97 protein-coding genes, 3 tRNA genes and 1 riboswitch are annotated in these 115343 nt (G+C 62.2%); of the genes, 61 read left to right on the top strand and 39 right to left on the bottom strand.

The genetic code is table 11. The features are described from left to right. Positions 1–85 precede the first annotated feature (85 nt). The 13 genes from BW995_RS17425 to BW995_RS17365 all read left to right on the top strand — a co-directional run bounded on the left by BW995_RS17425 (position 86) and on the right by BW995_RS17365 (position 10671). The gene (locus BW995_RS17425; RefSeq protein WP_076401703.1) at positions 86–925 is read left to right on the top strand and encodes a CheR family methyltransferase; all 840 of its coding nucleotides are present in this window, start codon (positions 86–88) and stop codon (positions 923–925) included. Then, entirely contained in the window at positions 925–1473 is a 549-nt protein-coding gene (locus BW995_RS17420; protein ID WP_076401702.1) for a chemotaxis protein CheD, read from the top strand. Before BW995_RS17425 ends, BW995_RS17420 begins: the two co-directional genes overlap by 1 nt. Further along, complete coding sequence (locus BW995_RS17415) at positions 1470–2495, top strand: chemotaxis protein CheB (protein ID WP_076401701.1); 1026 nt, start codon at positions 1470–1472, stop codon at positions 2493–2495. Before BW995_RS17420 ends, BW995_RS17415 begins: the two co-directional genes overlap by 4 nt. A 16-nt stretch (positions 2496–2511) precedes the next feature. After that, on the top strand, positions 2512–2901 hold the full coding sequence (locus tag BW995_RS17410) for a response regulator (protein ID WP_076401700.1): 390 nt from the start codon (positions 2512–2514) through the stop codon (positions 2899–2901). After that, positions 2898–3182, top strand: a complete 285-nt coding sequence (locus BW995_RS17405) for an STAS domain-containing protein (RefSeq protein ID WP_076401699.1) — start codon at positions 2898–2900, stop codon at positions 3180–3182. Before BW995_RS17410 ends, BW995_RS17405 begins: the two co-directional genes overlap by 4 nt. Before the next feature lie 4 nt (positions 3183–3186). Beyond that, a complete protein-coding gene (locus tag BW995_RS17400) occupies positions 3187–5316 on the top strand; it encodes a chemotaxis protein CheA (protein WP_076401698.1) in 2130 nt (709 codons plus the stop codon). Then, entirely contained in the window at positions 5309–5854 is a 546-nt protein-coding gene (locus BW995_RS17395; protein ID WP_245821520.1) for a chemotaxis protein CheW, read from the top strand. Before BW995_RS17400 ends, BW995_RS17395 begins: the two co-directional genes overlap by 8 nt. 141 nt (positions 5855–5995) lie before the next feature. Further along, the gene (gene cimA / locus BW995_RS17390; RefSeq protein ID WP_076401697.1) at positions 5996–7588 is read left to right on the top strand and encodes a citramalate synthase; all 1593 of its coding nucleotides are present in this window, start codon (positions 5996–5998) and stop codon (positions 7586–7588) included. Next, complete coding sequence (locus BW995_RS17385; protein WP_076401696.1) at positions 7588–8352, top strand: DUF2927 domain-containing protein; 765 nt, start codon at positions 7588–7590, stop codon at positions 8350–8352. Before cimA ends, BW995_RS17385 begins: the two co-directional genes overlap by 1 nt. Before the next feature lies 1 nt (position 8353). After that, positions 8354–9265: an RNA methyltransferase gene (locus BW995_RS17380; protein ID WP_456152105.1), complete on the top strand. Its 912-nt coding sequence runs from the start codon at positions 8354–8356 to the stop codon at positions 9263–9265. Next, positions 9262–9903 (top strand): 5,6-dimethylbenzimidazole synthase, encoded by a 642-nt coding sequence (gene bluB, locus BW995_RS17375; protein WP_076401695.1) that lies wholly within the window; start codon positions 9262–9264, stop codon positions 9901–9903. Before BW995_RS17380 ends, bluB begins: the two co-directional genes overlap by 4 nt. A 178-nt stretch (positions 9904–10081) precedes the next feature. After that, positions 10082–10339, top strand: a complete 258-nt coding sequence (locus tag BW995_RS17370; RefSeq protein ID WP_076401694.1) for an AbrB/MazE/SpoVT family DNA-binding domain-containing protein — start codon at positions 10082–10084, stop codon at positions 10337–10339. Then, on the top strand, positions 10339–10671 hold the full coding sequence (locus tag BW995_RS17365) for a type II toxin-antitoxin system PemK/MazF family toxin (RefSeq protein WP_076401693.1): 333 nt from the start codon (positions 10339–10341) through the stop codon (positions 10669–10671). Before BW995_RS17370 ends, BW995_RS17365 begins: the two co-directional genes overlap by 1 nt. 144 nt (positions 10672–10815) lie before the next feature. On the opposite strand, the gene BW995_RS17360 is transcribed toward BW995_RS17365, so the two are convergent. After that, a tRNA-Val gene (locus tag BW995_RS17360) sits at positions 10816–10890 on the bottom strand. 250 nt (positions 10891–11140) lie between these two features. Between BW995_RS17360 and BW995_RS17355 the strand changes: the two genes are divergently transcribed. The 3 genes from BW995_RS17355 to BW995_RS17345 all read left to right on the top strand — a co-directional run bounded on the left by BW995_RS17355 (position 11141) and on the right by BW995_RS17345 (position 15850). Continuing rightward, positions 11141–12130, top strand: coding sequence for an N-formylglutamate amidohydrolase (locus BW995_RS17355; protein ID WP_245821519.1), 990 nt, complete (start codon positions 11141–11143; stop codon positions 12128–12130). 76 nt (positions 12131–12206) lie between these two features. Then, positions 12207–12374: riboswitch (FMN riboswitch) on the top strand. A gap of 106 nt (positions 12375–12480) precedes the next feature. Continuing rightward, positions 12481–13173, top strand: a complete 693-nt coding sequence (gene ribB / locus BW995_RS17350) for a 3,4-dihydroxy-2-butanone-4-phosphate synthase (protein WP_084194948.1) — start codon at positions 12481–12483, stop codon at positions 13171–13173. A gap of 394 nt (positions 13174–13567) precedes the next feature. Beyond that, on the top strand, positions 13568–15850 hold the full coding sequence (locus BW995_RS17345) for an NADP-dependent malic enzyme (RefSeq protein ID WP_139332992.1): 2283 nt from the start codon (positions 13568–13570) through the stop codon (positions 15848–15850). 165 nt (positions 15851–16015) lie between these two features. Here BW995_RS17345 and mnmA read toward each other — a convergent pair whose 3' ends face one another. The 5 genes from mnmA to cysE form a co-directional block, all read right to left on the bottom strand. Continuing rightward, positions 16016–17125, bottom strand: a complete 1110-nt coding sequence (gene mnmA, locus BW995_RS17340) for a tRNA 2-thiouridine(34) synthase MnmA (RefSeq protein WP_076401690.1) — start codon at positions 17123–17125, stop codon at positions 16016–16018. A gap of 330 nt (positions 17126–17455) precedes the next feature. Further along, positions 17456–17788, bottom strand: coding sequence for a ferredoxin family 2Fe-2S iron-sulfur cluster binding protein (locus BW995_RS17335; RefSeq protein ID WP_076401689.1), 333 nt, complete (start codon positions 17786–17788; stop codon positions 17456–17458). A 235-nt stretch (positions 17789–18023) separates the two neighbouring features. Continuing rightward, positions 18024–19208, bottom strand: a complete 1185-nt coding sequence (locus tag BW995_RS17330) for a cysteine desulfurase family protein (protein WP_076401688.1) — start codon at positions 19206–19208, stop codon at positions 18024–18026. Between the two features lie 410 nt (positions 19209–19618). Continuing rightward, positions 19619–20083 (bottom strand): Rrf2 family transcriptional regulator, encoded by a 465-nt coding sequence (locus BW995_RS17325; RefSeq protein WP_076401687.1) that lies wholly within the window; start codon positions 20081–20083, stop codon positions 19619–19621. A gap of 336 nt (positions 20084–20419) precedes the next feature. Then, a complete protein-coding gene (cysE, locus tag BW995_RS17320; RefSeq protein WP_084194954.1) occupies positions 20420–21184 on the bottom strand; it encodes a serine O-acetyltransferase in 765 nt (254 codons plus the stop codon). A gap of 629 nt (positions 21185–21813) precedes the next feature. Here cysE and BW995_RS17315 point away from each other — a divergent pair. Continuing rightward, complete coding sequence (locus BW995_RS17315) at positions 21814–22458, top strand: alpha/beta hydrolase (protein ID WP_076401686.1); 645 nt, start codon at positions 21814–21816, stop codon at positions 22456–22458. Positions 22459–22605: 147 nt separating this feature from the next. Further along, entirely contained in the window at positions 22606–23451 is an 846-nt protein-coding gene (locus tag BW995_RS17310; protein WP_217696125.1) for a DUF3800 domain-containing protein, read from the top strand. A 179-nt stretch (positions 23452–23630) separates the two neighbouring features. Here BW995_RS17310 and BW995_RS17305 read toward each other — a convergent pair whose 3' ends face one another. After that, positions 23631–24743 (bottom strand): anhydro-N-acetylmuramic acid kinase, encoded by a 1113-nt coding sequence (locus BW995_RS17305; protein WP_076401684.1) that lies wholly within the window; start codon positions 24741–24743, stop codon positions 23631–23633. Between the two features lie 101 nt (positions 24744–24844). On the opposite strand from BW995_RS17305, the gene tyrS reads away from it, so the two are divergent. From tyrS to ligA, 4 genes are all read left to right on the top strand, one after another. After that, the gene (gene tyrS / locus BW995_RS17300; protein ID WP_076401683.1) at positions 24845–26107 is read left to right on the top strand and encodes a tyrosine--tRNA ligase; all 1263 of its coding nucleotides are present in this window, start codon (positions 24845–24847) and stop codon (positions 26105–26107) included. Between the two features lie 269 nt (positions 26108–26376). Beyond that, a complete protein-coding gene (locus tag BW995_RS17295; protein ID WP_076401682.1) occupies positions 26377–27216 on the top strand; it encodes an outer membrane protein assembly factor BamD in 840 nt (279 codons plus the stop codon). 51 nt (positions 27217–27267) lie between these two features. Next, complete coding sequence (gene recN, locus BW995_RS17290) at positions 27268–28935, top strand: DNA repair protein RecN (RefSeq protein WP_076401681.1); 1668 nt, start codon at positions 27268–27270, stop codon at positions 28933–28935. 17 nt (positions 28936–28952) lie between these two features. Next, a complete protein-coding gene (gene ligA / locus BW995_RS17285) occupies positions 28953–31088 on the top strand; it encodes an NAD-dependent DNA ligase LigA (protein WP_076401680.1) in 2136 nt (711 codons plus the stop codon). Here the strand turns inward: ligA and BW995_RS17280 are convergent. Then, positions 31083–31745: a class I SAM-dependent methyltransferase gene (locus BW995_RS17280; protein ID WP_076401679.1), complete on the bottom strand. Its 663-nt coding sequence runs from the start codon at positions 31743–31745 to the stop codon at positions 31083–31085. The genes ligA and BW995_RS17280 overlap by 6 nt on opposite strands. A gap of 100 nt (positions 31746–31845) precedes the next feature. On the opposite strand from BW995_RS17280, the gene BW995_RS17275 reads away from it, so the two are divergent. Next, positions 31846–32193, top strand: a complete 348-nt coding sequence (locus BW995_RS17275; RefSeq protein ID WP_076401678.1) for a winged helix-turn-helix transcriptional regulator — start codon at positions 31846–31848, stop codon at positions 32191–32193. Here the strand turns inward: BW995_RS17275 and BW995_RS17270 are convergent. The 5 genes from BW995_RS17270 to carA form a co-directional block, all read right to left on the bottom strand. Then, positions 32184–32810, bottom strand: coding sequence for a hypothetical protein (locus BW995_RS17270; protein WP_076401677.1), 627 nt, complete (start codon positions 32808–32810; stop codon positions 32184–32186). The genes BW995_RS17275 and BW995_RS17270 overlap by 10 nt on opposite strands. A 458-nt stretch (positions 32811–33268) precedes the next feature. Then, complete coding sequence (locus BW995_RS17265; protein WP_076401676.1) at positions 33269–33703, bottom strand: hypothetical protein; 435 nt, start codon at positions 33701–33703, stop codon at positions 33269–33271. 186 nt (positions 33704–33889) lie between these two features. Then, a complete protein-coding gene (gene greA, locus BW995_RS17260; protein ID WP_076401675.1) occupies positions 33890–34363 on the bottom strand; it encodes a transcription elongation factor GreA in 474 nt (157 codons plus the stop codon). Between the two features lie 81 nt (positions 34364–34444). Next, complete coding sequence (gene carB, locus BW995_RS17255; protein ID WP_076401674.1) at positions 34445–37723, bottom strand: carbamoyl-phosphate synthase large subunit; 3279 nt, start codon at positions 37721–37723, stop codon at positions 34445–34447. A 137-nt stretch (positions 37724–37860) separates the two neighbouring features. Beyond that, positions 37861–39042 carry a glutamine-hydrolyzing carbamoyl-phosphate synthase small subunit gene (gene carA, locus BW995_RS17250; protein ID WP_076401673.1) on the bottom strand — a complete coding sequence of 394 codons (1182 nt, stop codon included), beginning with the start codon at positions 39040–39042 and terminating at the stop codon, positions 37861–37863. A 395-nt stretch (positions 39043–39437) separates the two neighbouring features. On the opposite strand from carA, the gene BW995_RS17245 reads away from it, so the two are divergent. From BW995_RS17245 to BW995_RS17215, 7 genes are all read left to right on the top strand, one after another. Then, on the top strand, positions 39438–39893 hold the full coding sequence (locus BW995_RS17245; RefSeq protein WP_076401672.1) for a GatB/YqeY domain-containing protein: 456 nt from the start codon (positions 39438–39440) through the stop codon (positions 39891–39893). 50 nt (positions 39894–39943) lie between these two features. Beyond that, complete coding sequence (gene dnaG / locus BW995_RS17240) at positions 39944–41812, top strand: DNA primase (protein ID WP_076401671.1); 1869 nt, start codon at positions 39944–39946, stop codon at positions 41810–41812. Between the two features lie 381 nt (positions 41813–42193). Beyond that, positions 42194–44233 carry an RNA polymerase sigma factor RpoD gene (rpoD, locus tag BW995_RS17235; protein ID WP_076401670.1) on the top strand — a complete coding sequence of 680 codons (2040 nt, stop codon included), beginning with the start codon at positions 42194–42196 and terminating at the stop codon, positions 44231–44233. A gap of 387 nt (positions 44234–44620) precedes the next feature. Further along, positions 44621–45679, top strand: a complete 1059-nt coding sequence (locus BW995_RS17230; protein ID WP_076401669.1) for a hypothetical protein — start codon at positions 44621–44623, stop codon at positions 45677–45679. A 572-nt stretch (positions 45680–46251) separates the two neighbouring features. After that, complete coding sequence (locus BW995_RS17225) at positions 46252–46806, top strand: PAS domain-containing protein (RefSeq protein ID WP_175617115.1); 555 nt, start codon at positions 46252–46254, stop codon at positions 46804–46806. Between the two features lie 19 nt (positions 46807–46825). Continuing rightward, positions 46826–48646 (top strand): methyl-accepting chemotaxis protein, encoded by a 1821-nt coding sequence (locus BW995_RS17220; RefSeq protein WP_076401668.1) that lies wholly within the window; start codon positions 46826–46828, stop codon positions 48644–48646. A 145-nt stretch (positions 48647–48791) separates the two neighbouring features. Further along, the gene (locus BW995_RS17215) at positions 48792–49040 is read left to right on the top strand and encodes a helix-turn-helix domain-containing protein (protein ID WP_076401667.1); all 249 of its coding nucleotides are present in this window, start codon (positions 48792–48794) and stop codon (positions 49038–49040) included. A 73-nt stretch (positions 49041–49113) separates the two neighbouring features. Here BW995_RS17215 and BW995_RS17210 read toward each other — a convergent pair whose 3' ends face one another. The 4 genes from BW995_RS17210 to BW995_RS17195 all read right to left on the bottom strand — a co-directional run bounded on the left by BW995_RS17210 (position 49114) and on the right by BW995_RS17195 (position 52033). Continuing rightward, positions 49114–49746, bottom strand: a complete 633-nt coding sequence (locus BW995_RS17210; RefSeq protein ID WP_139332987.1) for a hypothetical protein — start codon at positions 49744–49746, stop codon at positions 49114–49116. Then, positions 49733–50167, bottom strand: coding sequence for a hypothetical protein (locus tag BW995_RS17205; protein ID WP_076401665.1), 435 nt, complete (start codon positions 50165–50167; stop codon positions 49733–49735). The genes BW995_RS17210 and BW995_RS17205 overlap by 14 nt, the downstream gene beginning before the upstream one ends. Beyond that, positions 50157–51242 carry a hypothetical protein gene (locus BW995_RS17200; protein WP_139332986.1) on the bottom strand — a complete coding sequence of 362 codons (1086 nt, stop codon included), beginning with the start codon at positions 51240–51242 and terminating at the stop codon, positions 50157–50159. Before BW995_RS17200 ends, BW995_RS17205 begins: the two co-directional genes overlap by 11 nt. Positions 51243–51957: 715 nt before the next feature. Continuing rightward, positions 51958–52033: transfer RNA gene (locus BW995_RS17195), tRNA-Ile, on the bottom strand. 163 nt (positions 52034–52196) lie between these two features. Between BW995_RS17195 and BW995_RS17190 the strand changes: the two genes are divergently transcribed. From BW995_RS17190 to BW995_RS17150, 9 genes are all read left to right on the top strand, one after another. Then, on the top strand, positions 52197–53384 hold the full coding sequence (locus BW995_RS17190) for an MFS transporter (RefSeq protein ID WP_076401663.1): 1188 nt from the start codon (positions 52197–52199) through the stop codon (positions 53382–53384). A 34-nt stretch (positions 53385–53418) separates the two neighbouring features. Continuing rightward, positions 53419–54210, top strand: coding sequence for a hypothetical protein (locus tag BW995_RS17185; RefSeq protein WP_076401662.1), 792 nt, complete (start codon positions 53419–53421; stop codon positions 54208–54210). A gap of 663 nt (positions 54211–54873) precedes the next feature. Continuing rightward, on the top strand, positions 54874–55914 hold the full coding sequence (locus tag BW995_RS17180) for a rod shape-determining protein (protein ID WP_076401661.1): 1041 nt from the start codon (positions 54874–54876) through the stop codon (positions 55912–55914). 118 nt (positions 55915–56032) lie between these two features. After that, complete coding sequence (mreC, locus tag BW995_RS17175; RefSeq protein WP_076401660.1) at positions 56033–56914, top strand: rod shape-determining protein MreC; 882 nt, start codon at positions 56033–56035, stop codon at positions 56912–56914. A 102-nt stretch (positions 56915–57016) separates the two neighbouring features. Continuing rightward, positions 57017–57532, top strand: a complete 516-nt coding sequence (gene mreD, locus BW995_RS17170) for a rod shape-determining protein MreD (RefSeq protein ID WP_076401659.1) — start codon at positions 57017–57019, stop codon at positions 57530–57532. Positions 57533–57592: 60 nt separating this feature from the next. Next, the gene (gene mrdA, locus BW995_RS17165; RefSeq protein ID WP_076401658.1) at positions 57593–59617 is read left to right on the top strand and encodes a penicillin-binding protein 2; all 2025 of its coding nucleotides are present in this window, start codon (positions 57593–57595) and stop codon (positions 59615–59617) included. Between the two features lie 47 nt (positions 59618–59664). Beyond that, positions 59665–60825 (top strand): rod shape-determining protein RodA, encoded by a 1161-nt coding sequence (rodA, locus tag BW995_RS17160; protein WP_076401657.1) that lies wholly within the window; start codon positions 59665–59667, stop codon positions 60823–60825. 205 nt (positions 60826–61030) lie between these two features. Continuing rightward, positions 61031–61106: transfer RNA gene (locus tag BW995_RS17155), tRNA-Lys, on the top strand. A gap of 287 nt (positions 61107–61393) precedes the next feature. After that, the gene (locus tag BW995_RS17150) at positions 61394–62230 is read left to right on the top strand and encodes an FRG domain-containing protein (protein WP_076401656.1); all 837 of its coding nucleotides are present in this window, start codon (positions 61394–61396) and stop codon (positions 62228–62230) included. 450 nt (positions 62231–62680) lie between these two features. Here BW995_RS17150 and lpdA read toward each other — a convergent pair whose 3' ends face one another. From lpdA to mdh, 6 genes are all read right to left on the bottom strand, one after another. Continuing rightward, complete coding sequence (gene lpdA, locus BW995_RS17145) at positions 62681–64075, bottom strand: dihydrolipoyl dehydrogenase (RefSeq protein ID WP_076401655.1); 1395 nt, start codon at positions 64073–64075, stop codon at positions 62681–62683. A 115-nt stretch (positions 64076–64190) separates the two neighbouring features. Beyond that, positions 64191–65465 carry a 2-oxoglutarate dehydrogenase complex dihydrolipoyllysine-residue succinyltransferase gene (gene odhB / locus BW995_RS17140; protein ID WP_076401654.1) on the bottom strand — a complete coding sequence of 425 codons (1275 nt, stop codon included), beginning with the start codon at positions 65463–65465 and terminating at the stop codon, positions 64191–64193. Between the two features lie 55 nt (positions 65466–65520). Beyond that, positions 65521–68436, bottom strand: coding sequence for a 2-oxoglutarate dehydrogenase E1 component (locus BW995_RS17135; RefSeq protein WP_076401653.1), 2916 nt, complete (start codon positions 68434–68436; stop codon positions 65521–65523). A gap of 380 nt (positions 68437–68816) precedes the next feature. Continuing rightward, positions 68817–69692 (bottom strand): succinate--CoA ligase subunit alpha, encoded by an 876-nt coding sequence (gene sucD, locus BW995_RS17130; protein WP_076401652.1) that lies wholly within the window; start codon positions 69690–69692, stop codon positions 68817–68819. Next, on the bottom strand, positions 69692–70894 hold the full coding sequence (sucC, locus tag BW995_RS17125; RefSeq protein ID WP_076401651.1) for an ADP-forming succinate--CoA ligase subunit beta: 1203 nt from the start codon (positions 70892–70894) through the stop codon (positions 69692–69694). The genes sucD and sucC overlap by 1 nt, the downstream gene beginning before the upstream one ends. A gap of 46 nt (positions 70895–70940) precedes the next feature. After that, positions 70941–71900: a malate dehydrogenase gene (gene mdh / locus BW995_RS17120; RefSeq protein ID WP_076401650.1), complete on the bottom strand. Its 960-nt coding sequence runs from the start codon at positions 71898–71900 to the stop codon at positions 70941–70943. 628 nt (positions 71901–72528) lie between these two features. Between mdh and BW995_RS17115 the strand changes: the two genes are divergently transcribed. Further along, a complete protein-coding gene (locus BW995_RS17115; RefSeq protein ID WP_076401649.1) occupies positions 72529–73734 on the top strand; it encodes a lytic transglycosylase domain-containing protein in 1206 nt (401 codons plus the stop codon). On the opposite strand, the gene zapE is transcribed toward BW995_RS17115, so the two are convergent. The 5 genes from zapE to BW995_RS17090 all read right to left on the bottom strand — a co-directional run bounded on the left by zapE (position 73676) and on the right by BW995_RS17090 (position 79967). After that, positions 73676–74803 carry a cell division protein ZapE gene (zapE, locus tag BW995_RS17110; RefSeq protein WP_076401648.1) on the bottom strand — a complete coding sequence of 376 codons (1128 nt, stop codon included), beginning with the start codon at positions 74801–74803 and terminating at the stop codon, positions 73676–73678. The two genes, BW995_RS17115 and zapE, sit on opposite strands and share 59 nt — an antisense overlap. 131 nt (positions 74804–74934) lie before the next feature. Then, positions 74935–75495, bottom strand: coding sequence for a DUF3035 domain-containing protein (locus tag BW995_RS17105; protein WP_076401647.1), 561 nt, complete (start codon positions 75493–75495; stop codon positions 74935–74937). An 88-nt stretch (positions 75496–75583) separates the two neighbouring features. Then, entirely contained in the window at positions 75584–76126 is a 543-nt protein-coding gene (lspA, locus tag BW995_RS17100; protein WP_245821518.1) for a signal peptidase II, read from the bottom strand. Next, positions 76123–78963, bottom strand: coding sequence for an isoleucine--tRNA ligase (ileS, locus tag BW995_RS17095; RefSeq protein ID WP_076401645.1), 2841 nt, complete (start codon positions 78961–78963; stop codon positions 76123–76125). The genes lspA and ileS overlap by 4 nt, the downstream gene beginning before the upstream one ends. A 50-nt stretch (positions 78964–79013) precedes the next feature. Continuing rightward, positions 79014–79967: a bifunctional riboflavin kinase/FAD synthetase gene (locus tag BW995_RS17090; RefSeq protein WP_076401644.1), complete on the bottom strand. Its 954-nt coding sequence runs from the start codon at positions 79965–79967 to the stop codon at positions 79014–79016. 333 nt (positions 79968–80300) lie between these two features. On the opposite strand from BW995_RS17090, the gene BW995_RS17085 reads away from it, so the two are divergent. Further along, complete coding sequence (locus BW995_RS17085) at positions 80301–80636, top strand: hypothetical protein (protein WP_076401643.1); 336 nt, start codon at positions 80301–80303, stop codon at positions 80634–80636. Between the two features lie 112 nt (positions 80637–80748). Here BW995_RS17085 and BW995_RS17080 read toward each other — a convergent pair whose 3' ends face one another. After that, complete coding sequence (locus BW995_RS17080) at positions 80749–81432, bottom strand: trimeric intracellular cation channel family protein (RefSeq protein ID WP_084194945.1); 684 nt, start codon at positions 81430–81432, stop codon at positions 80749–80751. Next, positions 81429–82208, bottom strand: coding sequence for a hydroxyacylglutathione hydrolase (gloB, locus tag BW995_RS17075; RefSeq protein WP_076401642.1), 780 nt, complete (start codon positions 82206–82208; stop codon positions 81429–81431). The genes BW995_RS17080 and gloB overlap by 4 nt, the downstream gene beginning before the upstream one ends. A 155-nt stretch (positions 82209–82363) precedes the next feature. Between gloB and BW995_RS17070 the strand changes: the two genes are divergently transcribed. From BW995_RS17070 to BW995_RS17040, 7 genes are all read left to right on the top strand, one after another. Then, positions 82364–83164 carry a class I SAM-dependent methyltransferase gene (locus BW995_RS17070; RefSeq protein WP_076401641.1) on the top strand — a complete coding sequence of 267 codons (801 nt, stop codon included), beginning with the start codon at positions 82364–82366 and terminating at the stop codon, positions 83162–83164. A gap of 82 nt (positions 83165–83246) precedes the next feature. Further along, positions 83247–84704 carry a M16 family metallopeptidase gene (locus tag BW995_RS17065; protein ID WP_076401640.1) on the top strand — a complete coding sequence of 486 codons (1458 nt, stop codon included), beginning with the start codon at positions 83247–83249 and terminating at the stop codon, positions 84702–84704. After that, positions 84701–86071 carry a M16 family metallopeptidase gene (locus BW995_RS17060; RefSeq protein ID WP_245821517.1) on the top strand — a complete coding sequence of 457 codons (1371 nt, stop codon included), beginning with the start codon at positions 84701–84703 and terminating at the stop codon, positions 86069–86071. Before BW995_RS17065 ends, BW995_RS17060 begins: the two co-directional genes overlap by 4 nt. Positions 86072–86269: 198 nt before the next feature. After that, entirely contained in the window at positions 86270–87910 is a 1641-nt protein-coding gene (gene pgi / locus BW995_RS17055) for a glucose-6-phosphate isomerase (protein WP_076401639.1), read from the top strand. A gap of 27 nt (positions 87911–87937) precedes the next feature. Further along, entirely contained in the window at positions 87938–89815 is a 1878-nt protein-coding gene (gene mutL / locus BW995_RS17050) for a DNA mismatch repair endonuclease MutL (protein ID WP_076401738.1), read from the top strand. Between the two features lie 62 nt (positions 89816–89877). Beyond that, positions 89878–90372, top strand: coding sequence for a hypothetical protein (locus BW995_RS17045; protein ID WP_139332985.1), 495 nt, complete (start codon positions 89878–89880; stop codon positions 90370–90372). 3 nt (positions 90373–90375) lie between these two features. Further along, on the top strand, positions 90376–91215 hold the full coding sequence (locus BW995_RS17040; RefSeq protein ID WP_076401637.1) for a hypothetical protein: 840 nt from the start codon (positions 90376–90378) through the stop codon (positions 91213–91215). A gap of 61 nt (positions 91216–91276) precedes the next feature. Here BW995_RS17040 and BW995_RS17035 read toward each other — a convergent pair whose 3' ends face one another. Together BW995_RS17035 and ubiA are read right to left on the bottom strand one after the other, a co-directional pair. Next, positions 91277–91924 carry a class I SAM-dependent methyltransferase gene (locus BW995_RS17035; RefSeq protein ID WP_076401636.1) on the bottom strand — a complete coding sequence of 216 codons (648 nt, stop codon included), beginning with the start codon at positions 91922–91924 and terminating at the stop codon, positions 91277–91279. Then, entirely contained in the window at positions 91924–92874 is a 951-nt protein-coding gene (gene ubiA / locus BW995_RS17030; protein ID WP_407656329.1) for a 4-hydroxybenzoate octaprenyltransferase, read from the bottom strand. Before ubiA ends, BW995_RS17035 begins: the two co-directional genes overlap by 1 nt. A 103-nt stretch (positions 92875–92977) precedes the next feature. On the opposite strand from ubiA, the gene BW995_RS17025 reads away from it, so the two are divergent. The 8 genes from BW995_RS17025 (at position 92978) to BW995_RS20850 (ending at position 103155) form a co-directional block, all read left to right on the top strand. Further along, positions 92978–93778, top strand: coding sequence for a 16S rRNA (uracil(1498)-N(3))-methyltransferase (locus tag BW995_RS17025; RefSeq protein ID WP_076401634.1), 801 nt, complete (start codon positions 92978–92980; stop codon positions 93776–93778). A 78-nt stretch (positions 93779–93856) separates the two neighbouring features. Beyond that, positions 93857–95224, top strand: a complete 1368-nt coding sequence (locus BW995_RS17020; RefSeq protein ID WP_076401633.1) for a glutamate--cysteine ligase — start codon at positions 93857–93859, stop codon at positions 95222–95224. A 191-nt stretch (positions 95225–95415) separates the two neighbouring features. Next, positions 95416–95733: a chorismate mutase gene (locus BW995_RS17015; RefSeq protein WP_076401632.1), complete on the top strand. Its 318-nt coding sequence runs from the start codon at positions 95416–95418 to the stop codon at positions 95731–95733. Between the two features lie 222 nt (positions 95734–95955). After that, positions 95956–97881 carry a methyl-accepting chemotaxis protein gene (locus BW995_RS21260; protein ID WP_175617114.1) on the top strand — a complete coding sequence of 642 codons (1926 nt, stop codon included), beginning with the start codon at positions 95956–95958 and terminating at the stop codon, positions 97879–97881. Positions 97882–98287: 406 nt separating this feature from the next. Beyond that, a complete protein-coding gene (locus BW995_RS17005; RefSeq protein ID WP_139332984.1) occupies positions 98288–99355 on the top strand; it encodes a cytochrome-c peroxidase in 1068 nt (355 codons plus the stop codon). Positions 99356–99538: 183 nt separating this feature from the next. Next, positions 99539–100906 (top strand): pyridoxal phosphate-dependent decarboxylase family protein, encoded by a 1368-nt coding sequence (locus tag BW995_RS17000; protein ID WP_076401630.1) that lies wholly within the window; start codon positions 99539–99541, stop codon positions 100904–100906. Between the two features lie 86 nt (positions 100907–100992). Continuing rightward, positions 100993–101763 (top strand): carbonic anhydrase, encoded by a 771-nt coding sequence (locus tag BW995_RS16995; protein ID WP_076401629.1) that lies wholly within the window; start codon positions 100993–100995, stop codon positions 101761–101763. 465 nt (positions 101764–102228) lie between these two features. Then, the gene (locus tag BW995_RS20850) at positions 102229–103155 is read left to right on the top strand and encodes a hypothetical protein (RefSeq protein ID WP_076401628.1); all 927 of its coding nucleotides are present in this window, start codon (positions 102229–102231) and stop codon (positions 103153–103155) included. Positions 103156–103358: 203 nt separating this feature from the next. On the opposite strand, the gene BW995_RS16985 is transcribed toward BW995_RS20850, so the two are convergent. From BW995_RS16985 to BW995_RS16970, 4 genes are all read right to left on the bottom strand, one after another. After that, positions 103359–103847, bottom strand: a complete 489-nt coding sequence (locus BW995_RS16985) for a YchJ family protein (protein ID WP_076401627.1) — start codon at positions 103845–103847, stop codon at positions 103359–103361. Between the two features lie 108 nt (positions 103848–103955). Further along, positions 103956–105503: a bifunctional aminoglycoside phosphotransferase/ATP-binding protein gene (locus BW995_RS16980; RefSeq protein ID WP_076401626.1), complete on the bottom strand. Its 1548-nt coding sequence runs from the start codon at positions 105501–105503 to the stop codon at positions 103956–103958. A gap of 81 nt (positions 105504–105584) precedes the next feature. After that, on the bottom strand, positions 105585–108785 hold the full coding sequence (locus BW995_RS16975; RefSeq protein WP_076401625.1) for an efflux RND transporter permease subunit: 3201 nt from the start codon (positions 108783–108785) through the stop codon (positions 105585–105587). Next, entirely contained in the window at positions 108782–109828 is a 1047-nt protein-coding gene (locus BW995_RS16970) for an efflux RND transporter periplasmic adaptor subunit (protein ID WP_245821516.1), read from the bottom strand. The genes BW995_RS16975 and BW995_RS16970 overlap by 4 nt, the downstream gene beginning before the upstream one ends. A gap of 74 nt (positions 109829–109902) precedes the next feature. Here BW995_RS16970 and BW995_RS16965 point away from each other — a divergent pair, with 74 nt between their 5' ends. Together BW995_RS16965 and BW995_RS16960 are read left to right on the top strand one after the other, a co-directional pair. Further along, complete coding sequence (locus tag BW995_RS16965) at positions 109903–110235, top strand: ArsR/SmtB family transcription factor (protein ID WP_076401624.1); 333 nt, start codon at positions 109903–109905, stop codon at positions 110233–110235. Continuing rightward, complete coding sequence (locus BW995_RS16960; protein WP_076401623.1) at positions 110225–110431, top strand: YgaP family membrane protein; 207 nt, start codon at positions 110225–110227, stop codon at positions 110429–110431. The genes BW995_RS16965 and BW995_RS16960 overlap by 11 nt, the downstream gene beginning before the upstream one ends. Before the next feature lie 78 nt (positions 110432–110509). Here BW995_RS16960 and BW995_RS16955 read toward each other — a convergent pair whose 3' ends face one another. From BW995_RS16955 to BW995_RS16945, 3 genes are all read right to left on the bottom strand, one after another. Continuing rightward, a complete protein-coding gene (locus BW995_RS16955) occupies positions 110510–110989 on the bottom strand; it encodes a DMT family transporter (RefSeq protein WP_076401622.1) in 480 nt (159 codons plus the stop codon). Between the two features lie 195 nt (positions 110990–111184). After that, entirely contained in the window at positions 111185–112063 is an 879-nt protein-coding gene (locus tag BW995_RS16950; protein WP_175617113.1) for a pyridoxamine 5'-phosphate oxidase family protein, read from the bottom strand. A 76-nt stretch (positions 112064–112139) separates the two neighbouring features. After that, entirely contained in the window at positions 112140–112772 is a 633-nt protein-coding gene (locus BW995_RS16945) for a glutathione S-transferase family protein (protein ID WP_139332982.1), read from the bottom strand. A 116-nt stretch (positions 112773–112888) separates the two neighbouring features. Here BW995_RS16945 and BW995_RS16940 point away from each other — a divergent pair, with 116 nt between their 5' ends. The 3 genes from BW995_RS16940 to BW995_RS16930 all read left to right on the top strand — a co-directional run bounded on the left by BW995_RS16940 (position 112889) and on the right by BW995_RS16930 (position 115173). Continuing rightward, positions 112889–113812 (top strand): LysR family transcriptional regulator, encoded by a 924-nt coding sequence (locus BW995_RS16940; RefSeq protein ID WP_076401620.1) that lies wholly within the window; start codon positions 112889–112891, stop codon positions 113810–113812. After that, positions 113809–114063 (top strand): hypothetical protein, encoded by a 255-nt coding sequence (locus BW995_RS20845; protein ID WP_175617112.1) that lies wholly within the window; start codon positions 113809–113811, stop codon positions 114061–114063. The genes BW995_RS16940 and BW995_RS20845 overlap by 4 nt, the downstream gene beginning before the upstream one ends. Positions 114064–114243: 180 nt before the next feature. Beyond that, entirely contained in the window at positions 114244–115173 is a 930-nt protein-coding gene (locus tag BW995_RS16930) for a tyrosine-type recombinase/integrase (protein WP_076401618.1), read from the top strand. The last annotated feature ends 170 nt before the right edge of the window (positions 115174–115343 follow it).

Below are 115343 nucleotides of genomic sequence, written 5' to 3'. Positions count from 1 at the left end.
TCGCTCCAACGCGGCGGCCACACAGCTCTGGAACACGCTTTCCCTGACAGCTTTGCTGCTGCCCCTGTAGTCTTTCAGGAAGCCCATGCCCGTTCTCGACGACTGGAACCTGCCGTTTACCGACAGCGACTTCTCGTTCATCGCCCGGCTCGCCCGCCAGAGCAGCGGGATCGACCTGAGCGACAAGAAGCGCGACATGGTCTATGCCCGTCTGTCAAAGCGCGTGCGGGCGCTGGGGCTGGTGTCCTTTCAGGACTATTGCGCCGTGCTGGCCGCAGACCCCCATGGCCCGGAAACCACCGCCGCCCTGAATGCCATCACCACCAATCTGACCCGCTTTTTCCGCGAACCCCACCATTTCGACCATTTCGCCCGTCAGGCCCTGCCCGATATCCTGCACGGCCTCCGGACCAACCCGCGACGTTTGCGGCTGTGGTCGGCGGGTTGTTCCAGTGGCGAAGAACCCTATACGCTGGCGATGGTTCTCAGTGCCGCCCTGCCCTCGCTCGCCGGGTGGGATGCCCGCATTCTGGCCACCGACATCGACACCGATGTCCTTGGCCGGGCCGCCGCCGGGGTCTATGGCACCCATGAGCTGGAGCGGGTTCCACCCGACTTCCGCCAGCGTTTTTTCCACCCGCACAGCGACGGGCATTTTATCGTTGATGAAAAACTGCGCCAGCTGATCGCCTTCAAACCACTGAACCTGATGCACAGCTGGCCGATGCACGGTCCGTTTGACGCCATTTTCTGCCGCAACGTTGCCATTTATTTCAGCCGGGCCGACCAGACCCGGCTGTTTGAACGGATGGCCGACCTGTTGCGCCCGAATGGCTATCTTTATATTGGCCATTCCGAGAACCTGTTCGGCCTGTCCAACCGGTTCCAGCTGGTTGCCCGTACCATTTACCGGAGGCTGCCGTGATGCCGTCATCCGCTGGCCTGTCGCTGTTGTACTATGACCGCGCCTTTGGCGGGACCGTCCGGCGGGTGCCGCAAGGGGCCTGTGTGCTGGCCGAACAGGACGAGGTGCTCGCCACCCTGCTCGGCTCCTGCGTTGCCGTCTGCCTGCGCGACCGGACGCGCGGCATTGGCGGGATGAATCATTTCCTGATGCCCTCCCCCGGCGGCGACCAACCCCTGTTCCCGGCCCATGCCGATCATCCCTATGGTGAAGACGCCATGGAGCATCTGTTGTCTACCCTGCTGGCACAGGGCGCCCAGCGCGACACACTGGAAGCCAAGGTGTTTGGCGGTGCTGAAATGGTTCCGGTGCTGGAGGGCGTCGGCAAACGCAATGCCGATTGCGCCTTGCGCTTTCTGAACGGGCAAGGCCTGACCCCGGTCGCGCAGGATCTGGGCGGAACCGCCTCGCGGCGGGTTTATTTCCAGCCCTGCACCGGCAAGGTGTGGGTGCGGCGGCGGCAGGCCCAACAGACAAGACCCGCCACCAGCGGGGGAACCCCGTCATGAAGCCGCTGCGGACCCTGATCATTGACGACTCGGCGCTGGCCCGTGACATGATCACCGCCGCCCTGTCCCGTGCCCCGGACATCTCGATTGTCGGAGCCGCTGCTGACCCGCTGCTGGCCCGCCGCCAGATTGCCCAGCTGGCCCCCGATGTGCTGACGCTGGATGTGGAAATGCCCCGCATGGACGGGCTGGCCTTTCTGCGCCAGTTGATGCGACTGCATCCCTTGCCGGTGGTGATGGTCTCGTCACTCACCCGCGAGGGCGCCGCCGCCACCGCCGAAGCCTTTGCCCTGGGGGCGGTGAACGTGGTCGGCAAACCGACCGCACTCGGAGCCGCCTTTGACGCGCTGGCCGAAGAGCTGATTGCCAAGGTCCGGCTGGCCGGACAAGCCCACGCCCAGCCTCATCCGGTGATTCAGGCACCACCGCCCTCACTGGGCAGTCCGCCGTTCCTGTCCCGTCTGTGCGTTCTGGTTGGCGGCCTTGGCTGCCTGCCCACCATGCTGGAGGTGGCCAGCCACTGGCCCGCCGGAGCCCCGCCCCTGCTGCTGGCCCCCCGCCTGCCGCTGGTCGCCCCGGATCACCTTGCCGCCCTGCTGCGGGCCCGCACCACGCTGCCGGTCCACATCGCCGCCGACGGTCTGCCGCTGAGCTGTGGGAGCATCATTCTGATCCCGGGTGAACAGGAAACCACCATCGCCACAGCCCCCCCCGGCCAGCCGGAGCCATGGCAGTTGCGCTGCCTGCCCCGCCCGTTGTCACACCCGCATGACCACCTGCTGCGCTCCCTCGCCATCGCCGCCCACGGACAGGCGATTGCCGTCCTGCTGAGTGGCGAGTCCACCGATGGTGCGGAAGGATTGCAGCACGTCCACCACGCCGGAGGACAGGCTCTGGTGCAAGGCTCCTCGGGCTGCCTGTTCGCCTTTGCCCGTCAGGATGCCTTGCGCCGCATCCCCGATCTGCCTATCACCCCGATACCGCATCTTGTTTCCCGCCTGCTGACCTTGTGCCGGACGTAAAGAGAGAACTGCCATCATGCCGACCGCCCATACCCTTGCCGTTCTCGTCGTTGATGACCATGCCAGCATTCGCGGGCTGACCCGCCACGGGTTGAGCCAAATCGGTGTCAGCGATGTTGTCGAGGCCGCCAACGGCACCGAAGCCCTTGCCGCGCTGGGGCAAAAACGCTTCGATCTGGTGATTGCCGACTGGACCATGGACGGCATGGACGGTCTGGATCTGCTGGCCCGCCTGCGTGCCAACCCGATCATTGGCCGCACGCCCTTCATCCTGCTGACCGCCCGCAACGATGCCGACTCTGTGCGCACCGCCATTGCCGCCGGGGTCAACAACTACATCGTCAAGCCGTTTGACGTGCCGACCCTGCGCAGCAAGATCGAAGCCGTTCTCGGGCCACTGGCATGAGCACCCGCGTCGAACTGCCCGCCCTGCTGACTCCGGGGGATGCGGTGATGCTGCGCAACAGCCTGCTGGCGGCGCTGGCAACCAGCGGGCGGATCGAGGTTGACGCCAGCGCCGTCCAGCACCTGTCGGTGCAGGGCGTGCAGGTGCTGCTGTCCTTTGTCGCCAGTGCCAACGCCACTGCCCACCCGTGGGTGCTGAAAGCCCCGTCCGAGGATCTGGTGGCCCAGCTGGAAAGCTATGGCCTGTTTCCCCAGTTGATGACCTGGCCGGTCGAGGTCTGAGCCGATGAGTGAACTTGACCGCCTGCGCCGCACCTTTTTCGATGAATGCGAAGAGCTGCTTGCCAGCCTGCAAGACAGCGTGACCGCACTGGCGGCCCCGGATGCCGGTGGCCAGCACGCCGCCGCCGTCGCCGCCGCCTTTCGCGCCGCCCATTCGATCAAGGGCGGTGCCGGTGCCTTTGGCAGCGGCATACTGGTCGAGGTCGCCCACCTGACCGAAACGGTGCTCGACGCCATCCGCTCGGGCCGGATGGCCCCGTCGGATGCGCTGGTCGGAACCCTGCTGCGGGCGGGCGATGCACTGGCCGATTGCGTCAGCGCCGACCGCGACGGTGTTCCGCCGCCGGAAAACCCGCCGGTGCTGGCCGAGCTGCGTCGCCTGCTGGGAACGCCCGCCGACAGCACCCCGCCAGCGGCACCAGCCAATACCCTGCCGGATTTCCCGGTCATCCGCGCCGACACGGCCCCGGTACCTCCGGCGCCCCCAGCGGCTCCGCCCCCCCGCGTCTGGACCATCGACTTTGCCCCCAACGCCAAGGCGCTGGCGGCGGGCCATCAGCCGTTGCTGGTCCTGCGCGCCCTGAAAGCGCTGGGACCATTGCAGACTGTCTGCGACAGCAGCCACATCCCGCCACTGGACGCGCTGGAGCTGACCGAAAGCTATCTGCGCTGGACCCTCTCGCTGACCACCGACATTGCCCCCGAAGTGGTGGCCGAGCCGTTCGCCTTTGTCGCCCCGCTGTGTCCGCCACAGATCACCGCCAACGATGGCAGCCGGATCGGCTTTGACCCGTTGGGGGTTGGCAGCCTGCTGACCACGGATAGCCCCGCCCCTGTGCAAGAGGTAGACCCCACTCCCCTGCCCGAGCCGGTTTCCCCCGAAACAGACCCCCCGCTGGACCCGGTGCGGCCATGGGCAGGGCCACAGCAGGCGGCGTCGTCCATCCGCGTCGATGTCGAACGCATCGACCGGCTGGTCAACATGGTCGGCGAGCTGGTGATCACGCAGGCGATGCTGGCGCAACAGGCACAAGGTCTGGCGGAAGACCGCTTCCCGATGCTGTTCCAGGGGCTGGAAGACCTGGCCAGCCATACCCGCGAGTTGCAGGAAAGCGTGATGGCCATCCGCGCCCAGCCGGTCAAAAGCGCCTTTGCCCGCCTGCCCCGGCTGGTGCGCGAAACCGCGCAGGCGCTGGGCAAACGGGCTCGCCTGATCCTGATCGGCGAAGAAACCGAAGTCGATAAAAGCGTGGTCGAGGGCCTGAGCGACCCGTTGATGCACCTGATCCGCAACGCCATCGATCACGGCATCGAACCCCCGGAAGAACGCCGGGCGGCAGGCAAGCCCGAGGATGGCACCATCACCGTACTGGCCGAACACCGCTCTGGCCGGATCGTGATTCAGGTCTCTGACGATGGTGCCGGGATCAATCTGGCGGCCATCAAGCGAAAGGCCATCGAACAGGGCCTGCTGCCCAGGGGCGCAGACCCCAGCGACGACGAGCTGTACGAGCTGATGTTCCATCCCGGCTTTTCAACCGTCGAGCTGATCAGCAACATCTCGGGGCGGGGCGTTGGCATGGACGTGGTGCGCGCCAACGTCAACGCGCTGGGCGGGCGCATTCTGGTCCGCTCGTACAAGGGACGCGGCACCGCCTTTGCCCTGACCCTGCCGCTGACGCTGGCGGTGATGGACGGCATGCTGTTGCAGGCGGGCGATGAGACCTATGTCCTGCCGATCGCCAACATTCTGGAAAGCCTGCAACCGGCTGCCGACGCCATCCATCATCTGGTTGGCCGTGGCCCGGTGTTGTCGGTGCGCGGGCAGTATACCCCGATGGTCGATCTGGCCCGCATGTTCGGCCATCGTTCGGACCCGTGCGACCCGACCCGCGCACTGGTGGTGCTGTGCGAAGCCGAGGATGGCGGCAAGGTGGCACTGGTGGTTGACAGCCTGATCGGCCAGCAGCAGGTGGTGATCAAAAGCCTGGAACGCAATTACGGGCACTGCGAAGGCATTTCGGCGGCGACCATTCTGGGCGATGGCCGGGTTGCCCTGATTCTCGATGTCGCCGGGCTGCGCCTGCTGGCCGCCCGCCGTCATCGCCGCGAGGGAGACGATCCGCATGGCTGATACCCTGTTCACGCCGTTTTTCAACGACGGCATCCCCACGACCGACGATGACACCCCCAGCGGGCCGATGCAGCAGTACGTCAGCTTTACCGTCGGCGGCAGTGAATTTGCCGTCGATATTCTGGCCATCCGTGAATTCAAACGCTGGACCGAAACCACTCCGCTGCCCAACACCCCGCCCTATGTGCGGGGAGTGATCAACCTGCGCGGGGTGGTGGTGCCGATTTATGACCTGCGCGCCCGTTTCGGACAGGGGCCGACCCAGCCCACCGCCACCCATGTGATCATGATGGTGGCGGTCAGTGAGCGCACCGTCGGCCTGCTGGTCGATGCCGTTGATGACGTGTTGACCGTGCCCCAGTCGGCGCTGTCGGCGGTGCCGGAAACCGACTCCACCGCCAGCCATCCGTTCCTGCAGGCGGTGCTGACCATCGACGAGCGGATGATTGCCGTCCTCGGGCTGGAGCGGTTGTTTTCCGGCGAGGTGGTGCCGCCCCTGCCGCTGGGGCCGTCGCCGGTCAGCAGGCAATCCCCGTGAACGGGCGTACATTTCCCTTGTCGCCACCGGTTGCCCTCGTTAGTTTCAATGCCCCGGGCTGGCCGTCGCCAGCAATCCATCCCGGCCGGACCTCCGGAAGCTCGACCCGGACCGCCCGGCGTGCAGGAGTCTTTTCCCCCGATGAGTGACAAGCGCGTTTATCTCTATGACAGCACCCTGCGCGATGGCGCGCAGACCCAGGGCGTGGACTTTTCGGCGACCGACAAGGCCGCCATTGCCCAGTCGCTGGACCTGCTGGGGATAGACTATATTGAGGGGGGATGGCCCGGCGCAAACCCGACCGACGACGCCTTTTTCGGTAATCCGCCGACCCTGCACCGCGCCAAGCTGGCCGCCTTTGGCATGACCCGCCGCGCCGGTCGTTCGGCCGACAATGATCCCGGACTGGCTCCGGTGGTGTCGTCGGGGGCCGACGTGATCACGCTGGTCGGCAAGAGCTGGGATTTCCAGTGCACCGTCGCGCTGGGCGTCGATCTGGATGAAAACCTGCGCATGATCGGCGACAGCATCCGCCACGCCACCACCAAGGCCAAAGAAGTCATCTACGACGCCGAACATTTCTTTGACGGCTACAAGGGCAATCCCGACTATGCCCTGAAGTGCCTGAAGGCCGCCCATGACAACGGGGCCCGCTGGGTGGTGCTGTGCGACACCAACGGCGGCACCCTGCCCGACGAAGTCGAACGCATCGTTGCCGCCGTCACCAAGGTCGTCCCCGGCAGCCATGTCGGCATCCATTGCCACAACGACACCGAAAACGCCGTCGCCAACAGTCTGGCCGCCGTCCGCGCCGGGGCCCGCCAGATTCAAGGTACCCTCAACGGGCTGGGCGAACGCTGCGGCAACGCCAACCTGATTTCGCTGATCCCGTCGCTGGTACTGAAGATGGGCTATGAAACCGGTCTGTCGGCCAGTGACATGACCCGGCTGACCCAGGTCTCACGCGAGCTGGACGAGCGCCTGAACCGCGCCCCGCTGCGCAATGCCGCCTATGTCGGCGAAGCCGCCTTTGCCCACAAGGGCGGGCTGCACGTTTCGGCGGTCGAAAAAGACCCCAAGTGTTACGAGCACATCGCCCCCGAACTGGTCGGCAATCACCGCAAGATTCTGGTGTCCGATCAGGCGGGCCGGTCGAACTTTGTCGCCCGCTTCCGTGAAATCGGCCTCGACATCGACCCGAAGGACCCGCGCATCGCCGGGATGATGGACGAGGTCAAGCAGCGCGAGTTTTCCGGCTATTCCTATGACGGTGCCGAAGCCAGCTTTGAGCTGCTGGCGCGCAGCTATCTGGGCGAAGTGCCGGAATACTACCGCCTCAGCTCGTTCCGCGTGATCGACGAACGGCGGTGGAATGCCCGTGGCGACCTGATCACCCTGTCCGAAGCCACCGTCAAGGTCAGCCTGCGCGATGCCACCCAGATGGCGGTCGCCGAAGGCAACGGCCCGGTCAACGCGCTGGACGCCGCCCTGCGCAAGGTGCTGTTGCCGGTCTACCCCGAGCTACAGGACCTGAAGCTGGTCGATTACAAGGTGCGCATCCTGACCCCCGAAGCCGCCACCGCCGCCGTCACCCGCGTGCTGATCGAAAGCGCCGACCGGCGCGGCAACACCTGGACCACCGTCGGGGTGTCGGGCAACGTTATTGATGCCTCCTATAACGCCCTGCGCGATGCCATCGTCTATAAACTGTTCCGCGATGGAGCCTCGGTCTGATGCTGCGCAACCTGCTGCTGCTGACCTTCGGGACGCTGTTCCTGATGCTGGGGATCGGCTATTTCACTGCCGACCCCACCCAGATGGAAAAGCCCTCGCAGGCACGAACCCTGCAACTGTTCGACCAGATCGCCTTTTCCGGCTATGGCGAGGCAGGCCCGACCGGCACCGGTCCCTATCTGCGCCGCTGGCAAGGCCCGGTGCGGGTGGCCCTGATCGGTGCTCCGGCCAAAACCGACAGCACGGAACGCCCGTGGAGCAGCGCCGTTTCTGACCTGCTGGCCGTCTATGATGCCCTGCCCGGTCTGGACATCAGCATCGCCAACGAACAGCCTTTCACCCGCGACATCCCGCCGGAAACCTCGCTGGCGATCATCACCGTGCCCGCCAGCGCGATGGACGACCTGTTGCCGACCCTGCCCCCCGCTGCCGCCAATGCGCTGACCAACAAGCGTGAAGGCTGCGCCGTGCTGGGAGCCGAGGCCGCCGTCCTCAACAATGTCTCGATCCTGATTGCCGACGGCCTGTCGGCCAGCAGCCGCTCGGCCTGTCTGGGCGAAAAACTCGCCACCGCGCTGGGCTTTACCATCGATGCCAAAATGGCCGGCGACGTGTTCCGCGTCCGGCAGGATGGCATGATGTTCCACGGGCTGGGCCGGATGGCTGCGGCTCTGGTGTATGATCCGGCCCTGCAACCCGGCATGGGCCGCGACCAAGCCCGCAGCGTCGCTGCGGACCTGTTGAAGAGCAAGGGACTCGAATAAGTTGGTTGAACAAATCCCCGACTGGCGCCAGCGGGGCCGGGCGATCCTGCAAAAGGACGTTCTGGCCATGCGCGGAACCGCGCCAGCCATCATCCTTGTCGAGCCGCAACTGGCCGAAAACATGGGCACCACCGCCCGTGCGATGGGCAACAGCGCGCTGGTGGACCTGCGTCTGGTGCGGCCACGGGTCAGTCATCTGGACGAACGGGCGATCAATGCCGCCTCGGGCGCCGATGCGATCCTCGAAAACGCCCGCGTCTATGACAGCACCGAAGAGGCGGTGGCCGATCTGGTCCATGTTTATGCCACCACCGCCCGCCGCCGCGACATGATGAAGCGCATCGTCACCCCGCGCAAAGCCGCCGGTGAAATGCGTCAGGCCCTCAGCCTCGACCCCATCGAGCCGGTCGGCATCCTGTTTGGCCGCGAGCGCACCGGGCTGGAAAACGACGACGTGGCGCTGGCCAACGCGGTGATCGAAGTCCCACTCAACCCCAGCTTCTGCTCGCTGAATCTGGCGCAGGCGGTCTTGCTGGTCGGCTATGAGTGGTATTCCTCGGTCGATCAGACCCCGACCGAACAGCCCGCCGAACGCGCCTCGCCCCCCGCTGCCCATCAGGACTTGCTCGGCCTGTACGAGCATCTGGAGCGCGAGCTGGACGATTGCGGTTTCCTGCGCCTGCCCGACAAGCGCCCCGGCATGGTCCGCAACCTGCGCTCGATCTTTGCCCGCGCCGGTCTGACCCGGCAGGAAGTCAAAACCCTGCACGGCGTGGTCACCGAACTGCGCTGGGGTCGCCGCCCCGACCGCCCGCTGCGCAGCGAACGCCATTCGTCCCTGGCCGAACAGCGGACCTCTGACGAACCTTCCACGGATGGGCCGACCACCGACGGGGATTCATCCGCATCATGAGCGATACGCCGCATTTCTCCGCCGCCTTTCGCCAACAGCTCGTTGATCTGATTGAATGGCGGCGGGACGTGCGGCGGTTTCGCACCGACCCGATCCCCCCCGATGTGCTGACCGAAATCCTCCGCCTCGCCACCCACTCGCCGTCGGTCGGCCACAGCCAGCCGTGGCGCTTTGTGCTGGTCGAAGACCCCGGCCTGCGCGTGCGCATCCGCCGCAACTTCTCCGCCGCCAACTCCGAGGCCCTGCACGCCTACAAGGGCGAAAAGGCCCGGCTGTATGCCTCGCTGAAGCTGTCCGGCCTGGATGATGCCCCGGTCCAGCTGGCAATCTTTTGCGACAACGACCCGCAGGCCGGTGACGGACTGGGGCGGCAAACCATCCCCCAGACGTTGCACTACTCCGTCGCCGGAGCCGTCCAGACCCTCGCGCTGGCCGCCCGCGCCTGGGGCGTCGGTGTCGGCTGGGTCTCGATCATCGACCCCATCGACGCCAAGGAAAGCCTCAACGTTCCCGAGCACTGGGATCTGGTATCGTACCTCTGCCTCGGCTATCCGCAGGAAGAGCACCGCGACCCCGAGCTGGAGCGGTTCGGCTGGCAGCAACGTCTGCCGCTGGAGAGCTTTATTTTCCGCCGGTAGGGGGCTGTGTGCAGGGGGAGGAGGCGGGCTCTGCCCGCGCCCGCAAAGGGCCATTGGCCCTTTGATCCCGGGAAGGGGGGGATGGCACTGGACTTGCGCCGGAGCACCGAAAGAATCAGGTTAGCGACGGGACCGGGATATGTTATATAAAAATATAACTTAAATCCGAGGTCTCAAAATGCCCGTAGCCAAACTGCGCAAGGTTGGCGGTTCGGTGATGATGCCGGTGCCACCCGCCATGCTGTCCCAGCTTCATATCAGCGCCGGAGCATCGGTTGCCCTGTCCGTCTCTGACGGGCAGTTGATCGTGACCCCGCAAACCCGCCCGTCCTACACCCTCGCCGAATTGCTGGCTCAGTGTGATGGCTCAGCCCCAGCCTCCGAAGGCGACCGCGACTGGATTGATGCCCCTGCTGTTGGGGATGAACTGATCTGATGAACCGTGGTGACATCTTCATTGTTTCTCTGGACCCAACCAAAGGGCATGAGCAACAGGAGAAACGGCCCGTCCTGATCGTTTCCCCCTCGGCCTTCAACAGCGCGCTCGGGATTCCGGTTGTCCTGCCGATCACCAACGGCGGAAACTTCGCCAAGGTCCGGGGCTTCGCTGTCCCCCTCGCCGGATACGGCCTGATTACCACCGGCATCATACGATGCGACCAACCCCGCGCCTTGGACATAGCCGCCCGCCACGGCCATTATGCCGAAACGGTGCCCGACAGCATCATGGATGAGGTGCTGGCCCGCCTTGCAACTATCCTTGAATGATCGACAAGGGGAGTTACCGAATAAAAACGGGGTCCGGGGCCTCAAGGCCCCGGCGGGGTGTGGGGCAGCGCCCCGCAAATCGCGTCAGCGCACTCAAAAAGGCCCGGAAAAGACGAAACCCCCAGGTTTCCCTGAGGGTTTCGATGGTGGGCGTAACTGGGATTGAACCAGTGACCCCTACGATGTCAACGTAGTGCTCTCCCGCTGAGCTATACGCCCTTGATCGCTTTGCCTGCGGAGTAGTCTTGGCTCTGCGAGGCACCATCCGGTTCGTTTTATTTGTTTCGCCGGTCAGTGCGTGGAGGGGTTTATAGAGGCCCTCTGCACCCTTGGCAACACTTTTTTTCACCATCCTGTCATTTTTTTTGCCTGACCGCCGGAAAGCCGCTTCTGCCCTTGGAATCAAGGGATTACTGATATGGTGATCGGATGCCTTGGTTGCGATGCGGGATTGGTGTAGGCTTTTTGCATGAACTCGTTTGCGCCATCATACCTGCCGCTGGCCATCGGCCCGGACGGGCAGCGTCCGGCTTCTGATGCCCTGCTGGCATCGGACGGGATTGGTGCGCCCTTCATGCCTGCCGACCCGCTGGCTCCGGCAGCATTTACCATCACCCGGCCTGCGCAACAGACGGTGCCGCTGGTGGTGTGTTCGCCGCATTCGGGGTATTACTATCCTCCGGCATTTGTGGCGCAGTCGAAACTGGACGCCCACACCCTGCGCCGGTCCGAAGACGCCCATGTTCAGCACCTGTTTGCCGATGCCCCGCAGGTGGGGGCACCGCTGCTGTGCGCCAATTTCCCGCGTGCTTATCTCGATGCCAACCGCGAGCCCTATGAGCTGGACCCGGCGATGCTCGACGGCCCGCTGCCTGCCCACGCCAACACCCGCAGCCCGCGGGTTCAGGCCGGGCTGGGGACCATTGCGCGGATGGTGGCCAACGGGGCCGACATTTACCGCGACCGCCTGAGCGTTACCGAGGCCGAGCAGCGCATTGCCCGCTGCTATCGCCCCTATCACGCCGCTCTGGGGCAACTGGTCGAGGAAACCTGTCAGAGCTTTGGCTATTGTCTGGTGATTGATTGCCACTCGATGCCCTCGGGCCTGCCCGTCAACGGCGATACCTCCCGGCGGAGGCCGTTGAACGACATTGTGCTGGGGGATTGCCACGGCAGTTCCTGTGCTCGCCCGCTGACCGCGCTGGCGCACCAGATTTTGCTGGAAAATGACCTGCGGGTGACGCGCAACACCCCCTATGCCGGTGGCTTCACCACCCGCCACTATGGCCGCCCGGCGCAGCGGGTGCATGCGCTGCAAATCGAGATCAGCCGCCACCTGTACATGAACGAGGCTACCTATCAGCCGCTGCCCGCTTTTGACGCCCTGCGGCAGATCATGCACAGCCTGCTGACCCGCCTTGCCGCCCTTCCGGCAGACGCCATGCTCGTGGCACCCTGATCCTCCCCTTTCCCGTCCCTTGACAGGCCCCGGCAGATCGGGAACCTTCGCCCCCTGCTGCTCATCACGAGTGGCTGCTTGTTCTCAGGGCAGGGTGAAACTCCCGACCGGCGGTAACACGACCTTTGGCACCCTGTGCCGAACCGTGCAGCCCGCGAGCGTCCGTCCGGTCTTCCGGGCGGGGTCAGCAGATCTGGTGCAAAGCCAGAGCCGACGGTAACAGTCCGGATGAAAGAGGATGAGCCAAAACCCTTCCCCCGAAGCCCCGCGCGGGCTTTGGGTGTTGTGCTTTGTGCCGACCGACCGCATCGCCCTGATTCACAGGCTTAACCCCATGCGGAGTAAGACCGATGAATCAGCCAGTAATGTCTCCTGTGTCGCGTGCGACCGAGACCCTGACCGATCAGGACGACCTGACTACCAGCTTTGGCACCCCCGCCGAGCGCGTTGCCCGCGCTGTTGCGCAGATTCGCGCCGGTGGCAGCATCGTGGTGATTGACGACGAAGACCGCGAAAACGAAGGCGACATCATTTGCGCCGCCGAAACCCTGACCGTTGCCCAGATGGCGCAGATGATCCGCGACTGTTCGGGGATTGTCTGCCTGATCCTGACCGACGCCAACGCCACCCGGCTGGAGCTGCCGCCGATGGTCAGCGCCAATACCTCGTCCTATGGCACCGGCTTTACGGTGTCGATCGAAGCCCGCCACGGCGTCACCACCGGCGTTTCGGCAGCCGACCGGGTGACCACCATCAAGACGGCGATTGCCCCGCACTGCCAGCCCACCGATCTGGCCCGCCCCGGCCATGTGTTTCCGATCCGCGCCAATCCCGGCGGACTGGCCGTCCGGCAGGGGCACAGCGAAGCGACCATCGACCTGATGCGCCGCGCCGGTCGGCAGCCCGCCGGAGTGCTGTGCGAGGTCACCAACCCCGACGGCACCATGGCCCGCCTGCCCGAACTGATCGTCTATGCCCGCCAGCACGGGATGCCACTGGTGACGATTGCCGATCTGATTGCCTATCCCGACATCACCGGCTGATACTTTCTGTGGCAGGGGCCTGCGGGCTCCTGCCAGCGCCCTTTACCATGGCGGTTTTCCGCCATTATGCGCATTATTGGTGGCGGAAATCCGCCATTTCCGGGTTATTTTATTACGCCATTTTCGCGACCCGCCGATCATTTGGCGCATTTCCGGCCTTTTCTTTCCCCTGACTTTTTTACGGCACGCCGGATGCATGGTTTTGCCGACAGGCAACCCGATCAGGTGGGGAGCATACAGTTCCCTCTGGTTTGCCCAGTGCTTGTACCCTATCTTTTGCACGCCCGGGGGATCACCCGGACCGCAACACCAAGACAACAAGGCTGCCGGCGAGCCGTGACCTCGCCCGCGGCCTGCACGACGCTGATAGCGTCTATCCGCAGGGGATGAAATGCTGGACGATTCGCTCAAGGAAGCTGCGCTTTTTTATCACCGCTTTCCCTCGCCGGGGAAACTGGCCACCGTGCCGACCAAACAGCTGACCACCCAACACGACCTCGCGCTGGCCTACTCGCCCGGGGTGGCTGCCGCCTGTGATGCCATCGTTGCCAATCCCGCCGAAGCCGCCGAACTGACCATGCGCGCCAATCTGGTGGCGGTGGTCACCAACGGCACCGCCGTTCTGGGGCTGGGCAACATCGGTCCGCTGGCCTCCAAGCCGGTGATGGAAGGCAAGGCGGTGCTGTTCAAGAAGTTCGCCGGCATTGATGCCTTCGACCTTGAAATCGCCGAGCTGGACCCGGACAAGTTCGTCGATACCGTCGCCCGTCTGGAGCCGACCTTTGGGGCGATCAACCTCGAAGACATCAAGGCGCCGGAATGCTTCATCATTGAACGCAAGCTGCGCGAGCGGATGCAGATCCCGGTATTCCACGACGACCAGCACGGCACCGCCATCGTTGCCGCCGCCGCCGTGCGCAACGGCCTGCGGGTGGCGGGCAAGAAGCTCGACGAAGTGCGCATGGTGTCCTCGGGCGGTGGTGCCGCCGGGATCGCCTGCCTTGACCTGCTGGTCGAACTGGGCCTGAAAAAAGAAAACATCATCCTGTGCGACGTCCACGGCGTGGTCTACGAAGGCCGCCCCGAAGGCTATGACGAGAACAAGGCCCGCTATGCCGTGCCGACCAACGCCCGCACGCTGGGCGATGTGATCGAAGGCGCCGACATTTTCCTCGGCCTGTCCGCCGGTGGCGTGCTGAAGCCCGAGATGGTCGCCAAGATGGGCGAACGGCCGCTGATTCTGGCGCTGGCCAACCCCAACCCGGAAATCAGCCCCGAAGACGCCCGCGCCGTGCGCCCGGACGCGATCATCTGCACCGGCCGGTCGGACTATCCGAACCAGGTGAACAACGTCCTGTGCTTCCCGTTCATCTTCCGTGGGGCGCTGGACACCGGCGCGACCGAAGTCACCCACGCGATGAAAGTCGCCTGCGTCGAAGCCCTCGAGCGCCTGACCCACGTCGAAGCCATGGAAGTGGTCGCCAGCACCTATGCTGACGAGCCGCTGCGCTTTGGCCCGAACTACCTGCTGCCCAAGCCGTTCGACCCGCGCCTGATTCTGGAAATTGCTCCGGCGGTGGCGCAGGCGGCGATGGACAGCGGCGTTGCCACCCGTCCGATCACCGACTTTGACGCCTACCGCGAGCGGCTGGGCCAGTTCGTATTCCGCTCGGGCATGGTGATGCGCCCGGTCTATGAAAAGGCCCGCCGCGATCCCAAGCGGGTGGTGTTTGCCGAAGGCGAAGACGATCGCGTGCTGCGCACCGCGCAGGTGGCGGTTGATGAAGGCATCGCCAAGCCGATCCTGCTCGGTCGCCGCGACCGGATCGAAGAAAAGATTGCCGCCATGGGTCTGCGCTTCAGCCTCGACCGGGATGTCGAGGTGGTCGAGCAGATGCACGACAGCCGCCGCCATTCGTTTACCAGCGCCTATTACGACCGCATGCGCCGCCGGGGCGTCACCCCGCAGTTCGCCCATACGGTGGTTGGCACCCGCGCCACGGTGTTTGCCTCGCTGATGCTGCGCTATGGCTTTGCCGATGCGATGATCTGCGGCCTGAACGGCCGTTACGGCAAGCACCTCGAACACGTCATGGACTGCATCGGCCTGCGCAAGAATGTGCCAGTCGCCGCCGCCATGAACCTGCTGATCCTGCCGTCAGGCCCGGTGTTCATCTGCGACACCCAGATCAACGCCGACCCGACTGCCGAACAGATCGTTGACATCACCCTGCAAGCCGCCGAAGAGGTTCGCCGCTTTGGTCTGGAACCGCAGGTGGCCCTGCTGTCGGCCTCGAATTTTGGCGGCTATCAGGACCCGTCCTCGCGCAAGATGGCCGTGGCGCGCGAAATCCTCGAACAGCGCGCACCGCACCTGATCGTCGAAGGCGAAATGCACGCCGATGCCGCGCTGGATGACGCCATCCGCCAGCGGGTGTTCCCCGACAGCCGCCTGAAGGGTGCCGCCAACCTGCTGGTGATGCCCAGCCGCGATGCCGCCAACATCGCCATGAACATGACCAAGGTGCTGGCCAACGGCCTGTCGGTTGGTCCGATGCTGCTGGGGATGAGCAAGCCGGTGCACATCTGCACCACCTCGATCACCACGCGCGGTCTGACCAACATCACCACTCTGGCAGTGGTTGATGCCCAGCTGGAAGAAGAACGGCTGGGGTAAGATCAACCCGAAGCCCGAAGTCCCCCCCCCGGAGCAGCGCCCCTGCTCCGGGGGTTTTATTTAGAGCAGCGTGCGTTAAATCAGACACAGGCACGCTGCTCTAACTTTTTGTTTTGTCGCATTGTTTTCTTTGCGAGAACCGATTCCCGCTTTTCGCACAATGTTCTAGCGGGTGATCCAGCCGCCCCCCAGCAAATGATCACCGTGATAGAACACGCAGGCCTGCCCCGGTGCCACCCCGTCGACCGGGTGTAACAGGCGCACCTCCGCCCGGCCATCCGGCAAGCCATAGGCCATCGCCTCCGCCGGACGGAACGAGTTGCGCACCTTGACGGTCAACGCCACCCCATCGGCGGGAATGTGCTCCCCACCGCCCAGCCAGTTGACCGCCCGCACCGTGAACCGTCCGGTGCCCAGTGCCGAACGCGGGCCGACGACCACCCGGTGATGCTCGGGCTCCAGCCGCACCACATACAGACGATCCGCCATCCCGCCAATGTCCAGCCCGCGCCGCTGGCCGACAGTGTAATGGATGATGCCCTCGTGCCGCCCCATCACCGTGCCGTCAACATGGACAATCTCGCCCGGCTGGATCGCACCGGGGCGCAGCTTTTCGACCACCCGCGCATAGTTGCCGTCGGGCACGAAACAAATGTCCTGACTGTCCGGCTTGTCGGCCACCACCAGATCATGACGGCGGGCGATGGCGCGGGTTTCGTCCTTGCTGATGTCCCCCAACGGGAAGCGCAGGAAATCGAGCTGTTCCTGCGTGGTGGTGAACAGGAAATAGGACTGGTCGCGGCCATGGTCGGCCCCGCGCCACAACTGTGCCCGGCCATCGTCGCCCACCACCCGGCGGACATAATGGCCGGTGGCCAGCGCATCGGCCCCCAGATCGCGCGCCGCCTGCACCAGATCCCGGAACTTGACTGTCTGGTTGCACAGCACGCACGGCACCGGCGTTTCCCCGGCTACGTAGGAATCGGCAAAGGCTTCCATCACATCGGTGAGGAAATTGCGCTCGTAATCGACCACGTAATGCGGAATGCCCAGATGATCGGCCACCCGGCTGGCATCATAGATGTCCTGCCCGGCGCAACAGGTTTTCGAGCCTTCGATCACAAAGCCATGGTCGTACAGCTGCATGGTGATCCCGACCACGTCATAGCCTTGCTCTTTCAGCACCGCCGCCGTAACCGAGCTGTCAACGCCGCCGGACATCGCCACCATCACGCGGGTATCCTGCGGGGCTTTGGTCGAAAGTACACTGTGCATGTCAGGGTTCCGCTAAAAAATCGAACGTGGTTCAGGTCACGACAGAGAAAGAACAACAGGCAGGCTACCGCCCGCACCTGTTTGGGGGCCAATGCCCCCAAGCCCCCCTTTTCTCTTTGATGATCAAAAGAATGGGGTCTGGGGCCCAAGGCCCCAGCGAGGCGTGGAGCAGCGCTCCACGATCTTGTTTCTCAACTGTCCGGGCCTGTCCAAAACAACAAGGCACCGCGCAACAGGCTGTGCGCGGTGCCTTGCAAATATGGGAACAGGGCGTCTGTTCGTCCAGAGCCATTTAGCCCGGAAAGCGCCACCGTTCACGTAATCGTCGTATTAGTCGTCAAGGGCGTTGCGGGTGCCTTCGGGCAGACGCACCACCAGACCGTCCAGCTTGGCGCTCATCAGGATCTGGCAGCCCAGACGGCTGGTCTTGGTCAGGCCAAAGGCCAGATCGAGCATGTCTTCTTCGTCTTCGCTCGGCTCTTCCAGACGGTCGAACCACTCGGGGTCGATCACCACATGACAGGTCGAGCAGGCCAGCGAGCCTTCGCAGGCACCTTCCAGACCGATCTTGTTCTGGTGTGCAATTTCGAGGACCGACAGCCCCTCTGGCGCATCCACGTCGTGGCGAGTCCCATTGGGGTCGATGAAGGTCATCCTGGGCATCTGAGAATCTCCATGGAAGGTCCGAGGGGGAGGACAAAAGACAGCCAACCGCCGCATACCGCATCGCACAAAAGGGCTGACACAGCGGTTTGCAGCGCACGATGTGTACCTGCCTCGTGCCGTTCAGGCAAGAGGCGGATGTACACCTACAGGGTACGCCCGCCTCAGACTACGGCCATACCTCGGCATCTGCTGGGTTTCGGTGACAAAAATATGACGAACGATCTTTAGCCGCCTACGCCTGTGGTGGGACCAGTCCCGACCAGCAGGCCACGAATCGGTCCAGATCATCCTGCGCTGTCGAATGCCCAAAGGAAACGCGGATCGCCTGACGGGCCAGAAGCTCGCCCATGCCCATCGCCAGCAGAACATGCGACGGTTCCAGCTTGCCCGACGAGCAGGCCGACCCGGCACTAACCGCAATGCCAGCCAGATCCAGCGCCATCACCTGCCGTTGCTGGTCCACGCCAGGCAGGCTGATCGACAGGGTGTTGGGCAGGCGGTCCACCTCACCACCATGTACCACCGCCTGCGGTGCCCGCGCCAGCAAGGCCGCCTGCATCCGGTCGCGCCGTTCAGTCATCCGCACACCGGCACCATCGGCCAGCAAGGCCAGCGCCTGCGCTGCCGCTGCCCCAAAGGCGGCGATGCCAACGCCGTTTTGCGTTCCGCCACGCTGGCCCCGCTCCTGTCCGCCTCCGGCCAGCAACGGACGCACCCCGATCCCTGCCCCCAGCACCAGCGCCCCACAGCCCGGCAATCCGCCCAGCTTGTGCGCCGACAGGGCCAGCGCATCGGCCCCCAGCGCGCTCAGGTCCAGCGGGATTTTCCCCGCTGCCTGCACCGCATCACACAACAGCAAGGCTCCGGCCCGATGGACCAGATCGGCAATCTGCGCCATCGGCTGGATCACGCCGGTTTCGTTGTTGGCCAGTTGCACCGCCACCACCTGCGGCAGGTCGTCCCGCTGCGGGTCCAGACGCTGTTCCAGCCACGGCAGATCAATCAGCCCCGACGGCAGCACCGGACTCTGTTCGGCAGGGGCACCACCAGCGGCATGGGCGGCGGCCAACACGGCCGGGTGCTCGACCGCCGACACCAGACAGCGGCGAGCGGTCAGCAACGGCGGAGCCTCGGCCAGTTGGCGAGCCGGAAACAACCCGTGCAGCGCCAGCGCCAGCGCCTCGGTCCCACCGGAGGTGAACACCACCTGCCCCGGCTTCACCGCCCCGGCACGGCCATTGCCCGCCAGCAGGGCAATGGCCGTGCGCGCATCCTCGACCAGCGCCCGCGCCCGCCGCCCGCTGCCATGGATCGACGACGGATTGCCCGGCTGTTCCATCCAGCGCAGGGCCGCCTCCCGTGCCTCGGCAGACACCGGGGCTGATGCGTTCCAGTCGAGATAAACCGTTGATGCCATGAACCAGGGCCTTTAGAGCATTGTGCGAAAAGTGGGAACCGGGTTTCGCAACAACAATGCGACAGAACAAAAGGTTAAACCAGCGTGCCTGCGTCAGGTCACGGTACATGACAGTTCGGTTCAAAAGGCGGGCTACCGCCCGAACCCGTTTGGGGCCTGAGGCCCCAAGCCCCCATTTTTTCCTTCAAGATCAAAAGAATGGGGTCTGGGGCCCAAGGCCCCAGCGAGGCGTGGAGCAGCGCTCCATGAGCCTGCTTCCCAAACGTCGTGTACCATGGCGTCAGGTTGAATGCACGCAGGCCCAATGACAAACGACCTGCTGCGGGGGAGCATGACCATCGGCCATGAGGGAGCCCGCAACAGGTCGGATGATCAGGCCAGTCCCGCCGGGGGTGGCGGGGCCGACGTCGTTATTGCGCTGCCGTCGAGGACAGCGGGTCACGGAACAGGCCGCTGGTCCCCAGCACCTGCCGCGAGCACACCTGTTCCAGCGTCACCGAGCTGAGATAGAGATAAATCTGGTTGCCCAGCTCTTCCCACAGATCGTGCGTCAGGCAGCGGCCCTTGTTGTTGTGGCAGCCCGCCGGGCTGCCCGGCGCGCAACGGGTGGTCTGGATCGGCTCATCAACCGCCAGAATGATATCGGAAATGCGCATTTCGCCAGGATGCCGCGACAGCAGATAACCGCCACCCGGACCACGGACGCTTTTCACCAGACCGCCCTTGCGCAGGCGACCGAACAACTGTTCCAGATAGGACAGCGAAATTTCCTGACGTTCCGCGATATCGGCCAGCGCCACCGGCTTGCCCGCAGAATGGGATGCCAGATCGGCCATGACCATCACGGCATAACGCCCTTTGGTGCTCAGTCTCACTCCATTTACTCCCTCAAGAGGCTGACCCGCGTGTGGACCCAGCCGTGCCGTCCCCCCGGCTTACTCCTGCCTGACCTGCATCAGACCCTAAAGAACCCTTTACCTCGCTGACACAGGACAGCGAGGTCGGGCAACATTCCGGTGCGGGAGGCACCTTATACACTTGTCTGGCAAAAATACCATACCTTACTAGGTGCCTATTTATGCATTCCCGCCCCATAAAGCAACAACCTGACAACAAACAAACGGGCATAGGGGGTATGCGCCCCTATGCCCTGCCTGTTGCACCATCCGGTTCCGGGCCGGTTCCGGGCCGGTTCCGCGCCGGATCAGGGATCAGGCGCTGACCGCTGCTTTTGCCGGAGGCTGATCGTTGCCGTCCGTCGGCGGGACCTCTGGCGGTTCCTCTTCGCTGCGGGCGACCGTCAGCGGCACAACAGTCGCGGGCGTGCCTTCCAGTTCCCGCACCCGCTCGGACAGGGCGGTGATCTGGTCGCGCAGGGCATCCATGGCACGGGCCACCGGGTCCGGCATTTCGTCGGTCGGCATGCCGTAGGCGCAAAATTCTTCGGCTTTGGTCTTGTCCTTGCGCACCACCGCCTTGGCCGGAATGCCGACCACCGTGACGCCGGGCGGCACATCGTCCAGCACCACCGCATTGGCCCCGACGCGCGCACCAGCCCCAATCGTGTGCGGGCCAAGGATCGCCGCGCCCGAGCCAACAATCACCCCATCCAGCAGGGTCGGGTGGCGCTTGCCCTTTTCCAGCGACGTTCCGCCCAGGGTCACTCCTTGATACAGGGTAACATCATTGCCGACTTCGGCGGTTTCACCGATCACCACCCCGGTGGCGTGGTCAATGAACACCCGCCGCCCGATGGTGGCCCCGGGATGGATTTCCACGCCGGTGAACACCTTGGCGGTGGCCGAAATCACCCGGGCGACCAGCCGGAAGTCCTTTTTCCAGCACCAGTGCGACAACCGATAGGCAATCATCGCATGGACACCCGGATAACACAGGACCACTTCCAGCCGCGAACGGGCGGCGGGATCGCGGGCCATGATGGTGTCGATGTCTTCCTTCAGTCGTGCAAGAACCATGGTCATCCTCTGGTCACAGAGCCGGAACGGCAACAGTCCTTGCCCGGTCCGGCGGTTAACGACGGAGCCGCGCAGCCATCCTGCCGCCGCGTCCCCGGTCACGCCCGCCCCCGAAGGGGGGATGACGACCGTCACAGAAAACGGGCCGCCAGCGGGGTAAGGTGTGCACCTGCACAAAAGTTTTCCACACCCCGATGACGGAAACAAGAGCACTGACCATCTACACAGTTGAAATGCGTAGCCCGGAGTGTGTTATTATGCCCGACCCCTTGCGAGGCTGCTTGCGCGGTCCTTTTATGGGGGAGTGGTTCACACCTGACGACCAGATCAGTGTCTGACTGTCATTAACCCTGATGGTCGGCCCTGTTCGGGTCAGACTGGGGGAGGAGATAGGGACCGGCCAGCCAGCCCGTCAACAGGCTGGAGCGGAAATACCCTGACCTTCCCGTCGTTGCCTTGGGATAACTATAAAATCTCCGACTTTTTTGGTCAAGATTACAGTCCCCCGGCACACGTCCAGCACTCCGGTCCACCGTTCATCGGGCCGGTCTTGATCAAGGCGCAACGTCTGACCGGCGGGGAAATCCCTTTCCCGTCCTGGAACGCCCTCGCAGAGCAGCACGCGGAACATGCCTGAAGTTATTTTCAATGGGCCGGAAGGCCGTCTCGAAGGTCGCTACCATCACAGCAAGGTAGCCAACGCTCCCATCGCCCTGGTGTTGCACCCGCACCCGCAGCACGGCGGCACCATGAACAACAAGGTGGTCTATAACCTGCACCACTCCTTTGCCCGGCGCGGTTTTTCCGTGCTGCGCTTCAATTTCCGGGGAGTGGGCCGGTCGCAGGGTGCGTTTGACAATGGTCAGGGTGAACTGTCGGATGCCGCCTCGGCGCTCGACTGGTTGCAGACCATCAATGCCAATGCCACCTCCTGCTGGGTGGCCGGGTTCCAGTTCGGGGCCTGGATCGGCATGCAGTTGCTGATGCGCCGCCCGGAAATTGCCGGCTTTGTCGCCGTCACCCCTCCGGCCAGCATCTACGACTTCTCGTTCCTGGCGCCCTGCCCGTCGTCGGGGCTGATCGTTCACGGGGCTTCGGACGAAGTGGTCCCCGAGGTCTCGGCGCAAAAGCTGGCCACCAAGCTGCAGGCGCAAAAGAACATCAAGGTCGATTACAAGTCGGTCACCGGGGCCAACCACTTCTTCAGCAACCACATGGACTCGCTGACGGCAGCGGTGGATACCTACCTCGAAGGCGCGATGGAACGGGTGTAAGCCCGGTTCGCTTGCCTGACAGAACGCACACCAAAACGGCCCGCAGAGAGCGTTCTCCCTGCGGGCCGTTTTGGTGTTATAAAGCAGCATCACAGATGCATAGCTCTGCACGATGCACCATTCTATCGGAGACTCGATATGTGCTGGATGCTGTTTGTTGATGAGTCCGGGCAGGATCAGCGGAATTCACCATACGAGGTGCTTGCCGGGATAGCTATTGAGGACCGTACAATATGGAAACTGATTCGAGAAATTTCCAAAGCTCAAGAGCAGTTCTTTGGAGCACGCCTTTATGAGGCCTATGGGGCGGAAGCAAAGGCGAAAGAACTTCTGAAAAAGAAGACGTATAGACTCGCCAATCAAATGCCCCCGTTCTCCCCGGAAGAACGTCAACGGTTATCCCGCGAAATTCTCAGTGACGGCTCCGCCCCATCCCGCCCCAGGTTAACCGCACTCGCTCAGGCCAAAATTGCCTACTGCAAACATATTCTTGGGGAGGCGCATCTCCATGGTGCCAAAGTTTTCGCGACCATGGTTCCTCAAAGCGCACCAAGGCCTCCAAATGGCGATGAAATGCGCAAAGACTATGCCTTTTTCCTCGAAAGGTTTTATCATTTTCTCAATCAAACACAGGGAAATCCGATGGGTTTCCTGATCTTTGATGAACTGGACAAGAGTGCAAGTCACGTCCTGCTAGGACAAATCTCGCGGTACTTTGAGAGAACAAAAAACGGGCGAATTCGTGCCCGCCTCATTATCCCTGAACCCCTGTTCGTACATTCAGACCTAAGCTCCTTGGTGCAATTGGCAGATCTGGTTGCCTACATTGTGAGCTGGGGATTGCGTCTGGCTCGCATGCCGGAAAGCACCCGCCCCGAGCTTGGCCCTCTTGTGGAAATAGTCAAACAGATGCGTTATCTCCACTTGACCGACGGTGGCCAAAACGTCTGGGGCATCAAGGAAATTTCGGATCTACGTCCCAAGCAACCTTAACGCATTGCGCAAAAAATACGACAAAACAAAATATTAGAGCAGTGAGCGCCGTTCATATCACGGCATACGACGGAACAGCCGAATGATCATGGTGTTGCCAAAAAGAAAAAGGCAATGCGATATTTCTACCACAAAGCCTCCTCCCATAAGATGGCAAGTTTCCCTTGCCCTGTCAACACTCAGTTCACCGCCTCGGGCAGCACCAGACGCCCGCCAGTCATCGGCTGCGGGCAGCCGGTGGTGCCGGGGAAGGTCAGCGGCAGGCCGCGCAGGTGCCGCAGGGCGAGGAAGCCGAACGCCTGCGCTTCCAGCGCGTCACCGTGCCAGCCCTCTTCTTCCACCGCTTCGACCGGCACGCCCAGCTCTTCGTTCAGCAGGCGCATCAGGGTCGGGTTGTTGCGCCCACCGCCACAGACCAGCCAGCGTTTCGGCAGCACCGGCATCAGGCTCGCCGCCCGTGCCACCGACAGGGCGGTAAAGGCGCTGAGCGTGGCGGCACCGTCTTCCAGCGACAGCCCCTCGAGGTGGGAGAAGGCCGACATGAAGGCATCACGGTCCAGCGACTTCGGTGGCGGAGCCGAGAACCACGGATGGCTGATCATTTTGGTCAGCGCGTCACGGTGGATGGTGCCCGCTGCCGCCGCCGCGCCGTCGGCATCCTGCGGAGTCCCGGTGTGGCGATGCATCCAGTCGTCAATCAGGGCATTGCCCGGCCCGGTGTCAAAGGCCAGCAGGTCATGGTCATCGGACAGCAGGGTAACGTTGGCCACCCCGCCGATATTCAGCACCGCCAGCGGCCGTTCCAGCCCTTCGGCCAGCGCGGCATGGAACACCGGCACCAGCGGAGCCCCCTGCCCGCCGGCCTGCACATCGGCGCTGCGCAGGTCGAACACCACCGGTACCTTGACGGTGTTGGCCAGTTGCGCGCCGTTGCCCAGCTGGCGGGTATAGCGTTGCTCGGGCCGGTGGGCGATGGTCTGACCATGGAAACCGACCACCGCGATGTCCTCGGGGGCCATCCCCGAGGCGTTCATCAGGTGCATCACCGCCTCGCCGTGCAGGCGGGTGATTTCCGTTTCGACGCGGGCGATGGTTTCGGCATCGCCGCGTTCACCCAGCGTGCCATAGATGGCGGCGCGGAAAGTCGGCGGATAGGGGACGGTCAGCGCCGGACCGATGGCGGTCACCCGTTCGCCATCGCTTTCGATCAGGGCCGCATCAATGCCATCCAGCGAAGTGCCGCTCATCAGGCCAATCGCCCAGCGGGGCGCAAAAGTCTCAACAGTCACGATGCAATCTCTGCCCTAACATTGTCCAGAAGCCGCGATTGTGCTAAATCGACGGCGGGTTTCCAACCCTTCCTTATCATTATAGCAGTTGAAGAGCCAAAAAGATGTCCACCGAACCAACAGCCGTGCGCTCCGACTTCCTCAAGACGGTCCGTGAACGCGGCTATTATCACCAGTGCACCGATCTGGCGGGCCTTGATGCCGTCATGTCCGCTGGCGTGGTTCCGGCATATATTGGCTTTGACTGCACGGCAGACAGCCTGCATGTCGGGTCGCTGATCCAGATCATGATGCTGCGCTGGCTGCAAAAGACCGGCCACAAGCCGGTGGTCCTGATGGGCGGCGGCACTTCCAAGATCGGCGACCCGTCGTTCAAGGACGAGTCGCGCAAGCTGCTGACCGACGAGCAGATTCAGGCCAACATGGACGGCATCAAAAAGGTATTCGCCAAGTACCTGACCTTTGGCGATGGCCCGACCGATGCGGTGATGGTCAACAACGCCGACTGGCTGGACCACCTGAACTATCTGGCCTTCCTGCGCGAGATCGGTGTGCATTTCACCATCAACCGCATGATGAGCTTTGACTCGGTCAAGCTGCGCCTTGACCGTGAACAGCCGCTGACCTTCCTGGAATTCAACTACATGATCCTCCAGGGCTATGACTTCCACGAACTGCACAAGCGCGGCGGCATCCGCCTGCAGATGGGCGGGTCGGACCAGTGGGGCAACATCATCAACGGCGTCGAACTGACCCGCCGTCTGGACGCCACCGAAGTGTTCGGCCTGACCTCGCCGCTGCTGACCACCTCGTCGGGGGCCAAGATGGGCAAGACCGCCAACGGGGCGGTGTGGCTGAACGAAGAACGCCTGTCGCCCTACGAGTTCTGGCAGTACTGGCGCAACACCGAAGACGCCGACGTCGGCCGTTTCCTGCGCCTGTTCACCGAACTGCCGCTGGACGAAATCGCCCGCCTCGAGTCTCTGGACGGGGCGGCGATCAACGACGCCAAAAAGGTTCTCGCCGATCAGGTTACCGCGCTGTGCCATGGGGCCGCCGCCGCCAGCACCGCCCGCCAGACCGCCGAGCAGACCTTTGAGCAGGGTACCCTGAGCGAAAACCTGCCTACCTATCCGCTGTCGCCGGAGCAGGCCGCAGCCGGAGTGGCGCTGCTCGACCTGCTGGTGACGGCAGAGTTCGCGGCGTCGAAGGGCGAAGCCCGTCGTCTGGTGCGTGGCGGCGGCGTCAAGCTGAACGATGGCAAGGTCGAAGACGAAAACCAGCTGATCACCGCCGCCGACATCATCGACGGCACCCTCAAGCTGTCGGCAGGCAAAAAGCGCCACGCCCTGTTCAAGACCGCCTGACACGTCGGCAGGGGGGTGCCAGAGTAAATCCCGAGCAGATGGACACATCTGCGACGACGCATTTGCTTGGATAACAAGTCACTAGAGCATTTATCGTGATCCTTGGAGAGCGAGAAATGCTCTAGCCGCCCCCTTGCCGCCCGTTCGGCGCTGTATCATAGTGGCTCCCGCAGGGTCCGACTGATGTCTGCTGTTGCTGACCATCGCGCCCTGCGCTAGCCTATTCCTGCTTTGTTCTGGTCTCACCTCACCATATAAGGCCGTGCTTGATGAAAACCTCGCGCTTTGCCGCTGTTCTGCCTCGCCGTCGTTCCGCCCTTGCAGTCCTCCTTGGTGTGGCTCTGCTGGCGGGCTGCTCTGGCGACAAAAAAGAGGAATACGTCGAGCGCCCGGTGGGGGATCTGTACAACGAGGCGATGGATCGCCTGCAGAAAGAAGACTACAAGGAAGCCGCCAAGTCCTTTGACGAGGTCGAGCGCCAGCACCCCTATTCCCGCTGGGCGTCCAAGGCGCAGCTGATGGCCGCCTATGCCTATTACGAAGACACCAAATTCGATGATGCGATCATCGCCCTGGACCGCTTCATCCAGTTGCACCCCGGCAACGCCGATGCGCCCTATGCCTATTACCTGAAGGCGCTGTGCTATTACGAACAGATTTCCGACGTGGGCCGTGACCAGAAGATGACCAGACTGGCCATGCAGTCGCTGGAAGAAGTGATCACCCGTTTCCCCAACACCACCTATGCCCGCGACGCCCGCCTGAAAATCGACCTGACCCGCGACCATCTGGCCGGCAAGGAAATGGAAGTCGGCCGCTGGTACCTGCGCAACAAACAGTATCTGGCCGCCATCAACCGGTTCAAGGTAGTGGTTGACGGCTATCAGCAGACCACCCACATCCCCGAAGCCCTCTATCGTCTGGTTGAAGCCTACACCATGGTCGGCCTGAAAGGCGAAGCCCGTCGCATCGCCGCCGTGCTGGGCCACAACTATCCGGGCAGCCGCTGGTATCAGGATGCCTACGAAGTCGCCGAACTGGGCTCGACCGATCCGCAGGCCGAAGAAAACGGCAAAAAGGATGATGGCTGGCTGCCCAAACTGTTCTGATCCCGTTTGTCATCCCCGTACCGCTTTCTGTCCTTTTGATGGTGTTCCCTGATGCTGGTCCGCCTCTCCATCCGTGATGTGGTCCTGATTGATCGTCTGGACATGACCTTTGGCAACGGGCTGGGCGTGCTGACCGGGGAAACCGGCGCAGGCAAGTCGATTCTGCTCGACAGCCTCGGGCTGGCACTGGGGGAACGGGCCGACAGCGGACTGGTGCGCACCGGCGCCGACCAGTTGTCGGTGACCGCCCAGTTTGAACTGCTCCCCAGCCACCCCGCCCATCGCCTGCTGAAAGACAATGACCTGCACGGCGAGGACGACAGTCTGATCCTGCGCCGGATTGTCACCCGTGATGGCCGCTCGCGGGCATCGGTCAATGACCAGCCGATCAGCATCAGCCTGTTGCGCCAACTGGGCGAAACGCTGGTCGAAGTCCATGGGCAGTACGATACCCACGGCCTGCTGAACCCGGCCACCCACCGCGACGTGCTCGACCTGTACGGGGCTGCCGCCAAGGCGCGCGCCGCCTGCACCGGGACGTGGTCGCTGTGGCGGGCAGCACGGTCCGCCCGCGAACAGGCCGAGCGCGATCTGGCCGCCGCCCGCGCCGAAGAAGACACCCTGCGCCACGCCGCCGAGGAACTGGACGGCGCCGCGCCGCAGGTCGGCGAAGAGGCCGAACTGGCCGACCGCCGTGCCCTGTTGATGAACAGCGAAAAGCTGGCCGAGGGCCTGAGCGCCGCCCTGCAAACGATGGATGCCGGTGGCGGTGGCGTCGAAGGCATTTTCCGCGCCGCCCAGCGGGCGCTGGAACGGGTGGCACCGATGGCCCCCGCCATACTGGCCCCGGTGCTCGATGCCTTTGACCGCGCCGCCGTCGAGGCCGCCGAAGCCCATAACATGCTCGAACACGCCGCCAGCACCATCGACCTTGATCCGCAAGCCCTTGAACGGGTGGAAGAACGGCTGTTTGCCCTGCGCGCGCTGGCCCGCAAGCATGGGGTCAGTTGCGACGAGCTGCCCGCCGTGCGCGAGGAAATCCACCGTCGTCTGCGGGCGCTGGATGATGGCGGCAGCGATCTGGTCGGGCTGGCACAGGCTGAACAGGCCGCCCGGCTGGCCTATGTCGAAACCGCCCGCCGCCTGTCAAAAGCCCGCCAGAGTGCGGCGAAAACGCTCGACAGCGGCGTAGCGCGCGAACTGCCGCCGCTGAAGCTCGACAAGGCCCGCTTTGTCACCCGCATCGAAGACCTGCCCGAAGAGCAATGGGGCAGCGACGGCCTCGACCGGGTGGCCTTCGAGGTTGCCACCAACCCCGGCAGCGCCCCCGGTCCGATCGGCAAGATTGCCTCGGGTGGGGAACTGTCGCGCTTCATGCTGGCGCTGAAAGTGGTGCTGGCCCGCGTCTCGCCGATTCCGACGCTGGTGTTTGACGAAGTGGACGCCGGGATCGGCGGAGCCACCGCCGCCGCCGTCGGCGAGCGGCTGGCGGCGCTGGCGCAGGACCTGCAAGTGCTGGTGGTCACCCATTCGCCACAGGTTGCCGCCAAGGGCAACCATCACTGGCGGGTCGCCAAGCACGTCAGCAAGGGCACCACCAGCACCACCATCACCTCTCTTGACCACGCCGCCCGCTGTGAAGAGGTTGCCCGCATGCTGGCCGGGGAGGTGATCACCCCCGAAGCACGCGCCGCCGCCGCCAGCCTGATGGGCGCCTGACGCATAAAAGGGTTCCGATGTCCGACCTGTTCCCCACCCGCGAGGCCGCCGCCGCCGAGATGCAGGCCCTTGCCGAGCAGATGGCCCAGGCTGATACCGCCTACCACGGTAATGATGCCCCGCTGATCGACGATGCCGACTATGATGCCCTGAAGCGGCGCTACATGCGCTTGTACGCCCAGTTCCCCGAGGCTGCCCCGGCCAGCGGGCCACACAACCGGGTCGGGGCGGCCCCGGCGGCAGGCTTTGGCAAGGTTCAGCACCGGGTGCCGATGCTGTCGCTGGACAACGCCTTTGACGACAGCGACGTCGAGGACTTCGTTGGCCGCATCCGCCGTTTCCTGAAGCTGACCGACGACGAGCCGGTTGAAATTGTCGCCGAGCCGAAGATTGACGGCCTCAGCTTTTCCGCCCGCTTTGAAAACGGGGTGTTCGTACAGGCCGCCACCCGTGGCGACGGGCAGGAAGGCGAAGACATCACCGCCAACCTGCGCACCATTGCCGCCTTCCCCCAGACCCTCAGCGGCACGACCGTTCCGGCGGTGCTAGAGGTCCGGGGCGAAGTCTATATGGCCCGCGCCGACTTTCTGGCCCTGAACGCCCGCCATCAACAGACCGGCGGCAAGCTGTTTGCCAACCCGCGCAATGCCGCCGCCGGGTCGCTGCGGCAGCTCAACCCCGAAATCACCCGCCACCGTCCGCTCAGCCTGTTCTGCTATGCCTGGGGCGAGCTGGACGGCTGGGAGCCGGAGCAGCACTGGCAGTACCTCGAGCAGTTGCGCGCCTGGGGCTTTCCGACCAACCCGGATGTCCGTCTGTGCCATTCCGCCGCCGGGATGATCGCCGCCTATCGCGCCCTTGGCGAGCGGCGGGCCGAGCTGCCCTATGACATCGACGGCATGGTCTACAAGGTCAACCGGGTGGACTGGCAAAAGCGCCTCGGCTTCATTGCCCGCGCCCCCCGCTGGGCGATTGCCCACAAGTACCCGGCAGAACAGGCACAAACCCGTCTAGAGCACATCGAAGTGCAGGTGGGCCGCACCGGCGTGCTGACCCCGGTCGCCCATCTGCAACCGGTCACCGTCGGCGGGGTGGTGGTCAGCCGTGCCACCTTGCACAACGAGGACGAAATCCGCCGTCTGGATGTGCGCATCGGCGATACGGTGATCGTGCAGCGGGCGGGCGACGTGATCCCGCAGGTGGTCGAGGTGGTGCTGGACCTGCGCCCGCAGTCTCCCGAACCGGAACCGTTTGCTTTCCCGCACCGCTGCCCGGTGTGCGACTCCGAGGCCGTCCGTCCCGAAGGGGAAGTGGCCTGGCGCTGTTCGGGCGGGCTGACCTGCGAGGCGCAGGCCAAGGAACGCCTGAAGCATTTTGTCTCGCGCAATGCCTTTGACATCGAAGGATTGGGCGACAAGGCGGTGGAAGAATTCTGGGCCGATGGCCGTGTCCATCGCCCGAGCGACATCTTTTTGCTGCCGGGCGACAGTCGTACCGAATTCCTGCTGAAACCGTTGTCCCGAAAAGACGGCTGGGGCAAGACGTCGGAGCAAAAGCTCTATCGCGCCATCGAAGGCCGTCGCACCATCGCACTGGAACGATTCCTGTTTGCTTTGGGCATCCCGCAGATCGGTCAGGCCACCGCCCGCCTGCTGGCCCAGCATTACGAACGCTTTGACGCCCTGCAAAGCGCCGTTCTCGCCGCCACCGCCGAGGACGGCAGCCCCAATCCCGACAGCACCAGCTATCAGGATCTGATCAACGTCGAAACCATCGGCCCGGCGGTGGTGCAGGAACTGGTGGCCTTTTTCCACCAGCCGCACAACCGCGAGGAACTCGACCGCCTGCTGGCGGTGCTGACCATCGAACCGTTCCTGCGCCGCGACACCAGCGGCTCGCTGATCGCCGGGAAAACGGTGGTCTTCACTGGCACCCTGCAACGGATGAGCCGCAGCGAAGCCAAAAGCCGGGCGCAAGACTTGGGGGCCAAAGTGGCAGGCAGCGTGTCAGCCAAGACCGATCTGGTGGTTGCCGGGCCGGGGGCCGGGTCAAAGCTGAAGCAGGCGACCGAACTGGGCGTGACGGTGATGGACGAGGATGCGTTCTTTGACTGGATCGACGGCACCGGGCCGGGACCAGACGGCCTGTCATGACACCCGGCCCCGGATGCCGCTCACCCGACCATTCAGGTAAGGGGTGATCGTCACCTGCTGCAACCCGGCAGCGGTAAACCATCGCGCCGCCTCTGCCGGGTCGACCACCCGCGCCATGCGCAGCCAGTGGACCAGCACCGCCGCCGACCGACCTGCCAATCCCAACGTGCCAACGTCCCGCAGCAAATCCCCCACAGACGCACGCGGCCCGGTCGGTACCAACACCGACACCACGCCACCCGCGCGGGTGATGCGGGCCATCCCGGCCAGACTGGCCCAAGGGTCCGGCACACAGTTCAGCACCGATGCTGCCAGCACCACATCCTGACTGCCTGCGGCCAGCGGCACATCAGGCAACCGTCCCGACTGGAAGCACACCAGCGGGTGGGGCCGAGCCGCACGCAGCATCGCCGCTGAGGCATCAATGCCCGTCGCCTGTTGCGATGGCTGCACCAGGTCATGCAGCAGGTCGCCCGGTCCACAGCCAATCTCGCACAGGTCGCGTACCGTCCCTGTCGCGGCGGCCAGACTGTCTGCCGCCCATTGCCGCAACAAACCGCCATACCATGGCAGGCCATAGAGATGGCGGAACAGGGTTGGCCCATTGCTGGCTGCCAACAGGGTCAGTTCAGCCCGATACACCCACAACGGGATCATGGTAACGGCTCCGGAAAGGTTATCCCGGACTGTAGGCTGCTGGACTTTCTTTTGGGAAGTATGCACCTTTTGGTAACCATGCCCTGCAAGGACAACGCCTGTGGCCTCTCCCCCGCCCTGTCCTCCCTCCTGCCCCGTCGCCACCGCCGCCCGTATCGTCGAGGGCAAATGGACCACCCTGATCGTCCGCGAGTTGCTGGGGGGCTGCAAACGCTTCAGCGAACTTCAGCGGTCCCTGCCCGGCATCAGCGCCAAGGTTCTGACCGAGCGGCTGAAATTGCTGGAAGAGTATCACCTGCTCAGCAAACGGACCTACGCCTGCATTCCGCCCAAAACGGAATACAGTCTGACGGCGTTGGGGATGGACTTGCAGCAGGTGATTCAGGCCATGGCCAGCTTCGGGACCGCAATGCAGCAGGCGGCAGCAGGCCAACGCGATCAGGCCTGAGGTGCGCTGCCCTGTTCGCTGATGGCGACGCGGGCAACCAGTTCCTGAATGTCGATCAGCGGGCAGGAATCTTCCTGCTCCTCGGCCAGCGGCTGGAGCCAGGTGATTTCCCGGTCCTTGCGAATCAGCGAGTTGATGCTGGCCGCCGAGTCCAGCAGATCTTCCATGTGCTCTTGCGGCAGGGACAGACCAAAGTTGTGTAACAGGCTGACCGCATTGTTCAGGTCTTCCCGCAGGCGGAAAGAGCGCCCCAATGGATGCATCCGCCCCTTGGTTGACCGGTCGGCCAACCGACGCAAGGCCCGGATACGGCTGAGGGCAATTTCGACCCCGATCGAGGTCGCCCGCTGGCGCACATAGTCCAGGGTATCGCGGATGCGCGCCCGTGTTCCATCCTGCAGATGACCGACCGCATGGGATTCCGCCAGATGCAGCAAATTGGCCAGACGTCCCATGTCGTTCAGGATCACGTGGTACAGCTCCTGCCGCCGCTCGCTGCTCAGATTGGGCATGTCGAGTTCGGCGTGGGACGTCTCCAGTTCGCCAACGACCCTGGTCAGGGCCGCAAGCAAGTCGTGCGTCTGGCGCTCGCTTGAATATCGCTGGCTGGCTGACATGGCGTACCTCATACAAACATCAAAAGCTGAAAGCGGGGTGCTTCCAAAGTGTATGAGGAAGCGGCGATATTTCCAAACAGATAAATTCGCCATCAAACGTCTTTATTCACCCTAAAGGGGAGAAAAAGACGGAAAAATAACCCTAGGCGCGATGAAATCCCCTTGCTTCCGGAGAGACCGGGGACCGCGCATCAGGCACGCGCCGAGAGCTGTGAGCCCCACAATACATGACAAACAGAAAACAGGATCATGGAGCGCTGCTCCATACCTCGCCGGGGCCTTGAGGCCCCGGACCCCATTACTCTGATTTTTAAAGAAAAATGGGGGTTCGGGGGCATTTGCCTCCGAGCGGGTGTGGGCGGCAGCCCACTCTTGTCCACCAACCATCGTGTACTGTGATGAGACCCAGGCTCACAGCTCTGAGCTATCGATGTCGATGTCGATTGTTCAGCAGAGGATCAGTACGTCTTTTGCAGACCGCCTTCACGAATGCCCACCAGCTTGTCGCCCGGATTGCCGGTCGGCTGTTCGTAGCAGGTCACTGCGGCCAGTGTGCGATAGCAGTACAACTGCGGCACCACCGGCTTGTTGACGTAATAGGGGCGGCAATAATTGTCACCCTTGTTATAGCGCAGGGTCGAACAATCCTGCCCATTCAGCCAGCCAGAGATATGATCGACCAGCGTTTTCTGGGTGTTGATCACCGACACCGCATCCAGCACCACCAGCGAACGGGCCGCACTGGCAATCCCGCTGGCATAGTTCTCGCCGTCAAAGGCCGCTTCCTGCAAGGAATTGACCCCTTCCTTGCACGCACTCAGTGACGAGACAAGCAACACCAGCGCCGCCAGCCGCAGCCCCATGCCCTCCGGGCTTTTCCATGCCTGTTTCATCGCCTGAAATCCTGTCGTTCGTACAAGGCCCCCGCGGCCTGTCACTGCGCACCATCAGCCCGGCAGGCAGCATAGCATAGTTATGCGCGGGGTTCGTTAAGGAAGGTTGAATCGCCTGACAAGACAACGCCCCCCGTCACCGCAGCAACGGGGGGCGTCAGAATAGGCGGGCCTGTTTCCTGAAAATCAGGCAAACACGACCTTCAGCAACTCATAGGACTTTGACCCGCCGGGGGCGGCCACTTCGACCGTGTCCCCTTCGGTCTTGCCGATCAGCGCCTTGGCCAGCGGCGAGCCGATCGAGATGCGGCCCTGTTCCAGGCTGGCTTCGTGCGGACCAACGATCTGGTAGGTCACTTCGTCATCGGTGTCTTCATCAACGATGGTCACCGAGGCCCCGAAGCGCACCACCTTGCCCGACAGCTTGCTGACGTCGATCACGTCGCAGCGGGACAGGATGTCTTCCAGCTCGGCAATCCGGCCTTCGATAAAGCTCTGGCGCTCGCGGGCAGCGTGATACTCGGCGTTTTCAGACAGGTCGCCATGCTCACGCGCTTCCGCAATGGCCCGGATGACCGCCGGCCGCTCCACGCTTTTCAGCGTGCGAAGTTCATCTTCAAGGGCTTTTTGACCCCCGGCGGTCATGGGTATCTTTTCCATTCCGACTTGATCCCTAAAATACAAACATGGCGCAAGGAGGAGAGCAGGCCCCTCCTGCTCTCCTCCTGACATGCGCAAGTGTCAGACAGAGTAGTGCTGCAACGGCGCAACATCAAGAGCGCCCTTTTTCAGGGCTTCGATCGCCATCACCGCCGCACGCGCACCGGGCATGGTGGTGTAGTGCGGGATGTTGCGGGTCAGGGCCGTGCGACGGATGTCAAAGCTGTCCTTGATCGCCTGCACGCCTTCGGTGGTGTTGATCACCATCTGCACCTGACCATCAATCATGGCATCGACACAGTGCGGACGGCCATCCAGAACCTTGTTGACCGTCACCACATCGCCGAGGCCGTGGTCGCGGAAGAAGGCTGCGGTGCCAACGGTTGCCATCACCCGGAAGCCCATGGCGGTCAGGTCGCGGGCAATCGCCAGCGCGGCGATCTTGTCACCTTCGCGCACCGAAATGAACACCGTGCCTTCCATCGGCAGGCTGACGCCCGCGCCCAGCTGGCTTTTGGCGAAGGCGCGGTGGAAATCAACGTCGATCCCCATCACTTCGCCGGTGGACTTCATTTCAGGCCCGAGGATGATGTCAACGCCGGGGAAGCGGGCGAACGGGAACACCGCTTCCTTGACCGCAACGTGCTTCAGCGGCTGATCGTTGAGGGCAAAGGCTGACAGCGGTTCGCCAGCCATGATACGGGCAGCGATCTTGGCGATCGGGTTACCAGTGGCCTTGGCGACGAACGGCACGGTGCGCGAGGCACGCGGGTTGACTTCCAGAATGAACACTTCACCGTCCTTGACGGCGAACTGGACGTTCATCAGGCCGACCACGTTCAGACCAGCGGCCAGCAGTTCGGCCTGCCGCTTCAGTTCTTCGACGATGGCATCGGGCAGCGAATAGGGCGGCAGCGAGCAGGCGGAGTCGCCCGAGTGAATGCCGGCTTCTTCGATGTGCTGCATCACGCCGGCGATGAACACCGCGCCGGTGTTGTCGCGCAGGGCATCGAGATCGACTTCAACCGCGCCCGTCAGGTACTTGTCCAGCAGGACCGGCATCTCGGCGCTGATTTCAATCGCCGCATGGCCCCGGGCCTGTTCGACGATCATGCGCTGGATCCACGATTCCAGCCCGCTGTCGTCGTGGACAATTTCCATCGCCCGGCCACCGAGCACGAACGACGGGCGGATCACCAGCGGATAGCCCAGCGCGGTGGCCGACGAGCGGATCGCTTCGACCGAGGCGGCAATGGCGTTCGGCGGTTGCTTCAGCGACAGCTTGTGCAGCAGCTGCTGGAACAGTTCCCGGTCTTCGGCCAGATCAATGGCGTCCGGGCTGGTGCCGAGGATCGGGATACCGGCCTTTTCCAGCGCCCGCGCCAGCTTCAGCGGGGTCTGGCCGCCGAACTGCACGATGGCGCCCAGCACTTCACCGTTGCTCTGTTCCTTGCGGATCAGTTCCACCACGTCTTCGCCGGTCAGCGGCTCGAAATACAGGCGGTCCGAAGTATCATAGTCGGTCGAAACCGTTTCCGGGTTGCAGTTGACCATGATCGTTTCATGACCGGCTTCGTTCAGCGCGAAAGCGGCATGGACGCAGCAATAGTCAAACTCGATCCCCTGACCGATGCGGTTCGGGCCACCGCCCAGAATCACCACCTTCTTGCGGTCGGTCGGTTCGGATTCGCACTCGCCCGGCGACACGCCATCACCTTCGTAGCAGGAATACATGTAGGGGGTGTCAGAGGGGAATTCCCCGGCGCAGGTATCGATGCGCTTGAACACCGGATGCACGTCCAGCGTCTGGCGCAGCGCAGCGACAGCGTCGGTGCTCTGGCCGGTCAACTGACCCAGACGGGCATCCGAGAAGCCCATCTTCTTGAGGTCGAGCAACGACTGGCGGTCCTGCGGCAGGCCGTTGGCCTTGATCCCGGCTTCGGTATCGACAATCGCCTTGATCTGCTTCAGGAACCACGGGTCATACTTGCAGGCGGCCTGCACCTCTTCGACGCTCATCCCCCAGCGGAAGGCCTGGGCGATCACCAGCAGGCGATCGGCGCGCGGGGTGGACAGGGCAGCGCGGATGACATCGCGGTTTTCGCCGCCATTGGCCCCCGGAATGTGCGCGTCATTCAGACCGGTCAAGCCGGTTTCCATCGAGCGCAGGCCCTTTTGCAGGCTTTCGGCAAAGGTGCGGCCAATGGCCATCGCTTCACCGACCGACTTCATCGAGGTGGTCAGGCGGGCGTCGGCATCGGGGAACTTTTCAAAGGTAAAGCGCGGAATCTTGGTGACCACGTAGTCGATGGTCGGCTCGAAGCTGGCCGGGGTGCTGCCGGTGATGTCGTTGGTCAGCTCGTCGAGGGTATAGCCGACCGCCAGCTTGGCGGCGATCTTGGCGATCGGGAAGCCGGTGGCCTTCGACGCCAGCGCCGAGGAACGCGACACGCGCGGGTTCATTTCGATGACGATCAGGCGACCGTCTTCCGGGTTCACCGCGAACTGCACGTTCGAGCCGCCGGTTTCGACACCGATTTCCCGCAGCACGGCGATCGAGGCATCGCGCATGATCTGGTATTCTTTGTCGGTCAGCGTCAGCGCCGGAGCAACGGTGATCGAGTCACCGGTGTGCACGCCCATCGGGTCGATGTTTTCGATCGAGCAGATGATGATGCAGTTGTCCGCCTTGTCGCGGACGACTTCCATTTCATACTCTTTCCAGCCGAGCACGCTTTCTTCGACCAGCACTTCGTGCACCGGCGACGCCGCCAGACCCGAGGCGCAAATCTGCTCGTATTCGTCCTTGTTGTAGGCAATGCCGCCACCCAGACCGCCGAGGGTAAAGGACGGACGGATGATCGCCGGCAGACCAACGAACTCCAGCGACTCGCGGGCTTCGGCCATCGTGCTGACCACGCGCGACCGCGGGCTGTTCAGACCGATCTTGTCCATCGCATCGCGGAACAACTGGCGGTCTTCGGCCTTTTCGATCACTTCCTTTTTGGCGGCGATCATCTCGACGCCGAACTTGTCCAGCGTGCCGTTGTCGGCCAGCGCCAGCGCACAGTTCAGGGCGGTCTGCCCGCCCATGGTCGGCAGCAGGGCGTCCGGACGTTCCTTTTCAATGATCTTGGCGACCATTTCCGGGGTGATCGGCTCGACATAGGTGGCGTCGGCCATTTCCGGGTCGGTCATGATGGTCGCCGGATTGGAATTGACCAGAATGACGCGGTAGCCTTCTTCGCGCAGGGCCTTGCATGCCTGGACGCCGGAGTAGTCGAATTCGCAGGCCTGACCGATGATGATCGGACCGGCACCAATGATCAGAATGGACTTGATGTCTGTGCGTTTTGGCATGGGTCTACTTCTTTGTTGTTCTGTCTGTGGCCAACTGCGCGGAGGCGAAACGCGGGGGGAACGCCATCGGACGCGCACGGAAGGCCGCCGGTAAAGCGAGGGGGCTGCGGTTTCCCACGGCCCCCGAATGGTCGCCTTTACGTGTTTTTGTGCGCGACGATGTTGTCAACGAAGCGCTGGAACAGGTAATGGGCATCTTGCGGTCCCGGACTGGCTTCCGGGTGGTACTGGACCGAGAACACCGGCTTGCCGTCCACCGCGATGCCTTCGACCGACTGGTCGAACAGCGAGACGTGGGTTTCGCTCACGCCCGTCGGCAGGGTCGAACGATCGACCGCAAAACCATGGTTCTGGCTGGTGATTTCCACCCGTCCGGTCAGCAGGTCTTTGACCGGCTGGTTGTTGCCGCGATGGCCCTTGTCCATCTTGTAGGTCTTTGCGCCCAGCGCCAGCGCCAGCAACTGGTGGCCGAGGCAGATGCCGAACACCGGAATGCCGCTGTCCACCAACTGACGGATCACCGGCACGGCATAGGTGCCGGTGGCCGCCGGGTCGCCCGGGCCGTTGGACAGGAAAATGCCGTCGGGGCTGTGACGCAGGATGTCTTCGGCGGTGGCGGTGGCCGGAACGACCGTCACCTTGCAGCCCGCCGAAGCCAGGCAGCGCAGGATGTTGCGCTTGGCGCCAAAGTCCATCGCCACCACATGATGCTGCGGCGCATGCTGGGTGCCAAACCCCTGACCCAGCGCCCAGCGGGTTTGCATCCAGTCGTAGGTCTGGGTGCAACTGACCTCACGCGCCAGATCCATTCCTTCCAGACCGGGCCAGCCCTGCGCCTTGGCCAGCAGGGCGGGCAGATCGAAATCGCCGGTCGGGCTGTGGGCGATCACACCGTTCGGCGCACCACCGTCACGGATGCGGCGGGTCAACTTGCGGGTATCAATACCGCTGAGGCCGATCAGGTTGTGCGAAGCCAACCACTGTTCAAGATGCTGGGCCGAACGCCAGTTCGCCGGGTCGGTGACGTCCGCACGCAGAATGCAGCCCCGCGCCGCCGGGATCATCGATTCGATGTCTTCGGCGTTGGTGCCGACATTGCCGACGTGCGGGAAGCAGAAGGTGATCACCTGTCCGGCATAGGACGGGTCGGTCAGCACTTCCTGATAGCCGGTCAGCCCGGTGTTGAACACCACTTCGCCCACGGCGTCGCCGGAGGCTCCGATGCCCTTACCCCAGAACAGCGAGCCGTCAGCGAGCACCAACACGCCAGTTGCGCCGTTCGGGCGGGGGCTGGCGGCGATGTTGATCGTCTCAGACATTTGAATACCATTTCCTTTGGCTGTGCCCCACGCACCGGGACCTCAGCGGGGGAGTCACGTCAGCAGCGATCAGGCCCGCCTTTTATCCCGTCATCACCGCCACAGGCAGCACACCAACAGGCAAAAGGCACGACTGTAGGTGCGCGCAGGCCGACCCCCAGCCTCTTCCCCAGAAAGGTTTCATGGGAAAAGTCCGGTAGCCGGGACGAGCACAGAAAGCCGCCAACGAATAAATTGGTGGGTAGATACGAAAAAGCAACCCGCCTGTCAAGAACTCCGTACTTCAGCGAAACACCATATGAAACAAAGGGTTGGTTTTTTGAATTGCCTTTGCCAAACACGCGCGAATCCTGTAGATTCCACAGCTTCCCAAGAAAAAAGAAGGTTATCTCCCGATGCTGCGTGCGCGCTTGAACGAGTCCCTGAAGGCTGCCCTGAAAGCCAAAGAGGACCGCGCTGTTTCGACCCTGCGGCTGATTCTCGCCGCCCTCAAGGATCGCGACATCGCCGGACGGACCCAAGGCATGCCGGACGGCATCCCCGACGCCGACATCCTGCAAATGCTTGGCTCGATGATCAAGCAGCGGCGGGAAAGCATCTCGATGTACGAACAGGGTGGCCGTCTGGAACTGGCCGAACGGGAACGCGAAGAAATCGCCATCATCGAAACCTATCTGCCCAAGCAGATGAGCGAGGCCGAAGTCACCGCCGCCGTCGGCGCGGTGATCACCGAACTGGACGCCAAGGGCCTGAAAGACATGGGCCGGGTGATGGCTGCCCTGCGGGAAACCTATGCCGGTCAGATGGATTTCGCCAAGGCCAGCCTGCTGGTCAAGCAACAGCTGTCCTGATCCGACAGCGGTCATGACCATCTGCGTTGATCGGGGAAGGAGGCCCTGCCATGGCCCTGTCGCAAGCCTTCCTCGATGAACTGCGCCGCCGCCTGACCCTGTCGACCATCATTGGCCGGACGGTCAAGCTGATCAAGGCCGGGCGCGAGTTCAAAGCCTGCTGCCCGTTCCACAATGAAAAAACCCCGTCGTTCACCATCAACGACGACAAGGGGTTCTATCATTGCTTTGGCTGTGGTGCCCACGGTGACGTGATCACCTATGTGATGCACACTGCCAACATGACCTTCCCCGAAGCGGTCGACAAGCTGGCGCTGGAGGCCGGACTCGAAGTCCCCAAAAGCAGCCCGGAACAGGTGGCGCAGGCCCGGCAGGCCGCATCGTTGATCGATGTGGTCGAAGCAGCCTGTCATTTCTTTGAACAACAGCTTGCCCTGCCCGCTGGCCGGGACGGCATGGCCTACCTTCAGCGGCGCGGCCTCGACCCCGAGACGATTCGCCGCTTCCGCCTCGGCTGGGCTCCCGCTGCCGGGCTGCTGAAGGGGGCGCTGGTGCGCGAGGGCGTCACCGAACAGCAACTGGTCGAAGCCGGCCTGCTGAAGCTGCGCGATGATGGCTCGCTGTACGATTATTTCCGCGAACGGGTGATCTTTCCCATCACCGACCGCCGTGGACGGGTGATTGCTTTTGGCGGGCGCATTCTGGGCGACGGCCAGCCGAAATACCTCAACAGCCCCGACACACCGATTTTCCAGAAAGGCACCGTCCTCTATGGACTGGCACAGGCCCGCCAGCCCGCCGGAGCCACCGGTCGGATCATCGTTGCCGAAGGCTATATGGACGTGATTGCCCTGTCGCGGGCGGGCTTTGCCGAAGCCGTCGCCCCGCTGGGAACGGCGCTGACCGAAAGCCAGATCGAAGAACTGTGGCGGCTGGCCGACGAACCGATCCTGTGCTTTGACGGCGACGCCGCCGGGCAGCGGGCCGCCCTGCGCGCGGCCGAACGGGCGTTACCGTTGCTGCGCCCCGGCAAATCCCTGCGTTTTGCGGTGATGAGCGGTGCGAAAGACCCCGACGAGTTGATCCAGTCGCAAGGAGCGTCAGCGATGAACGCCGTCCTTGAGCATGCCAACCCGCTGTTGGGGGTGCTGTGGGACAACCTGCAGGCCGGACGCGACCTGTCCACCCCCGAACGCCGGGCGGCGCTGGAACAGGACGTGCGCGACCTGACCGGACGAATCGCCGAACGCAGCGTGCAGGACCATTACCGGCAAGCCTTCAAGGAACGTCTATGGACCCTGTTTCACCCACCGCGCCGCTCGAGCGGTTCGGGCGGCTGGACCGGGGGACAGGCTGGCGGCCAGAGTGGTGGCCGTTACAGCAAGCCGGGATTTGGCAGCCGTGGCAACCGCCAGCCCGACCGCCCCAGTCTGGGCCGAGTCGGCGTTGGCGTTGGTCTGACCCGGCAGAAAACCGAGGCCCTGCACCGGACGATTCTGCTCGCCACCCTGATCACCCATCCCGAACTGGCCGATTCGGTGGCCGAGCGGCTGGGCGAGCTGGATTTCACCGATGTCGAGATGGATCGCCTGCGTCAAGCCACCCTGACCATCCTGGCCCAGCACGGCGGGCTTGACTTTTCGACATTATCTAACCACCTACGGACTCACGGGGTTGGCCCCCAACTGGACGCCTTGCTGCGATCCAATGCGTTTACGCACGCGGCCTTTTCCCGCCCGCAGGCCGACCTGCAAAGCGCCCGTGATGGCTGGGAGCACACCTTTGCCCTGACACGTCAGAAAGACCTGAGGGCCGACATTGACCGGATGGTCAATCAACTGGGGCAGGATCCCTCGCCCGAGACCTTCAATGCGCTGCTTGCGCTGAAAAACCACCAACGATTTGGTGGCGACGACTGAAAAAAGGTGGACTATCCGTTTTGGTGGGATAAAAAATCACCCCTTCCGGTCGAACAACGGTAAAACCCCCGACACAGGGGAAGCCCGCCCGCCGCCAGACACCATGGTTTCCTCTGGGAACCAGAGAATGCCTGCCGGGTCGGGAAAAACGAGACGTGTGAAGTTCAGAGCCTCCTGGGACACAGGTTTATCCTGCCCGCCCCGGAGAAAAGAGTGTAACAAGGGGCGGCGCTTTGTCGCCTGATGGTCATCGGACTGTTGCGCACGACGGCACAGAGGCTTATCTCTGTCGCCGCGTGTTACACCGTCACTGCATCGTCAGGCCCATGAATGGCAAAGAACAGGCGCAGCGTGACGTATTGAGATGGAGTCTATACCGGAATGGCGACAAAGGCAGCCACCACGACGGACACCCCCGAGGCATCCGAGGACAGTCAGGACAGCCCGCTGCTCGATTCCTTTAATGCCGCCGTCAAAAAGCTGGTTGCAAAGGGCAAGGAGCGCGGCTTCATCACCTATGACGAGCTGAACCAGGCGTTGCCATCCGACGACGTGTCTTCCGAGCAGATCGAAGACACCATGTCCATGCTGTCGGACCTGGGGATCAACATCGTCGAAAGCGAAGAAGACGAGGCCGCCGAAAGCGAGGACGAAGACTCCAGCTCGGGCAACGTCTCGGAAGAGGAAATGGGCCGCACCGATGATCCGGTGCGGATGTACCTGCGCGAAATGGGCTCGGTCGAGCTGCTGTCGCGTGAGGGCGAAATCGCCATTGCCAAGCGCATCGAAGCCGGCCGCGAAATGATGATCGGCGGCATCTGCGAAAGCCCGCTGACCATTTCGGCCCTGCTGGAATGGCATGACGCTCTGGTCGAGGGCAAGATGTTGCTGCGCGACATCATCGACCTCGAAGTCACCTATGGCTCGGGCCCCGATGGCGTCGTCGCTGATGCCGAGCTGGATGCCGTCGAAGCCGAAGAAGAAGAAGACACCCTGTTGCCGCCGCCCGCCCCGGTCGCCAAGCCGGTCGTGCCGAAAAAGGCCGCATCGGATGACGACACCGGTGAAGAGGAAGAGGCACAGGAAGAAACCGAGGCAGAAGGCGCCGCCGAAGATGGCGAAGCCGACGAAGACGGTGAACTGGAAGAAAGCAACATCAGCCTGTCCGCCATGGAACAGCAACTGATGCCCCAGGTTCTCGAAGCCTTTGAAAAGATCGCCGCCACCTATGCCAAGATGAAGAAAACTCAGGACCAGCGCCTGAGCACCATCGGCAAGGGGGAAGAAGTCTCCACCCAGATGGAGAAAAAGTACGACAAGATGCGCGGCGAGCTGATCAAGATGATGGAAGGCATCCATCTCAACAACGCTCGTATCGAATATCTGGTCGAACATCTGGCTGGCCTGAACAAGCGTCTGATGATGCTGGAAGGAAAGCTGCTGCGTCTGGCCGTTGACTGCAAGATCAAGCGCGAAGACTTCCTTGATGCCTATTACGGCAGCGAGATGGGGCCGTCGTGGCTGGAACAGGTCGCCCTGCGCCCCGGCAAGGGCTGGAAAGACTTCACCACCCGCCACGCCCGCGAAGTGACCCGCGTGCGCGAGGGCATCACCGCCGTTGCCGACGACGCCCGCCAGCCGATCTCCGAGTTCCGCCGCATCGTCCAGACGGTGCAAAAGGGCGAACGCGAGGCCACCAAGGCCAAGAAAGAGATGATCGAGGCCAACCTGCGTCTGGTGATCTCGATCGCCAAAAAGTACACCAACCGTGGTCTGCAGTTCCTCGACCTGATTCAGGAAGGCAACATCGGTCTGATGAAGGCGGTGGACAAGTTCGAATACCGCCGTGGCTACAAGTTCTCGACCTATGCCACCTGGTGGATCCGGCAGGCGATCACCCGTTCGATCGCCGACCAGGCCCGCACCATCCGTATCCCGGTCCACATGATCGAAACCATCAACAAGCTGGTCCGCACCTCGCGCCAGATGTTGCATGAAATCGGCCGTGAACCGACCCCGGAAGAGCTGGCCGAAAAGCTGCAGATGCCGCTGGAAAAGGTCCGCAAGGTCCTGAAAATCGCCAAGGAACCGATCTCGCTCGAAACCCCGATCGGGGACGAAGAAGACAGCCACCTCGGCGACTTCATCGAGGACAAGAACGCCGTTCAACCGCTGGATGCCGCGATCAACGCCAACCTGCGTGAGACCTGCACCCGTATACTGGCCACTCTGACCCCGCGCGAAGAACGTGTGCTGCGCATGCGCTTCGGGATCGGGATGAACACTGACCACACGCTCGAAGAAGTCGGTCAGCAGTTCAGCGTTACCCGCGAACGCATTCGTCAGATCGAAGCCAAGGCCCTGCGCAAGCTGAAGCACCCCTCGCGGTCGCGCAAGCTGCGCAGCTTCCTCGACAACTGATCCTGTCTGACGGATCTGTCCTGACCATCGCCCCGCCTGATCACCTCAGGCGGGGCGATGTGTTTTCAGAGCATTGTGCGAAAAGTGGAAACCGGTTTTCGCAACAACAATGCGGCATGGAAAAACCAGCATTGTGCGTTAAACCTGACACCACAGTAGACGACAGTTTGAAAACAGGAGCGGGCTGCCGCCCGGACCTGCTCGGGGCCTGAGGCCCCGAACCCCCGTTTTTCTTTTATCATCAAAGGAATGAGGTCTGGGGCAGACTGGCCCCGGTGAGGTATGGAGCAACACTCCATGATCCTGCTTTCGGCGTATTGTCCGGTATATTTCTTGCCTTCGCCCCCGGAACGCGGTTTGCTGAAGCCAGTCAGGAAAAGGGCAGAGATGATGCAAACCACCCTTGAACCACATGATCAGAACGATCACCCGCAAGCCGACACTCCGACCGAAGGCGCTGGCAAGTGCCCGTTCGTCCATGGCTATTTGCAGGCTCACGATACGGCGGGCCTGAACCGGATGGCGCTGTCCGGCTTTTTGCGCACAATGGCCAGCAACCCGGCCTCGTTCGACCGCCCGGAAGGCCGCTTTTGCGCCTCGTGGGTCGGGATGGACGTCAGCGTGATGACCGAAGAAAACGCCGAACGCATCAGCGCCAACCTGCTGGTCAGTTTCTTGCTGCAAGACTTTCAGCCCTATCTGCAAAAGCGGCTAAGCCAAATCCGTGAGGCCCGGCAGGACCTGTATTCCGGCGTTGCCCGCCAGTCCGGCCACTACCCGGACGAGATTCAGGAACTGTATTTTCAGGAAATACGCACCGCCAGCTGCGACACCTTCAACGCCTGGGTCAACCAGTGGATTTCCGAACGCCACTTTGACAACGCCCGTCTGCGGCAAGAGGGCAAAACGCCCGATGCCTATGGCATTGCCATCGAGCAGGCGTTGCGGTTTTTCCCGCTGTCGCCGCTGTACACCAAGGCCAACCACACCTTTGCCTCGCTGGTCCATTCCGGCAGTTGCACCGCCCTGCACGTCTGCTGGAGCCTGCTGGAAGCCGCCGCCTATCAGGCCGAGCTGCCCACCACCGCCGACTATGTGGCGCTGATCCTGCGCAGCCGCAAAAACATCCTGCCGCTGGCCATCGGGTCGTTGGGGATGGTGGTCACCTACCTCAACAATTCCCACCTCCACCCCCACGACGGGCGCGCGGTCCATGCCACCCATCATGGTCAGGATGGCATCGTGCTGGACCATGACAAGGATGGTCAACCGATCCTGACCATGAACCCCGCCTACATTCAGCCGTTCCTGCACGGTGAAAACGTCTATTACACCGGCTGCCCGGCGTTTTACGTCACCGGTCTGATCGAGACTTACCTTGAGGCCTGCACCGAACTGGCAGCCTTCTACAACATGTTCCGCACAAAGGATGACAGCCGCAGCTAAAGCATTGTGCGAAAAGCGGGAATCGGTTTTTTCGCAAATTACTGTGATAGATCAAAAGGTTAGACCAGCGTATCTGCGTCAGATCACAGGACACGACAGTTGTGAAACAGGATCATGGAGCGCTGCTCCAAACCTCGCTGGGGCCTTGAGGCCCCAGACCCCATTCCTTTGATCATAAAAGAAAAAATGGGGGTCCGGGGCCTCAGGCCCCGAGCAGGTCCGGGCGGCAGCCCGCTCTTGTTTTCAAACTGTCGTATACTGTGGATTCATATTTAAGGCTCACACCTCTAATCCCCACAAAATCATATAGTACCAAAGAACAATATAGCCCCTCGGGAGAGACACCATTTCCCTGAGGATCTTTTTTTCTTTTTTTAAAAAATATATCTCTCACATACGAATATGACTGGATTTTACATAAGGAAAACCTTCTGTTCACTGCATATGCATTAATATGCAAAATGACTTGATTTTTTCTCTGGAATCAGGTTTACCTCAGAATATATACCAAAGAACAGGGGCACCCTGCACAGCGTGACCCCGCGGGATCAGTGGAACGCAAGGAACGGCTGATGGCAGACTCTCTCGTCCTGACAGGATCCGAAAAAACCTTTTCCCCGGATCAGATCATCGTCAGCAAGACCGACACCAAAGGGCGCATCACCTATGCGAACCAGCTGTTCCTGTCGATTGCCGAATACACCGAAAAGGACGTTCTGGGCCAACCGCACAGCATGATCCGCCACCCCGCCATGCCAAGATGCATCTTTGAGCTGCTGTGGCGCACCATTGCCGCTGGCGACGAAATTTTTGCCTATGTGGTCAACCGGACCAAACAGCAAAACCATTACTGGGTCATGGCCCATGTCACCGCCCAACGCGATGAGAACGGCCAGATTACCGGATATCATTCCAGCCGCCGTTGCCCGTCGCGGGCCGCGCTGGAAATCATCAAACCGCTGTATGCCCGCCTGCTGGCCGCCGAACAGCAGCACAGCAACGACAAACAGGGCCTGCAGGCCGGTCGCGCCATGCTGGAAGACATCCTGCACCAAAGCGGGAAACGCTATGATCAGTTCGTTTTTGACCTGATCCGCCTCCCCCTTGAACAGCATCTGTACCAATAGCCCGGCGGGAGAGCTCACCATGTCCATCATCCCCAAAACCCTCCGGGCACAGGCCATCCTCGCTGGTGTGCTGCTGGCAACCATCCTGCTGGCCCTGGCAGGCGGCAGCACCATCGCCCTGCGTCAGGTCAGCACTGCCTTTGATGATGTGGTGCAGGTCACCCGGATCACCCACAAGGATCTGGTACCGCTGGTCCGCAACACCGCCGACATCCGCTTTCACATCGTTCAGGTCCAGCAATGGCTGACCGACATCTCGGCCACCCGTGGACAGGATGGCCTGGATGACGGCATCAAACTGGCCGAAGAGCACGCCAAATCCTTTCAGGACAGCATGGCTGCGGCCAAAAAGCATGCGGCAGACCTGCACCTGACCGCCATCAGCCAGAATCTGGAACAGGTCGATCAGGCGTTCCCGGCCTACTACAAAACCGGTCAGACCATGGCCGCAACCTATATCAAGGACGGCACCAGCGCCGGAAACCAGTACATGGGAACCTTTGACACGGAAGCCCAAAGACTGACCGACGCGGTTGAAACGCTGGAACAGTCGGTCAACGATTACCTTGATCATGAAAGCACCGAAGCAACCAGCCACATTGAAGACGTGACCGACAACCTGAGGGGGGCCTATACAACGATCGCCATTCTGCTGGTGATCAGTGGCGCTCTGGTCACCGTGATCGTCCGGCGGATCTTTGCTGTCCTCAGCGGCTTGAACCGGACGGCCCGCATTCTGGTCAATGCCTCCTATGGCACCCTGTCAGAGCGTATCCTGCACATCTGGCGGCAGGATGAACTGGGGGATGTCCAGCGCGCCCTCAACCGGCTGCTCGACTACACCGAAGCCTATATTGTCGAAGCCTCCGGGGCCTTGCAAAAAGTCAGTCAGGGCGACTATTACCGGACGATCAATGAAACAGGGATGCACGGATCATTCCTGAGCAGCGCCCGCGCCATCAATCACGCCGTTGGCAGCATGGAAGCCAAGGTCGCCGAGTTCAAAGCCCTCACTCGCCGCTTTGAAGACACTGTCCAGCAGACAGTGTCACAGGTGAGTTGGTCGGTTGACGAGCTGCAAACCGTTTCCGGCGACATGCGTCAGGTGGCCGGACAGAACTCGTCACTGTCCACCTCGGCCTCTACGGCGATGGACTCGGCATCGGCAGACGTGCAGGCCGTTGCCGGAGCCTCGACCGAACTGGCCGCCTCGATTGAGGAAATCGCCCGTCAGGTCAGCCATGCCAGCTCGGCAGCCGGACAGGCCAAGGACGATGTCAACAATGCCAGCAGCGAAATCGCGACTCTGGTCGAAGCCGCCCAGCGCATCGGCGACGTGGTGCAACTGATCACCGACATCGCCAATCAGACCAACCTGCTGGCCCTGAACGCCACCATCGAAGCCGCCCGCGCGGGCGAGGCCGGCAAGGGATTTGCCGTGGTCGCCAGCGAAGTGAAATCCCTCGCCCAGCAAACCGCCACCGCCACCGAGCAAATCGCTGCCCAGATCGGCGGCATCCAGTCGGCCACCCGCAGCGCGGTTGACGCCATCAGCGGCATCGGGCAGGTGATCTCCTCGATCAACGAAGTGGTCTCGTCGGTCGCCGCCGCCATCGAGCAGCAGGACGCCGCCACCCGCGAAATCAACCAGCGCGTCGAGCGCGTCGCCGTCGATACCCAAAGCGTCTCGGACAATCTGGCCGGCGTGCGCTCGGCCTCGGAACGGACCAGCGAGTCCGCCAACACCGTCACTCAGGCCGCCGACACCATGGCCAGCGCCACCGATGAACTGAAGCTGACGGTGGATGACTTTCTGGTCGCCGTCCGCAAGGTGGTGTAAGGGCGATAGCGAAGCAGGGTACTGGCATACGCGATTCCGTATAGGATGCTTTTATACGCTATTGCGTATATCTCTTTGTTATACGGAATCGCGTATATTGCTCCACGCGCGCAGAAGCCTTATCCTTGGGGAAAAGGAGCCTGCCATGCCCGAACGCCTCGCCCGCACCGAAAAGCAGCTCGGCGCCATCCTCCGCCAAGAGCGCAAAGACCAGGGCCTGACCCAAGGCACCCTCGGCAACCGGGCCGGACTGCGCCAGGCAACCGTCTCTAAAATGGAAGACGGCAGCCCCGCATTGCAGCTGCAAACCCTGATGGCCGCCCTGTCCGCCCTCAATCTGGAAATGGTCATCCGCCCGCGCACCAAAGCGCCGGACTTCGAGGATATTTTCTGACATGGCCCGGCGGCGCACCCATCACCATTGACGAATACACCGTACAGTGGGGATGACCAAGCAAGCCCTATCTTCAATTTTTATCTTGCGGTGAGAAGTGAAGGGCCGCAATTGCATGCCAGATTTTTACCGTCCGGCCATTACGCTCGTGCACATGAGAAGTCACACACCTAATTTTGTCTGAGTCATAGTGGTCTATGACCACATCTGTCCGAGTACATGATAGATGTTCTATCCAATTCTTGAAAACAGTGTCAGCGCGTTTAACGTAACAGTAGATAATCATGCCACCATGATCGCGGTATTCAGCCGGGGCCATGTAGCGGGTATCAAGCTGCTGGAACCCCTTAAATAGCCAATCATAGCTCCTGTGGATTTTAGCTTCTCCCAACCAAGTGAAGTCATCTCGTCCTTTTACTACTATGTCACAATGACCGCCTGACATGGCATCGTGCATCGCCGTAAGTCCGTATGATTTCATATTTTCAATAAGCATCATTGTCAACTCATCCTCACCCATATTATTCTTATATTTTGGATTTTCTTCGTAAGAGCGAAAAATAATATCAATTACATCGTGGACTATTTTGACGAATTCATCGTAAGTTCTGTATCTAGCTACGGCAAGGTGAATTCTCGTCTGAGGATTTCCGTTGAACATTTGCTCTAGTTGCGCGATGGAGATCATCTGCTCACACATGTTCACCGCCCTGCTCCTCATCGAGCGTAGCGAGATCTAGGTCGTAAAATGGATACACGTAGTCAAGAAAATTATAAACTTTGTCACCCGTTCGCGGGTGCACAAGCCAACCATCACTGCGAGCCACTTCATATTCATGATGGTCGATTTCGTGGTACTCACCATACTCATCTATGAATACATAGTTCTGACGCAATACGTGGAGATTTGATCCACACAAAATAGCGATTGCCTTAATGAGACTCTGATCAATCGCCGACGCAAAGGCCATACGGCGGATGGCGCTGAGCGATAGCATTCTCGCCTCGCCATCCGCCAGTTTTTCAAGGCTGGATATGACATTGATACAATAAGAAGACGCGGCAGGGTCGCTATCCTCCCACGCCTTCTTAATCTTGCACTTAATGTCAGCTAAATTAGTCGGCATCGACGTTTTCAGACAGCATTAAGGGGAGAATCTTGGATCGCACAGCATCAAAATCAAGTCGGCCCATACATTTCCGGACGACCCCTGCGGTCAATATCGGGTTAGTTGCCAGTGTTAGTTCGGATCGGCTGTTTAGCGACAACTCGGGTTTTGTGACAACCACACCCACTTGGCATAGCCATTCGATGGAAATTCGGAACGGCTCAATTTCGCCATTCAGAGCCTGCATACCTGCCTTGTGATAGATTTCCGTCCGGAGGCATGTACCGCTTCGCCTCATTTTCTCATGCTTGATCGAAGCTGTGGTTGTGCAGAATGCTAACTCCACGACGTTTCCCTGTGTCCTGTCCTTATAGAGCGCCTCGATCAAAGGAAAGAGATTAATAGGCGCTTCAAAAAGACCTTCACCGAAGAGCTTAGCAAACCTTTCTTGGAGGCAGGCATGAATAAAACCGACCCCCTCCTGAGGCAGGCCCCTCGGGCAATCAACAAGGACTGTCACGAGATTACCCTCGTGCGGAACCCATAACACCTCAAACGATTGAATTTTTACCTTTTTTAGACCAATAACTTCCGAGAATCCTGATAGAATTTCAGCTGTTTCTTCTGGTAGATCATCAAAAGATATTTCTTCCCGTATAATAACTTGGCGGATACTGGAAAATATTACCGCTATTGCGTCATCATCTTTTTCCACAGCAAGGAGAACAGGTTTGGATGGTTTGGAGGCTTCTAGCGCGCCTTGCTCAATGGGAAAGGGATACGTGTCCGTAAGGATGCCGGGCTCAATTTCGGCTTTGGCAACAGCATCTCGCAGCTTCACCATACTCTCTGGCGAAAGATTGTAGAATGAAACAGATTTTTCGCCGCATAGGAGGTGCTCTTTGTACAAGCGGGTGAGCTCGGCAATCTCCTCAGCAGACCAGTCTTTCTCCAACAGCTTGGCGGTAGTTTGATCCCATCCTCGGCCACGAGGCAAGTCCGCCGACACCAGTACTTTCTGAGCCGTTTCCCAAGGCATCCTGCTACGCATAGCGGCCAAAAGGGATTCTACTGGATTATCATGAGTACTCATCTTCTGACCCGTGATTTTCTCCTCGTAACCCATTGAGTTTGAACCTCTCTGAAAATACAATCAATAGGAGCATGGTTCATGTTTGCTTTTCTAGCAAGGCCATTTTGCGCTTTTTTTTGCTGGCCTTGGAAAAGTGGAGAACGAACGTGTCGTAATGCCAAGATCCCCGGCAATCACCCGCGAAGGGCGACCGCTCGCCTTTGCCACAGTGCGGTACCCTGTCAAGGTTCGGGAATCACTTCTCACTTTTCCTAGGCAAGTCCAATGGTGACATTGACGTGCGTATCGAATAGCGTCACACCTACAGCATTACAGTTCATTTAGAAAAAACACAAATATATTACCCATGAAGGAATGTATACGCAGACAATCCTAGTTGCAGAAGCATCTTCTGGAATACATTTATAGCAGAGAATATACTTCTATTTTTTCGATTTTTATAAATATTCCTTGAGAAATATGGACTACAACAAGCATCTTATAAGCACCATCCTCACACTTCCCATCACCTCTTTATTTTGGATGTTCATCGTCAGCCTGCTGGTCAACCTCTCCTAGGTTGATGTATATGCCGAAAATTGATTTTCAGCATCGTTTGTCGCATCGCGGACGGCCAAGTAGTAGCAACCTGCTACCATGCCATCGGAGCAGCTGCAACTACCGCCCAGACGACCGGGACAGACGGAGACAAAAATGAAGTCTTTATCGGAAAAGGTGGTAGGCCCGGAGGGACTCGAACCCCCAACCAGACCGTTATGAGCGGTCGGCTCTAACCATTGAGCTACAGGCCCCCAAGGGACGGAGCGGGATAATAATCAAATGGCGGGCGTGGTCAACAGTGGAGTGATACAACCGCCTCTTGCAAAGCAGTCCCCCTCATCAGGGGAGCTTCTCTTGCATTGCAGCAAATTTGCCGACATATAGCGCCCTTTCCCGCTCTTCAGGAGACCAGACATGGCGTCCCACCCCTCCGCCCCGCTGTCGCCGGGGCTGGTGTTGTTTGCGCTGGCGATGGGGGGATTTGCCATTGGCACCACCGAATTCGCCTCGATGAGTTTGCTACCCTACTTTGCGCGTGACCTCCACATTGACGAGCCGACCGCAGGCCACACCATCAGCGCCTATGCGCTGGGGGTGGTGCTGGGGGCGCCGGTGTTGGCGGTGATGGCAGCGCGGCTGCCTCGCAAGACCGTGCTGTTGGCACTGATGGTCATGTTTGCGGTGGGCAATGCCCTGACCGCGCTGTCGCCGTCCTATACATGGATGATGATCTTCCGCTTTTTCAGCGGTGTTCCGCACGGAGCCTATTTCGGGGTGGCGGCACTGGTGGCGGTGTCGCTGGTGCCGCCGCAGAAACGGGCGCAGTCGGTGGCGCGCATGATGCTGGGGCTGTCGGTTGCCACCATCATCGGCGTGCCGTTTGCCAACCTGCTGGGGCAGCATTTTGGCTGGCGCTGGGGCTTTGCGGTGGTGGCGGTGCTGGCCTTGCTGACCGTGGCGCTGGTCGCCCGCTATGCACCAATGGACAAGCCCCGCCCGGGGGCCAGCCCGTTGCGCGAACTGGGGGCGCTGGTCCGCGGGCAGGTGTGGCTGACGCTGGGCATCGGGGCGATTGGCTTTGGCGGGCTGTTTGCCGTCTATACCTATCTCGCCTCGACCCTGATGGAGGTCACCGGCCTCAGCGCGCAACAGGTGCCGCTGGTCCTCAGCCTGCTGGGGGTTGGGCTGGTGATCGGCAATCTGGCGGCGGCATGGGCCGCTGACCGCATCCACATGTGGGCGGCAGGCATTCTGTTGCTGTGGAGCACGGTGGCTCTGGCCCTTTATCCGGCGGCCACCGGCTCGCCGTGGCTGGTGACCGGGGTGGTGATCCTGATCGGCTTTGGCGGCGGATTGGGGCCGATCCTGCAAACCCGCCTGATGGATGTGGCGGGTGATGCCCAAACGCTGGCGGCGGCGCTGAATCACAGTGCCTTCAACTTTGCCAACGCACTGGGGCCATGGCTGGCCGGGCTGGCGATTGCAGCAGGCTGGGGCTGGGCCTCGTCGGGCTGGGTTGGCAGTCTGCTGGCCTTTGGCGGATTCCTGCTGTGGGTGTGGGCGATGATCGTTGCCCGCCGCAAGCCGGTGGTGGCAAGCTGACGCACCGCCCTTTCCGCCACACGGAGCCGTTGTGATGCCAGCCCCAGCCCCCGTTCCCCTCTGGCGAGCCGCGCTGTCCGCCTGTGCCGAAATCCTCTCTCGGCGCGGGGCCTTGCTGGCCATGCTCTGGGCCACCGGCATGGCGGTTGATGTGCTGGTTTCCGGCCCGCTGTTCCGCTGGCTGACCAAAAGCAGTGGTCTGGAGATTCCCCTGCCCTATGGGCCGACCCTGCTGGCCTGGCTGTATCTGGCACCGCTGGGCATGGCGCAGGCGGCGCGGGTGGTGGTCCGCCCCGCTGGCGTCCTGCCCAGTGCCGATGCGCTCAGTTCGCCACGCCGGGCGGCAGAGTGGCGCCATCAGGGCTTCCATGGCCTCACCCTGTGGGGCTTGTCGTTCGCCCCGGTGCTGATCATCGCCACCGCCGCCCATGACCAGAGTGGGCTGGCCTGGGCCACGCTGGTGGCCTTCGTGCTGGCCGGTGGCGGCTGGTTGCTGAGCGTGGCGCAGATTGCTCCGGCAGAGACCAGCCTCGGCCGCCCGTTGCCTCCCCTGCCATGGGCCTTGCGATGGTCCAGCGCCCTCACCACCCTTGGCGGGCTGGCCATCACGGTGATTGTCAGTAACCTTGTGGTTGGGCTGGTGATCCTGCCGCTGTTCAAGGCCGCCGCCGACAGCGGCAAGGCGTTGGGGGCCCTTTTGATTGTGCTGTCGAATCTGGGCATGGTACTGACCGTCCTGACCGCCGCCGCCGTCAGCGCCGCCGCCTGGCAATGCCATCGGCAACAGCAATGGCAGACTCTGCACCCGCCAAAAAGCGAACTTTAGCCGAACGAAAAATGGCTTTTTTCAGGCATTTTCACGACGTCCTTGTCACAAAGTCGTAGCAAGGGCGCAATCCGCCGCAATGCAGCAGGAAAGTGACTCTGCGGGGCTGTTCACTGTTGACTTTCAGGGCCCATCGCCTCTTTCATACCAGCAGCCGACAGCACAAGAGGCAGCCCCTGCCCCTGTCTGCACCGGCTCCTCGCTCGTGGTGTTGCGCCTTTTGGTCCACAAACGACAACAACGCCTCACAGCAGACGACCCGCTGCACCGGCTTGGCCTGTCCTGCCCGTTTTTTCAGCTGTTGACCCCGGTCGCCAGCCAGAAACGACCGGCAGAGAGGAAAAGACGATTCAGCATGGCCTTTCTGCTTGCAGTTCCAAGGCTGCGGGTTGATAAACACCGCGGCCTGTGGCAAAGGGGACGGTTGCCGCACCATGGTACTGTCAGCGGACCCATCCGGGGGGAACGGGGTCCGTATGTGGGGAATGGGCAGAACGGTGCCAGCACCCAAAGCCGGGTTTCAGGAACGCAGCGCCTGACCCCCGGAGGCCGAAGGAAACGACGGCCGACGATTACAATGTTGCAAGAGTCGATCGACTGCCTGGAGACAGGCGGGCTTTTTGGTTATCTGAACCCACAAGACTTTCGCTTGAGTGAGGAAATATGTTCTCCAGGCTGGCCGGATGGCTGTCCGCCGACATGGCGATTGACCTAGGGACCGCAAACACGCTGGTCTATGTTAAAGGACGCGGCATCGTTCTGAACGAGCCGTCCGTGGTTGCGATTGCCGAGGTCAAGGGCAAGAAGCAGGTTCTTGCCGTTGGCGACGAAGCCAAGCAGATGCTGGGCCGTACCCCCGGCAACATTCAGGCCATTCGCCCGCTGCGCGATGGCGTGATCGCCGACTTCGAAGTCGCCGAAGAGATGATCAAGCACTTTATCCGCAAGGTGCACAATCGTCGTTCGTTCGCCAGCCCGATGGTGATCATTTGCGTGCCGTCCGGCTCGACCGCCGTTGAACGCCGCGCCATTCAGGAAAGCGCCGAGCAGGCTGGTGCCCGCCGCGTGTACCTGATCGAAGAACCGATGGCTGCCGCCATTGGGGCCGGCCTGCCGGTGACCGAACCGACCGGTTCGATGGTCGTTGACATCGGCGGCGGCACCACCGAAGTCGCCGTGCTGTCGCTGGGCGGTATCGTTTATGCCCGCAGCGTGCGCGTTGGCGGCGACAAGATGGACGAATCGATCATCGCCTACATCCGCCGCAACCACAATCTGCTGGTGGGTGAAGGTTCGGCCGAGCGCATCAAGAAAGACATCGGCTGCGCCTGCCCGCCCGAAGACGGCGAAGGCCGCACCATCGAGATCAAGGGCCGCGACCTGATGAACGGCGTGCCCAAGGAACTGATCGTGTCCGAACGCCAGATCGCCGAAAGCCTGGCCGAACCGGTCAGCCAGATCGTCGAAGCGGTGAAGGTCGCGCTGGAACACACCGCCCCCGAACTGGCCGCCGATATCGTTGACAAGGGTATCGTGCTGACCGGCGGTGGCGCACTGCTGACCAACCTCGACTACGTGCTGCGGGTGTCCACCGGCCTGCCGGTGTCGATTGCCGACGACCCGCTCAGCTGCGTGGCGCTGGGGACCGGACGTGCTCTCGAGGAAATGAAAAAACTCAGAAACGTCCTGACCTCAATGTACTAAGCCTACCGACCGGCCAGCACCTCCCTTGCTGGCCGGTTCCCGTTGTTGCGGTCGGGTCCGTGTCTCCCCGGTGATCTGTGCCGCCTTTGGTTTTCTCTGGCATCAGGGTCTTGTGTCCGTGAAGCAGCCGTCTGCGAGTCCGTCCCGTCTGGGGCACATCCGTTCTCTCGTCGCACGCTTTGCTCTTGTCCTGCTGGTCGGGGCGTCGTTCGCCCTGATGCTGCTGGGAAAGGCCGACATCCTGCTGGTCGAGCGGTTCCGCACCACCGCCACCGACGCCGTTGCGCCGGCCATCGACATGATGTCCCGCCCGGCCTCCAGCGTCGCCGAAATGGTCGACAACGTGCGCGAACTGATCGGCATCCGCGAAGAAAACCGCCGCCTGCGGCAGGAAAACGAACGCCTGCTGCGCTGGCAGACCACCGCCCGCCAGCTGGAAACCCAGGGCGAATCCCTGAAATCGCTGCTGAACTTCGTCCCCGAACCGCAATCGAGCTTTGTCTCGGCGCGCGTGGTCGCCGACACTGGCGGCTCGTTTGCCCAGTCGCTGCTGGTCACCGCCGGGGAACAGGACACGGTGGAAAAGGGTCAGGCGGTGATGTCCGGCGAAGGTCTGGTGGGCCGCATTTCCGAGGCTGGCCGCCGCTCGGCCCGCGTCCTGCTGATCACCGACATCAATTCGCGCATTCCGGTGATGGTCGGCAATGCCGGTCAGCGGGCGATTCTGGCCGGTGACAACAGCGACCGGCCACGCCTGTTGTTCCTGAAAGCCCTGCAGTCGATCGTTCCCGGTGACCGGGTGGTGACCTCGGGTGATGCCGGTGCTTTTCCGCCCGGCCTGCCGGTGGGGGTGGTAACCGCCGTCAATGATAGCGACGTCAAGATCGAACCCTATTTCCAGCGTGACCGCCTGAGTTATGTGCGGATCATTGATTTCGGGTTGTCCGGTATCCTGTCCGATATCGCTCCGCCGACCAGCAAAGCCGACAGCAAGCGCTGACCCGGCCTGTCCGGCCGCATTCGCCCCATTTCCCGTTCACCAAGCGGGGGATGGGGTGTTGCTATCCTGTTGATCCGTAGTCTGCCCAAGGAACCCTGAGCCATGCGTCCCACATTCTGGCAACGGCTTGATACCTTTGCCCGCCATCAAGTACCGATGGTGACGACGCTGCTGCTGGTTCTGGTGGCCATCATCCCGTCCCACGTCCCCGGTCTGGTGCGCATCGGCCCGATGCTGTCGCTGATTGCCGTCTATTACTGGGCGGCGCATCGCCCCGACCTGATGGGCTATGGCGTGGTGTTTGCTGTCGGCCTGCTGGAAGACACCATCTCGGGCGCGCCGCTGGGGATCGGTTCGCTGGTCCTGCTGTTGGTCCATGCCGGAGTGGTCCACCAGTACAAGTTCTTTAACGGCAAATCGTTCACCGTCACCTGGGGGGCCTTTGTGCTGGTGGCAGGCGGGGCATCGCTGCTGCGCTGGCTGAGCATTTCGGCGGTCAACGGTGCCCTTGTCAGCCCCGAGGCCCCCTTTTACGCTTATCTGATGACGGTTGCGATGTATCCGGTCATTGGCTGGCTGCTGGTTCGCCTGCATATCGCCCTGTTGCGCGATGTCTGATCCAACCGGCCCCCGGCTCCACGTTTCGTCCAGTAATTCAGGTCCATCAGGAGTGACACCATGGTAGGCAGGCATCGCGACGGCGACCGCGCGAAACTGTTTACACGCCGTATGGCCCTGTTAGGGGCCGGCAAAGGCGTGCTGATCGGCGCGCTGGTCGGGCGCATGTATTATTTGCAGGTCATCGAGGCCGACAAATACCGCACCCTGTCGGATGAAAACCGCATCAACCTGCGTCTGTTGCCGCCCCCCCGAGGCCGCATCATGGACCGGTTCGGCGAGCCGCTGGCGATCAACCAGCAGAATTTCCGCGTCCTATTGATCTCGGAAAAAATTCAGGATCAACAGGCGACGCTGGATGCGCTGTCGAACATCATTCCGCTGACCGATTACGACCGCCAGCGCATTGCGCGTGAAATCCGCCGCAAGCGCAGCTTTGTGCCGGTGACCATCCGCGAGAACCTGACCTGGGAAGAAATGGCCAGCATTCAGGTCAACGCTCCCGACCTGCCGGGGATCGTGATCGACGAAGGTCTGGCCCGCCTTTACCCCTATGGCGCGGATGTGGCGCACGTTCTGGGCTATGTCGCCTCGGTGTCGGAAAACGACCTGACCGGCGACCCGCTGCTGGAACTGCCGGGTTTCCGCATTGGCAAGGACGGCATCGAGCGAGAAGCCGATCTTCCCCTGCGCGGCAAGGGCGGCAACAGTCAGGTCGAAGTCAATGCCTTGGGCCGCATGATCCGCGAGCTGTCGCGCACCGACGGCCAACCGGGCGAAGACGTGGTTCTGACCATCGACATCCGCATTCAGGAAGCCGCCTCCAAGGCTCTGGGCGAGGAAAGCGGCACGGTGGTGGTGATGGACTGCATGACCGGCGAAGTCCTCGCCATGGTCTCGCAGCCCGCCTATGACCCCAACGCCTTTAACCGTGGCCTGACCAACGAAGAATGGAAAACGCTGACCAGCAGCCCGAAATCGCCGCTGGCCAACAAACCGATTGCCGGACAGTACGCCCCCGGCTCGACCTTCAAGATGGTGGTGGCGATGGCCGCCTATGAAGCCGGGGTGATCAAGCCGGAACAGACCGTCAATTGCCCCGGCCACATGACCATGGGCAACGCCCGCTTCCACTGCTGGAAAAAGGGTGGTCACGGCAACATGGATATGGTCGGCGCGCTGAAAAATTCGTGCGACGTCTATTTCTACGAAGTCGCCCGCCGCCTTGGCATTGACCGCATCGCCGACATGGCCCGCCGGTTTGGTCTGGGGGCCCCGACCGGCGTCGGCCTGCCGAAGGAAAAGGGCGGACTGATCCCCGACCGCCGGTGGAAACAGGCGGTGATGGGTGATGTCTGGCACCCCGGGGAATCGCTGGTGGCCGGGATCGGGCAAGGCTATATCACCGCCACCCCCCTGCAATTGGCGGTGATGACCTCGCGCATTGCCAATGGCGGGCTGGGCATCAAGCCGATCCTGACCAAGATGCAGATCGACGGCGACCATCTGGTGCCGCGCACCCCGCCAACTCCGCCCGATCTGGGCGTATCGCGCACCGCCATTCAACTGGCCAAGCGCGGCATGTGGGAAGTGGTCAACGGGTCCTATGGCACGGCGTGGCGCGTCAAGCTGCCGCCAGAATTCGGCGCCGACATGGCTGGCAAGACCGGCACCGCACAGGTGCGCCGGATTTCCAAGTCCGAGCGCGACAACGGGGTGATCAAGAACGAAGACCTGCCGTGGGAACGGCGCGACCATGCGCTGTTCGTCTGCTTTGCGCCCTATGAATCGCCACGCTATGTTATCTCGGTGGTGGTCGAACACGGCGGCGGCGGCTCGGCGGTGGCGGCTCCGATTGCCCAGAAAATCATGATGGAATGCCTGAAGCTGGACCCGGTCGGCCATACCAAGGACCGCGCCCCGTCGCATTCGCCGCAACAGCCGCAGCAACAGCCGCAACAGACCACCGCTCAGCAGGCCCAGCCGCAACAGCAGCCCGCCAGCGACACCGCCACCCCCGACGATGCCCCCGGCAGCGACGACACTCCCGGCGGCATGGACGAAGATACCCAGGGCACCGAGTAATCGTGTCTGTTTGCACCCGCATCCCTTTCCGGCAGGAGGCCTGACAGATGGCTGTCGATTTTCTTTCCCGTCGTCTGCGTCGGGGCGAAATGAGCCTTGGCGAGAAGTTATGGGCGGTCAGCTGGTCGCTGGTCCTGTTGATCACCCTGATTTCGAGCATCGGCTTCCTGATGCTCTATTCCGCCGCCGATGGCGACTGGGACCCGTGGGCCTCGCGCCAGATGACCCGCTATGCCGTCGGGCTGGTGATGATGCTGGTCGTGGCGATGATCGACGTCCGCCAGATGATCCGCTACGCCTATATCTTTTACGGCATCGCACTGGTCTTTCTGGTCGCCGTCGAGATCAAGGGCACCATCGGGATGGGCGCCCAGCGATGGATCGACCTCGGCTTTATCCAGCTTCAGCCGTCCGAAGTGATGAAAATCGCGCTGGTGCTGGCCTTGGGGCGCTATTTCCACGGCGCCAGCATCGACGAAAGCCGCCGCCTGAGCTTTTTGTTCATCCCGCTGATGATGGTGCTGGTCCCAGTCGGGCTGGTGATGAAGCAACCCGATCTCGGCACCGCCCTGATGCTGTTGATGGGGGCCGCCGCCATCGCCTTTGTTGCCGGTGTCCGCAAACTGGTGTTCATCGTCACCATCGGCGGCGGCATCGCCGCCATTCCGGTGGCGTGGCAGTTCCTGCATGACTATCAGAAAAACCGCGTGCTGATCTTCCTCAACCCCGAGCGCGACCCGCTAGGGGCCGGCTATCACATCACCCAGTCCAAGATCGCCCTCGGCTCGGGTGGTATCTTTGGCAAGGGCTATATGCTCGGCAGCCAGAGCCACCTGAACTTCCTGCCCGAGCACCAGACCGATTTCATCTTTACCATGCTGTCGGAAGAATTCGGCATGGTCGGCGGCATGGTCCTGCTCGGCCTGTATGTGCTGGTGCTGGTCTATGGCTATGTCATCGCTTTGCGCAGCCGCCACCACTTTGGCCGTCTGGTCGCCATGGGGATCACCACCACCTTTTTCCTCTATGTGTTCATCAACAGCGCGATGGTGATGGGCCTGATCCCGGTGGTCGGCGTGCCGCTGCCGCTGATCAGCTATGGCGGTACGGCGATGATGACCCTGATGATCGGCTTTGGCGTCCTGATGAGCGTTCACATCCACCGCAATGTGCAGATCGGCCATCGCGGCGGGTATGATGATTTCTAGGCTGCGGGGTTTGAAGGAAGGGCGCGGGGCGCTGCCCCACACCCCGCTGGGGCCAGTCGGCCCCAGGCCCCATCAGGGGTTCAGGAAAAAATTTGCGGGCGGTGTTTTTTCCTCTTGCCAACCCTGCGGAATGGCCGTATAAACCGCCCACACCGCGCAACGGTGGACGCAGAAAAGACTGCAAGAACAACGCAGTATCTTCTACGGGCACATAGCTCAGTTGGTAGAGCAGCTGACTCTTAATCAGCGGGTCCAAGGTTCGAGTCCTTGTGTGCCCACCAATTCTTGAAGGTTCACCAAAGCCTTCCGAAAGCCCGATCGAAAGATCGGGCTTTTTGTTTGCACTGGGGGTCTCCCCACCCCCATCTTTCGGCCTCGCGATGGATTAACTACATCTCACGAAAAACCCTTACTAATTGCAATTCCTTCATAGTTCTTATATTATCAGTATCGGGAATGAGGAGATGGCGACCTTCATGGAGTAAGGCAATTCGAACCAATACTACCATTACACAGCAATCAATACACATAAGTAAATTTGAAATAAAATAACATAGGAGGCGATGTCATGGCGCGCCCAAAAATCCATGTCTCGGATAATATATGGGATATCTTAAAAGAAATTGAAAAGTGGGGACAAGATGATGGAAAACATACAGTTTATAGGGGGCACACAGACTACCGCCATAAGCTCCGCCCTAGTCTATTTAGATCTCAAAATGAACGCATGAAGAATAATGAGCGGAATGTTCTTAGGGAGCTGATAACAAAACATCCTATCGAATTTTCAAGCGATGTCGGTATATTTGAGAAGCTAGTTAGGATGCAACACTACGGTCTTCCCACAAGATTACTTGACGTAACGTACAATCCACTCGTAGCGATATACTTTGCGTGTGAAAAATGCAGTAAATATGATGCAGAAATTATTGCAATTAGAGTTGATCCCGCTCATTTTAAATATTTCGATTCTGATACAGTGCGATGCATATCAAATTTATCAAATCTATCTCAGAGCGAAATTAAAGGACTAAATAGCGTTGCAGATTCTAGCGCTTTGAATGCGTCAGAGTCTGGGAAAAGATTACACGATTTTGTAATGCAGGAACGCCCAAATTTTCAGCCCCGCATTGATAAAAAACATTTGAGTGACTTTTATCTCGTGGAACCAAGATTAAATAATCCACGAATTCAGGCCCAAAAAGGAGCATTCCTTATCTTTGGTCTAGAAGAGGAATTAAAAGCAGGTACTAACGGATTCGAAATAAAAAAATTTAGAATTGACAAAAATAAGACCACTGAAATACGTCGCAACGTGGAGATGTTAGGATTCTCAGAGTCAAATATATATCCAGAGCTGAGCAAGACAGCAGACATGATAAAAAGAAAATATGAAGCAAATTAATTCTTGAGCAGGAGGATGGCTAATTACACCTAGCCATCCTGCCGTGAAATATGATTTCATTATTTTTTAAACAGCATGCTTCTTTATTTCATCAAAAATGAAACTATTCACCTCTTTCCCTATCAAGAGGCACCTTATTGAATACAGCGCACATGCGCTTTCCAACTGCAGCAACAGGGGGGCGGGAAAGCGTTTCTTATCTGCCGATACACGGAAGTATTTTTGCCGCAGAACAGCCAAAAATCGGGCCCCCCCCCTGAACTCTGGCAACCATCTTACCACAGGACACAGCGACAGGGCGTCAGGCACCAGACCTGACGTTTAAAACAAAGGGAGGTTTGGAGGCATCGCCTCCAAATGGGTTCGGGCGATAGCCCGATCTCCCCCCAACACAAAAGGCCAGCCCGGTTCCCCGGACTGGCCTTTTCGTACACTCACACTCAAACAGGCTTAGACGTGCAGCGGACGCTTGTCGACGGCGAGCATCGCTTCCTTGATCGCTTCGCCCAGCTGCGGGTGAGCGTGGCTGGAGCGGGCAACGTCTTCAGCCGAAGCGCCGAATTCCATCGCCACCACGACTTCCTGCATCAGGTCGCCAGCTTCGGGGCCGATGATGTGGCAGCCGAGGACGCGGTCGGTCTTGGCGTCGGCCAGAACCTTCACAAAGCCGTCGGTGCAGCCGTTGGCGCGGGCTCGGCCGTTGGCGGTGAAGGGGAACTTGCCGACCTTATAGGCCACACCGGCGTCCTTCAGCTGCTCTTCGGTCTTGCCAACCATCGCCACTTCGGGGTGGGTGTAGACCACCGACGGGATGGCGCCATAGTTGACGTGGCCGGACTGGCCCGCGATCAGCTCGGCGACGGCAACGCCTTCTTCTTCGGCCTTGTGGGCGAGCATCATGCCGCCGATCACGTCACCGATGGCGAACACGCCCTGCACGGCGGTCTGATAGTCGTGGTCAACCTCGATGAAGCCACGGGCATTGGCGGCCAGACCGATGCTGTCCAGACCGAGGCCTTCGGTGTACGGACGGCGACCGATGGCGACCAGCACCACGTCGGCATCCAGCGTCGAGGCTTCGCCACCGGCAGCCGGTTCCAGGGTCAGCGAGACACCGGCCTCGCTGGCAACCGCGCCGGTCACCTTGGTGCCCAGACGGAAAGCCAGACCCTGCTTTTCCAGCAGGCGCTGCATCTGCTTGCGCACTTCGCCGTCCATCGGCGGCAGGATGACGTCGAGGAATTCGACCACGGTCACTTCGGCGCCCAGACGACGGTAGACCGAGCCCAGTTCCAGACCGATCACGCCCGCACCGATCACCACCATCTTCTTCGGCACCGAGGTCATCGACAGCGCGCCGGTCGAAGACACGATCTGCTTTTCGTCGATGGTCACGCCCGGCAGCGGCGTCACGTCCGAACCGGTGGCGATCACGATGTTCTTGGTGGTCAGGGTGGTGTTGGTTTCGCCGGTGACGTCGACGGTGCCAGCAGCGGTGATCTTGCCCGCGCCCTTGATGTAGTCGATCTTGTTCTTCTTGAACAGGAACTCGATGCCAGCGGTGTTGTCGCTGACCACCTTGTCCTTGCGCTTGATCATGGTGGCGATGTCAACCGACACTGACCCGACGGTGATGCCGTGCTCGGCCAGCTCGTGCTGGGTCTGTTCGTACAGGTGCGAGGATTGCAACAGGGCCTTGGACGGAATGCAGCCGACGTTCAGGCAGGTGCCCCCCAAAGCGCCGCGCTTTTCAACGCAGGCAACCTTCATCCCCAACTGGGCGGCGCGAATGGCGCACACATAGCCGCCGGGGCCACCACCGATAACGACCAGATCATAAGACATTGTGGAGTCTTCCTTCCCCTAACCGCACGCCAGCCAGCCGGATGGACTGGCGCAGAAAACTGCTGTTCATGACAGGACAAAACGGGGGACCCTGCGGCCCCCCGTCGTGTAGGCTTCAGGCATCCATCAGGATACGCGCCGGATCTTCCAGGCATTCCTTGACGCGCACCAGGAAGGTGACGGCTTCCTTGCCGTCGATGATGCGGTGGTCATAGGACAGCGCCAGATACATCATCGGGCGGGCCTGGATCGAACCATCGGGCATCACCATCGGACGCATCATGGTCTTGTGCATGCCCAGAATGCCCGACTGCGGCGGGTTCAGGATCGGGGTGGACATCAGCGACCCATAGACGCCGCCGTTCGACACGGTAAAGGTGCCGCCCTGCATGTCTTCCATGGTCAGCTTGCCGTCGCGCGCCTTTTTGCCGTAATCGGCAATCTTCTTTTCGATTTCGGCAAAGCTCAGCTTGTCGCAATCGCGCACCACCGGCACCACCAGACCCTGCGGACCGCCAACGGCGACCGAGATGTCGTAGTAGTTCTTGTACACCAGTTCATCGCCGTCGATCTCGGCGTTCACCGCCGGGATTTCCTGCAGGGCGGTGACACAAGCCTTGATGAAGAAGGACATGAAGCCCAGACGGCAGCCATGCTTCTTTTCAAAGTTGTCCTTGTACTGGTTGCGCAGCGCCATGACGTTGGTCATGTCGATTTCGTTGAAGGTGGTCAGCATGGCAGCGGTGTTCTGAGCGTCCTTCAGACGTTCAGCGACGCGCTTGCGCAGGCGGGTCATCTTCACGCGTTCTTCGCGCGGGCCGGAGGCAGCGGTAGCAGCAGCGCCCGGAGTGACGGCAGCGGCGGCGGCCTTGGCGGCAGCCGACGGAGCCTTGCCACCGTTGGCGATGAAGGCCAGCACGTCTTCCTTGGTCAGACGACCATCCTTACCGGTGGCCGGGATTTTGCCAGCATCGAGACTGTTGTCTTCGATCAGCTTGCGCACCGCCGGAGCCAGCGGGTAGTCGAGGTTGGCGTTGGCGGCCGGGGCAGCCTTGGCCGGAGCCGGAGCCGGAGCAGCAGCGGCCGGAGCGGCAGCCGGGGCAGCAGCAGCAGCCGGAGCCGCCGCCGGAGCGGCAGACACAGACCCTTCGGCCCCTTCGGCGATCAGGCACAGCAGGGCACCGACTTCGATTTCGGCACCATCAGCGGCGACGATTTCGGCCAGCGCACCGGCAACCGGGCTGGGGACTTCGACGGTAACCTTGTCGGTTTCCAGTTCGCACAGCGGCTCGTCAACCTTGACGGCGTCGCCGGGCTTCTTGAACCACTTGGAAACGGTAGCTTCGGTAACAGACTCGCCAAGGGCGGGAACTTTAACTTCAGTGGCCATGACGTCCTCGATATCTCTTCGTCTCGTCGATCAGGCTAAAGGCGGGGGTCCCGCCTTATTCGCCCATCTTGGAAAGCGTGGTGGCGCGCTTGAACGGCTGCGGCAGGTCGATGTACGGCCATGCCTTGACGTCCAGAGCCTGCTCGGCCAGGCGGTTTTGTTCAGCAACGTGCTTCTTCATCAGACCGGTGGCCGGAGACGCCGAGGCCGGGCGGCCGACATAGGCGACCTTGGCAGGGGTGTGACCGGTTTCCTCGACGATGAATTGCAGGCGCGGCATGACAAAGGTCCAGTAGCCCATGTTGGCCGGTTCTTCCTGGCACCAGACGACTTCCGCGTTGCGGTAACGCGAAATTTCGGCCTTCACCAGTTCCTTCGGCCAGGGATAGAGCTGCTCGACGCGCACCAGGGCGACATCGGTGATGCCGCGCTCTTCGCGGGCAGCCAGCAGATCGTAATAGACCTTGCCCGAGCACAGCACGACACGCTTGACCTGATCGTCAGCCACCAGCGGCTGGGTTTCAGGGATCACGCGCTGGAAGCCGGAATTCGGCCCCAGATCGGCCAGCGAGCTGACGCAGGCCTTGTGACGCAGCAACGACTTCGGCGTCATGATGATCAGCGGCTTGCGGAAATTGCGGCGGATCTGACGACGCAGGGCATGGAAGTAGTTGGCCGGAGTGGTCAGGTTACAGACCTGCATGTTGTCTTCGGCGCACAGCTGCAGATAGCGTTCCGGACGGGCGGAAGAGTGTTCCGGACCCTGACCTTCATAGCCATGCGGCAGCAGAACCACCAGACCGGACATGCGCAGCCACTTTGATTCACCCGAGCAGATGAACTGGTCAAAGATGATCTGAGCGCCGTTGGCGAAGTCACCGAACTGGGCTTCCCACAGGGTCAGACCGTTCGGCTCGGCCAGCGAGAAGCCATATTCATACCCCAGCACGGCGTATTCGGACAGCGGGCTGTCGAGCACTTCGTAATGGGCCTGCGTGTCGCTGATGTGGTTCAGCGGCACGTAGGTGTTTTCGTTGCTCTGGTCGATCAGCACCGAGTGGCGCTGCGAGAAGGTGCCACGACCGCAATCCTGACCGGACAGACGGATCGGGTGGCCTTCCTGAGCCAGCGTCCCGAACGCCAGCGCCTCGGCGGTGGCCCAGTCGATGCCTTCGCCGGTTTCAAACATCTGCTCTTTGGCCTTGAGCTGACGCTGAATCTTGCGGTTGACGTCGACGCTGTCCGGGGTGGTGGTCAGCGCCTTGCCGACCAGCTTCAGGGCCTCGATCGAGCACTGGGTGTCGTACTGCTGGTATTCTTCTTCGTCGCCCAGCTGGTTCAGACCCTTCCAGCGGCCTTCCAGCCAGTCGGCCTTGTTCGGCTTGTAAGACTTGGCGGTTTCGAATTCGCCTTCCAGATGGGCGTGGAAATCCGCCGCCATCTTGTCGGCGTCGGCCTGCGACATCACGTTTTCGCCAACCAGACGCTGGGCGTACAGGTTGCGGGTGGTGGTCTGCCCCGAGATCAGCTTGTACATCTTGGGCTGGGTGAACGCCGGTTCTTCGGACTCGTTGTGGCCCTGACGGCGATAGCACACCATGTCCAGCACCACGTCAGACTTGAAGGTCTGGCGGTATTCGATGGCGATGCGGGCGGCATGCACCACGGCTTCCGGGTCATCACCGTTCACGTGCAGGATCGGAGCCTGCACCATCTTGGCAATGTCCGAGCAGTAGGTGCCCGAACGGCTGTACTGCGGCGCGGTGGTGAAACCGATCTGGTTGTTGATGACGAAGTGCAGGGTGCCGCCGGTACGATAGCCCTTCAGCTGGCTCATGCCAAAGCACTCGGCCACCACGCCCTGACCAGCGAACGCGGCGTCACCGTGCAGGATGATGCCCAGAACGCGGGTGCGTTCGGTGTCACCGATCTGGCCCTGACGCGCACGCACCTTGCCCAGCACCACCGGATCAACGGCTTCGAGGTGCGACGGGTTGGCCTGCAGCGACATGTGGACGATCTTGCCATCGAACTCGCGGTCGGTGGAGGTCCCCAGATGGTACTTCACGTCGCCCGAACCCTGGACGTCTTCCGGGTTGGCCGGATTGCCCTGGAATTCCGAGAAGATCGCCTGATACGGCTTGCGCATCACGTTGGCGAGGATGTTCAGGCGGCCACGGTGAGCCATGCCCAGAACGACTTCCTCAATCCCCAGCTGGCTGCCGCGCTTCAGCACCTGTTCAATCGCCGGAACGATCGACTCGCCGCCTTCCAGACCGAAACGCTTGGTTCCGGTGTACTTCACCTGCAGGAACTTTTCGAACCCTTCGGCCTCGGTCAGACGCTCGAGAATGGTCTTTTTGCCAAGGTCGGTGAATTCGGTGACATTCCGCGACGCCTCGATACGCTTCTGGATCCAGGCCTTTTGGTCCGGGTCCTGAATGTGCATGAACTCGACGCCGATGGTCCCGCAATAGGTCTTCTTCAGCAGCGACATGATTTCGCGCAGCTTGGCCTTTTCCAGACCCAGCACGTTGTCGATGAAGATTTCCCGGTCCAGATCGGCTTCGGTGAAGCCGTAGGTGCGGTAGTCCAGTTCCGGATGAGCGGTCGGCTCGTTGATGCCCAGCGGGTCCAGCTGCGCCATCAGGTGACCACGCACACGATAGGTGCGGATCATCATCAGGGCGCGGATGGAATCCAGCACCCGGGCGCGCACTTCGGCGTCCGAGGCACCACCGGGCTTCTTTTTCGGCGGCGGCGCATCCAGGTCCGGGGCGCCAACCACCTGCGTGCGGTTGCGGCCCCATGACGGACCCTTCAGCTCGCTGGCCAGCGAAGCCGGATCATCCATGAGTTCTTTGAAAAGGCTGATCCAGGTCGGATCAACGGCTTGTGGGTCGTCGAGGTACCGTTCGTAAAGCTCGGCGATGAAGGTGGCGTTAGCACCAGTCAGAAACGAAGCTTCCACGCTTCTTGCCCTTCTTGTTCCTGCCCGATTGATGGAACGCGACTGCCACGGCCGGGGATACCCGTGGAGTCCAGGACGCACATTTGCAACCCGCTGTGCTGCGGTGCGACCCCGCAGACCACGGGAAGACGCAACACGGAGTGATCGGTACAGCCCCTTCCCCTGGGGGAGGTCCGGGACAAACAGCATCCGATCCCACAGTCCTCTGACACGCTGACCCGGGACACGCTGGTCGTTCGGGCCGGTCGGTCAGTCGGCGCACGCAGCCCCTGACAAAGATAAAAGCGGACGGTCATCAGGGGGTGGCAGACAGGGTTACACTATCCACCAGAGAGAAGGAGCACCGGACCACAGGCCCGGTGCCCTTTCCTGTCAGGGTGTCAGCCCTTCATCAGCTGCAGCATGGTGCTGCCCAGAGCCGACGGGCTGTCCGCCACGACGATACCAGCGGAACGCATGGCATCCATCTTGGCGTCGGCGGTACCCTTACCGCCCGAGATGATCGCACCGGCATGGCCCATGCGCTTGCCCGGGGGGGCGGTCACGCCGGCGATGAAGCCAACCATCGGCTTCTTCACCTTGGACTGCTTGATGAACTCGGCGGCTTCTTCTTCAGCCGAACCACCGATTTCACCGATCATGATGATGCCTTCGGTTTCACCGTCGGCCAGGAACATTTCCAGGCAGTCGATGAAGTTGGTGCCGTTGACCGGGTCACCACCGATACCGATGCAGGTGGTCTGACCCAGACCGGCGGCAGTGGTCTGCGCGACGGCTTCGTAGGTCAGGGTGCCGGAACGCGACACCACACCGATCTTGCCACGCTGGTGAATGTGACCGGGCATGATGCCGATCTTGCATTCGCCGGGGGTGATCACACCCGGGCAGTTCGGGCCGATCAGGCGGGTCTTGGAATTCACCAGGGCGCGCTTGACCTTGACCATGTCCAGCACCGGAATACCTTCGGTGATGCAGACGGCCAGTTCCATTTCGGCGTCGATCGCTTCCAGAATGGCATCAGCGGCGAACGGCGGCGGAACGTAGATCACGGTGGCGTTGGCGCCAGTGCGTTCCTTGGCTTCGGCAACGGTGTCGAACACCGGCAGGTCGAGGTGCTTGGTACCGCCCTTGCCGGGGGTCACGCCACCGACCATCTTGGTGCCATAGGCAACTGCCTGCTCGGAGTGGAAGGTCCCCTGGGCGCCAGTGAAGCCCTGGCAGATGACCTTGGTGTCCTTACCAATGAGAACGGCCATTACTTCGCCTCCTTCACGGCTTTGACGACCTTATCAGCCGCATCCGCCAGATTATCGGCGGCGATGATCGGCAGGCCGGATTCGTTCATGATCTTCTTGCCGAGTTCGACGTTGGTGCCTTCCAGACGGACGACCAGCGGAACGTTCAGCGAGACTTCGCGGGCCGCAGCAACCACGCCTTCGGCGATGACGTCGCAGCGCATGATGCCGCCGAAGATGTTGACCAGAATGCCTTCGACGTTCGGGTCACGCAGGATGATCTTGAACGCCGTGGTGACGCGTTCCTTGGTCGCCCCGCCGCCAACGTCGAGGAAGTTGGCCGGCGAACCGCCGTACAGCTTGATGATGTCCATGGTGGCCATGGCCAGGCCTGCGCCGTTGACCATGCAGCCGATGGCACCATCGAGCTTGATGTAGTTCAGCGAATGCTGGGCGGCTTCGATTTCCGACGGATCTTCTTCGTCTTCGTCGCGCAGCTCTTCGATGTCCTTGTGACGGTACAGCGCGTTGCTGTCGAACGACATCTTGCAGTCGAGCGGGATCACGTCGCCCTCGCCGGTCACGACCAGCGGGTTGATTTCCAGCAGCGACACATCAAGGGTGCAGAAGCAGTTGAACAGCGAGGTCAGCATCTTGGTGAAGGCGCCGACCTGCTTGCCTTCCAGACCCAGGGCGAATGCCAGCTTGCGGCAGTGGAAGCCCGAGATGCCCGAAGCCGGATCAATGTCCTGGACAATGATCTTTTCCGGGGTGTGCGCGGCGACTTCTTCGATGTCCATGCCGCCTTCGGTCGACACCATCACCGCCACGCGGGACGAGGCGCGATCGACCAGCATCGACAGGTACAGTTCGCGCTTGATGTCACAGCCGGATTCGACGTAGACGCGCTTGACCTGCTTGCCTTCCGGGCCGGTCTGGTGGGTCACCAGGGTGTTGCCCAGCATCTGGCCAGCATTGACCTTGACGTCGTCAGCGGACTTGACGACGCGCACGCCGCCCTTGTCGCCAGCCTTTTCGACTTCCTTGAACTTGCCCTTGCCACGGCCACCGGCGTGGATCTGGGACTTGACCACGAACACCGGGGTTTCCAGGGTCTTGGCCACGGATTCAGCTTCGTCGGGGGTGTAGGCAACGCCGCCCTTCAGCACCGGAACGCCGAACTTTTTCAGCAGTTCCTTCGCCTGATACTCATGAATATTCATGTGTTTTCAGCCCTAATTTCTGTTGGTTCTGGTGCGTGGAGGACGATTAGTCCTGCGGCATCAGTTCCTTGGACTTTGCGATCAGGCCGCGGACGGACTCCACGGAGTTGTTGAATTCGGCCTTTTCCGATTCGGACAGCTCGATTTCGACAACCTTTTCCACGCCGCCTTCACCGATGATCACCGGCACGCCGACATAGATGCCGTCCAGGCCATACTGGCCCTCGACCCAGGCAGCGCACGGCAGCAGACGGCGCTGATCCTTGAGGTAGGCTTCGGCCATCTGCACAGCGGCGGCAGCCGGAGCGTAGAAGGCAGAACCGGTCTTCAGCAGGGCCACGACTTCGGCGCCGCCATCACGGGTGCGCTGAACGATCTGGTCGAGCTTTTCCTGGGTGGTCCAGCCCATCTTCACCAGATCCGGCAGCGGAATGCCGGCGACGGTGGAATAACGGGTCAGCGGGACCATGGTGTCGCCGTGGCCGCCCAGCACAAAGGCGGTAACGTCCTTCACCGACACATTGAATTCTTCGGACAGGAAGTAGCGGAAGCGGGCCGAATCCAGCACGCCAGCCATGCCGACAACCTTGTTGTGCGGCAGGCCGGACACTTCGCGCAGCACCCACACCATCGCATCCAGCGGGTTGGTGATGCAGATCACGAACGCATCCGGGCAGTTTTCCTTGATGCCCTTGCCGACGCTGGCCATCACCTTGGCATTGATGCCGATCAGGTCATCGCGGGACATGCCGGGCTTGCGCGGCACACCGGCGGTGACGATCACCACGTCGGCGCCGGCAATGGCGCTGTAATCGTTGGCGCCGGCATAGGCGGCGTCGCAGCCTTCGATCGGGGTCGATTCCGCGATATCCAGGCCCTTGCCCTGCGGAATGCCTTCGGCGATATCGAACAGGACGACGTCGCCCAGTTCCTTCAGACCGATCAGATGCGCCAGGGTACCGCCAATATTGCCAGAACCGACCAGGGCGATCTTCTTGCGTGCCATGAGTGTCCCCTCGTTTATAAATCGTGTGGGTTTGGACGACCGCCCCGCGAACCCGATGTCCTTTGGAGCGGCAACCCTAACGGGCGGCTTTCGATAACGCGATTCTGCCCAACAGGCAAGGGGCTTCACCGCGTGCGCGGAGGATTTCCTGCCGCGTGGCCGCAAGAATATTCCAAGCTTTCCGGGCAGTCAGCCCTGAAAATGATCTCAACGGCAACAAAATGCAGAATTTTATCGCGGGGGGTCAAAAGCTACCCTTTTGGGTAGTCAAACGCAGCATATTCTGCGCAAAGGGTGGGGAACAGGGAATTCGAGTCTTTCAACGGGGGTGTTCCCGACGGCCCAACCACCAGCCCCGTGCAACAGGCACGCTCCGCGCGCCTACCCGCCCTACCCCCTTATAGCCGACTTTTCCATGTCTGCCGAGCCACCTTGAGACCTGGCCCTGCATCTCTCCTTGCCTTGCCCGCTGTGGGCTTTCACAGTGGAAACGACTGAAAGGACAGGCATGGCCCGTACTCCCTACCCACCCTACCCCTTGTTCCGCCCATGGCGGAAATGGCTGGCGGGCTGTATCCGTCCTTGCCGCGTCCTCCTGTTGACATGCGGCTTTATCGGGGTTTGGGCCATGGTCCTGACCGCCCGCGCCGCCCCGGCGACCGCCCCGCTGCCCGCGCCACCCCTCGATGGCAATTGCCTCGCTGCCATCGCCCGCGCCGAACAGGCTGAACGCCTGCCGCAGAATCTTCTGCTTGCCGTAGCGTTAACCGAGTCTGGCCGTCGGACACAAAATGGCTTTCTGCCGTGGCCATGGACGCTGAATGTCGATGGGCGGGGATTGTACCTGGACAGTCGTCAGGAGGCCGAACGCTGGGCAGAACGACTGTTTGCAGAGGGCGCACGCAATATCGACTTCGGCTGCATGCAGGTCTCCAGCCTCTATCACCCCCAGGCCTTCCTGTCGATCCGGCAGGCTCTGGACCCGGCCCTGAACACCGCCTATGCCGCGCGCTTCCTGCGCAGCCTGTATCAGCAGACCGGATCATGGGAACAGGCGGTCGCCCGCTATCATTCCGCCGACACCGAACGCGGCGGTGCCTATCGCCAGCGCGTGCTGGCCGCCCTGCGCGGGGATCTGGGCCCAGCCCAGACCTATGCCGAGGAAGTCGAGCGCCTGCAAGGGCCATTGCTGGCCGCCTCACGCCTGATCAGCAGCGACCCCGCCGCCGCCGCCGACAGCTTTGGCCGCTATCTGGCCGACCATCCGGCGGACCCGGTGGCACTGGCCGGGCGGGCGTTGGCCTTGCAACGCAGCGGTCAGGGACAAGCGGCCTATGGCGATCTGGAAAACCTGTATCTGTCCAGCCTGACCAGAGCCGGTCCCTCGGCACCACAGACACGGCAAGCCTGGCAACAGCTGGTGCGGCTGCTCGGCAGCCTGCCGGTGGCCGAGCGCATCAAGCGGCTGGAATATCTGACCGGCCTTTATGGTGACGACAGCCGCCCGCATGAATGGCTGGTGCGCGACAGTCTGGCCAGTGGCGACGATCCGCGCGCCCTGCGTCACAAACAGGCGCTGATCCGTCTGCACCCGAAAGAAGGACGGCTTTATCTCGACGCGGCGGTGATTGCCCGCCGGATTGGTGATCACACTCAGGCGCAGACCCTTGCCCGTCAGGCCCTCGCCCTGCCTGCGGCGGCGCTGAACGACAGCGACCGCCAACAGGCTCAGGCCTTGCTGCACGCCCTTGCGCCCTCTCCGGCATCGCCCGCCGTCAAGTCAGATGCTTCGCCCGCAAATACTCCTCGGACTGCATCTCCATCAGGCGGCTGACCGTCCGCTGGAACTCGAATGCGCCATCACCGACCGGATACAGGACTTCCGGCGCGGCTTCGGCGCTGATCACCACCATCGTCCGGTGATCATAGAGGGCATCAATCAGCGTCACGAACCGGCGGGCCTGATCGCGGTTGTGTGGCCCCAACAGCGGCACATCAGTGATCACAACCGAGTCGTACAAGGTGGCGATGTGCAGGTAATCGGTCGGCCCCAACGGCTTGGCGCACAGATCGGCAAAGCCGAAGCGCGCCACATCCCCGGCAGCCAGCGGTACCGGCACCTCGCGCCCGTTGACCTGCATCACCGCCGGAGCCGGAACGGTATCCGCCGCCAGTCGCCCGAACAGGGCGTCAATGGCCGTTGCCGTGTCATCGTTCAACGGGTGGTGATAGACCGGGGCACCTTTCAAGCGCCCCAGCCGGTAATCGGTATCAGATGCCAGATGCAGCAGGTCCAGCCGTTCCTTGATCAGGGCAATGAACGGCAAAAACCGGTCGCGTTGCAGACCATTCTTGTAGAGGTCGTCCGGGTGACGGTTGGAGGTGGTCACCACCACCACCCCCGCCTTGAACAACTGGTCAAAAATCCGCCCGACGATCATCGCATCGGTGATGTCGTGGATTTCCAGTTCGTCCAGACACAGCAACCACGCCTCGGCGGCGATCTTTTTCGCCAGCGGCGGGATCGGATCGGCGTCATCCTTGCTCTTCCCCTGCCGCCAGCGGTGCATTTCGGCGTGGAAGTCACGCATGAACTCGTGGAAGTGAATCCGCCGCTTGGCCTTGACCGGCGCGGTCGAAAAGAACAGGTCCATCAGCATCGACTTGCCGCGACCCACGTCCCCATAGATGTAAAGCCCCTGCGGCGGGGTCGGCTCTTCCACCCGCCGGGCCAACCCGAAACGGGCCTTCCAGCCGGTCGGGCCGGTGGCGGGCTGATAGGTGCGCAGGGCGTGATAGAGGCTCTCGAATTTCTCGGCCGCAAGCTGTTGGGCTGGGTCGGGCTTCAGCTCACCGCGCTGCACTTTGGCGCGGTAGAGGGTCAACGGTCCATGATGAGGCATCGGTCTTCCAGGTGCAGCACGGGGTCAGGCTGTCCCAGTCATACCGTAACGCACCTGCAAAACAAAGCCCCCCGCGTCGCGTATGCGACCTTCGGGGGGCTGTTGCCATCAGGGCAAAACCGCGATGCGGATCAGAACAGGCCTTCCAGCAGGGCCTTTTCCTTGCGCTCGATGCTGGGGACGTTGCCCTCGTTCACCGGCTGGCCGAGGGCCTGACTGTTGCGCAGTCGTTTGGCTTCTTCCTCGGCGTTCACGATGGTTCCCGGCGGCTCTTCATCACGCCAGAAGATCAGCTTGTCGGTAAAGGTGCGGCTTTCTTCGGCCAGCGTCGAGCTTTCGCGGTTGACCACCTGCCGGATATCGCTCTGCGCCCGGTCGGCCCCGGCCTGACGCAGGAAGGCAGATTCGCCCGCCGACTGGCTGGTGCCATAGCCGTAGCCGGTGCCACCCGATCCCATCATCGAAGCACGAGCCTGATCAGAGGTGCTTTTTTCCTGCGGGCGATCCTTGCCCGGCTCGGGCGGACGCAGCTGGAAGTCCGGCGGCAACGCCAGCGGAGCCCGCGCCACCACGGCGAATTCATCCGGAGCTTTCTTTTCCAGACCCAGAGTCTTGCGGGCATTGCCACAGGCAGAAAGAGCCACCGAAGCAGCAATGAGACAGCAGACGGAAGCCACGAAGCGACGAGACATTAAGTCCTCTCCAAAGACAGAGGCTGCGATTTTAGAGCATTTCCCCTCCGGCGCAAAGGCAGGAAAGGTGAAAAGAGGGTCACCGAGCCTATGACTGCCGCCGGAACAGGCTGTCGAGGATCAACAGGGCCGCCCCGGTGGAAATCGCCGCATCAGCCACGTTGAACGCCCAGAAATGCCAGCCAAAGGCATAGACATCAAGGAAATCGGCCACCGCGCCCCAGCGCACGCGATCAATGGCATTGCCCAGGGCACCACCGATCATCAACGCCAGCCCCAGACGCAGGGACAGCACCGGCGTCCGCCACAGCCACAGCCCCAGACCGCCAGCGAACAGCACCGAAAAGCCCAGCAGGGTCCACGGGGTCAGGATGCCGCTGAACATGCCAAAGCTGACGCCCCGGTTCCAGGCCATGACAATGTTGAAGAACGAGGTGAGCGGAATCACCCGTTCCCCGTCGGCCATCACGCCGTTGACGATCCACAGCTTGGACGCCTGATCGGCGGCAAACACCACCACCGCCAGCGCCAGCGCCAGCCAGCGGGTTGTCGGGTTGGCCGCCACGGCAGAGGGAGACCCCTCCGCCACAGCCGCCGTCAGAACAGACTCGGGGTTGTCTGATTGGCTCACGCCAAACCTCCCATACGGGTCACGGCATCATCACACCGCCCACAGACGCCTTCGTGGGTATGGGTGCCGACGTCGGGCAGAATCTTCCAGCAGCGCTGGCACTTCTCGCCCTCGGCCAGATCGACCACCACCCCGACCGATGCCACATCGGACAGGGTGAAGGCCCCCTCTGGCACATCCTCGGCCACCAGAGCCAGGCCGGAGGTGATGCAGATATCGGCCATGTCCGGCCCGGCAATCACCTCCAGCACGCTCTGCGGTGCATATAGGCGCGGCGAAGCCTGCAAGCTAGCCCCGATCTTCTTCTCGGCACGGGCCTTTTCCAGCGCCCCGGTCACCACCCGGCGAACATCGGCGATGGTCTGCCACTTGCGGGCCAGCGCATCGTCGGTCCAGTTGGCGGGGATGGTCGGGAACAGTTCCAGATGCACCGAATCCGCCGCCGGGCTGCGCGACAGCCAGGCTTCTTCGGTGGTGAAGCAGATGAACGGCGCCATCCACTTGACCAGACAGTCGTACAGGGCGGCCATCACCACCCGCGTTGCCTTGCGGTCGGTGTCGTCCGGGTGGGCACAATACAGGGTATCCTTGCGGATATCAAAGTAGAACGCCGACAGGTCCACGGCACAGAAGGTGTGCAGTTCGGCAAACAGGGAGTGGAAGTCAAAGTCATGGCAGCACTGGCGCACCAGCCGGTCAAGCTGGCTCAGGCGGTGCAACACCCAGCGTTCCAGTTCCGGCATGTCGGCGACGGCAACGGCTTCGCGTTCGGCGTCATAACCATCCAGCGCCCCCAGCAGGAAGCGCAGGGTGTTGCGCAGGCGGCGGTACATGTCGGCGGTCTGCTTCAGGATTTCCTTCCCGATGCGCTGGTCGTTGGTGTAGTCGGTCGAGACCACCCACAGACGCAGGATATCGGCGCCATATTCGTTGACCACATCCTGCGGCGCCACCACGTTGCCCAGCGACTTGGACATCTTGCGGCCCTGCTCGTCGAGGGTAAAGCCGTGGGTCAGCACCGCCTCATAGGGGGCGCGGCCACGGGTACCACAGGATTCCAGCAGCGAGGAATGGAACCAGCCGCGATGCTGGTCCGAGCCTTCGAGGTACAGGCTGGCTGGCGCGTGCAGGCCCCACGGGCCGTCTTCCAGCACAAAGCTGTGGGTCGAACCGGAGTCAAACCACACATCGAGGATGTCGAACACCTGCACATAGTCGTCGGCGTTATAGGCATCCCCAAGGAACTCGGAGGCCGGACGCAGGTACCAGGCATCGGCACCATCAACTTCAAAGGCAGCAAAGATGCGGTCACAGACCGCCTGATCGCGCAGCACTTCGCCAGTGGCCTTGTGATAGAACACCGCCACCGGCACGCCCCACGCCCGCTGACGCGACACGCACCAGTCCGGGCGGCTTTCGACCATCGAATGGATGCGGTTGCGCCCCTGCGACGGTACCCAGCGGGTATCGTCAATGGCCTTCAGGGCCTTGGCGCGCAGGTCGTTGGTGTCCATCGAGATGAACCACTGCGGGGTGGTGCGATAGATCAACGGGGCCTTGGAGCGCCACGAATGCGGATAGGAGTGGACCAGCGAGCCGGACGCCATCAGCGCCCCGGCAGCCTCCAGCGCCGCCACCACGTTCGCAGCCACCTTGTAGACATGCTGACCGGCAAACAGCGGCACATGCGGCAGATAGGTGCCGTCATCGGCCACGGTATCCGGCACGGCGATGCCATTGGCGACACACAGGTAATAGTCGTCTTCGCCATGGCTGGGGGCCATGTGGACAAAGCCGGTCCCCTGATCGACGGTGACGAAATCCCCCGCCATCATCGGCACGTCAAAGTCATAGCCCTGACCATGCCACGGATGATGCAGGATGGTGCCGGCAAAGTCGGTGCCCTTGCACTGGGCGACCACACTATGGGCGGCGATACCTGCCTTGGCGCACAGGTCAGCCACCAGCACATCGGCGGCGGCGATGCGGTCACCAACCTTCACCCGGCCACCGTCGGCGACCTCGGTGACTTCGATCACCACATAGTCAATGTCGGCACCATAGGCGACGCCCCGGTTGCCCGGCATGGTCCACGGGGTGGTGGTCCAGATCACCACCCCCGCGCCCTGCAGGGCCGCGCAGGCGGTCTTCACCACCGGGAATCGCACCCAGATGGTGGTCGAAGTATGGTCGTGGTATTCGATTTCGGCTTCGGCCAGTGCGGTCTTTTCGACCACCGACCACATCACCGGCTTGGCTCCGCGATACAGGCCGCCGTTCATCACGAACTTGTGCAGTTCGCGCACGATACGGGCTTCGGCGGGATAGGCCATGGTGGTGTAGGGGCGGTCCCAGTCACCTTCGATGCCCAGCCGCTTGAATTCTTCGCGCTGCACGTCCAGCCACCTGGCGGCAAAGTCGCGGCACTGGCGGCGGAATTCGACCACCGGCACGGCGTCCTTGTCCTTGCCCTTCTTGCGGTATTCTTCTTCGATCTTCCATTCGATCGGCAGGCCGTGGCAATCCCAGCCCGGCACGTAATGGGCGTCCTTGCCCATCATCTGCTGCGAGCGGACAATCACGTCCTTCAGGATCTTGTTCAGCGCATGGCCGATGTGCAGGTGGCCGTTCGCATACGGCGGACCATCGTGCAGGATGAACTTTTCCCGCCCCTTCCCGGCGTCGCGCAGCTTGGTGTACAGCCCCATTTCGGCCCAGCGGGCCAGATGCTTCGGTTCCTGGGTCGGCAGACCGGCGCGCATCGGGAAATCGGTGCGCGGCAGGAACACGGTCGGCTTGTAATCGGGGCCAGAGGCGGCTTGCTTCTCGTTCGACATGGCGTGCTAAATCGCTTTGATCGTGTCTGATATCGTTGGATAGGGGCAGCTCAATTTCCGGCCGGCTGCGCGGCCAAGATAATTCGCGCCTGTTCGGCATCGGCGATGATCTGCGCCTTCAGCGCGTCCAGTCCGCTGAAGGTCCGTTCCGGGCGCAGGAAGTCAATCATCTGGACCCGCAGATGCTGGTGGTACAAATCCCCGTCGAAGTCGAACAGGTGGACCTCCAGCAGCTCGTCAGTCTTGTCAAAGGTCGGGCGGCGGCCATAGTTGGCAACACCGTCGAACCAGCGGGTCTGCGCCCCCTGATCGACCCCGGCGCGGATGGCATAGACGCCGGCGGCGGGGCGCTGATAGTCGCCCAGCGCCAGATTGGCGGTCGGAAAGCCGATGGTGCGGCCCCGCTTGTCGCCATGCTCGACCCGGCCCTCGATTTCCCACGGGCGACCCAACACATGGGTGGCTTCCTGCGGGCGGGCCTCGACCAGCGCCTTGCGGGCGCGCGTCGAGGAAAACACCGAACCATCCTGATCGTGGACCGGTGGCACGCTGGTCACACCGAAGCCGCGACTGACCGCCATCTCCTTCAGCACCGCTGCCGATCCGCTGCGGCGGGCACCGAACATATAGTCATCACCAACCACCACATGGCTGACCGCCAGCCCCTGACACAGCACCACATCAACGAACTGTTCGGCGGTAAAAGCGGCAAAGGCACGATCAAAGTGCTGAAGGTAGATGAAATCCACCCCCAACGCTTCGATATGGTGGGTCTTGGTCCGCAACGGCGTCAGGGTGAACGGCGGCTGATCGGGCTGGAACAGGCGGCGCGGATGCGGCTCAAAGGTCATCACCGCCGCCGGACGCCCCAGCGCACGGGCGTGCCGCATGGCCTCGCCGATCACCACCTGATGACCACGGTGAACACCGTCAAAGTTTCCCAGAGCAATCACACCACCGCGAAACTCGGCGGGGATCTCCTCGTAATGGCGAAAAATCCGCATGGGTGCGAACCGGCCTTCCTGACAGACGCAGCGAACAACGCCCCCACCGCCCCCTGTCAGAACCCTCATCCCGGACACGAAAGCAGTGATGGCGCAAAACGTTATGGCGGACGCCCGGGGACCAGCCCGCACGTTCGCGCTCTAAGGGGTATTCGATACCGCCCCGAAGCGCAACCTTTCCCGTACAGCCGACAGTGCAGAACAGCACGGTTTCCCGCCGCGCCGCCGGAATGGGGGAGATGCCACAGCAAAGACTTGGCAAAATATTAGAAAAGCATCAATATCGATGCAGGGAGTCCGGGGGAAAAAACAAGCGGTAAAAAAGGGACGTTCATGCCAGTTGCAAGCCACGCTTCCTTCACCCCCCATCTGGACCTTGAGCAACGTCTTGCCCGTTACGGGCTTGATCCTGTGCAATGCAGCATGATTGCCAAGGCGCTGGAAAGCTTTCACTGTACCGATTCTTGCGGGCGGCAGCGCCGTTGCCTCGATCATTTGTGCAAAGCAGCATCAGCAGGCGACCAACTGGCGATGACCCTGCTGACCGTCCAGCACCACGACCGCCTGATGGACATGGCCGCCCTCGCCTATGGTCGCTGGCTGAGCGGCGACCCGCTGCTGTGTCGCCCGACCGAGGAAGACACCGCAACGAGTCGCTCCCCTCGCTGAAGAACAGGTCTAGAGCAAATCCCGAGCAGATGGACACATCTGCGACGACTTATTTGCTTAGATAACAAGGCGTTAGAGCATTTATCGTGATCCTTGGAGACCGAGAAATACTCTAACGCCCGGAAGGCCCGTCCAGCGGTCGGTCCGGGCGTCGGTAGGATGGCAACGACAGGCCATAGCGGATGGCGGCAGCACGGGTGATGAACCCGGCGACAAAGCCCCCCATCCCGGCCAGCTCGCCGGGAATGCCCAGCGCCAGCAGCCCCAGATAGCCCAGCCCGGCCACCACCGCAGCGGTGGCGTAAATCTCGCGGTGGAACAGCAACGGCTCTTCCCCGGCCATCATGTCGCGCACCAGACCACCCAGCGCGGCGGTAAACACCCCCATCAGGGTCGCCACCAGCGGGCCATGCCCCAGACTGGTGGCCTTTTGCGTTCCGGCCACCGCAAACATCGCCATCCCCACCGCATCCATCCACAACAGGGCGCGGTAGCGGCTGCCCAGCAGGCGCGCCCCCCAGAAGGTCGCCAGCGAGGCAATGATGCACACCCACAGATAGACCGGCTGTTGCACCCACAACAACGGTACCCCAAGGACCAGATCGCGAAACGTGCCGCCGCCGATGCCGGTGGCGGTGCCCAGGAAGATGAAGCCGACCGGGTCCATTTCCTTGCGCGCCGCCACCAGCGCGCCGGAAATGGCAAACACCGCCACCGCCACCAGATCGACCACCAGCAAGGCCTGTTCGACCGCCGCCACCGCCTCGGATGCTGTCGCCAGCGACACCGGGATCACGAGAAACCATCCTTGCGACGGCGCAGCTCGGCAAACACCGCTGCCGGGTCACCGGCATCCCGCCCCAACAGCGCCGCCAGCTCGGGCTGGTCCACCCGCAGGAACGGATTGCTGGCCTTCTCCTCGCCCAGCAGACAAGGCACGGTCGGCACACCCTGATAGCGCAGGGCGGTGATCACCAGCGCCCGCTGCTTCAGTACCGGATGGTCCGGCTCGATGGACAGGGCAAAGCGCAGGTTGCTTTCGGTGTATTCGTGGGCGCAATAGACCAGCGTGTCATCGGGCAAGGCCCGCAGGCGGGACAACGCCTGCCAGAATTGTTGCGGCGAGCCTTCAAACATCCGCCCGCACCCGAGCGAGAACAGGGTATCGCCACAGAACAGCGCCGCCGCGTCGGGAAGATAAAAGGCGATATGGCCGATGGTGTGGCCGGATACTCCCAGCACCTGCACCGGATGGCCGCCGATGTCGAAACAGTCGCCATCGGCCACCGTCCGGTCCAGCCCGGGAATACGCCCGGCATCAACCGCCGAGCCGATCACCGTGCAGCCGGTGGCCGCTTTCAGGGCCAGATTGCCGCCAACGTGGTCGTGATGGTGGTGGGTGTTCCAGATGTGGGTCAGCCGCCAGCCGCGCCGCTGACACTCCTCCTGCACCGGCCCGGCGTCGCCGGGATCAACCACCGCCGTCTGGCCACTGGCCGCATCGTGGATCAGAAAGGTGTAATTGGCAGAATCGGGCAGGATTGCCAGACGAATGACAGACAAGGCTCCCATCGGGATGGCCCCTTTGTACCGGACGGTTTCACAGATCGCGGCCTGTCGCCGCTTTTGCCTCTCAGGATGGCGCGTTCCCCGGCCCTGTGGCAAGTAGCAGAACGGTCATTGCTTAAAGCGTGAATTCCCCGCCTCACCCGTGCTAAAGTACCGCCATGTGGCTGGATGTCGTCGATCTCAGAGACTTTTACGACTCCCCGCTGGGACAGGTCGCCCGTCGCCTGCTCCGGCGGCGCATTCGTTTGGTCTGGCCGAACACCAGCGGCCTGCGTGTGCTGGGGATCGGCTTTGCCACCCCCTATCTGCGCCCGTTCCGCGAAGAAGCCGAACGGGTGGCTGCGGTGATGCCGGCCAGTCAGGGCGCCTTGCCGTGGCCTGCCGACGGGCCGGGGCTGGTGACGCTGTGCGAAGACGAAGCCCTGCCGTTTCCCGACCGCTCCTTTGACCGCATCCTGCTGGTCCATGCGCTGGAAAACACCGAACATTCGCGGCTGTTGATGCGGGAGGTCTGGCGGGTGCTGACCGATGGCGGGCGGGTAATGGTGATCACCCCCAACCGGCAAGGGCTGTGGGCACGACTGGAACGGACGCCGTTTGCCTCTGGCCAGCCCTATTCGTCACAGCAGCTTTCGGCCCTGTTGCGCGACACCATGTTCACCCCGCTGTCGGTCCACCGGGCCCTGTTCTGCCCGCCGGTGTCCTCGCGCCTGATGCGGGCGTGGGCCGGAGCCATCGAGGAAATCGGCTGGCGCTGGTTTCCCGGCTTTTCCGGGGTGGTGCTGGTCGAAGCCGCCAAACAGATCTATGCTGCCCCCACCAATGGCGCGGTGGTGCGGCAAAGCGGCTATCTGGCGCTGCCGGACCGCCTGCGCACCTATGGCAACCGCTTTACCCCGGTTGAGCCACCCTCTCCCACCCCTCCCCCGGATCACGAGCGGGCCAACCCGTCTGCATAACCTCCTGTTCATTTGACTTGAGCGGGGCAAGGCGTGCTCCCATATCGGGGTCCTGTTTTCTTTCCATCGGATAAGGCTTGTCATGCAGACTCTGTTTCCAGCCTCCCTGCGCGCTTCAGCCAGCGTGATGGCGGTTGCCGCCATCGCCCTGCTGGCGCCGGTTGCGGCTTTTGCGGCTGACCCGGCGGCGACTCCTGCCGCAGCGGCCGCGCCCACCGCCGACGCCAAGCTGTTCGATGCCAAAACCTTCACCCTGAAAAACGGCCTGCAGGTGGTGGTGGTCGAAAACCACCGCGTGCCGGTGGTCAGCCAGATGGTGTGGTACAAGGTCGGTGCCGCCGACGAACCGGCGGGCAAGTCCGGTCTGGCCCACCTGCTGGAACACCTGATGTTCAAGGGCACCAACACCATCAAACCCGGCGAGTTCTCGCCGCTGATCGCCCGTCACGGCGGGCAGGACAACGCCTTTACCAGCTCGGACGTCACCGCCTATTACGAAAACATCGCGGTGGACAACCTCGAACTGGTGATGAAGCTGGAATCCGACCGCATGCGCAACCTGCGGCTGGATGACAAGAACGTGCTAACCGAACGCGATGTGGTGTTCGAAGAACGCCTGTCGCGCACCGAAAACGAACCAGCCGAGCTGCTGAACGAGCGGCTGAACAATGCGCTGTGGATGACCCATCCCTATCACAACCCGATCATCGGCTGGCCGGACGAGCTGAAGGCGCTGACCCGTCAGGATGCCATTGACTATTACAACAAATGGTATGCGCCGAATAACGCCATCGTGGTGATTTCCGGTGACGTGACGGTGCCGCAGGTCAAGGCGCTGGCGGAAAAGTATTACGGCCCGCTGAAGCACGGCCCGACCATCGAGCGCAAGCGCAACCGCACCCTGCCGCCTCCGGCAACGGTACGGATCGAGATGCACCACCCGCAGGTATCGCAACCGACCTGGCGGCAGGTGTTCATCGCCCCCAGCTACGGGACGACCCAGAACCGGCGGGACGTTTATGCCCTGCAGGTGCTGAACGAGCTGTTCGGCGGCGGTCCGACCTCGCGCCTGTACCGGGCGATGGTGATTGACCACAAGCTGGCCGCCGCGGCGGGCAGCGGCTATAACGCCGCCGCTGTTGACTGGGGCACCTTCGGGATTTCCTTCACCCCCCGTCCGGGGGCCGATCTGGCCGCCGGAGAAGCGGTGGTGCGGGCCGAAATCGACAAGCTGCTGACGCAGGGCGTCAGTGACGAGGAAGTCGAAATGGCCAAGCAGCGCCTGCGCGCCGGGGTGATTTACGCCCGTGACTCGTTGCAGGGATCGGCCAACACCATCGGCTATGCCCTCAGCACCGGCCAGACGCTCGACCAGCTGGAACACTGGCCGCAGGAAATCGCCCGCGTCACCACCGCCGAGGTGATGGCCGCCGCCCGCGCCGTGCTGACCGGCAAGGCCTCGGCCATCGGCGTGCTGCTGCCCGAAGAAAAGGCTGCTCCGACCAACCAGACCGCCCCGCAGGAGGGGAAATCGTCGTGACCTTTTTTACCCAGTCTCTCCGCTTTACCCTGTCTCCCCGTACCCTCCGCCGCGCCGTCGGTGCTGCTGCTCTGGTCCTGACCATTGGGGCACTCTCCCCGGCATGGGCGATTGACGCCCGCAAGGTGGTCAGCCCCGGCGGCATCGAAGCCTGGCTGGTCGAAGACCACTCGATCCCGGTGCTCAGCCTGTCGGTCGGCTTCAAGGGCGGCTCGTCGCTGGACCCGGTCGGCAAGGAAGGGCTGGCAACGATGGTCGCCGGTCTGCTCGACGAAGGCGCTGCCGACCTCGACAGTCAGGCGTTCCGCAGCCGTCTGGAACAAAAGGCCATCGACCTGTCATTCAGTGCCGACAAGGACAGCTTCAGCGGCTCGTTGCGCACCACCAGCGACACCCGCGACGAAGCCTTTACCCTGTTCCGGCAGGCGATGACCGAACCGCGCTTTGACGACGAGCCGGTTGAGCGGGTGCGTGACCAGATCCTGACCAGCCTGACCTTTGCGCAGGATGATCCGCAGACCATCGCCGGGGAGGCATGGGACAAGGCCGCCTTTGGCGACCATCCCTACAGCCGTCCCGAACAGGGCACGCCAACCAGCATCAAGGCACTGACTCGCGACGACCTGCGCAGCTTCACCGCCCTGCAACTGGTGCGCAGCCAGATGAAGATCGGGGTGGCCGGGGACATCACCCCCGCCCAGTTGGCAACCCTGCTCGACAGCACCTTTGGCACGCTTCCGGCCACCGGCCCGGCAACAGTCAGCGTGCCGGATGTTGCTCCGAAAAACGCCGGTCTGACGGTGATCGAGCGCGACATTCCGCAAGCGGTGGCTGTGTTTGGCGGACCGGGGCTGAAACGCGAAGACCCGGATTTCTTTGCCGCCTACGTGGCCAACTACATCCTCGGCAGCGGCGGGTTCAGCTCGCGGCTGATGAACGAGGTGCGGGAAAAACGTGGGCTGGCCTATTCGGTCTATAACTACCTCTATCCGCTGGACCACAGCGCGCTGTCGATTGGCGGCGTTGCCACCAACAACGCCCGCATGAAAGACTCGCTCGACCTGATCAAGGCAGAAATGGCCCGCATGGCCAAAAGCGGCCCGACCCAGAAAGAGCTGGATGACGCCAAGACCTATCTGGTCGGAGCCTATCCGCTGCGCTTCACCTCCACCGGAGCCGTCGCCAGCACCCTGACTGCCTTGCAGATGCAGGGCTACCCGATCGAGCACCTGTACAAGCGCAACGACTACATCAAGGCGGTGACGCTGGCCGATGCCAAACGCGCCGCCGCCCGCCTGTACAACCCCGATGCCCTGACCATCGTGGTGGTTGGCAAACCGGCCGGGCTGTCCTCAAACGCCCGCTAACCCCGTCCGTCCCCCCGAAGGACCGCCATTCGGGGGGACGGTGTAATTCAGATGTAACTATAGAGAAAAAAAGCCTTTTCCTGTGCTGCAAACACTGGCCCAACGGCGCGGGGCTGGTTAGACTGAACTGGTACGGGAAATACGGATATTCCGCCTCGTCACCTGTTTTCAGCTCGCTTGGCATCAGGAGCTTTTGCGATGTCTTTGCTGACCCAAACCGCCGCCCACGCCGCACTGGTCGCCCACACCGCCGCCATGGCCGACCGACCGATGCGCGACCTGTTTGCCGATGATCCGGCGCGGTTCTCTCGCTTCAGCCACCATTTGCCGGGCCTGCTGGTCGATTACTCGAAAAACCGCATCACCGAAGAGACCATGGCCCTGCTGACCGAGCTGGCCGAGCAGCGCGGGCTGATTGCCCAGCGCAACGCCATGTTCAGCGGCCAGCACGTCAACAACACCGAAAACCGCGCCGTCCTGCATGTGGCGCTGCGCAACCGCAGCAACCGCCCGATTCTGGTCGATGGTCACGACGTGATGCCCGCCGTCAACCGCGTTCTGGCCCAGATGGAGCAGTTCAGCACCGCCGTGCGCAGCGGTGAGTGGCGCGGCGCGACCGGCGAGCGGATCACCGATGTGGTCAATATCGGCATCGGAGGCTCGGACCTTGGCCCCCGGATGGTGGTCGAGGCCCTGAAGCCCTATGCCCAGCCCGGCCTGACGGTGCGCTTTGTGTCGAACGTCGATGGCACCGACATTGCCGAATGCCTGAAGCAGTGCCGCCCGCACTCGACGCTGTTCCTCGTCGCCTCCAAGACCTTTACCACCCAGGAAACCCTGACCAACGCCCACACTGCGCGGGCGTGGCTGGTCAAGGCGCTGGGAGAAAAAGCCGTCAGCCAGCATTTCGTCGCCCTGTCCACCAACGAACCAGCCTGTGCCGCCTTTGGCATCGACCCGGCCAACATGTTCGACTTCTGGGACTGGGTGGGCGGTCGCTATTCCCTGTGGTCGGCGATTGGCCTGCCGATTGCCATCGCCATCGGCTTTGAGCGCTTCAGCCAGTTGCTGGCCGGGGCCCATGCGATGGACGAACATTTCCGCACCACCCCGCTGCGCGACAACCTGCCGGTGATCCTCGGCCTGCTGGGGGTATGGTACATCAACTATCAAGGCGCCCACGGCACCGCCGTTCTGCCCTATGACCAGTACCTGCACCGCTTTGCCGCCCACCTGCAACAGGTGGACATGGAAAGCAACGGCAAGAGCGTCACCCGTGACGGCGAAGCGATTCCCTACACCACCGGCCCGATCCTGTTCGGCGAGCCGGGGACCAACGGCCAGCACAGTTTCTACCAGTTGATCCATCAGGGCACCCACCTGATTCCCTGCGACTTCATCGGAGTGGTGCACAGCCACAACCCGCTGGGCGACCATCACCTGAAACTGATGTCGAACTTCTTTGCCCAGACCGAGGCGATGATGCGCGGCAAGACCGCCGACGAAGCGCGCGCCGAGCTGGCCGCCGAAGGCAAGAGCGAGCAGCAGATTGCCGCCCTGCTGCCGCACAAGGTATTCCCCGGCAACCGCCCGACCACCACCTTGCTGGCCGACCGTCTCGACCCTTATACTCTGGGGCTGCTGGTGGCGCTGTACGAACACCGCATCTTTGTGCAAGGGGTGCTGTGGGGGGTGAACAGCTTTGACCAGTGGGGTGTCGAGCTGGGCAAGCAACTGGCCAAGACCATCCTGCCCGAACTGGACAGCCCGGCGGCCGTCACCGGCCATGACTCTTCGACCAACAGCCTGATCAGCCATTTCAAACAGCATCGCAAGTGACCTGACCCGATGAGCCTGCGCACCGCCCTGACCATCCGCCGCCTGCCTGATACGCTGGTGAACCAGATTGCCGCCGGGGAAGTGGTCGAGCGCCCAGCCTCGGCGGTGAAGGAACTGGTGGAAAACGCCATCGACGCCGGGGCGATGCACATCGACGTCACCATGGTCGATGGCGGCAAGGCGCTGATTCTGGTGCAGGACGATGGCCGAGGCATGGGCCCCGACGAGCTGCCGCTGGCGGTCGAGCGCCATGCGACCTCGAAACTGCCGGACGATGACCTGTTCGACATCGGCTTTCTCGGCTTTCGCGGCGAGGCGCTGCCGTCGATTGCCTCGGTGTCGCGGATGACCATCACCTCGCGCACCGCCGACGCCGACAGCGCGTGGATGCTGGCCATTGATGCCGGGCTGCGCCAGCCGGTCGAACCGGCGGCGATGCCCAAGGGGACACGGGTCGAGGTACGCGACCTGTTCCATGCCACACCGGCGCGGCTGAAGTTCCTGAAAGCCGCCCGCACCGAGCTGCAACATGCACAGGACATGCTGCAACGGCTGGCGATGGCCCATCCGGCGGTGGCCTTTTCGCTCAGTGACGGCACCCGCACCCTGTTCCGCTATCACGCCGCCCCCGGCGACCTGTTCGATGCCCGCCTCGGACGGCTGGCGGCGGTGCTCGGGCGGGACTTTGCCGACAACGCCCTGGCCGTCGACACCGAACGCGAAGGGCTGCACCTGCGCGGGCACATCGGCCTGCCGACCTACAACCGGGGCAATGCCCAGCAGCAATACCTGTTCGTCAATGGCCGCCCGGTGAAAGACCGCCTGTTGCAAGGGGCGGTGCGCGGGGCCTATCAGGATTACCTCGCCCACGACCGCCACCCGGTGCTGGCGCTGTACCTCGACGTCCCCCCGCGCGAAGTCGATGTCAACGTCCACCCGGCCAAGGCCGAAGTGCGCTTCCGCGACTCTGCGCTGGTGCGCGGGCTGATCGTCAGCGCCCTGCGCCATACGCTTGATCAGGCCGGGCACCGGGCCTCAACCTCGATTGCCGGAACCGCCCTTGACGCCCTGCAACCGGTGCATCAGCTCGCCGCCCCGCTGGCGCCGCCCCGCTTGCCGCTGCCATTGCCCCATGGCGGCGCGGGCTCGCTGTGGTCGCAGGCCCGGCCGTCCAGTGGACAAATCAACCGCGCCTTGCAGGCACAGGCGCCGCAGTCTGGTGGCTTTGAGGATCTTGGCGCGGTGTTCGGGGCGGCCTACAGCGCCGCACCACTGCCGCAGGGCCGACCGCTGCCCGAAGGCCCGGCCGACGAGCAGGCCAGTGCCTTTCCGCTGGGGGTGGCGCGCGGGCAGGTCCACAACACCTACATCGTCGCCCAGACCAGCGACGGCATCGTGATCGTTGACCAGCACGCCGCCCACGAACGGCTGGTCTATGAACGGATGAAAGCCGCGCTGGCCGACAGCGGCCTGAAACGGCAAATGCTGTTGATCCCCGAGGTGGTCGAGCTGGACGAACCGGCCTGTGACCGCCTGCTGGCCCGGCGCGAGGAACTGGAAAACCTGGGGCTGGTGCTCGAAGCCTTTGGGGCCGGTGTACTGGTGGTGCGGGAGATTCCCGCCCTGCTGGGCGATACCGACGTGATCGGACTGGTGCGCGATCTGGCCGACGATCTGGCCGAGTGGGATCAGGCCCTGAGCCTGCAGGACCGGCTGGCCGATGTCTGCGCCACCATGGCCTGTCATGGCTCGGTGCGGGCCGGGCGGCGGTTGAATCAGGCGGAAATGGACGGCCTGCTGCGCCAGATGGAGGCCACCCCCCATTCCGGCCAGTGCAACCATGGCCGTCCCACCTATGTCGAACTCAAGCTGAAAGATATTGAAAAACTGTTCGGACGGCGCTAACCCCCTTAAGGTGTATCCCCCCACCGGATGATCAACACCACCGATACAACACGAGGTCAGGCGTGGCATATCGACTGAAGACGACCCTGTGGAGCAGCATGATTCTGGCAGGGGTATCCATGCTGGACCCCGCTGCCGCCAGTGCCGCCGAGCAACGCGGCAAGCTGGACTTTGGCCGCCTGAACGCCGCCGCCGAGCGGGCTGACCGCTGCGACGCCAAGGCACAGGCGGTCTATGACAAGGGCGAGCAGGAACAGATTCTCGCCGCCCTGACCGAACAGCGCGCCTGTCTGGAAGGCATCCTGCTGGCCACCGCCCGCGAGTTTTACCCGCCCGACGCCTTTGGGGCCGGGGGAATGGAGGCCCGTCTGGCCGACCTGCGGCACAGCAACGACGCCATCCTTGATCCGATTTACACCAAGCCGCGCACCTGCGCGCCGTCCTGTGCACCCTTGTACCGTATATGGGCCGCCGAAGCCTATGTTACCACCGTGCGGACCTTGCTGGACGGGATGCTGGACCGGCTGAAGGACGAAAGCCCCTATTACCGGCAATAAGAGATGATCGTTGAACTGCTGCGCCACCTGCTGCTGCGTTGTCCGCCTCACCTGAAGCGGCTGGGGGTGCTGCATGACCTGATTGCGCTGGAACACCGCGCCCGCCGCCAGCGCCGGGCGTGGGCCCCGCATCATCAACAGTGCCAGCAGGCAATCACCGCCATGCTCGATCACGGCGGCTTTGGGCCTCGGAACAAGGGCGGCTGCGCGGTGGTACTGGGATCGGGATTGTTGCTCGACCTGCCGCTGGAACGGTTGCGTGACAGCTTTGAGCAGGTGATCGGCGTTGACCTTTACCACCTGCCCGCCGTTCGCAAGCGGGCCCGTCAGCACGGCCTGACGCTGGTCAGCCACGACATCACCGGCCTGCTGGCCGGACTGCCCGCCAGTCTGCGCGGAGCCTTGCCGACACCGCAGGCTGACCTTGGTCCGGCGACGGAGGCCGACTTCGTGCTGTCGGCCAACTGCCTGTCTCAACTGGCCGGGGTGCCGCTGGCGGTGGCCGATGCGGTCGGCGGCCAGCGGCCCGATCATCTGGTGGAGTGGGAACGGGCGATCCTGCGCAGCCACCTCGACGCCCTGCTGGCCTGCCGGGGGGCGGTCGGGCTGATCAGCGACTCCCGCCGCGAGGTGTGGCACATCCGGCGGAATGAATTACAGGACTGGGTTGACCTCAGCCACGGCGTCGCATGGCCTGCCTTGCACGATGAGAGGATGTGGTGGTGGGAGCTGGCTCCGCCGCCAGAGGAAGGGCTGTTCCTGTCGGTCCGCCACCGGGTTCATGCCGGGCTGGTGAAGGCTAGAGCAGCGTGCGTTAAACCGGACGCGGGCACGCTGCTCTAAGCTTTTGTTCTGTCGCATTGTTTATGCGAAAACCGGTTCCCACTTTTCGCACAATGCTCTATCACCAGCGATAAATAGCCGTCGTCCGCAGGGTGCGGTCTTCCAGCTCCAGCGAGGTCGGCACGTCGTAGCGGGCGACCTCGGTCAGACCCGGCGGCAGATAGGTCCGCCCCGGATCGGCACTCAACACCGTCACCCCCGCCGCCGCCAGCGCCCGCAGCCATGCGGTCACCCGCTCGGCCATCGGTTTTTCGTAACAGACATCCCCGGCGATCACCACCTGCCAGCGCGGATCATGGCTGCCGATCAGGTCATCGGGGGCCAGCGTCAGCGCCACCTGATTGGCGGCGGCATTCAGCTCGATGGCACCGAGGGCAAAGGCGTCGATTTCGTTGGCAACCACCGCACTGGCCCCGGCCTTGGCGGCGGCAATGGCTTCGATGCCGCTGCCTGCCGCAAAGGACAGAACACAGCGACCGGCCACCATCTCGGGCTGATCGAGCAGATAGCGCGCCAGCGCCTGCCCGCCCGGCCAGGCAAAGGCCCAGAACGGCGGCGGCAGGCTGTTGTGCTCCAGAAAATCCTGCGTTGCCTGCCACAGCGGAGTCACCTCGGTCGCCAGATGCAGGGCCAGTTCGGGCACCAGCGCGGTGTGGCTGAGGACGGTGTGCTCGCGCACAAAGGCGGCGTTGGAAACGGCAACGGTCATCACAGCATCGCTCCGGCAGCAAAGGCAGCCAGCACCAGCCAGCCGAACAGGCGGTTCGAGCGGAACAGGTACAAACAGTGCGCGCTGTCGTCGATCCGCACCACCACCGCCTGCCACGCCAGATGCGCCCCGGCCAGCACCAGCAACGGCCAGGCCAGCCAGTGCAGCCCGACCAGTACCCCGGTCAGCACCATCAGGCCGATGGTCAGGCCATAGAACAGCCACAGGAACAGTTGCGTCCGCTCGCCCAGCGCCAGCGCGGTGGACTTCACCCCGACCTGCACGTCGTCGTCCTTGTCCTGATGGGCATAGATGGTGTCATAGCCCAGCGTCCAGAACAGACCGGCGACATACAGCACCACCGGCGGCCAGTCGATGCGGCCCTGCACCGCCACCCAGCCCAGCAAGGCTCCCCAGTTGAAGGTCAGCCCCAGCCACGCCTGCGGCCAGTGGGTCAGCCGCTTCATCAGCGGATAGACCCCGACCAGCAGCAATGAACAGGCCCCCAGTACCACCGTCTGTTTGTTGAGCTGGACCAGCACCGCCAGCCCGATCAGCAGTTGCAGGGCGAGGAACCACAGCGCCTGCCGCACGCTGACCGCCCCGCAGGCCAGCGGCCGCATGGCGGTCCGCGCCACCCTGGCATCAATGTCACGGTCGAACAGGTCATTGACCGTACAGCCCGCCCCGCGCATCACCAGCGCCCCGATGCCAAACAGCACCATCAGGTACAGCCAGCGCCAGACCGACAGCGTCCCGTCGGCATTGGCCAGCGTGATCGACCACCAGCAGGGAAACAGCAACAGCCATGTCCCGATCGGCCGGTCCAGCCGCATCAGTTTCAGATAGGGCCGCAGGGCCGACGGCACATAGCGGTCGATCCAGCCATCGGCGGGCATGTCGCCAATCATCCCCGGCGCATCAGAGGGTGTGGGTGCAGAGTTCATCATGGCCCTATACATACGCCAAGCCACCGCACTGGACAACCGCCGTTCCCGGGGGTATCCCCTGTGCATCTGCCCATGCCAGCCCCCGTCTCTCAAGGTGATGATGATGAGTAACGCCAAGTCCCACCGTGCTTCACCGCCCAAATACCGGCTGTACGTCGAAACGTCGCTGGTGGCCGGTGCACAGGTGGAGCTGACCGACGATCACGCCCATTATCTGGGGGCTGTCATGCGGGCCACCTCCGGTGATCGGGTCGCGCTGTTCAACGGTCGGGACGGCGAATGGGACGCGGAAATCATCGATCTCGGCAAACGCCGCTGTCAGGTGCGGCTTGAAACGCAGCTCCGCCCGCAGGCGGCCGAAAACCAGCAGGACCTGTGGCTGGCGTTCGCGCCGGTGAAAAAGGCCGGTACTGACATGATCGTCGAAAAGGCCACCGAGCTGGGCGTTGCCGTCATTCAGCCGGTGCTGACCCAGTTCACCCAGAGCCAGCGGGTCAACACCGACCGTCTGGCCGCCAACGCCCGCGAAGCCGCCGAGCAGTGTGAACGGCTGTCGGTGCCCGAGGTGCGTGAGCCGCTGACGCTGGAGCGCCTGCTCGCCAGCTGGCCCAAGGGCCGCATCCTGTTCACCCTGGACGAAACCGGCGGCGGAGCGGCCATCACCGACGTTCTGTCGTGCTCCGGCTCGGGACCGTCGGCGTTTCTGGTTGGCCCGGAAGGAGGTTTTTCAAAATCGGAACTTGACCTTCTGCGTCGCAGTCCCTTTGTTACCCACATCACCCTTGGGCCGCGCATTCTGCGGGCCGAAACGGCGGCGGTCGCCGGTCTGACCTGCTGGCAGGCGCTGTGTGGCGACTGGCGGGCCCGACCGGATTTCCGCACGCCGTTCCACGCGCCGGAGTAAAGCCGGGTGTGGGGGGTACCCTGTTGTACCGGACTTGCGGCTACCCCCATCTGGCCGCTCTGTGGAGTGTTCCTGTAGATGTCGGCCTTTTCCAAACCCAACGCGACGCCTATCGAGGGTCGGGCTTCCCTGCTTGCCTATCTGGAAAGCGGCTGTCGACCGGCGGCGGACTGGCTGATCGGCACTGAACACGAAACTTTTGCCTTTGACCGCGCGACGCTGGCCCCGATCCCCTACGAGGGGGATCACGGCGTTGCCGCCATCCTGTCGCGGATGGAACGCTTTGGCTGGCAGCCGGTGCACGAAGGCGCCAACGTCATCGCCATGAGCCGTGATGATGGCGCTTCGATCTCGCTGGAACCGGGCGGGCAGCTCGAACTGTCAGGCGCTCCGGTCAGCACCCTGCACGAAACCCATGCCGAGCTTGACGCCTATCAGCAGCAGGTGCGCACCGTCACCGACGAACTGGGCATCGGCCTGCTGGGGCTGGGCTTTCACCCCACCGCCAGCCGCGACGCCATGCCGTGGATGCCCAAGGGCCGCTATCGCGTGATGCGCGACTACATGCCGCGCGTCGGCTCGATGGGGCTGGACATGATGCTGCGCACCTGCACCGTGCAGGTGAACCTCGACTTTGACAGCGAAGCCGACATGGTGGCCAAGATGCGGGTGTCCGGTGCCCTGCAACCGCTGGCCACCGCCCTGTTTGCCAATTCACCGTTCTATCAGGGCCAGCCGGGCGGCTTTGTCAGCCAGCGCATGCATGTGTGGGAAGACGTCGACAACAACCGTTCCGGCATGCCGGATTTCGTGTTCGAGGACGGCTTTGGCTTTGAACGCTGGGTTGATTACCTGCTCGACATGCCGATGTACTTCGTCTACCGCGACGGAGCCTATATTGACGCCGCCGGGCAGTCGTTCCGCGATTTCATGCAGGGCACCCTGCCCGCCTACCCCGACCAGTTCCCCACCCTTGGCGACTGGGCCGATCACATGTCGACCGCCTTCCCCGATGTGCGGCTGAAAAAGTATCTGGAAATGCGCGGTGCCGACAGCGGCCCGTGGCAGCGGCTGCCGTCGCTGCCCGCCCTGTGGGTCGGCCTGCTGTACGACCGTCAGGCGCTGGATGCCGCCGGGCAGGTGATCGCCGACTGGACTGCCGCCGACCGGGCGCAACTGCGCCATGACGCCCCCCGTCTGGGCCTGAAGGCGATGGTGCGCGGGCGCAGCCTGCAAGACATTGGCCGCGAGGTGCTGGCCATCGCACAGGCGGGCCTGACCCGCCGCAACCTGCGCAATGCCGCCGGGCAGGACGAGAGCCTCTACCTTGATCCCCTGCACGAGAGCATTGCCAGTGGCCTGACCCCGGCAGACCGCCTGCTGCAAGCCTTGCAGGGGCCGTGGAACGGGGATATCACCCGGGTGTTTACCGACCTCGGATACTGAGACCGGTCACTTGTTCCGATGCAACGGCCCCCGTGGAACCCTGTCCCGGGGGCCGTTGTACATTCGGGCCTGTCCCCGGATGGGCGCGGTTCCCCCATGCATGACAACCGCTTGCGTCCCTGCGTCTTGTATGACAGACAGGGCGCATCCGCCTGCCCTGCGAACCCCACGACAGCTGATAGGAGCCTTGCGTGACCCTCACCAAACCTCAGGCCGTACAGTGCCAGTCGCTGACCGAAATCCGGGAACAGATCGACCGCATGGACCGCCTGATCGTTCCCCTGCTGGCCGAGCGACTGTCCTATGTGGCACAGGCCGCCGCCTTCAAGCCGACCCGCGCCGATGCCGTCGTGCCATGGCGCGTCGAGGACGTGGTCAGCAAGGCCAAATCCCATGCCGCCGAATGCGGCATGGACCTGCCGACCATCGAAGCAATTTATCGTGCGCTGGTCGCAGCCTCTATTGCGCACGAGGAACAGGTCTGGGATACTCTGAATACAAAAGAATAATCAGGCGGAATAAGGTATTTTCGTCGTTTGATCTAGGTCATTCAGACAGGGGGTCCGTTGCGCTATAACGGTAGAGCAGATTAAACTCTGCGCACCGCGAAAGCAGGCCCCCTGTCTGCACACGTCAAGCACGGACTTGTTTCATACCCGCAGGCAGAGTCCCCAGGAGGAGCCAGAATGTTCGCAAACATACATGTAAAAACCCGCCTCTATGCGGGATTCATGGTCCTTCTGGCTCTGCTGGCTTTGGTTGCGGCAGCCTCGATCTGGGTGTTTTCCGCCACATCAGGCCACTTCCACACCTTTGGGGATTCGTCCGTTCAAGCCATCAACGCCGTGCAGCTCGACCGGCAGATTCTGGCCTTCAACAATCGCGTCAACAGTTATGTCCAGGCCCCGACCGAAGACGCGGCGGCGGTGGTCATGAAAGACTCCAAGGCACTGGCTGACAGCCTGCACCGTTTCCGCGGCGAGATCGAAGACCCGCGGGTGGCCGGGCATGTGGACAAGATCGTCAAGGCCTTTGATGCCTACTCTGCCCAGCTTGAACCGGCGATGGATTACGTCTCCCAGCGCACGGTCCTGATCACCCAGACGCTGGTGCCGTTGTCGGCCGATCTGGTCGAGCATGTGCAGAAGGTCCGTGACGCCACCACCTCGCTGGAGGAGGCCAAAGTGGCCGGGCGACTGGGCCAGCACCTGTTGCAGGCCCAGCAGGCGGTCGATACCTATCAGCAAACCCACAGCGAAGAAAGCTTTGCGCAGGCGTGGGAGTTTCTGTTCAAGGTCGATGACGACATTGCCCATCTGCGCGACGGGCTGGGACTGGCCGCAGATTTGTATCAAGCCTATCAGGATGCCCTGAACGCCCTGTCAGCCACCATCGGCGACATCGCCGTGGCGCAGGAAGAACTGGACAAGCAGGGCAAGATCATTGCCAACGAAGCCGTCCAGGTCAAAGACCTGTCCCTGCAACAACAGCGATCAATCCAGAATGTATCCGCCGACCAGCTCGCCGGGGCCAAGGCGGTGGTGATCACCCTGACCATCCTGTCCCTGATCCTCGGGGCCGGTGGCGCGATGGTGATGGGCCGCAGCGTGGTGCAGCCGTTGCTGGAAATGACCTCTGCCATGCGCTCGCTGGCCGCCGGCGACAAGGCGGTGACCATCCCGGCCACCCATCGCGGCGATGAAATCGGCCAGATGGCCGCCGCCGTGCAGGTGTTCAAGGACAACGCCATCGAAATGGACCGCATGGAGCAGGAACGGGTTGCTGCCGAGGCCAAAGCCACCGAGGATCGCCGCCAGGCAATGCTGCAGCTGGCAGATGTTCTGGAAGAACGGGTGGCGGGCAGCGTCCAGATGATTTCCGAGTCCGCCGCCGACATGCAGACCTCGGCACAGGCAATGACCGCCACCGCCGAAGACACCACCCGCCAGGCCTCGGCCGTCGCCTCGGCCACCTTCCAGGCCAACACCAACGTCGAAATGGTGGCGTCCGCCGCCGAAGAACTGTCCGCCGCCATCCGCGAAATCGGCGAGCAGGTCACCATGTCGGCTCAGGTGGCCTACAGCGCCGTCGAAGAGGCCCGCCGCGCCAGTGGTCAGGTGACCGGCCTGCTGGAAGCCACCGACAAGATCGGCGAAGTGGTCAACATGATCACCGCCATTGCCGAACAAACCAACCTGCTGGCGCTGAATGCCACCATCGAAGCCGCCCGTGCCGGTGAAGCAGGCAAGGGCTTTGCAGTGGTGGCCAACGAGGTGAAAAACCTCGCCAGCCAGACCGGACGGGCCACCCAGCAGATCATCGAACAGATTTCAACGGTGCAGCACGCGACGCAGGATGCCGTTCAGGCAATCCAGTCGATCACCTCGGTGATCAACCGCATCAACGAAATTGCCGCCGCCATTTCTGCCGCCGTCGAAGAACAGGGGGCGGCCACCCGCGAGATTGCCCGCAACACCCATCAGGCGGCACAGGGCACCAATTCGGTGTCCGGCACCATCACCGAAGTCAGCTCGGCAGCGCGGGAAACCGGCGATGCGGCGTCGATGGTTCTGCAACGGGCCACCGGACTGAGTGATCAGGCCGATCAGTTGCAACAGGCGGTGCACGATTTCCTCGAACACGTCCGCGAGAGCTGACCTTCCCTTTATGTCCTGCGCTTTCCGTTCGCCCCCTGCATTGACAAGACTGTTGATGCAGGGGTTTTCGTTTGCCTGCATGGGAATGCTCGACCCGTGGGTGTGAAAGTGGGGAAACAGGATCGCGGAGCGCTGCTCCACACCTCGCCGGGGCCTTGAGGCCCCGGACCCCGCTTTGTTGATGTTGAGAAGCTGAGAGATCGCTCCCCCGGGAGATCCGGGCGATAACCCTGAAAATAAACATAAAATTTTCAATGAATTATCAGGCTTATGGAAAATAGAATTATTCTATATTTTGACATACATCAATTACCCATAATTAATTTCAGGCCATAATTTCCGGACAACGGGCAAGGTCAGGACGTTGCCCACACACCATTCCAATCACCAATCAAGGGGGATTCGTATGCGCTCGCATGTGATGGGACTTTCGGTGGCCATGGTTGCTGTTGCGGCCTTGGCTCCCCTTGCTCCGGCAGTGGCGGCGGATGACGCCACGCTGATGAAGCAGGCCAATGAACAGTTCAAGCCGGTCCCGGCCACCATCCCGGAGATCAAGGGCAATGCGGTCACCCACGACCGTATCGACCTTGGCCGGATGCTGTTCTTTGAAACCCGCCTGTCCAAGTCGCACCTGCTGTCGTGCAACACCTGCCACAACCTGTCGATGGGTGGAGATGACAACCTTGAGACGTCAATCGGCCATGGTTGGCAAAAAGGCCCGCGCAACGCCCCGACCGCGTTGAATGCGGTGCTGAATACCGCCCAGTTCTGGGATGGCCGCGCCGAAGACCTGAAGGCGCAGGCCAAGGGACCGGTGCAGGCCGGGGTGGAAATGGCCAGCACTCCGGCGTTGGTCGAAGCCACCTTGCTCAGCATGCCCGCCTATGTTGAAAAGTTCACCACCGCCTTCCCCGGCGAAAAGGCCCCGGTGAATTTCGACAACATGGCCAAGGCCATCGAAGCCTTTGAAGCGACCCTGATGACCCCGGCCTCACCGTTTGACCAGTTCCTGCAAGGCGATGCCAACGCCTTGACCGCCGAACAGAAAACCGGCTTGGGCCTGTTCATGGACAAGGGCTGCGTTGCCTGTCACAACGGCGTCAATCTGGGTGGCAACGGCTATTACCCGTTCGGGGTGGTCGAACGACCGGGCGCAGATGTCCTGCCGGTGGCCGACAAGGGGCGCTTTGCCGTCACCAAGACCGCCAGCGAAGAATATGTTTTCCGCGCTGCTCCGCTGCGCAACGTGGCGCTGACCGCCCCCTATTTCCATTCCGGCAAGGTGTGGGATCTGGAACAGGCGGTGGCAATCATGGGCAGTTCGCAGCTGGGTGAAACGCTGAAGGCTGACGAAATCAAGGCCATCACCGCTTTCCTCACCAGCCTGACCGGCGAGCAGCCGCGCGTTGAGTTGCCAATCCTGCCCACCAGCACCGCCACCACCCCGAAACCGGCCCCGATGACGCCATAGAGCGTTTTCAGTGCCGCATTTTCCGAGCCGTTGACCGTAGACGGTCACCTTGAAAATGCTCTAAGCGTCCGAACGGACAGAACAAGGCCCCTGCCGACTGGCAGCCGGGCCTTGTTCTGTTTACGGCATCCCCGTCAGCACTTATGGTGCCGGTCCCTGATCACCCCGCAGAGGACCCGCACCATGGCCCATGATGCCGCCCTGTTTCAGGATGCTGCCACCCGGGCAGCCGCCTATCTCGATGGCGTTTCCGATCGCCCGGTGGCTCCGACAGCGCAGGCACTCAAAGCCCTTGCGGCCTTTGACGAACCCCTGCCACAGCACGGCAGCGACGGCAGCGCCATTCTGGCAACCCTTGACCGGCTGGGCAGCCCGGCCACCATGGCCACCAATGCCGGACGCTTTTTCGGCTTTGTGATCGGCGGCGCTCACCCGGTGCCACTGGCCGCCCATTGCCTGACGCTGGCATGGGACCAGAACGTCGGCCCCCGCATCCTGTCACCGATCGGGGCCAAGCTGGAAGACGTCGCCTCGCGCTGGGTGCTTGAGTTGCTGGGCCTGCCTGCCAGCTGCGCCACCGCTTTTGTTACCGGAGCGGGGATGGCAAGCTTCACCGCCCTGACCGCCGCCCGCCGAGCCTTACTGCAACGGGCGGGCTGGGATGTGGACGCTGACGGACTTTATGACGCCCCCCGCCTGCGGGTGGTGGCCAGCGCCGAAATCCACCCGACCATCCGCAAGGCCCTCGGGCTGCTCGGACTCGGGCGCAACCAGCTGCACGAAGTCCCCACCGATGTGCAGGGCCGTCTGCGGGTGGACGCACTGCCGCCGCTGGATGAGCGCACCATCGTCTGTGTGCAGGCGGGCAACATCAATTCCGGGGCCATTGATCCAGTGGCCGAGGTCTGCACCAAAGCCCGCGCCGCCGGAGCCTGGGTCCACGTTGATGGCGCCATCGGCCTATGGGCTCTGGCCTCGCCCCGCCTGCGCCCGTTGCTGGCAGGGGTCACCGAGGCTGACAGTTGGGCCACCGACGGCCACAAAAGCCTGAATCTGCCCTATGACAATGCGGTCGCCATCGTGCGCGACGCCGCCGCCCTGACGCAAGCGATGAGCATTCGCGCCCCCTATCTGCTGGACAGCGGAGAACGCGAGCCCTATGACACCACCCCCGGCCTGTCACGCCGGATGCGCGGCGCCGACTGGTGGGCCTTGATCAAGGCTCTGGGACAGGATGGCATTGCCGCCATGATTGAAACCATGCACAGCCAGACCCTGCAAATCGCCGCCTGTTTGCAGCAGGCCGGCTGGCAGGTTCTGAACGATGTGGTGCTGAACCAGATTTGTGCCATTCCTCCCGATGGAAACGTGCTGGCCGTCACCACCCGTATCTGTCAGGAAGGCCGGTGCTGGGTCGGCCCCACCCATTGGCAAGGAAAAGAGGCCATCAGAATAAGCCTGTCATCCTGTCATACGACCGGGGATGATGTGGATATGGCGCTGAATGCCCTGCTGGCCGCCGCCCCCCGTCATTCGCATGGGATTGTATAAGACGTTCCAACTCACCATGGCGCATGAGGTCTTTTTGCGGCATGATTATCCCCTCCAATCCAACAACGTATAGGGGAGAAAACGGGATGGAACGGCGGACTTTTTTGCGTGGCATTGCGGCAACCGTGGCTTGCCCGGTGTGCGCTGGTATCGGCAGCAGTGTCGCTCAGGCGGCGGATGCGCCGCACTGGAGCTATGAAGGCCATGGCGGTCCCGGCGATTGGGGCAGCCTCGATCCGGCCTATGGAGCCTGTTCCATCGGCAAGGAACAGTCGCCGGTTGATCTGAACGGCGCCATTCCGGCGATGGTCGGCGACCTCGACATCCGCTGGCGCGCCACCACCATGGAGGTGGTCAACAACGGCCATACCATCCAGTGCAACATCGCCAACGGCGGCAGTCTGGTGGTCGATGGCACCGAATACCAGCTGGTGCAGTTCCACTTTCACCACCCCTCGGAGCACACCGTCAGCGGCATGACCCGCGAGATGGAAGTCCACTTTGTCCACAAGTCAGCCGCAGGCCAACTGGCGGTGATCGGTGTCTTTTTCCAGCCCGGTGCTGCCAATGCGACTCTGGCGCCGATCTGGTCGGTCATGCCCGCCAAGGCCGGAGACAAGGTCACCACCGCCGACGTCATCAATCCGGCGGCCTTCCTGCCCGCCCGCGAAGTCACCTGGCGCTATGCCGGTTCGCTGACCACCCCGCCCTGTTCGGAAATCGTGTCGTGGATCGTCTATCAGGACGCCATCGAAGCCTCGCCCGAACAGCTGAAGGCCTTTGCCACCCTGTTCCCGATGAACGCCCGCCCGGTACAGTCGCTGAACCGGCGCAAGCTGCTGGTCGATTATTTCTGATCTGACTTCCCGATCTGGTACAGCAAATCCCGAGCAGATGGCACATCTGCGACGACGCATTTGCGCTTGAACAGACTCAAATCCCGAGCAGATGGCACATCTGCGACGACGCATTTGCGCTTGAACAGACTCAAATCCCGAGCAGATGGACCATCTGCGACGACGCATTTGCGCTTGAACAGACTCAAATCCCGAGCAGATGGCACATCTGCGACGACGCATTTGCGCTTGAACAGACTCAAACCCCGAGCATGTTCAGTGACCATCGGGGCACAGAGCATGCTCGGGGTTTGGAAAATTGGCCCGGGAGACGCGAAAGCATTTCTCTCTCCGGGCCAAAACACCTTACTCTGCACAACAGTTTCCGTCCCGCCATCCCTGATTGCGCTGATCGGGGGTGGCGGGATGGTTTTCAGGATTTTTCCAGCCCGTTCTTGCGTCGATCAGAAAAGGAGCCAGGAGGCCATGAGTCCGAATGCACCAGTGGCGCCCGACCGCCGCCCGTCCCTTACCCGCTCGTTGCTGACCCGTCTGCTGGCCCCCTGCGCTCTGGCTGTCGCCCTGACCGCCTGCGCCGCATTGGAACCACCGCAGACCACCGCCACAGGTCCGCATGGAACGGCAACCGGCGTTGCTGGTCCCCTCAGCGGTCGCTGGGTGGTTTCCGATGTGCACCCGTCGGGTCAGGTCAGCCTGTCGGCGGATGATCGCAAGGCATTGGTCGGTCGCCCGGTCCTTCTGGATGACACCCGGGCCGAAGATGTTGCCGGTCGCATTTGCGAAACGCCGTCCTATGTGATGCGCGCCACCACCTTTGGCGAGGCGGTCCAGACCCGCCAGCCGATGGCGGGACAGAATGAGCGCGTCACGGTCGTGTCCGTCGGCTGTGGCACCGTTCCCTTTGCCACCTTCATTGCCTTGCCAAAGGGCGTCCTGCTGGCTGAACACCATGGCACTCTGGTTTCCCTGATCCCGGCGGCAGCGGCGACCCCGATGACCGTGCCGGTCACCACCCCCATCGCCATGGCAGCCGCAGCCCCAGTCCCCACCCCGGCTCCGGCAGAAACCGCCAGCAAGGACAACAACGTCGGCAAGGACGCGCTCGAAGGCCAAAAGGCCACCGCCACCCCCGACAGCAAGCTGGGGATGCATCTGGCATCGTACAAGGGCGAAGGCATGGCCCGTGAAGGCTGGACCGAGCTGAAAAAGGAAGTCCCGGCCCTTGCCGCGCTGACGCCGCGCTATGTGCCGGTCAAGCTGACGCTGAAGGGGGCCAAGGAAGACTTCGTCCGCCTGTATGCCGTCGGCCTCAGTCAGGCCGACATGTATGCCCAGTGCACCCAGATGCGCAAACAGCACAAATACTGCGTCGTGATGCCGTTGGCGCAGTAACACCCGTTTTTTCTTTGACTAAAGCATTGTGCGAAAAGCGGGAACCGATTTTCGCAAGAACAATGCGACAAAACAAAAGGTTAGAGCGGCGTGCCTGCGTCTGATTTAACGCACGCTGCTCTATCACCGGACGACAGAAAAACAGCCCCGTGATCACCGACGATCACGGGGCTGTTCCTGTTGCAGTATCAGAGTCTCAGGAATCAGGCAGCAGCGCCGCAGCACTTCTTGTACTTCTTGCCCGATCCGCAGGTGCAGGGGTCGTTACGGCCGATCTTCGGGCCCTTGCGCACGGTGCGCGGGCCGGAAATGCCGTCTGCATAGTACCACTGACCATCCAGCTTGCGGAAATGGCCGGTTTCGTGGTGGGTGTGGGTCTGGGCCCCCAGCTTGAAGCGGGCGACGAATTCCACCCAGCCTTCTTCATCGTCGGCGCCACCGGCTTCGGTGCTCAGCACGTTCAGGCCCAGCCATTCGCTGTTGGCGGCCCATTCGCTGACGTGGCCACGGTCGAAGTCACCCTGAGTGTCCGGGGTCAGGGTCTGTTGCAGATAGTCAATCGACTGCACGGCAAAGGCGGTATAGCGCGAGCGCATCAGCTGTTCGGCGGTTTCCGGCTTGGCGGCACCCGAGATGAACGGTTCACAGCACTCGGCGTAAGGGCGGGACGAGCCGCAGGAGCAGGAAGTCATGGTCAGTCCATTTGTCTGAAGCAAAGGCGTGGCAGGTATTTTCATCCTGCCACGACAGATTTGCGAATAAAACGAGGTCCCCGCACAGGGGCAGGCACCAACGGACCCTTAACGGATCCAGTCGGCCAGCGCTGCACGGGCAGCGGCATCGGTGTCGCTTTTTGGGCCGGAACTGTCAAGCTGTGTCCAGCTGAGCACGCCCAGATCATAGCCCAACTGCGCCTGCAACACCTCTGGCGTCGCATCCGACGCATTGCGGCTGCGGCTGGTGATCCGCTCGGCGGCCACCGCCGGGTCGGCACTCAGCCACAGGCCGGTAAAGGCCACGCCAACCTGCTGCGCGATGGCTTCGATGGCTTCCCGTTCTGCCGGGCGGGCAAACACCGCATCGGCAATCACCGGCTGCCCGATCGACAGCACCGCACCGGCCAGCGCCGCCAGACGGCGATAGACTTCTTCCGACCGGCCCGGGCCATAGGCATCGGCGGGCAGGCGCTCGGTCGGCTTGACCCCGGCCAGTTGCTTGCGCAGGACATCAGAGCGCAGAACCACCGCGCCAACGCCATGGGAGAACAGTGGTGCCAGCCCACGCGCGCACCGGCTTTTGCCCGAACCGGACAGGCCACCGACGGCGGTCAGGGTCGCAGGCACCATTGCCAGATAGCGTTCGGCCAGCGCCAGATAGTCCCGTGCAGCATCGTGCAGCGGGGCCGGATCGGGGACATGTTCGGCAATGGCGGCGCTGACGTGCGAGCGAATCTGCGCCCGCATCGACAGCATCACCGGCAACACCGCCAGCGCCTCGTAATCGCCGGTCAGGTCGAGATAGGCGTTCAGCAGGATGCTGGCTTCGGCGCGATAGCCGTTGGCGTCCAGATCCATCAGCAGGAACGCCACATCATAGAACACGTCAATAATGGCGAAATGGTCGTTGAACTCGATGCAGTCAAACAGCATCGGCGCACCGTCGATCAGGCAGATGTTGCCCAGATGCATGTCGCCATGGCACTGGCGCACCATCCCACGGGCCTGCCGCTGGTCCAGCAGCCCGGCATGGGCGGCGACCTGCTGGCGCGAGGCTTCCATCAGCGCCGACACCCGCGCCGACTCAAACACCGAACCATAAAAGCGGCTGAACGAGGCTTCGTTGCCGTCGATGGTCGCCCGCAGGGCAGCGGCCCCGCCAAAGTCGGTCCGCTGCTCGGCCCCAGCGTGGAAGGCGGCGATGCCTTCGGCCAGATCGAGCATCAGGCTGCGGGTCAGTTCGCCACGACCGGCGACTTTGTTCAGCAGGCCGTCCTGATCAAAGCGCCGCATGCGGATCGCCCAGTCCACCACCTCGCCGTCACCACCGCCAAGGGCAAAGCTGCCATCGGCCTGCCGGGTGATCGGCTCGACCCCCAGATACAGGTCGGGAGCAGTACGGCGGTTCAGCTCGACTTCCTTGCGGCAGGCCGCCTCACGCGCAGACAGTGGCGCGAAGTCAAGGAACGGCAGGGTCACCGCCTTTTTGACCTTCACCACCTGATCCCCGGCCAGAAAGACGGTCGAAATGTGGGTGTCCAGCCGCTCGACCGACGCCACGGCGCCATGGGTGGAGGGCTGGGCCAGAAAGGCGAAAATCGCGTCTTGCAGCGAGGCAGAAGGGGCGCTCATCGGGCTTGATCCATATGCAGGTCACAGACCGGCGCACGGTACTGCATCACTCCTGTGCGCGCCACGGTTTTCCCGCTGGCCTTACGGTTTGCCATCATCACGCAACCAGACATACAGCGCCGGGATCACCAGCAGGGTCAGGGCCGTCGAGCTGGCCAGCCCGAAGACCAGTGAAATCGCCAACCCCTGAAAAATCGGATCGGCCAGAATGAACGCCGCCCCGATCATCGCCGCCACTGCGGTCAGGAAAATCGGCTTGAAGCGGATCGCCCCGGCCTCGACCAGCGCCTGCCGCAATGACCGGGTGCCATCAGCGCGCAGATGGCGGATGAAATCGACCAGCAGAATCGAATTGCGCACGATGATCCCGGCCAAGGCGATGAAACCAATCATCGAGGTGGCGGTAAAGGGAGCGGAAAACAGCCAGTGGCCCAGCACGATGCCGATCAGGGTCAGTGGCACTGGCACCAGAATCACCAGCGGCAGCCGGAACGAGCCGAACTGCGCCACCACCAGCAGGTAGATACCGACAATCGCCACCCCGAACGCCGCCCCCATGTCGCGGAAGGTGACATAGGTGATTTCCCATTCGCCATCCCACAACAGCGTGGGGGTGGATTCGTCGGCGGGTTGACCATGATAGGCAATCTTCAGCGGCACGCTGGCGCTGGTGTGGGCGTCCGCAAGCTGTTGTTCCACCGCAAACATGCCATAGATCGGCGCTTCATAGGCTCCGGCCAGATCAGCCATGATCATTTCGGCAAAGCGCCCATCCCGCCGATAGACCACCGGGCTGGTGCTTTCCGCCAGCACCGTCACCCCATCGCCCAACTCGACCACCCCGCTGCGCCCGGCAACCGGCGTTGCCAGCAGGCGTTCGGTCAGGGTCTTGTCCGAGTCCGGCAGGGCGACGGCGATTTCAATCGGGTCCAGCCCACCGCCACTGCCAACCGCCGCCGCCGGCAGGGTGCGATGGGAATAGCCGACCGACACCCCGCCCAGCAGGGCCGACAGGGTGTCGTAGACCGCCTGTTCCTCGACGCCATGGAATTCCAGCGCCTGCTGGTCAATCGCCACCCGCAGGCGGCGGGTGCTTTGCCCGGCGAAGTCATCGACATCCACCACGAACGGCACCGCCTGAAAGGCAGCCTTCACCTGCTGGGCGGCCTCGCGGCGGGCGGCAGGGGTCGGGCCATAGACTTCGGCCAGCAAGGTTGCCTGCACTGGCGGCCCCGGCGGAACCTCCACCACTTTCAACGAGGTTCCGCCGGGCATCGGCAGATCGGCCAGCAACGCCCGCGCCTGCAGGGCAATCGCATGACTGCTGCGCGACCGCTCGCCCTTGGGCAGCAGGTTGACCTGCAAGTCGCCCATCTCGGGATTGGCGCGCAGATAGTAATGCCGTACCAGCCCGTTGAAGTTGAACGGCCCCGCCGTCCCGGCATAGGCCTGTACGTCGCGCAATTCGGGCAAGGCCGCCAGCCGTTGCGCTGCGGCCTGTAACACCCGGTCGGTGTCCTCCAGCGTGCTGCCTTCCGGCAGGTCGGCAATCACCTGAAATTCCGATTTGTTGTCGAACGGCAACAGCTTGACGGTGACGCTTTTGCTGTAAAACAGGCCGCACACCGCCACCGTTGCCACCGTCACCAGCAGCAAAAACCGTTTTGACCGGCGCCGCCCCTGCAACAACGGCTGCGCCAGACGGCGGTAAAAGGCCCCCATCCGGCCCTCGCCCTCGGCATGGACGCCGTGCTTGCCCGCAATGTGGAACAGCAGCCACGGGGTGATGATCACCGCTACAAAGAACGAAAAGATCATCGCCGCCGAGGCATTGGCCGGAATCGGGCTCATGTACGGCCCCATCAGCCCGGAGACGAACATCATCGGCAACAGCGCCGCCACGATGGTCAGGGTGGCGACGATGGTCGGATTGCCGACCTCTGCCACGCCTTCGATAGCCTTTTGCAGACGGCTGCGATCATCGGGCATCGCCCAGTGGCGGGCGATGTTTTCCACCACCACAATCGCATCATCCACCAGAATGCCAATCGAGAAAATCAGCGCAAACAGGCTGACGCGATTGATGGTATAGCCCATCAGATGGGCGGCAAACAGGGTCAGCAGAATGGTGGTCGGGATCACCACCGCCACCACCACCCCCGCCCGCCAGCCAATCGCCAGGGTGATCAGCACCACAATGGAAACCGTTGCCAGCGCCAGATGGAACAGCAGCTCGTTGGATTTCTCCAGCGCCGTTTCGCCATAGTTGCGGGTCACCGTGACCGTCACGTCCGACGGCACCACCCGCCCCTTGACCGCCTCCAGCCGCGACAGGATCTCTTCGGATACCGTCACCGCGTTGGCTCCCTTGCGCTTGGCCAGCGCAATCGACACTGCCGGAACCGCCGACAGGCTGTCGCCGCTGCGGGTCATCTGCCACGCCCGATGCGTCGCCGGGGCCGCCCCGACGATCACCCGCGCCACATCCTTGACATAGACTGGTCGGCCATCCTGAGTGGTCAGCAGCAACATGCCGATGTCTGCCGGTCCCTGCAGGGTGTTGCCGACCATCAGCGGCGTCGCCCGGCCCTGATCCCGCACCTGCCCGAGCGAAAAGGCCCGGTTGGCATTTTCGATCTTTTCGCTCAGTTGATTGAGGGTGACGCCATACTGCGACAGCCGTTCCGGGTCAGGCTCCACACGGATTTGATCGCTGCGCCCGCCGACCAGAAAGCTGAGGCCCACATCATCGACCTTGATCAGCTCGGACAGCAGTTCACTGGCCACCGCCCGCAGGCCGTTGTCATCCCAGCGGGCGGCCTCCGTCGCAGCGGGGGCCAGCGTCAGCACCACAATCGGCACATCATTGATGCCCCGCCCGACAATCAGCGGCTCGGGGATGCCGATCGGAATCTGGCGGATGTTGGCGCGGATGGTTTCATGGACGCGTAACAGGGCAATATCCTTGTCGGTCCCCACCTTGAACCGCGCCGTAACAGTCACACCATCGTCAATCGTCTGGGAATAGATGTGCTCGACATCATCAATCCCCTTGATGATCGTTTCCAGCGGCTTGGCCACCAGCTCAACCGCATCGTCAGCCTTCAGGCCGTTGGCGTTGACCATGATGTCCACCATCGGCACCGAAATCTGCGGTTCTTCTTCGCGCGGGATCTGGATCAGCGCAATGATCCCCACCAGCACCGCCGCCAGCAACAGCAACGGCGTCAGCGGGCTGTGCAGAAAGGTTTTGGTCAGGGTTCCCGACAGACCGAGTTTCATTGTCCGGCCCCCTGCGTCAGCACGGGCCGGATCACCTGATCCCCGGCATTTAGCCCTGACAGGATTTCCGTGCGCAGGCTGCCATCCGCCTGCGGCATGGTCTGCCCCGGCTGCACCACCACTTCGGCCCCGGAGGCGAGGGTGGCAAAGGTCACGCCCGAACGCAGCCGCAGAAACTCCGGCGGCAACAGGATCACCGACCGTTCACCGGTGCCAACCCACACCAGCGTCCGTTCCCCGACGAAATAATCCCCCAGCCCGTCAACGCTGATATCCGCCTGCACCCGGCCATTGCCAAGGCGTGGGTAGACTTTCCGCACCGTTCCCTGCCGGTGCGTCCCCTGTTGCGGTTCCAGCGCCGCATCCAGCCCGCGCGGCCCGACCTGCACCGGGTCACCCACCTTGATGAAGCGGGCGTGGCGCTCGGGAACCTCGATCCGCAGCACATAGGCGCCGGTGGCAATGGTCGCCACCGGCTCGCCAGCCATCACCACCGCTCCCGGCGTCACCAGCACTTCCAGCACCCGCCCGGCCCCCGGAGCCTTGATTGCCCCTTCGGCGCTTTGCTGCTCCACCACCCGGCTTTCCGCCACCTGCGCCGCAATGGTGCGGTCCAGCACGTCAACCGCCGTCCGCGCCGTATCCAGCCGGGCCTTGGCCACCACCCCTTGCGCAAACAACGTCTGCGTCCGCTCCAGTTCCGTCGCCGCCTGAGCGCGCTCGGCCTGCAGCGACTGGATACCGGCGCGGGCCGATTGCAGCTTCAGCGCCAGCTTGGGGTCGCCGATCATCGCCACCACCTGCCCGTCGCTGACCCGGTCGCCCTCGTCCACCAGCCGCGCCGCCACCGTACCGCCAATGCGGGCGCGGGCCTGCTGCACATCGGCGGCCTCGACGGTGCCGAACACCGCCTTGCGGTCAGTGACCGTTTCCAGGCGGATGGTCAGCGGCGGCTCGGCGGCATGGGCAGGCACCGCCAGGGCCATCAACGCCAGCAGCACAGCGGCCGCAGAGCAGCGGGAGAAGACAAACGGGGGCATCATCAGGACGGCATCCTTGGCACAGGAGGTACAACACTCTCTTGACCAAGATATTCATTTAAACTAATTTAGCAACTATGAATGTCGAATCCTTCCACAGCAAAGCCCGCGAGGCTGCCGCCCTGCTGCAATCGCTGGCCAACGAGCACCGGCTGATGATCCTGTGCCATCTGCTCCACCGCCCGCAGTCCGTCTCCGAGCTGGAAGCCACCCTCGGCCTGCGGCAGGCGGCGCTGTCGCAAAACCTGGCCCGTCTGCGCAAGGACGGGCTGGTATCGGTCCGCCGCGACGGCCAGCACAGCATCTATGCCGTGCAGGGGCAGGCTGTGAAAGCCATGATCAGCACCCTCGCCCACCTGTTTTGCCCCGTAGACCCCATAGACCCCGGAGACTCTTCCCATGACCATTGACCGTATTGTGCTGGCCTTTGCCGGGGTGATGATCCTCGCCACCCTGACCGCCCATGTCCTGCTGGATCAGAGATGGCCGTTGTACCTGACCGCCTTTGTCGGCCTGAACATGACCCAGGCGGCCTTCACCGGCTTTTGCCCGCTGGCGATGGTGCTGAAGAAGCTGGGGGCCAAGCCGGGATGTGCGTTTTCGTGATTTGAGGGCTGTGCGCGCCGGGTACCGTGAAAGGGTTATCACGGTACCCAACAGCAATGACGCAGGGGCAGGAGCCCTTTACCGCTCGGATGTCTCGCCAGCCAGGGCAGGGCCAGCCTCAACCAACAGGGCATCCCCGGCACTTTCATCGCCCTCCTCAACCTCCGGTGCGGGAGCGGGAACGGGCTTCTTTTTGACCAGCACCACCAAAGCAATCCCGACGACAATTGCCACCGAGGCGATGGCCAGAACCTGCGTAATGGCTTCGCCCAGGAACAGTGCCCCGCCAAAGGCCGTTATCACCGGAACACTCAACTGCACGGTTGCCGCATGGGTGACGTTGAGTTCCTTCAGGGCTGCGTACCACAAAATATACCCCAACCCCGAGGTAATCCCCCCGGAGAGCAGACCATAAACCACCCCCAGGCCATCCAGCGACGGCGTAGAGACGGTAAACATCACCGCAAACAGCGCCAGGGCAATCGGAGCTGCACGAATGAAGTTTCCGGCAAATACCAGCAACGACAGCAGGGTCAAAACAACCAGTTTGACGCTCATGTAACCTCCCCTGGGCGTGTTCCGGTTTCCCCGGCATAGGCCAACGTGCTGTTATTTATTCAAAAAGTCCTGGATCGAGCATTGTGCGAAAAGTGGGAAGCGGTTTTCGCAAAAAAATGCGACAGAACAAAAGATTAGACCAGCGTGCATTAAATCCGACGCAGGCACGCTGGTCTGGCTGTTGTTTCAGCCTTTTCAACCAGCATGGGAAAGGGATTCGCACCCATCTTGCGGCGCAGGCTGCCAGCACAACGGCAACGCAGAGTGCGCGAGGCGCCACTCTGTCACCGACAGGATCAACAACCGTTCGGCTCTGGGGAATTTGGCGACGGCCCCGGGATCATCGCAAAGGTGGGCCTCGGCACGGATCCATAAGGGACGGGCAGCTGCCGTGTCGATCAACAGCAAGCCAACCTGCGGATTTAGCAGGATATTCCCCAGAGTATTAAAGTACTGGTTGCCGCTGTAATCGGGCAGGACAAGTCTGCCATCGGACTGAATACCAACAAATCCCGCGTCTCCTCCGCGATGAGAGATATCTGCCCCCTGAGCGCGACGCGACGCCGACGCTTCCCCCGGATGGGCCGAAGCAATAAACAGCGTGTCAGCAGTCTGGATCAGTGCCCGCGCTGTTGCGCTCAGGCTCTGCCCTGTCTCGACCGGCCAGCTTTGCTGCGGTTCGCTCAACGGCAGCAAGGAAATGAGGCGGGGCGTGATATATTTTGGGCAATTCCCATAGGATTGCTGGACGGACAGGGTAATCCCTTCGTCGTTCACCTCCAGGATAACGCCGTTCACCCGGTTTCGCCGCTGAATATGGGCCGCCAGCCCCAGCATCGCCACCGCCTGCCCCGGCCGCCATGCCCCGGCAAGTGGATCGTCAGTCAGGGCCTGACCGCGGATTTGCACCACATCAGGGGCCAGAACGCGGATAAACCCCGGCTCTCCATACCGTAGACTGGCCCACAAGCGGCCTGTCGGATCCTGCCCCGCCAGCAAAACCCACGGCAGGGCGGAAAAGAAAGCCTGATGCTTTTCGCTTAACGCCGGGCGGATCAGTTTTGCCGCAGCCATCGAAAGACGCTCTCGTGACCCCACGCGGTCTTGTAACGTCAATTCCCCCTGGTGAAACAGAGCGTCTTCCATTGCCTTAGGCCACCAGGCCGATGGCGGTTCCGGGCATTGGGACAAAGCCCGGCAAAGCTTCGATGCGGGCCAGCCAGGCCCGCACATGCGGATAGTCTGCCAGCGAGACATTCCCCTCCGGGGCGTGGGCGACATAGGCGTAGTTGGCCACGTCGGCAATGGTCGGCACATCACCGGTCAGGAACGGGCGTTCTGACACCTCCCGCTCCATCACGGACAACAAGGCATGCGCCCGCGCGATCACCTCTTGCGGGTTGAACTCCACACCAAAAACGGTAATGAGCCGGGCTGCACATGGCCCGAAAGCCAGCATCCCCGCCGACACCGAAAGCCACCGCTGCACCTGAGCCGCCTGTTGCGGATCACGCGGGTACCACGTCTCGTCGGCGTAGGTCAGCGCCAGATAGACGAGAATGGCGTGGGAGTCCGCAACGGTCACCGCGCCATCCTGAATGACCGGCACAGTCCCAAAGGGATTCATTTTCAAAAAAGCCGGGGTCCGTTGCTCACCACCGAGCAAATCCACGTCAATATTTTCTGTCGGCAGCCCCAATAAGGACAGAAAGAGCTGCACTTTGTGGCTATGCCCTGATTTTTCAAAACGATAAAATTTGATGGGAGCGCTAATGTTTTCCATTCCGAGTATCCCTGTTTCGTTCATTGTCCCCTTGGTTTGCAGTGTGTATTATTGCCATAAATGTTCATAGATACATAAAAAGAACATCATCACTTCAAAAAATGGAGTAATCGCCCGTGGACAAGCTCAAAGCCATGGCTACCTTCGTCGCCATCGCCGATCACGGTGGCCTAAGCGCCGCTGCACGGGCAGAAAACATGTCTTTGCCCACCGTTGTCCGCGTGTTGGCGAACCTGGAAGAAAAGCTCGGCGTCCGCTTGATCAACCGCAGTACACGCCGGATTGCCTTGACGGACGAAGGTCGCCGATACCTGGAAAGTTGCCGCGACCTGCTACAGGCGGTGGAAGAAGCCGAGATATCTTTGCGTGATGAAGGACAAGACCTGCATGGGCCAATTGTCATCACCGCCCCGGTGCTGTTTGGTCAAATGTATGTTGCCCCGGCCGTGACCCGCTTTGCCCGGCGATATCCCAAAGTCCGCTGTACGGTATCCCTGTCCGACCATATGCGGAACCTGCTGGAAGAGCGGATTGATCTGGGTATCCGCATCGGCCTGCTGGAAGACTCCTCCCTGATTGCCCAACAAATCGGGAAAGTACGCAGGGTGGTGGTCGCCTCGCCGGAGTATCTGGCGCAGGTCGGCCCCCCTGCCCATCCTCGCCATCTCCTGGGGGCTTCGTGCATTGCCTTTTCCGCTGCGGCGCAAAGCTGGTGGAGCTTTGACGATCAGGGGCAGACCATCAGCCTGCCCGTCCAGGGCAATCTGGAATTCAGCCATGTGGTCTGTGCCATCGATGCCTGCCTGGCCGGAGCAGGATTCGGCATGTTCTTTTCCTACCAGATTGCCGACCACATCAAGGCCGGGCGCCTGCTCCCCGTTCTCGAGGATTTCGAGCCTCCCCAGCGTCCCATCAGCATTGTCTACCCCCATGCCCACCTGATGCCTGCACGAACCCACGCGCTGATCAACTGGCTGAAAGACGACATCACTCCTTTGCTGAAAGCCGCGAGCAAAAGCCTGAACGCGGTTGGTGAGTGAGCAACAGCCGAAAAGATTTGCCTGACGAGAACCGGCGAATGATCCTGTGCCATCTGGTCAGCCACCGGAGCAAGGGTGAACAGATATCCGTCCGCCGCGAGAGCAAGCACAGCATCTATATTGCTCAAGGTCAGGACGTCAGGATCAAGAGTATCATCCTAACCACCTATATTCTGCTCGGCCAGACATGGCTGCTGCACCTGACGACCTCTGTCGGTCTGAACATGATCCAGGCGGCTTTTACCCGCTAGCGATGGTGCTGGAGAAGCTGGGTGTCAGGCCGAGGTGTGCGTTTTTCTGATCCTCCTGCCGGCATTCTCTCCTGAAGCATCTCCAAATCGTTCTTATACGAAGAAAATCAGCCCCACCGTGTTGCAAAATGCAGCGTTGTACTTCTAATAACGAGACCCTTCGTTTTTGGAGATGAATCAATGCCTTTATCGTTTCGGGAAGCGGTCGAACGCTTCCTCGATTACTGCTATATCTCCAAGACACTTTCCCATCACACCCTCAGAGCCTACAGAATTGATCTTGCCCATGCGATGAAGCGCCTCGGCGAGACGGCACAGGTTGAGACTACGTCACGCGATGCCTTGAGAAGCTACATCGGCCACATGTTGCGAGAAGAAGGATTCGCAGAAACCACCGTGAAACGCCGGGTTGCCACCTTAAAACAGCTGTTTAAGTGGCTGGAACGTGAAGAATTGGTAGAGATCAGCCCCTTTCACCGCTTAGACGTCACAGTCCGCCTGCCCCACCGGTTGCCGCGAGCATTGCCGACAGAAGACATGCGTAAACTGCTGGTCCGCTCTAGCTGGGAAATGGAAACAGGGGACTTTGCCGCCCTGACCTTACACTTCGCGATCGTCATCATGTTTGTGAGTGGGTTACGCGTGGGAGAATTGACCAGCCTGCGTGTTGATGACCTCTCCGTTGGAACGGCAGGCTTGCTTGTGCATGGGAAGGGCAATCGAGAACGCCATGTCTTTTTGTCTGGTAAGGATGCTAAGGCACTTTTGAAGGTTTATCTGAAGCGCCGAGGAGAGATCAATTCAACCAGCGATCGCCTGCTTATTGGGGCGAAAGGAGTGGCCTGGTCTCCTCAGCATTTGCGCCGCCACCTTGGGGCCTTAGCTAAGCGTGCCAACACCTCGCGCCCAGTGACACCACATATGATACGCCATACTGCCGCAACTCAACTTATTGAGGCGGGCGTCGATATTCGTTTCGTTCAGAAATTGCTGGGACACGCCAGTATTGCCACCACCCAGATTTACACACAGGTCAGCGATAACAGCCTGCGCTCCACCTTGGAGAAAGCCAACACGCTTGAGCGCGTGGTGAACGGGCGGCGGCAGTAATTCGTGTAGGGTTACTTCTACATCCATAGGGTATATCCATATGAAAAACATATATTATTTTAGTTAGAAATAGCTGATAACTAAGAATTATCGAAGATGGATATTTTGCTACTTACCCTTACTGATGACCCTTTCGACCCACCAGGTGCAGGGCGATTCGGAGGCTCACA

The organism is Insolitispirillum peregrinum, from assembly GCF_900156605.1.
Classification (GTDB): domain Bacteria; phylum Pseudomonadota; class Alphaproteobacteria; order Rhodospirillales; family Rhodospirillaceae; genus Insolitispirillum; species Insolitispirillum peregrinum.
Note: the sequence above shows the minus strand (reverse complement) of the source record. Positions and strands in the feature narration are given on the sequence as shown.

Coding starts and splice junctions, on each gene's coding strand:
- BW995_RS17090 (WP_076401644.1), bottom strand. CDS start 79,967: ATGCGGATTTTTCGCCATTACGAGGAGATCCCCGCCGAGTTTCGCGGT.
- rodA (WP_076401657.1), top strand. CDS start 59,665: ATGGCTGTCGATTTTCTTTCCCGTCGTCTGCGTCGGGGCGAAATGAGC.
- BW995_RS16960 (WP_076401623.1), top strand. CDS start 110,225: ATGACCATTGACCGTATTGTGCTGGCCTTTGCCGGGGTGATGATCCTC.
- BW995_RS17400 (WP_076401698.1), top strand. CDS start 3,187: ATGAGTGAACTTGACCGCCTGCGCCGCACCTTTTTCGATGAATGCGAA.
- sucD (WP_076401652.1), bottom strand. CDS start 69,692: ATGGCCGTTCTCATTGGTAAGGACACCAAGGTCATCTGCCAGGGCTTC.
- pgi (WP_076401639.1), top strand. CDS start 86,270: ATGTCTTTGCTGACCCAAACCGCCGCCCACGCCGCACTGGTCGCCCAC.
- BW995_RS17330 (WP_076401688.1), bottom strand. CDS start 19,208: ATGGCATCAACGGTTTATCTCGACTGGAACGCATCAGCCCCGGTGTCT.
- BW995_RS17230 (WP_076401669.1), top strand. CDS start 44,621: ATGATGCAAACCACCCTTGAACCACATGATCAGAACGATCACCCGCAA.
- BW995_RS16985 (WP_076401627.1), bottom strand. CDS start 103,847: ATGACTTCCTGCTCCTGCGGCTCGTCCCGCCCTTACGCCGAGTGCTGT.
- recN (WP_076401681.1), top strand. CDS start 27,268: ATGCTGGTCCGCCTCTCCATCCGTGATGTGGTCCTGATTGATCGTCTG.
- BW995_RS17150 (WP_076401656.1), top strand. CDS start 61,394: ATGGCGCGCCCAAAAATCCATGTCTCGGATAATATATGGGATATCTTA.
- BW995_RS17205 (WP_076401665.1), bottom strand. CDS start 50,167: ATGCCGACTAATTTAGCTGACATTAAGTGCAAGATTAAGAAGGCGTGG.
- BW995_RS17070 (WP_076401641.1), top strand. CDS start 82,364: ATGTGGCTGGATGTCGTCGATCTCAGAGACTTTTACGACTCCCCGCTG.
- BW995_RS17105 (WP_076401647.1), bottom strand. CDS start 75,495: ATGTCTCGTCGCTTCGTGGCTTCCGTCTGCTGTCTCATTGCTGCTTCG.
- odhB (WP_076401654.1), bottom strand. CDS start 65,465: ATGGCCACTGAAGTTAAAGTTCCCGCCCTTGGCGAGTCTGTTACCGAA.
- BW995_RS17365 (WP_076401693.1), top strand. CDS start 10,339: ATGAACCGTGGTGACATCTTCATTGTTTCTCTGGACCCAACCAAAGGG.
- BW995_RS17315 (WP_076401686.1), top strand. CDS start 21,814: ATGCCTGAAGTTATTTTCAATGGGCCGGAAGGCCGTCTCGAAGGTCGC.
- dnaG (WP_076401671.1), top strand. CDS start 39,944: ATGGCCCTGTCGCAAGCCTTCCTCGATGAACTGCGCCGCCGCCTGACC.
- BW995_RS16950 (WP_175617113.1), bottom strand. CDS start 112,063: ATGGCTGCGGCAAAACTGATCCGCCCGGCGTTAAGCGAAAAGCATCAG.
- cysE (WP_084194954.1), bottom strand. CDS start 21,184: ATGGTTCTTGCACGACTGAAGGAAGACATCGACACCATCATGGCCCGC.
- carB (WP_076401674.1), bottom strand. CDS start 37,723: ATGCCAAAACGCACAGACATCAAGTCCATTCTGATCATTGGTGCCGGT.
- BW995_RS17270 (WP_076401677.1), bottom strand. CDS start 32,810: ATGTCAGCCAGCCAGCGATATTCAAGCGAGCGCCAGACGCACGACTTG.
- BW995_RS17005 (WP_139332984.1), top strand. CDS start 98,288: ATGCGCTCGCATGTGATGGGACTTTCGGTGGCCATGGTTGCTGTTGCG.
- BW995_RS17190 (WP_076401663.1), top strand. CDS start 52,197: ATGGCGTCCCACCCCTCCGCCCCGCTGTCGCCGGGGCTGGTGTTGTTT.
- gloB (WP_076401642.1), bottom strand. CDS start 82,208: ATGGGAGCCTTGTCTGTCATTCGTCTGGCAATCCTGCCCGATTCTGCC.
- BW995_RS17035 (WP_076401636.1), bottom strand. CDS start 91,924: ATGACCGTTGCCGTTTCCAACGCCGCCTTTGTGCGCGAGCACACCGTC.
- carA (WP_076401673.1), bottom strand. CDS start 39,042: ATGTCTGAGACGATCAACATCGCCGCCAGCCCCCGCCCGAACGGCGCA.
- BW995_RS17185 (WP_076401662.1), top strand. CDS start 53,419: ATGCCAGCCCCAGCCCCCGTTCCCCTCTGGCGAGCCGCGCTGTCCGCC.
- BW995_RS17335 (WP_076401689.1), bottom strand. CDS start 17,788: ATGCCCAGGATGACCTTCATCGACCCCAATGGGACTCGCCACGACGTG.
- BW995_RS17295 (WP_076401682.1), top strand. CDS start 26,377: ATGAAAACCTCGCGCTTTGCCGCTGTTCTGCCTCGCCGTCGTTCCGCC.
- BW995_RS17215 (WP_076401667.1), top strand. CDS start 48,792: ATGCCCGAACGCCTCGCCCGCACCGAAAAGCAGCTCGGCGCCATCCTC.
- BW995_RS17065 (WP_076401640.1), top strand. CDS start 83,247: ATGCAGACTCTGTTTCCAGCCTCCCTGCGCGCTTCAGCCAGCGTGATG.
- zapE (WP_076401648.1), bottom strand. CDS start 74,803: ATGCCTCATCATGGACCGTTGACCCTCTACCGCGCCAAAGTGCAGCGC.
- BW995_RS17225 (WP_175617115.1), top strand. CDS start 46,252: ATGGCAGACTCTCTCGTCCTGACAGGATCCGAAAAAACCTTTTCCCCG.
- mreD (WP_076401659.1), top strand. CDS start 57,017: ATGCGTCCCACATTCTGGCAACGGCTTGATACCTTTGCCCGCCATCAA.
- BW995_RS17385 (WP_076401696.1), top strand. CDS start 7,588: ATGCTGCGCAACCTGCTGCTGCTGACCTTCGGGACGCTGTTCCTGATG.
- BW995_RS17370 (WP_076401694.1), top strand. CDS start 10,082: ATGCCCGTAGCCAAACTGCGCAAGGTTGGCGGTTCGGTGATGATGCCG.
- greA (WP_076401675.1), bottom strand. CDS start 34,363: ATGGAAAAGATACCCATGACCGCCGGGGGTCAAAAAGCCCTTGAAGAT.
- BW995_RS17040 (WP_076401637.1), top strand. CDS start 90,376: ATGATCGTTGAACTGCTGCGCCACCTGCTGCTGCGTTGTCCGCCTCAC.
- BW995_RS21260 (WP_175617114.1), top strand. CDS start 95,956: ATGGTCCTTCTGGCTCTGCTGGCTTTGGTTGCGGCAGCCTCGATCTGG.
- bluB (WP_076401695.1), top strand. CDS start 9,262: ATGAGCGATACGCCGCATTTCTCCGCCGCCTTTCGCCAACAGCTCGTT.
- BW995_RS17405 (WP_076401699.1), top strand. CDS start 2,898: ATGAGCACCCGCGTCGAACTGCCCGCCCTGCTGACTCCGGGGGATGCG.
- cimA (WP_076401697.1), top strand. CDS start 5,996: ATGAGTGACAAGCGCGTTTATCTCTATGACAGCACCCTGCGCGATGGC.
- ligA (WP_076401680.1), top strand. CDS start 28,953: ATGTCCGACCTGTTCCCCACCCGCGAGGCCGCCGCCGCCGAGATGCAG.
- BW995_RS16980 (WP_076401626.1), bottom strand. CDS start 105,503: ATGAGCGCCCCTTCTGCCTCGCTGCAAGACGCGATTTTCGCCTTTCTG.
- mrdA (WP_076401658.1), top strand. CDS start 57,593: ATGGTAGGCAGGCATCGCGACGGCGACCGCGCGAAACTGTTTACACGC.
- BW995_RS17220 (WP_076401668.1), top strand. CDS start 46,826: ATGTCCATCATCCCCAAAACCCTCCGGGCACAGGCCATCCTCGCTGGT.
- BW995_RS16930 (WP_076401618.1), top strand. CDS start 114,244: ATGCCTTTATCGTTTCGGGAAGCGGTCGAACGCTTCCTCGATTACTGC.
- mdh (WP_076401650.1), bottom strand. CDS start 71,900: ATGGCACGCAAGAAGATCGCCCTGGTCGGTTCTGGCAATATTGGCGGT.
- mnmA (WP_076401690.1), bottom strand. CDS start 17,125: ATGCACAGTGTACTTTCGACCAAAGCCCCGCAGGATACCCGCGTGATG.
- BW995_RS17085 (WP_076401643.1), top strand. CDS start 80,301: ATGCCAGTTGCAAGCCACGCTTCCTTCACCCCCCATCTGGACCTTGAG.
- rpoD (WP_076401670.1), top strand. CDS start 42,194: ATGGCGACAAAGGCAGCCACCACGACGGACACCCCCGAGGCATCCGAG.
- BW995_RS16965 (WP_076401624.1), top strand. CDS start 109,903: ATGAATGTCGAATCCTTCCACAGCAAAGCCCGCGAGGCTGCCGCCCTG.
- BW995_RS17420 (WP_076401702.1), top strand. CDS start 925: ATGCCGTCATCCGCTGGCCTGTCGCTGTTGTACTATGACCGCGCCTTT.
- BW995_RS17200 (WP_139332986.1), bottom strand. CDS start 51,242: ATGAGTACTCATGATAATCCAGTAGAATCCCTTTTGGCCGCTATGCGT.
- ubiA (WP_407656329.1), bottom strand. CDS start 92,874: ATGATGAACTCTGCACCCACACCCTCTGATGCGCCGGGGATGATTGGC.
- BW995_RS16970 (WP_245821516.1), bottom strand. CDS start 109,828: ATGATGCCCCCGTTTGTCTTCTCCCGCTGCTCTGCGGCCGCTGTGCTG.
- BW995_RS17180 (WP_076401661.1), top strand. CDS start 54,874: ATGTTCTCCAGGCTGGCCGGATGGCTGTCCGCCGACATGGCGATTGAC.
- BW995_RS17000 (WP_076401630.1), top strand. CDS start 99,539: ATGGCCCATGATGCCGCCCTGTTTCAGGATGCTGCCACCCGGGCAGCC.
- tyrS (WP_076401683.1), top strand. CDS start 24,845: ATGTCCACCGAACCAACAGCCGTGCGCTCCGACTTCCTCAAGACGGTC.
- BW995_RS16975 (WP_076401625.1), bottom strand. CDS start 108,785: ATGAAACTCGGTCTGTCGGGAACCCTGACCAAAACCTTTCTGCACAGC.
- BW995_RS17020 (WP_076401633.1), top strand. CDS start 93,857: ATGTCGGCCTTTTCCAAACCCAACGCGACGCCTATCGAGGGTCGGGCT.
- BW995_RS17245 (WP_076401672.1), top strand. CDS start 39,438: ATGCTGCGTGCGCGCTTGAACGAGTCCCTGAAGGCTGCCCTGAAAGCC.
- BW995_RS17115 (WP_076401649.1), top strand. CDS start 72,529: ATGGTCCTGACCGCCCGCGCCGCCCCGGCGACCGCCCCGCTGCCCGCG.
- BW995_RS17415 (WP_076401701.1), top strand. CDS start 1,470: ATGAAGCCGCTGCGGACCCTGATCATTGACGACTCGGCGCTGGCCCGT.
- BW995_RS17355 (WP_245821519.1), top strand. CDS start 11,141: ATGAACTCGTTTGCGCCATCATACCTGCCGCTGGCCATCGGCCCGGAC.
- BW995_RS17310 (WP_217696125.1), top strand. CDS start 22,606: ATGCTGTTTGTTGATGAGTCCGGGCAGGATCAGCGGAATTCACCATAC.
- BW995_RS20850 (WP_076401628.1), top strand. CDS start 102,229: ATGAGTCCGAATGCACCAGTGGCGCCCGACCGCCGCCCGTCCCTTACC.
- sucC (WP_076401651.1), bottom strand. CDS start 70,894: ATGAATATTCATGAGTATCAGGCGAAGGAACTGCTGAAAAAGTTCGGC.
- BW995_RS17410 (WP_076401700.1), top strand. CDS start 2,512: ATGCCGACCGCCCATACCCTTGCCGTTCTCGTCGTTGATGACCATGCC.
- BW995_RS16955 (WP_076401622.1), bottom strand. CDS start 110,989: ATGAGCGTCAAACTGGTTGTTTTGACCCTGCTGTCGTTGCTGGTATTT.
- lpdA (WP_076401655.1), bottom strand. CDS start 64,075: ATGTCTTATGATCTGGTCGTTATCGGTGGTGGCCCCGGCGGCTATGTG.
- BW995_RS16995 (WP_076401629.1), top strand. CDS start 100,993: ATGGAACGGCGGACTTTTTTGCGTGGCATTGCGGCAACCGTGGCTTGC.
- BW995_RS16945 (WP_139332982.1), bottom strand. CDS start 112,772: ATGGAAAACATTAGCGCTCCCATCAAATTTTATCGTTTTGAAAAATCA.
- BW995_RS17395 (WP_245821520.1), top strand. CDS start 5,309: ATGGCTGATACCCTGTTCACGCCGTTTTTCAACGACGGCATCCCCACG.
- BW995_RS17025 (WP_076401634.1), top strand. CDS start 92,978: ATGAGTAACGCCAAGTCCCACCGTGCTTCACCGCCCAAATACCGGCTG.
- ileS (WP_076401645.1), bottom strand. CDS start 78,963: ATGTCGAACGAGAAGCAAGCCGCCTCTGGCCCCGATTACAAGCCGACC.
- ribB (WP_084194948.1), top strand. CDS start 12,481: ATGAATCAGCCAGTAATGTCTCCTGTGTCGCGTGCGACCGAGACCCTG.
- BW995_RS17280 (WP_076401679.1), bottom strand. CDS start 31,745: ATGATCCCGTTGTGGGTGTATCGGGCTGAACTGACCCTGTTGGCAGCC.
- BW995_RS17425 (WP_076401703.1), top strand. CDS start 86: ATGCCCGTTCTCGACGACTGGAACCTGCCGTTTACCGACAGCGACTTC.
- BW995_RS17265 (WP_076401676.1), bottom strand. CDS start 33,703: ATGAAACAGGCATGGAAAAGCCCGGAGGGCATGGGGCTGCGGCTGGCG.